The organism is Streptomyces sp. NRRL F-2580, from assembly GCF_000720115.1.
Taxonomy (GTDB): Bacteria; Actinomycetota; Actinomycetes; order Streptomycetales; family Streptomycetaceae; genus Streptomyces.
This window is the reverse complement of sequence record NZ_JOIR01000023.1, coordinates 1-107,337: the sequence shown is the minus strand read 5'-3', so window position 1 is coordinate 107,337 and position 107,337 is coordinate 1. Positions and strand designations below refer to the sequence as shown.

The 107,337-nt window shown below is 72.6% G+C and carries 84 protein-coding genes, 1 tRNA gene and 1 riboswitch; of the genes, 30 read left to right on the top strand and 55 right to left on the bottom strand.

Annotated elements, in window-relative coordinates; all coding sequences use genetic code 11:
- The coding region (locus IF88_RS0124830; protein ID WP_030716579.1) for an adenosylhomocysteinase at positions 1 to 750 on the bottom strand (750 nt) is incomplete at its 3' end.
- A 502-nt stretch (positions 751 to 1,252) separates the two neighbouring features.
- Between IF88_RS0124830 and lepB the strand changes: the two genes are divergently transcribed.
- The gene (lepB, locus tag IF88_RS0124825; protein WP_051837498.1) at positions 1,253 to 1,960 is read left to right on the top strand and encodes a signal peptidase I; all 708 of its coding nucleotides are present in this window, start codon (positions 1,253 to 1,255) and stop codon (positions 1,958 to 1,960) included.
- A gap of 77 nt (positions 1,961 to 2,037) precedes the next feature.
- On the opposite strand, the gene IF88_RS0124820 is transcribed toward lepB, so the two are convergent.
- The 6 genes from IF88_RS0124820 to IF88_RS0124795 form a co-directional block, all read right to left on the bottom strand.
- Positions 2,038 to 2,961, bottom strand: coding sequence for a cation diffusion facilitator family transporter (locus IF88_RS0124820; protein WP_030716577.1), 924 nt, complete (start codon positions 2,959 to 2,961; stop codon positions 2,038 to 2,040).
- 71 nt (positions 2,962 to 3,032) lie between these two features.
- Positions 3,033 to 4,193 (bottom strand): mannose-6-phosphate isomerase, class I, encoded by a 1,161-nt coding sequence (gene manA / locus IF88_RS0124815; RefSeq protein WP_030716576.1) that lies wholly within the window; start codon positions 4,191 to 4,193, stop codon positions 3,033 to 3,035.
- A gap of 40 nt (positions 4,194 to 4,233) precedes the next feature.
- On the bottom strand, positions 4,234 to 5,367 hold the full coding sequence (locus IF88_RS0124810; RefSeq protein WP_030716573.1) for an SIS domain-containing protein: 1,134 nt from the start codon (positions 5,365 to 5,367) through the stop codon (positions 4,234 to 4,236).
- A 43-nt stretch (positions 5,368 to 5,410) separates the two neighbouring features.
- Positions 5,411 to 5,596 (bottom strand): Trm112 family protein, encoded by a 186-nt coding sequence (locus tag IF88_RS0124805; RefSeq protein ID WP_030015246.1) that lies wholly within the window; start codon positions 5,594 to 5,596, stop codon positions 5,411 to 5,413.
- Positions 5,597 to 5,843: 247 nt separating this feature from the next.
- Complete coding sequence (locus IF88_RS0124800; RefSeq protein ID WP_030716570.1) at positions 5,844 to 7,214, bottom strand: phosphomannomutase/phosphoglucomutase; 1,371 nt, start codon at positions 7,212 to 7,214, stop codon at positions 5,844 to 5,846.
- Positions 7,215 to 7,291: 77 nt separating this feature from the next.
- Positions 7,292 to 7,666, bottom strand: a complete 375-nt coding sequence (locus tag IF88_RS0124795) for a DUF3499 domain-containing protein (protein ID WP_030716567.1) — start codon at positions 7,664 to 7,666, stop codon at positions 7,292 to 7,294.
- Positions 7,667 to 7,759: 93 nt separating this feature from the next.
- Here IF88_RS0124795 and IF88_RS0124790 point away from each other — a divergent pair, with 93 nt between their 5' ends.
- Complete coding sequence (locus IF88_RS0124790) at positions 7,760 to 8,236, top strand: metallopeptidase family protein (RefSeq protein ID WP_078893109.1); 477 nt, start codon at positions 7,760 to 7,762, stop codon at positions 8,234 to 8,236.
- A gap of 50 nt (positions 8,237 to 8,286) precedes the next feature.
- On the opposite strand, the gene IF88_RS0124785 is transcribed toward IF88_RS0124790, so the two are convergent.
- The 3 genes from IF88_RS0124785 to IF88_RS0124775 form a co-directional block, all read right to left on the bottom strand.
- Complete coding sequence (locus IF88_RS0124785; protein WP_030716561.1) at positions 8,287 to 9,771, bottom strand: DUF5719 family protein; 1,485 nt, start codon at positions 9,769 to 9,771, stop codon at positions 8,287 to 8,289.
- Positions 9,768 to 13,400: a glycosyltransferase family 2 protein gene (locus IF88_RS0124780; protein WP_030716559.1), complete on the bottom strand. Its 3,633-nt coding sequence runs from the start codon at positions 13,398 to 13,400 to the stop codon at positions 9,768 to 9,770. Before IF88_RS0124780 ends, IF88_RS0124785 begins: the two co-directional genes overlap by 4 nt.
- A 244-nt stretch (positions 13,401 to 13,644) precedes the next feature.
- Complete coding sequence (locus tag IF88_RS0124775; RefSeq protein WP_003983763.1) at positions 13,645 to 13,908, bottom strand: WhiB family transcriptional regulator; 264 nt, start codon at positions 13,906 to 13,908, stop codon at positions 13,645 to 13,647.
- 632 nt (positions 13,909 to 14,540) lie between these two features.
- On the opposite strand from IF88_RS0124775, the gene IF88_RS0124770 reads away from it, so the two are divergent.
- The 3 genes from IF88_RS0124770 (at position 14,541) to IF88_RS0124760 (ending at position 17,497) form a co-directional block, all read left to right on the top strand.
- The gene (locus IF88_RS0124770) at positions 14,541 to 15,104 is read left to right on the top strand and encodes a cysteine dioxygenase (RefSeq protein WP_078893108.1); all 564 of its coding nucleotides are present in this window, start codon (positions 14,541 to 14,543) and stop codon (positions 15,102 to 15,104) included.
- Between the two features lie 108 nt (positions 15,105 to 15,212).
- Positions 15,213 to 16,172, top strand: a complete 960-nt coding sequence (gene cofD / locus IF88_RS0124765; protein ID WP_030716555.1) for a 2-phospho-L-lactate transferase — start codon at positions 15,213 to 15,215, stop codon at positions 16,170 to 16,172.
- Entirely contained in the window at positions 16,169 to 17,497 is a 1,329-nt protein-coding gene (locus tag IF88_RS0124760) for a coenzyme F420-0:L-glutamate ligase (protein ID WP_051837495.1), read from the top strand. Before cofD ends, IF88_RS0124760 begins: the two co-directional genes overlap by 4 nt.
- A gap of 55 nt (positions 17,498 to 17,552) precedes the next feature.
- On the opposite strand, the gene IF88_RS0124755 is transcribed toward IF88_RS0124760, so the two are convergent.
- Positions 17,553 to 18,551: a DNA-3-methyladenine glycosylase family protein gene (locus IF88_RS0124755; RefSeq protein WP_030716550.1), complete on the bottom strand. Its 999-nt coding sequence runs from the start codon at positions 18,549 to 18,551 to the stop codon at positions 17,553 to 17,555.
- 441 nt (positions 18,552 to 18,992) lie between these two features.
- The gene (locus IF88_RS0124750; RefSeq protein ID WP_030716547.1) at positions 18,993 to 20,399 is read right to left on the bottom strand and encodes a peptidoglycan recognition protein; all 1,407 of its coding nucleotides are present in this window, start codon (positions 20,397 to 20,399) and stop codon (positions 18,993 to 18,995) included.
- Between the two features lie 140 nt (positions 20,400 to 20,539).
- Between IF88_RS0124750 and IF88_RS0124745 the strand changes: the two genes are divergently transcribed.
- The 4 genes from IF88_RS0124745 to IF88_RS0124730 all read left to right on the top strand — a co-directional run bounded on the left by IF88_RS0124745 (position 20,540) and on the right by IF88_RS0124730 (position 26,622).
- A complete protein-coding gene (locus IF88_RS0124745; RefSeq protein WP_030716545.1) occupies positions 20,540 to 21,292 on the top strand; it encodes a TIGR03089 family protein in 753 nt (250 codons plus the stop codon).
- Between the two features lie 296 nt (positions 21,293 to 21,588).
- Positions 21,589 to 22,887 carry an LCP family protein gene (locus IF88_RS0124740; protein ID WP_030716543.1) on the top strand — a complete coding sequence of 433 codons (1,299 nt, stop codon included), beginning with the start codon at positions 21,589 to 21,591 and terminating at the stop codon, positions 22,885 to 22,887.
- 222 nt (positions 22,888 to 23,109) lie between these two features.
- On the top strand, positions 23,110 to 24,849 hold the full coding sequence (locus tag IF88_RS0124735) for an LCP family protein (protein ID WP_030716540.1): 1,740 nt from the start codon (positions 23,110 to 23,112) through the stop codon (positions 24,847 to 24,849).
- A gap of 60 nt (positions 24,850 to 24,909) precedes the next feature.
- On the top strand, positions 24,910 to 26,622 hold the full coding sequence (locus IF88_RS0124730) for an LCP family protein (protein ID WP_234323686.1): 1,713 nt from the start codon (positions 24,910 to 24,912) through the stop codon (positions 26,620 to 26,622).
- 96 nt (positions 26,623 to 26,718) lie between these two features.
- On the opposite strand, the gene IF88_RS0124725 is transcribed toward IF88_RS0124730, so the two are convergent.
- The gene (locus IF88_RS0124725) at positions 26,719 to 27,744 is read right to left on the bottom strand and encodes a glycosyltransferase family 2 protein (protein WP_030716535.1); all 1,026 of its coding nucleotides are present in this window, start codon (positions 27,742 to 27,744) and stop codon (positions 26,719 to 26,721) included.
- Positions 27,745 to 28,037: 293 nt separating this feature from the next.
- Between IF88_RS0124725 and IF88_RS0124720 the strand changes: the two genes are divergently transcribed.
- Positions 28,038 to 29,420, top strand: a complete 1,383-nt coding sequence (locus IF88_RS0124720; RefSeq protein WP_030716533.1) for an LCP family protein — start codon at positions 28,038 to 28,040, stop codon at positions 29,418 to 29,420.
- 31 nt (positions 29,421 to 29,451) lie between these two features.
- Here the strand turns inward: IF88_RS0124720 and IF88_RS0124715 are convergent, their stop codons facing one another.
- Positions 29,452 to 29,988 carry an acyl-CoA thioesterase gene (locus IF88_RS0124715; RefSeq protein WP_030716531.1) on the bottom strand — a complete coding sequence of 179 codons (537 nt, stop codon included), beginning with the start codon at positions 29,986 to 29,988 and terminating at the stop codon, positions 29,452 to 29,454.
- 106 nt (positions 29,989 to 30,094) lie between these two features.
- On the opposite strand from IF88_RS0124715, the gene IF88_RS0124710 reads away from it, so the two are divergent.
- On the top strand, positions 30,095 to 31,402 hold the full coding sequence (locus IF88_RS0124710; RefSeq protein ID WP_078893106.1) for an LCP family protein: 1,308 nt from the start codon (positions 30,095 to 30,097) through the stop codon (positions 31,400 to 31,402).
- A gap of 39 nt (positions 31,403 to 31,441) precedes the next feature.
- Here the strand turns inward: IF88_RS0124710 and IF88_RS0124705 are convergent, their stop codons facing one another.
- Both IF88_RS0124705 and IF88_RS0124700 read right to left on the bottom strand, forming a co-directional pair.
- A complete protein-coding gene (locus IF88_RS0124705; protein WP_030716526.1) occupies positions 31,442 to 32,524 on the bottom strand; it encodes a nucleotidyltransferase family protein in 1,083 nt (360 codons plus the stop codon).
- A 108-nt stretch (positions 32,525 to 32,632) separates the two neighbouring features.
- Positions 32,633 to 33,790 carry an acyl-CoA dehydrogenase family protein gene (locus tag IF88_RS0124700; protein ID WP_030716523.1) on the bottom strand — a complete coding sequence of 386 codons (1,158 nt, stop codon included), beginning with the start codon at positions 33,788 to 33,790 and terminating at the stop codon, positions 32,633 to 32,635.
- A 206-nt stretch (positions 33,791 to 33,996) separates the two neighbouring features.
- On the opposite strand from IF88_RS0124700, the gene IF88_RS0124695 reads away from it, so the two are divergent.
- Entirely contained in the window at positions 33,997 to 35,340 is a 1,344-nt protein-coding gene (locus IF88_RS0124695) for a UDP-glucose dehydrogenase family protein (protein ID WP_030716519.1), read from the top strand.
- A gap of 144 nt (positions 35,341 to 35,484) precedes the next feature.
- Here IF88_RS0124695 and IF88_RS0124690 read toward each other — a convergent pair whose 3' ends face one another.
- The 4 genes from IF88_RS0124690 to IF88_RS0124675 form a co-directional block, all read right to left on the bottom strand.
- Complete coding sequence (locus tag IF88_RS0124690; protein ID WP_030716516.1) at positions 35,485 to 36,540, bottom strand: membrane dipeptidase; 1,056 nt, start codon at positions 36,538 to 36,540, stop codon at positions 35,485 to 35,487.
- 142 nt (positions 36,541 to 36,682) lie between these two features.
- Positions 36,683 to 37,861: a dipeptidase gene (locus IF88_RS0124685; protein WP_030716513.1), complete on the bottom strand. Its 1,179-nt coding sequence runs from the start codon at positions 37,859 to 37,861 to the stop codon at positions 36,683 to 36,685.
- Positions 37,858 to 38,394, bottom strand: a complete 537-nt coding sequence (purE, locus tag IF88_RS0124680; RefSeq protein WP_030716510.1) for a 5-(carboxyamino)imidazole ribonucleotide mutase — start codon at positions 38,392 to 38,394, stop codon at positions 37,858 to 37,860. Before purE ends, IF88_RS0124685 begins: the two co-directional genes overlap by 4 nt.
- Positions 38,391 to 39,530: a 5-(carboxyamino)imidazole ribonucleotide synthase gene (locus IF88_RS0124675; RefSeq protein WP_078893105.1), complete on the bottom strand. Its 1,140-nt coding sequence runs from the start codon at positions 39,528 to 39,530 to the stop codon at positions 38,391 to 38,393. Before IF88_RS0124675 ends, purE begins: the two co-directional genes overlap by 4 nt.
- 189 nt (positions 39,531 to 39,719) lie before the next feature.
- Between IF88_RS0124675 and IF88_RS0124670 the strand changes: the two genes are divergently transcribed.
- Entirely contained in the window at positions 39,720 to 40,256 is a 537-nt protein-coding gene (locus IF88_RS0124670; RefSeq protein WP_030716504.1) for a GtrA family protein, read from the top strand.
- A gap of 25 nt (positions 40,257 to 40,281) precedes the next feature.
- Here IF88_RS0124670 and IF88_RS0124665 read toward each other — a convergent pair whose 3' ends face one another.
- Positions 40,282 to 41,547 carry an ATP-binding protein gene (locus tag IF88_RS0124665; protein WP_030716502.1) on the bottom strand — a complete coding sequence of 422 codons (1,266 nt, stop codon included), beginning with the start codon at positions 41,545 to 41,547 and terminating at the stop codon, positions 40,282 to 40,284.
- 116 nt (positions 41,548 to 41,663) lie between these two features.
- On the bottom strand, positions 41,664 to 42,341 hold the full coding sequence (locus IF88_RS0124660; RefSeq protein ID WP_030296931.1) for a response regulator transcription factor: 678 nt from the start codon (positions 42,339 to 42,341) through the stop codon (positions 41,664 to 41,666).
- A gap of 496 nt (positions 42,342 to 42,837) precedes the next feature.
- On the opposite strand from IF88_RS0124660, the gene IF88_RS0124655 reads away from it, so the two are divergent.
- Positions 42,838 to 44,358, top strand: a complete 1,521-nt coding sequence (locus IF88_RS0124655; RefSeq protein WP_030716500.1) for a peptide MFS transporter — start codon at positions 42,838 to 42,840, stop codon at positions 44,356 to 44,358.
- A gap of 64 nt (positions 44,359 to 44,422) precedes the next feature.
- On the opposite strand, the gene IF88_RS46700 is transcribed toward IF88_RS0124655, so the two are convergent.
- From IF88_RS46700 to hutU, 8 genes are all read right to left on the bottom strand, one after another.
- Entirely contained in the window at positions 44,423 to 45,739 is a 1,317-nt protein-coding gene (locus IF88_RS46700; RefSeq protein ID WP_158754556.1) for a hypothetical protein, read from the bottom strand.
- Entirely contained in the window at positions 45,736 to 46,860 is a 1,125-nt protein-coding gene (locus IF88_RS0124645; RefSeq protein WP_030716495.1) for a hypothetical protein, read from the bottom strand. The genes IF88_RS46700 and IF88_RS0124645 overlap by 4 nt, the downstream gene beginning before the upstream one ends.
- A 5-nt stretch (positions 46,861 to 46,865) precedes the next feature.
- Positions 46,866 to 47,948: a hypothetical protein gene (locus IF88_RS46695; protein WP_051837494.1), complete on the bottom strand. Its 1,083-nt coding sequence runs from the start codon at positions 47,946 to 47,948 to the stop codon at positions 46,866 to 46,868.
- 17 nt (positions 47,949 to 47,965) lie between these two features.
- Positions 47,966 to 48,643, bottom strand: coding sequence for an LPXTG cell wall anchor domain-containing protein (locus IF88_RS0124635; RefSeq protein ID WP_030716489.1), 678 nt, complete (start codon positions 48,641 to 48,643; stop codon positions 47,966 to 47,968).
- 113 nt (positions 48,644 to 48,756) lie between these two features.
- Positions 48,757 to 49,935: an imidazolonepropionase gene (gene hutI / locus IF88_RS0124630; RefSeq protein ID WP_030716487.1), complete on the bottom strand. Its 1,179-nt coding sequence runs from the start codon at positions 49,933 to 49,935 to the stop codon at positions 48,757 to 48,759.
- Between the two features lie 68 nt (positions 49,936 to 50,003).
- Positions 50,004 to 51,344, bottom strand: coding sequence for a formimidoylglutamate deiminase (locus tag IF88_RS0124625; protein ID WP_030716484.1), 1,341 nt, complete (start codon positions 51,342 to 51,344; stop codon positions 50,004 to 50,006).
- Positions 51,335 to 52,525: an allantoate amidohydrolase gene (locus IF88_RS0124620; RefSeq protein ID WP_030716482.1), complete on the bottom strand. Its 1,191-nt coding sequence runs from the start codon at positions 52,523 to 52,525 to the stop codon at positions 51,335 to 51,337. The genes IF88_RS0124625 and IF88_RS0124620 overlap by 10 nt, the downstream gene beginning before the upstream one ends.
- Positions 52,526 to 52,620: 95 nt before the next feature.
- Positions 52,621 to 54,285: a urocanate hydratase gene (hutU, locus tag IF88_RS0124615; protein WP_030716479.1), complete on the bottom strand. Its 1,665-nt coding sequence runs from the start codon at positions 54,283 to 54,285 to the stop codon at positions 52,621 to 52,623.
- 104 nt (positions 54,286 to 54,389) lie between these two features.
- Between hutU and IF88_RS0124610 the strand changes: the two genes are divergently transcribed.
- A complete protein-coding gene (locus IF88_RS0124610; RefSeq protein ID WP_030716477.1) occupies positions 54,390 to 55,745 on the top strand; it encodes a diaminopimelate decarboxylase in 1,356 nt (451 codons plus the stop codon).
- Between the two features lie 264 nt (positions 55,746 to 56,009).
- Here the strand turns inward: IF88_RS0124610 and IF88_RS0124605 are convergent, their stop codons facing one another.
- Positions 56,010 to 56,852: a MurR/RpiR family transcriptional regulator gene (locus tag IF88_RS0124605; protein ID WP_030716471.1), complete on the bottom strand. Its 843-nt coding sequence runs from the start codon at positions 56,850 to 56,852 to the stop codon at positions 56,010 to 56,012.
- A 151-nt stretch (positions 56,853 to 57,003) separates the two neighbouring features.
- Here IF88_RS0124605 and IF88_RS0124600 point away from each other — a divergent pair, with 151 nt between their 5' ends.
- Complete coding sequence (locus IF88_RS0124600) at positions 57,004 to 57,378, top strand: hypothetical protein (RefSeq protein WP_030716468.1); 375 nt, start codon at positions 57,004 to 57,006, stop codon at positions 57,376 to 57,378.
- Positions 57,379 to 57,665: 287 nt separating this feature from the next.
- Here IF88_RS0124600 and IF88_RS0124595 read toward each other — a convergent pair whose 3' ends face one another.
- The gene (locus tag IF88_RS0124595) at positions 57,666 to 59,051 is read right to left on the bottom strand and encodes a cystathionine beta-synthase (protein WP_030716465.1); all 1,386 of its coding nucleotides are present in this window, start codon (positions 59,049 to 59,051) and stop codon (positions 57,666 to 57,668) included.
- Between the two features lie 128 nt (positions 59,052 to 59,179).
- Between IF88_RS0124595 and IF88_RS0124590 the strand changes: the two genes are divergently transcribed.
- From IF88_RS0124590 to IF88_RS0124580, 3 genes are all read left to right on the top strand, one after another.
- Positions 59,180 to 60,217, top strand: a complete 1,038-nt coding sequence (locus tag IF88_RS0124590) for an SGNH/GDSL hydrolase family protein (RefSeq protein ID WP_030716462.1) — start codon at positions 59,180 to 59,182, stop codon at positions 60,215 to 60,217.
- Positions 60,218 to 60,504: 287 nt separating this feature from the next.
- A complete protein-coding gene (locus tag IF88_RS0124585; protein ID WP_030716459.1) occupies positions 60,505 to 61,725 on the top strand; it encodes an acetyl-CoA C-acetyltransferase in 1,221 nt (406 codons plus the stop codon).
- 416 nt (positions 61,726 to 62,141) lie between these two features.
- A complete protein-coding gene (locus IF88_RS0124580) occupies positions 62,142 to 62,957 on the top strand; it encodes a hypothetical protein (RefSeq protein ID WP_199808129.1) in 816 nt (271 codons plus the stop codon).
- Here the strand turns inward: IF88_RS0124580 and IF88_RS0124575 are convergent.
- Positions 62,941 to 63,285, bottom strand: coding sequence for a hypothetical protein (locus IF88_RS0124575; protein ID WP_030716452.1), 345 nt, complete (start codon positions 63,283 to 63,285; stop codon positions 62,941 to 62,943). The genes IF88_RS0124580 and IF88_RS0124575 overlap by 17 nt on opposite strands.
- Before the next feature lie 101 nt (positions 63,286 to 63,386).
- Here IF88_RS0124575 and IF88_RS0124570 point away from each other — a divergent pair, with 101 nt between their 5' ends.
- A complete protein-coding gene (locus IF88_RS0124570) occupies positions 63,387 to 63,617 on the top strand; it encodes a DUF4287 domain-containing protein (RefSeq protein WP_030716449.1) in 231 nt (76 codons plus the stop codon).
- A 115-nt stretch (positions 63,618 to 63,732) separates the two neighbouring features.
- On the opposite strand, the gene IF88_RS0124565 is transcribed toward IF88_RS0124570, so the two are convergent.
- Together IF88_RS0124565 and IF88_RS0124560 are read right to left on the bottom strand one after the other, a co-directional pair.
- Positions 63,733 to 64,584, bottom strand: a complete 852-nt coding sequence (locus IF88_RS0124565; RefSeq protein WP_030716445.1) for a Bax inhibitor-1/YccA family membrane protein — start codon at positions 64,582 to 64,584, stop codon at positions 63,733 to 63,735.
- Positions 64,585 to 64,730: 146 nt separating this feature from the next.
- Positions 64,731 to 64,812: transfer RNA gene (locus tag IF88_RS0124560), tRNA-Leu, on the bottom strand.
- 398 nt (positions 64,813 to 65,210) lie between these two features.
- On the opposite strand from IF88_RS0124560, the gene IF88_RS0124555 reads away from it, so the two are divergent.
- Complete coding sequence (locus IF88_RS0124555) at positions 65,211 to 65,975, top strand: ABC transporter ATP-binding protein (protein WP_107050626.1); 765 nt, start codon at positions 65,211 to 65,213, stop codon at positions 65,973 to 65,975.
- Positions 65,976 to 66,033: 58 nt separating this feature from the next.
- Positions 66,034 to 68,586, top strand: coding sequence for an ABC transporter permease (locus IF88_RS0124550; RefSeq protein WP_030716441.1), 2,553 nt, complete (start codon positions 66,034 to 66,036; stop codon positions 68,584 to 68,586).
- 88 nt (positions 68,587 to 68,674) lie between these two features.
- On the opposite strand, the gene IF88_RS0124545 is transcribed toward IF88_RS0124550, so the two are convergent.
- The 9 genes from IF88_RS0124545 to IF88_RS0124505 all read right to left on the bottom strand — a co-directional run bounded on the left by IF88_RS0124545 (position 68,675) and on the right by IF88_RS0124505 (position 79,298).
- The gene (locus tag IF88_RS0124545; RefSeq protein ID WP_030716439.1) at positions 68,675 to 70,126 is read right to left on the bottom strand and encodes an SAM-dependent methyltransferase; all 1,452 of its coding nucleotides are present in this window, start codon (positions 70,124 to 70,126) and stop codon (positions 68,675 to 68,677) included.
- A gap of 145 nt (positions 70,127 to 70,271) precedes the next feature.
- Positions 70,272 to 71,648: an NAD(P)/FAD-dependent oxidoreductase gene (locus tag IF88_RS0124540; protein WP_037806875.1), complete on the bottom strand. Its 1,377-nt coding sequence runs from the start codon at positions 71,646 to 71,648 to the stop codon at positions 70,272 to 70,274.
- A 390-nt stretch (positions 71,649 to 72,038) separates the two neighbouring features.
- Positions 72,039 to 73,004 (bottom strand): Ppx/GppA phosphatase family protein, encoded by a 966-nt coding sequence (locus tag IF88_RS0124535; RefSeq protein WP_030716432.1) that lies wholly within the window; start codon positions 73,002 to 73,004, stop codon positions 72,039 to 72,041.
- Positions 73,001 to 73,543 carry a DUF501 domain-containing protein gene (locus IF88_RS0124530; RefSeq protein ID WP_030716431.1) on the bottom strand — a complete coding sequence of 181 codons (543 nt, stop codon included), beginning with the start codon at positions 73,541 to 73,543 and terminating at the stop codon, positions 73,001 to 73,003. Before IF88_RS0124530 ends, IF88_RS0124535 begins: the two co-directional genes overlap by 4 nt.
- A gap of 46 nt (positions 73,544 to 73,589) precedes the next feature.
- Positions 73,590 to 74,078 (bottom strand): FtsB family cell division protein, encoded by a 489-nt coding sequence (locus tag IF88_RS0124525; RefSeq protein WP_030716429.1) that lies wholly within the window; start codon positions 74,076 to 74,078, stop codon positions 73,590 to 73,592.
- Positions 74,079 to 74,169: 91 nt separating this feature from the next.
- Positions 74,170 to 75,456 (bottom strand): phosphopyruvate hydratase, encoded by a 1,287-nt coding sequence (gene eno, locus IF88_RS0124520; RefSeq protein ID WP_030716425.1) that lies wholly within the window; start codon positions 75,454 to 75,456, stop codon positions 74,170 to 74,172.
- Positions 75,457 to 75,728: 272 nt separating this feature from the next.
- Positions 75,729 to 76,430, bottom strand: coding sequence for a transglycosylase family protein (locus IF88_RS0124515; protein WP_030716424.1), 702 nt, complete (start codon positions 76,428 to 76,430; stop codon positions 75,729 to 75,731).
- Positions 76,431 to 76,433: 3 nt separating this feature from the next.
- A riboswitch (cyclic di-AMP (ydaO/yuaA leader) is annotated at positions 76,434 to 76,606 on the bottom strand.
- Positions 76,607 to 76,885: 279 nt separating this feature from the next.
- Positions 76,886 to 77,920, bottom strand: a complete 1,035-nt coding sequence (locus IF88_RS0124510; RefSeq protein WP_030716422.1) for a transglycosylase family protein — start codon at positions 77,918 to 77,920, stop codon at positions 76,886 to 76,888.
- Positions 77,921 to 77,990: 70 nt separating this feature from the next.
- Positions 77,991 to 79,298 carry a cytochrome P450 family protein gene (locus tag IF88_RS0124505; protein WP_051837492.1) on the bottom strand — a complete coding sequence of 436 codons (1,308 nt, stop codon included), beginning with the start codon at positions 79,296 to 79,298 and terminating at the stop codon, positions 77,991 to 77,993.
- A gap of 148 nt (positions 79,299 to 79,446) precedes the next feature.
- Between IF88_RS0124505 and IF88_RS0124500 the strand changes: the two genes are divergently transcribed.
- Positions 79,447 to 80,640, top strand: a complete 1,194-nt coding sequence (locus tag IF88_RS0124500; RefSeq protein WP_234323685.1) for a globin domain-containing protein — start codon at positions 79,447 to 79,449, stop codon at positions 80,638 to 80,640.
- Between the two features lie 65 nt (positions 80,641 to 80,705).
- On the opposite strand, the gene IF88_RS0124495 is transcribed toward IF88_RS0124500, so the two are convergent.
- Together IF88_RS0124495 and IF88_RS0124490 are read right to left on the bottom strand one after the other, a co-directional pair.
- On the bottom strand, positions 80,706 to 81,698 hold the full coding sequence (locus IF88_RS0124495; RefSeq protein ID WP_030716415.1) for a nucleoside triphosphate pyrophosphohydrolase: 993 nt from the start codon (positions 81,696 to 81,698) through the stop codon (positions 80,706 to 80,708).
- Positions 81,699 to 81,726: 28 nt separating this feature from the next.
- Complete coding sequence (locus IF88_RS0124490) at positions 81,727 to 82,350, bottom strand: SurA N-terminal domain-containing protein (protein ID WP_030716412.1); 624 nt, start codon at positions 82,348 to 82,350, stop codon at positions 81,727 to 81,729.
- A gap of 177 nt (positions 82,351 to 82,527) precedes the next feature.
- On the opposite strand from IF88_RS0124490, the gene IF88_RS0124485 reads away from it, so the two are divergent.
- Complete coding sequence (locus IF88_RS0124485) at positions 82,528 to 84,882, top strand: YfhO family protein (protein ID WP_030716409.1); 2,355 nt, start codon at positions 82,528 to 82,530, stop codon at positions 84,880 to 84,882.
- Here the strand turns inward: IF88_RS0124485 and IF88_RS0124480 are convergent.
- The 3 genes from IF88_RS0124480 to mfd form a co-directional block, all read right to left on the bottom strand.
- Entirely contained in the window at positions 84,870 to 86,390 is a 1,521-nt protein-coding gene (locus IF88_RS0124480) for a serine/threonine-protein kinase (RefSeq protein ID WP_030716406.1), read from the bottom strand. The two genes, IF88_RS0124485 and IF88_RS0124480, sit on opposite strands and share 13 nt — an antisense overlap.
- Positions 86,387 to 87,013: a hypothetical protein gene (locus tag IF88_RS0124475; RefSeq protein WP_030716403.1), complete on the bottom strand. Its 627-nt coding sequence runs from the start codon at positions 87,011 to 87,013 to the stop codon at positions 86,387 to 86,389. Before IF88_RS0124475 ends, IF88_RS0124480 begins: the two co-directional genes overlap by 4 nt.
- Before the next feature lie 215 nt (positions 87,014 to 87,228).
- Positions 87,229 to 90,783 (bottom strand): transcription-repair coupling factor, encoded by a 3,555-nt coding sequence (mfd, locus tag IF88_RS0124470; RefSeq protein WP_030716400.1) that lies wholly within the window; start codon positions 90,781 to 90,783, stop codon positions 87,229 to 87,231.
- Between the two features lie 248 nt (positions 90,784 to 91,031).
- On the opposite strand from mfd, the gene IF88_RS0124465 reads away from it, so the two are divergent.
- The gene (locus IF88_RS0124465) at positions 91,032 to 92,471 is read left to right on the top strand and encodes a DUF2079 domain-containing protein (RefSeq protein ID WP_030716397.1); all 1,440 of its coding nucleotides are present in this window, start codon (positions 91,032 to 91,034) and stop codon (positions 92,469 to 92,471) included.
- An 87-nt stretch (positions 92,472 to 92,558) separates the two neighbouring features.
- On the opposite strand, the gene IF88_RS0124460 is transcribed toward IF88_RS0124465, so the two are convergent.
- Complete coding sequence (locus IF88_RS0124460) at positions 92,559 to 95,144, bottom strand: ABC transporter permease (RefSeq protein ID WP_030716395.1); 2,586 nt, start codon at positions 95,142 to 95,144, stop codon at positions 92,559 to 92,561.
- Positions 95,141 to 95,917 carry an ABC transporter ATP-binding protein gene (locus tag IF88_RS0124455; RefSeq protein ID WP_376620465.1) on the bottom strand — a complete coding sequence of 259 codons (777 nt, stop codon included), beginning with the start codon at positions 95,915 to 95,917 and terminating at the stop codon, positions 95,141 to 95,143. Before IF88_RS0124455 ends, IF88_RS0124460 begins: the two co-directional genes overlap by 4 nt.
- A 522-nt stretch (positions 95,918 to 96,439) precedes the next feature.
- On the opposite strand from IF88_RS0124455, the gene IF88_RS0124450 reads away from it, so the two are divergent.
- Positions 96,440 to 97,897, top strand: a complete 1,458-nt coding sequence (locus IF88_RS0124450; RefSeq protein ID WP_037806883.1) for an MFS transporter — start codon at positions 96,440 to 96,442, stop codon at positions 97,895 to 97,897.
- 89 nt (positions 97,898 to 97,986) lie between these two features.
- Positions 97,987 to 98,739: a hypothetical protein gene (locus tag IF88_RS0124445; RefSeq protein WP_234323684.1), complete on the top strand. Its 753-nt coding sequence runs from the start codon at positions 97,987 to 97,989 to the stop codon at positions 98,737 to 98,739.
- Positions 98,740 to 99,192: 453 nt separating this feature from the next.
- Here the strand turns inward: IF88_RS0124445 and IF88_RS0124440 are convergent, their stop codons facing one another.
- A complete protein-coding gene (locus tag IF88_RS0124440) occupies positions 99,193 to 99,756 on the bottom strand; it encodes a CGNR zinc finger domain-containing protein (RefSeq protein WP_030716385.1) in 564 nt (187 codons plus the stop codon).
- An 81-nt stretch (positions 99,757 to 99,837) separates the two neighbouring features.
- Between IF88_RS0124440 and IF88_RS0124435 the strand changes: the two genes are divergently transcribed.
- Positions 99,838 to 100,770 carry an alpha/beta fold hydrolase gene (locus IF88_RS0124435; RefSeq protein WP_051837490.1) on the top strand — a complete coding sequence of 311 codons (933 nt, stop codon included), beginning with the start codon at positions 99,838 to 99,840 and terminating at the stop codon, positions 100,768 to 100,770.
- Between the two features lie 234 nt (positions 100,771 to 101,004).
- On the opposite strand, the gene IF88_RS0124430 is transcribed toward IF88_RS0124435, so the two are convergent.
- The 3 genes from IF88_RS0124430 to IF88_RS0124420 all read right to left on the bottom strand — a co-directional run bounded on the left by IF88_RS0124430 (position 101,005) and on the right by IF88_RS0124420 (position 105,573).
- Complete coding sequence (locus IF88_RS0124430) at positions 101,005 to 101,877, bottom strand: DivIVA domain-containing protein (RefSeq protein ID WP_030716382.1); 873 nt, start codon at positions 101,875 to 101,877, stop codon at positions 101,005 to 101,007.
- Between the two features lie 134 nt (positions 101,878 to 102,011).
- Positions 102,012 to 104,552 (bottom strand): SUKH-4 family immunity protein, encoded by a 2,541-nt coding sequence (locus tag IF88_RS0124425; RefSeq protein ID WP_030716381.1) that lies wholly within the window; start codon positions 104,550 to 104,552, stop codon positions 102,012 to 102,014.
- A gap of 7 nt (positions 104,553 to 104,559) precedes the next feature.
- Positions 104,560 to 105,573 (bottom strand): SMI1/KNR4 family protein, encoded by a 1,014-nt coding sequence (locus IF88_RS0124420; protein ID WP_078893102.1) that lies wholly within the window; start codon positions 105,571 to 105,573, stop codon positions 104,560 to 104,562.
- 230 nt (positions 105,574 to 105,803) lie between these two features.
- Here IF88_RS0124420 and IF88_RS0124415 point away from each other — a divergent pair, with 230 nt between their 5' ends.
- Positions 105,804 to 106,382, top strand: coding sequence for a YwqJ-related putative deaminase (locus IF88_RS0124415; protein ID WP_030716366.1), 579 nt, complete (start codon positions 105,804 to 105,806; stop codon positions 106,380 to 106,382).
- Positions 106,383 to 106,384: 2 nt separating this feature from the next.
- Complete coding sequence (locus IF88_RS0124410; protein ID WP_030716361.1) at positions 106,385 to 106,894, top strand: SUKH-3 domain-containing protein; 510 nt, start codon at positions 106,385 to 106,387, stop codon at positions 106,892 to 106,894.
- Positions 106,895 to 107,337 lie beyond the last annotated feature (443 nt).

Here is a 107,337-nt window from a genome sequence, read left to right as displayed (position 1 = left end):
ACGGTTGATGCCGTCGATCAGCGAGTGACGGCAGCCGTACTTGTTGTCGAACTTCGACTTCGTCACCGCGTCGTTCACGTTGATCGCCGGGAACAGCAGCGTGCCCTCGGCCATCATCTCGTACAGACGGTGGACACCCGTGGTGGTCTCCTCCGTCACGCCGCGGATCTCGGACGCGAGCTGGGTCCACTTCTGGGGGGACTCGCCGAGGGTGCGGTTGAGCAGGGTGAGGATGTGGGCGTACTCCTCGGAGTCCGCGGTGGACGGGTCCGGGGCCGCGCCGGCCTTCTCGAACTCGACGCCCTTGTGGACGAGGAGGGTGGCGTCACCACCGTCGTCGAGGATCATGTTCGGGCCGCCGGTGGGGGTGTTCGGCCAGGTCAGCGCCTGCTCCGTGCACCACCAGTACTCCTCCAGGGTCTCGCCCTTCCAGGCGAAGACGGGGATGCCCTGCGGGTTCTCCGGGGTACCGTTCGGGCCCACCGCGATGGCGGCGGCTGCGTGGTCCTGGGTGGAGAAGATGTTGCAGGAGGCCCAGCGGACCTCGGCGCCGAGGGCGGCCAGCGTCTCGATCAGGACCGCGGTCTGGATCGTCATGTGCAGCGAGCCGGTGATGCGCGCGCCGGCCAGCGGCTGCGCCTCGGCGTACTCGCGACGGATCGACATCAGGCCGGGCATCTCGTGCTCGGCCAGGGTGATCTCCTTGCGGCCGAAGGCGGCAAGGGACAGGTCTGCGACCTTGAAGTCCATGGGTGCTGCTCCTCATGGTTCGAGAGGTGGGTACGGCTGGTCCGTGCGCCGTCCTGGGGACGGGACACCGAGCACAGTCCGTCGGGGGTCCTCTCTCCCCTCGGCCGGTCGCGAGGACCGCCCGACCCGCCATCAGCAGCGACGCCTGACACTGACGACGAATCTACACCGATCGGTGGAGTGAGCCCCAGTCAGACGAGGAAGAAGGCGTGTGGTGATGTCAGGCCCGCCGGCTGACGCTTTCGGAGCCTTTCGGACTTTTGATCCGCCGTGGATCTCAGTGACCAGTCCGGCAGACCCATCCGTGGACGGGGGCGCGGGCAGGCCCCCGGGCAGGCCCGGGCGCCCGAGACTGCTCGCCGTCACCGCGTGCCCCACGCAGGCCGCCGACGCCTCGGTGTCGTGTTCATCCTGGGCGTGCTGCGTGAGATCCGCTGATCACGGCCCCGACCGCGTTCCGTACGATGCGGCGCGCACGGAACGGATCGAAGGGGTGGGGCGGATGGAACGCAGGCGGGGCCGGAGACGGGGCATCGGGGCGATCGTGCTGCTGGTGGCGGGCGGGCTGCTGGTGCTCGGCGGGACGGTCTGCGGGGCCACGGCCGACGGGCACTCGGAGGTGGACTACGAGAAGTACCGCATACCGGGCGACCACATGCGGCCGACGTACGCGGCGGGGGACACCGGCTGGTTCTCCATGGGGGCGGCGGGCGAGGAGCTGGAGATCGGGCGCGGGGACGTGGTGCTCGCATCGGTTCCGGAGTGGCGGGCCGGCGGGCTCCTGCTGTCGCGGGTGGTGGCGCGCGGCGGAGACCGGATCGAGCACCGGCTGGGCGAGAGCACGCTGCGGCTCAACGGGGAGCCGTTGGACGAGCCGTACATCCTGGACCGGTGGGTTCCGGCGGTCGTGCCGTTCGACGTGACGGTTCCCGAGGGGCGGATGTTCCTCATGGGTGACAACCGCGGGAACTCCGCGGACTCCTCGATGCACCTCTCCGAGGACGGCGGCACCATCGCCCTGTCGGCGATCCGTGGCGAGGCCGTCGTGCGGCCGACGGAGCTCGTCGTCGCGGGCGGCCTCTTGGTCGTCGGCGCCCTCGTGTTCCTGCTCGGGGGTTTGCTGGGGATCGTGGCGCTGGTGGCGCGCCGCGGGAAGCCGTCGCCGGCGCAGCCCGGCTGGGGTGTCCCCGTTCCCGGCGCCTCGGACTGAGGGGCGGCGCCCGCGGGGCCGGGTGCGCGAAGGCCCCCGCGGGCCGGTGCTCGCGGGGGCCTTCGTACGTCCGTGGGTTACTTGGCGGCTTCCGGGCGGTAGATGTCCGGCTCCAGGTAGATCACGCGGGCGATCGGGACCGCCTCGCGGATGCGGGCCTCGGCTGCGTCGATCGCGTTCGCCACCTCGGTCGCGGTGTCGTGGCCCTCGACGGCGATCTTGGCGGCGACCAGCAGCTCCTCCGGGCCGAGGTGCAGGGTCCGCATGTGGATGACGCCGGTGACGACGTCCCCGTCGACGAGCGCGGTCTTGATCTTCTCGATCTCTTCGACGCCCGCGGACTCGCCGAGCAGCAGGGACTTGGTCTCCGCGGCCAGGACGATGGCGATCACGATGAGCAGGGCGCCGATGCACAGGGTGCCGATGCCGTCCCAGACGCCGTTGCCGGTCAGCAGGGCGAGGCCGACGCCGCCGAGCGCCAGGACCAGGCCGACGAGCGCCCCGAGGTCCTCCAGGAGGACGACGGGCAGCTCGGGGGCCTTGGCCCGCCGGACGAACTGGATCCAGGTCTGCTTGCCCCGGATCTCGTTCGACTCCTTGATCGCGGTGTGGAAGGAGAAGGACTCGGCGATGATCGCGAAGAGGAGCACGCCGACCGGCCAGTACCAGGCCTCGATCGGGTGCGGGTGGTTGATCTTCTCGATGCCCTCGTAGATGGCGAACATGCCACCGACGGTGAAGAGCACGATGGAGACGAGGAAGGCGTAGATGTAGCGCTCGCGCCCGTACCCGAAGGGGTGTTGCGGGGTCGCCTCGCGCTTGGCCTTCTTCCCGCCGAGGAGCAGCAGCCCCTGGTTCCCGGAGTCCGCCAGCGAGTGGACGCTTTCCGCGAGCATCGACGAGGATCCGCTGAAGAGGAATGCCACGAATTTGGCTACCGCGATGGCGAGGTTGGCGGCGAGTGCCGCCACGATCGCCCTGGTACCGCCCGACGCGCTCATGGGTGCAGGTGTCCTTCCTAGCCGCTGACTACCGGCCGCACATTGTTGCAGCCGACGGGACGGACGCCGCGTCAGACCACCACGGTGGCACGGAAGACCGTCCCGCTTCCGGACAGTTCGACCTTTTCGCCCGCCGGTACGAAGACCGATTCACCGGGGGCCAGCGGCAGTTCGCCGGCCGTCACCGAACCGGCCGTGCAGAGCAGGATCTGCGGGGCGTCGTGCGACAGCACGCGGGAGGCGCCGCCGGGCGCGAGGAGGAAGCGGGAGAGCCGGAACTCGTCGATGGGGCTCTCGTAGACCTCCTCGCCGCCGTCACCTTCGGGGCGCAGCACGTTCGGGTCGCCCGGCTCGAAGCGCGCGATCTTCAGCAGTTCGGGCACGTCCACGTGTTTGGGGGTGAGTCCGGCGCGCAACACGTTGTCGGAGTTGGCGAGCAGCTCGACGCCGAGGCCGTCGATGTAGGCGTGCGGGACGCCCGCGCCGAGGAACATCGCCTCACCGGGCTGGAGTCGGACGTGGTTGAGGAGCATGGCCGCGATGACCCCCGGGTCGCCCGGGAAGTGGTGGGCCAGGGTGGCGTACGGGGCGTACGGTCCGCCCAGGCGCTCGGCGGCGGCCGCGGTCTCGTGGACGGTGTGGGCCATCTCGGCGCGGTCCGCGGTCAGTACGGCGGTGAGCATCTCGCGCAGGGCCGCCTCTTCGGGGTGCGCGTGCAGCAGGTCGACGTACGGCTTGAGGCTGTCCACGTCCAGGCCCGCGAGGAGTTCGGCGGCGGCCAGCGGCGCGCGGAAGCCGCACAGCCCGTCGAACGCGGTGAGCGCGCAGATCATCTCGGGCTTGTGGTTGGGGTCCTTGTAGTTGCGGTGCCCCGCGTCGATCGGGACCCCGCGGCGCTCCTCGTCCTCGAAGCCCGCCTTGGCCTGGGCCTGGTCGGGGTGGACCTGGAGGGAGAGCGGCGCGCCCGCGGCGAGGATCTTGAGGAGGAAGGGCAGCCGGGGACCGAACTTGGCGACGGTGGCGGCGCCGAGCTCGCCTTCGGGGTCGGCGGCGATGACGTCCGAGAGGGCGACCTGTCCGGCACCGCGGTCGAGGCGGGAGGGGGCGCCGGGGTGGGCGCCCATCCACAGCTCGGCCTGGGGCTCACCGGTGGGTTCGACACCGAGGAGCGCGGGGAGCGCCGTGGTGGATCCCCAGGCGTAGGGGCGGATCGTGTTCGTCAGGCGGTCCATCGTCGTCTTCCTGGATAGAGCCGGGGCAAGAGCGTGTACCTCAGCCGTGTCCCCCGGAGGCCAACGCCAGGTAGGCGGTGGCGAAATCCGTGACGGCGAGGAGTTCGGCGAGTTGCTCCAGCTCGACGCCCTCTTCCGGTTCGAGCTCGCTGATGGCCGTGTCGTGGCTGAGGGCGAGCTCGCGTGCGGCGGGGGCGGCGGTCAGGCCGCCCGCCGGCCGGTCACGCAGCAGGACGATGCGGGCGCGGAGGGCCTGGGGCTCTTCGACCCGGTCGCGGAAGAAGTCTTCGGGGTCGGCGCCGGCCGCGAAGGCCCCGGCGAGCAGGATGCCGTGGGAGGGCAGTGCCTCGGGGAGCGCGGCGGCCAGTGCGGGGCGGCCGGCGAGCTCGGCGAGGGTGGCGGCGAAGCGGCGGCCGGCGGGTGCGGCGCCGACGCCCTCGCTCCAGATGAGCGGGAGGGAATCGGCCAGCTCGGCGGCGAGGGTCTTGGCCGGGTTGGAGTAGGTGGCGATGGCGGGCCCGCAGCGTTCGGCCGTGCGGTCGAGCCGGTCGGCGACGAGCTGCAGGGTGTCGGGGGCGGCGGTGATCAGGCCGACCTTGTCGAGGAGCAGCAGCAGGGGCGTGAGCAGCGCCCACAGGGCCCCGGGGCCCGCGGCGGCGGATTCGTCGTACTCCTGGTACGGGGCCTTGGCCATCGGTACGAGGAGCCCGTGCGCACCGTCCACGGCCTCGCTCAGCGGCGAGCGCTCCGGGGCGACGGCGACGACGGTGCAGCCGCGCCGGTACGCCTGCTCGGCGAGGACGGCCAGCCCGGGCTCGGTGCCGTCGGTGGTGGCGATGAGCAGCAGGTCGATCGGGCCGGCCCAGCCGGGCAGGGCCCAGCGCAGTGCGCCGGCCGCGTGCGCGACGCCGGTGGGGTCGAGCCGGATCACCGGCGCGGAGGCGCCTGCGAGGGCGCCCAGCAGGTCGGCGACGCCCGTGGCGGCGGTGCCGGGCCCGGCGATCAGGACCGCGCGGGGACGGCCGTCGGGCCGCAGCTCCGCGAGGCCCGCCTCGTTCGCGTGCCGGGCCGCGGTACGGACTCTCGCCCCGGCCTCGGCCGCGCCGCGGAGCAGGCCCCGTCGGTCGACGCGGGCGAGATCGTCCGGTGCGTCGAGGAGCGACTCGTCGAGCATGGCGGCCTCCGGCGGTGTTGACGGATCCAGGGTTGCGGAATGATCAGGCGGGGCGGCGGGCCTCGTCGACCAGGAGCACCGGGATGCCGTCGCGGACCGGGTACGCGAGGCCGCAGTCCTGGCCGGTGCAGATCAGCTCGGGGGCCGTCTCGTCGGCCGACTTGTCCTCGAGGGGCGAGTGGCAGGCGGGGCAGGCGAGGATCTGCAGGAGGCCGGCTTCGAGCGGCATGGGGCGGTTCCCTTCGGGCATGCGGATGGTTCTGGGGTGGGGCGAGGTCAGCGTACCGCCGAGTCAACTCCGGTGCGGGCTGGAGTGGCGTGGTGGCTCACGCCGGGGGATCCCGGCTCCGCCGGGTACCGGGCTCCGCCCGGACCCCCACTCAAACGCCGCCGGGGCTGGTTGGTGGCGGCCGGCGCTGAAAGGTGCGGCCGAGTCGGGGGCGGAACCTGTTCCGCCCCTGACCGGCGAGCCCTGTTCAGCCTCGGATGAGGGCCAGGACCTCGTCGCGGACCTTGGCCAGGGTGGCCTCGTCACGCGCCTCGACGTTCAGGCGCAGCAGGGGTTCGGTGTTGGAGGCGCGGACGTTGAACCACCAGTCCTCGCCCGTCGCCGTCAGACCGTCCAGCTCGTCCACCGTCACTCCCTCACGGCCCGCGTAGGTGGCCTTCACCGCCGCCAGCCGGGCCGCCTGGTCGTCGACCGTCGAGTTGATCTCACCCGAACCCGCGTACCGGTCGTACGAGGCCACCAGGGCCGACAGCGGGCCGTCCTGGCCGCCCAGCGCCGCCAGCACGTGCAGCGCGGCCAGCATGCCCGTGTCCGCGTTCCAGAAGTCCTTGAAGTAGTAGTGCGCCGAGTGCTCACCGCCGAAGATCGCACCCGTCTTCGCCATCTCCTCCTTGATGAAGGAATGACCGACACGCGTACGGACCGGGGTGCCACCGTTCTCACGCACGACCTCCGGCACCGACCAGGAGGTGATCAGGTTGTGGATCACCGTGCCCGTGCCGCCGTTGCGGGCCAGCTCACGCGCCGCGACCAGCGCCGTGATCGCGGACGGGGAGACGCCCACGCCGCGCTCGTCCACGATGAAGCAGCGGTCCGCGTCACCGTCGAACGCGATGCCCAGGTCCGCGCCCTCCGCCAGCACCCGCGCCTGCAGGTCCACGATGTTCTTCGGGTCCAGCGGGTTGGCCTCGTGGTTGGGGAACGTGCCGTCCAGCTCGAAGTACATCGGGACCAGATCCAGCGGCAGACCCTCGAACACGGTCGGCACGGTGTGACCGCCCATCCCGTTGCCCGCGTCCACGACCACCTTCAGCGGACGGATCCCCGACAGGTCCACCAGACCCCGCAGATGCGCGGAATACCCCGGCAGACTGTCCAGCTCCGAGACCGTCCCCGCAACGGTGCCGGCCGCCACCGCCGGGGCACCCGCCTCAACCCACTTCTCCACCAGCTCACGGATCTGCGACAGACCCGTGTCCTGACCCACCGGAGCCGCACCCGCACGGCACAGCTTGATGCCGTTGTACTTCGCCGGATTGTGCGACGCCGTGAACATCGCACCCGGCAGATCCAGCGAACCCGACGCGTAGTACAGCTGGTCCGTCGAACACAGACCGATCAGCGTCACATCCACCCCACGCGCCGCCGCACCCCGCGCGAACGCCGCCGAGAGACCCGGCGACGACGGCCGCATGTCATGGCCGATCACGATCGCCGAAGCACCCGTCACCTCGACGAACGCACCACCGAACAGCTCGGCCAAGGACTCGTCCCACTCGTCCGGCACAACGCCACGCACGTCATACGCCTTGACGATGTTCGAAAGATCTGCGGCCACTGCCTGCCCTCCTGAGGTTCTGTGCGGTTCGGCAAACCTACCCTGCACCAGGAGCGCCTACCGAGGCGAACGGGGCGTCAGGAATCGGGCGATCTCAGGACGCGCAGGTGTCCACGACGGGTCTCGCCGGTGGCCGGGCGGCCCTGGCCGGAGCCGCCGGCCTCCGCCGCGCGCCCGGGCGGGCGGGCGGCTTCGCGGACCGCGTTGGCGAGGGCTTCGAGGTCGTCGCCGCTGGGGCGGGACGGCCCGGAGCCGTCGGACAGGCGGACGACGTCCCAGCCGCGCGGGGCGGTCAGGCGCTCCGAGTGCTCGGCACACAGGTCGTAGCAATGGGGCTCGGCGTAGGTGGCGAGCGGGCCGAGAACTGCGGTCGAATCGGCGTAGACGTACGTCAGTGTCGCGACGGCAGGGCGGCCGCACGCGGTGCGCGAACAACGACGTACAAGGCTCACGACGTTGGACGGTACCGCACTCTTGACCGGGCCGCGACGACTCCACCGCCGCTCACTCCCCCGTGTCGTGCTCGGGGCTACCCTGCGGGGGTGATGGACACCCCTCTGCCTCCCTGCCCCGGCGAGCCCCCCGCAGGGGCCCCCACCGAGCCGCGTCCGCGCCGGCGGGACCGGCACGGACGCGGGATGCGCGGGCCGGTGGCCCCTCCTCAGGTGCCGCTGGCGGCGAGTCGGGCGGAGCTGTTCGGGGACCTCGTACGGGACTCCGTGGAGCGGCTGGAGCGGCGCTGGCCGCAGCTGGCCGAGGTGGAGTTCCTCGTCGGTGACGTCCCGGGTCCGCCGGGTGGCGCGGACGGTGGCTGGAACGACGAGGCGGTGCCGCTGGGTGCGGTGTCGGAGTCCCGTGAGGGGCGGCCGGCCCGGGTCGTGGTCTTCCGGCGGCCGGTGGAGATCCGCACGAAGACGCGGGACGAGAAGGCGATGCTGGTCCACGAGATCGTGGTGGAGCAGGTGGCGGAGCTGCTGGGGCTGTCGCCCGAGACCGTGGATCCGCGGTACGGGCAGGACTGACGGAGGCGGGGACCGCCGGGGTCCCCGCCTCGTCGTCCGGTGGGTCCGGGTTACCTGGTGAGGACCGAGAGGTCCTGGGCGGCCCGGGGGACGGCGACCGTGGAGTGGTCGTCCGAGAGGGTCTGGACGGTGAACATCGCGATGCCCTCGGCGGGGAGGGACAGGGTGCGGGCCGCGTGGACCGGGCCGCCCGAGAGGGTCTCGACGGTGAGCGCGTAGGAGCCCTTGCCGCCGGCCGGGGCCAGGGACAGCGTCTGTGTGGTGCCCGCCTTGACCGTGACCTCCTGGGAGGCCGGCTCGCCGCCGCCGGTGCCAGGCGAGGCCGTCACCTTGACCTTGGCGTCCGCGGCGGGGGCGGTCAGCGACAGCAGGGTCGTGTTCTCGTCGGGCCGGTTGTCGGCCACGGTCGCCCGGGTCCCGACCGGTCCGGCGGCCGGGACGAAGCCGAGCTCCTGCTTGGCGCCGCTGCCGCGGACCACCCGTACCGCCGCGACGACCGGGGCGGCCTTCTTGGCATCGACCGGGCCCAGCAGCAGCGAACCGGGCTCGCCGCGGGTCAGGTCCTTGAGGTCCAGGACGGCCGTCATGCCGGCCTTGACGTGCAGTTGTTCGCTGCCGGCCGGGCTGATCGCGCCGCCGGGCGCCGCCAGGCGCACCTTCAGGTCCGCGTCCTCCTCGCCCGGTACGAAGGCCACGAGCCGTACGGAGGCGGCGTCGGCCGGGATGCCCGGCAGCACCAGCGAGCCCGCCGGGTCCGTGGAGGCCGGCAGCCAGTCGGCGCCGACGCCCTCCTCGGCGACCTGCACCGAGGCGCCCACCCGGCCCGCGCGGGTCGTCACGTGGGCGGTGGCGTCGGCGAGCTGGGCGGCCGGGACGAGCGAGGAGAGCAGGACGGTCTTCGTGGACTTGGGGTCGACGCGGATGTTCTCGCTGGCGCCGCCCTCGGGCTTGGCCAGTCCGTCCGGGCCGAAGAGCTTGATGTCGACGATGGCGGCGGCGTCGTCGGGGTTGGTGAGGTGGACGTAGTCCTCGCGGCCCTTGGCCGTGCTCACCGCGGGGAACCAGAAGTCGGTGCCGGGCGCGGTGCAGCCGACGCCGAGCAGGCCGCGGGCGCGGCCGACCGAGACCTTGGTGGTCAGCTGCGCCGTCCAGCCGGGGGCGAGGGCCCCGTCGGCGCTGCCGGTGAGGGCGGGCGCGTCGGCGCCGTTGGCGGTGGCCCCGACGGGCTTGCCCGGTTCCTTGGCCTCCAGCACCGGCTTGGCGTCCTTGGTCGCGCCGAGCAGCCGGGCCGAGCCCTTGCCCTCTCCGGCGGGGGCGCCCGGGGTGAAGGAGGTGTAGGTGGTCTCCGCGATGTCCGAGGAGCTGGGCCCCGGGCACACCAGCAGGGACCGCTCCACCGGCATCCGGGCCGCGGCCGCCGCCTTGCCGTCGCCGGTCTTGCCGTCGGCGGCGGGGGCGGTGAGGGCGGCGATGCCGGTGAGGGCGGCCAGCGCCGCGGTCACGGCGGCCAGCGTCAGGGGTGCGCGCTGCTTCACTGCTGGGGGCTCCCGTCAGGACGCGGGTCGTGCGGTGCGTGGGGGTCGTACGGTGCGTGGGGGTCGTACTGCTCGTACTGCTCGTACGGGTACTGCTGTGGGTACGGGGCCTCGTAGGCCTGCTGTCCCGGCTGTCCCTGCTGTCCCTGCTGTCCCTGCTGGTCGTATCCCGGGTACTGCTCGTACGGGGCCGGCTGCTGGGGCTGCGGCTCGTAGGTGTAGCCGCCCTGGTCGCCGTAGGGCTGGTAGGCGTACGCCTCCTCGCCGTAGACCGGCTGCGCCGGGATCTGCGCGTACGGGTCGGCGACCGCGGCGGTCTCCACCGGTGCGGGGGCGGGCTCGGCCTCGGCGCGCAGCCGGCGGGCGCGGCGGCCCTCGCCGGCCTCGCCCGGGCCGGGCTGGGACGGGATCGCGGCCTCCTCCTCGGGCAGGTCGTCGTCGAGCTGGGCGCGGCGGCCCGGCAGGGCCATCACCAGCAGGACGAGGGCGAGGAGGCCCTGCGCCCAGTACCAGGCGCTCCGCAGGAGGGAGTCCTCGTGGACGAGGTCGAGGTGCCCGCCCGCGGCGGGCAGTTCGAAGCCCTGGGCCCAGCCGTCGAGGGTCTTCGCCTTGAGCGGCTTGCCGTCGAGGGTGGCCTGCCAGCCGGCGTCGGCGCGGTCGGCGATGCGCAGCACACGGCCGGCCTCGCCCGAGGGGATCTTGCCGTGGGCCTCGACGGGTCCGGCGGCGACCGGGATCGGGGCCTCGCCCTGCTTGGCGGAGATGATGACGGCGCGCGGCAGCCAGGGCTCGACGCCCCACAGCGAGGTGCCGTCCTGCTGGTGGCGCCGGCTCAGGCCCGGGGTGGCGTCGAGGACGCGGCGGATCTCTTCGGGGCCGCCGGGGCGGAACATCACGAAGCGGATGGCGTAGGCGCTGAGCTGGCTGGACTGGTCGGCGCCGGAGCCGGCGACCAGGTTGGAGACGACCTTGTCGAGCCGGGGGTCGCCGCCGGTCCGGGCGGTGATCTCGGCGTCGCCGAGGCGGCCGCCGGAGCCGCGGACGAGGCTGTAGGAGACGGTGGCGGGCGGGTCCAGGTCGAGGATCAGGGTGCGGGTCTGGTTGTCGTCGCCGCCGGCGTCGGCGACGAAGGCCGGGACCTGGACCGGGTCGCGGCGCTCCAGCGGGCCGTCGGCGCCGGCGATCATCCAGGTGGCGGCGGCGACCACCGGGCCCGCGGCGGCCGCGAGGGCGATGAGCGCGGCCAGCGGCTGGCGCCAGCCGAAGCTGCGGGCGGCGACCCGTTCCTTGGCGCCGTCCGCGCCGAGCGCGGCGGCCGCGAGCAGGGCGAGTCCGTAGACGAGGGTGGCGGGGCCGGCCCAGGCGGTCCGGTTGGCGAGGACGGCGAGGAGCAGCGCTGCCAGGGCGGCGGCCCAGGCGGTGCGGACGGCGAACCGGCGGTCGGTGCGCAGCAGGGCGGCCAGCGCGGCGAGGACGATGCCGGCGAGCAGCAGGCCGGCGCCGGTGCCGGGGCCGCCGGGGTTGATGCCGAGCAGGTCGAGGGCGCCGGCGGCGCCGGTTCCGTAGGGCAGTCCGGCCTCTTGGAGGAGGCGGCCGGGGTGCGTGAGCAGGCCGAGCGACCAGGGGGCGAGCACGACCATCGGGACGGCGAGGGTGGCGAGCAGCCGGGGGCCGTACGCCTTCCAGTGCGCGCGGCGCAGGACGAGTGCGGCGGTCCCGAGGACCGCGGCGAGCGGCCAGACCACGGGGGTGAAGGCGGTGGCCAGGGTCAGCAGGAGCGTGTACGTCCACACCGCGCGCCAGCTGCCGCGCTTGTCGGCGGTCGACTCGCCGCCGCCGAGGGCGAAGGCGGCGACGGCGGAGCGGGCGATGAGCGGCAGCACGACGGCGAGGACGGCGGTGCCGAGGCGGCCGCCGGCGAGGGCTCCGGTGACGGCGGGGAGGAAGGCGTAGGCGATGGCGGCCCAGGCGCGCAGCAGTCGGGACTCGACGAGCGGCCGGGAGGCGAAGTAGGCGGTGAGGCCGGCGAGCGGGACGGATCCGACGAGCAGCAGGGTCAGTGCGGCCTGGGTGGAGCCGAACAGCAGGGTGGCGAGGGCGCCGAGGACGGCGAGGTAGGGGGGCGCGGAGGCGGTGGAGCCGGTGCCGACGGCCTGCCAGCCGTCGGTGTAGGCGCGCCAGAGTTCGGGGCCGCTGTCGGGGGCGGGCAGCAGGGCGCCGCCCATGAGGGAGCCGCCGACGAGGAGGCCGCGGCAGGCGGCGAGGGAGACGAGCAGGAGGAGGCCGAAGAGGACCGGCGCGGGGTTGCGGGCGATCCGCTTGAGGCGGGCGAAGCGTTCCTCGGCCACGGCGTAGTCGCCGTCCTCGCCGGGGGCGGTCAGGATGCTGCCTCCGCCGTGCCGGCCCGCGGGGGCGACGTCGGTGTCGCGGTCGCCGCCGAAGTAGCCGGCGAGCTGTTCCGCGTTGGCCCGCAGGGAGGCGCCCGGCGGGGGGAAGAGCGGGCGCAGGTCGGCGGCGGGGACGGCGGGGCGGCGGCGGGCCTTGCGGGCGGCGAGGATCCGGCCGGGGCGCAGCAGGGTGGCGAGGAGGCCGGTGATCTCGTCGACGGCCTGGCCGGGGGCCTTGCCGATGAGGTAGGCGAGGGTGCGCAGGACGGTGCCGAGGAGGACGCGCAGCAGGACGTAGGGCAGGGCGCGGCCGGAGCTGTTGGCGAGGATGGTGTAGACGGCGCCGGCCTTGTCGACGCGGTGCGGGCCGGCCGCGGTGCGGCCGGCGCAGTCGACGGTGCGGCGTTCGCGGGCGGAGGCCTCGGCGTGGCGCAGGACGGCGTCGGGGGCGACGAGGACGGTGTGGCCGGCGCTCTGGGCGCGCCAGCACAGGTCGACGTCGTCGCGCATCAGGGGCAGGCGGCGGTCGAAGCCGCCGAGGTCGTCGTAGACGTCGCGGCGGACCAGCATGCCGGCGGTGGAGACGGACAGGACGGGGCGGACCTGGTCGTGCTGGCCCTGGTCCTGTTCCCGGCGGTCGAGTCCGGTCCAGCGGCGGCCGCTGCGGGCGATGGTGACGCCGGCTTCGAGGAGCTGCTTCTTGTCGTACCAGCCGCGCAGTTTGGGGCCGATGACGGCGGCGTCGGGGTTCTCCTCGGCGACGCGGAGCAGTTCGGTGAGGGCGTCGGGTTCGGGTGCGCTGTCGTCGTGCAGGAGCCAGAGCCACTGGACGGGTTCGCCGTGGGGGAGTTCGGGGAGGTCGTACGTGTCGTCGCGCCAGGTGCGGCTGACGGGATCCCAGCCGCTGGGGCGCTTGAGGTACGGGAGGTCCTCGGGGGTCAGGGTGCCCGCGATCCGGGCGGCTTCGTCCACGGCCGTACCGAATCCGGTGCGGCGGGCGAGGTGCAGGACGCGGTCGTCGCCCAGGGCCTCGGTGAGCAGCCGCGCGGATTCGTCGGCGCTGCCGGTGTCGGCGGCGATGTGGTTCTGCGCGGGGCGTTCCTGGCCGAGGAGGCCGGCGAGTGTCCGGGGCAGCCAGCGGGCGCCGTCATGGGCGACGAGGACCGCGGTGACGACGTGCCGGGGGAACTCGGGTGTGGCGGGGGCCTGGTGGGAGGCCGCCGACTGGCTGTGCAGGGACATCGCGCTACTGGCCCTCCGGCCTGGGGGTCCCTCCGGACGGGGCCGGGGGGAGGGTCCGGGGGTGGTGTGCCCTCGGAGGCTGCTGGACAGCGCCCCACCCTAACGGCTGGCAACACAACGGTCCGCCTCCTGCGGGGAAGGTGCAGGAGGCGGACCGTTTGTCGTGCTCTGTGTGATGACTTTCGTGCGTTCGATATGTCGTGCGTGGTGCGGTGGGTACCGGGTCGGTGGTGCCCCGGCCGTTTCAGACCGCTGCCTTTTTCAGCCGGCGGCGCTCGCGCTCGGACAGACCGCCCCAGATGCCGAATCGCTCGTCGTTGGCGAGGGCGTACTCAAGGCATTCGGAGCGGACTTCGCAGGCGAGGCAGACCTTCTTGGCCTCGCGGGTGGAGCCGCCCTTCTCGGGGAAGAAGGACTCGGGGTCGGTCTGGGCGCAGAGAGCGCGCTCCTGCCATCCGAGCTCTTCGTCCGCCTCCTCGACCAGCAGTTCCTGAAACAGCTCGGTCATGTGCGCCCCTCGCTCTGTCTGTGCGTCCCCGTGGTGATGCCGTCACTGATCGCTACGTAACGACACGAGTGAAATTACAAGTGCGTGGCTCCGGAGCAGTCAAGCCGGGATCTGCTATTGGGCCCCTTATTCACTCGGCGGAACCAAGCGTATGCAGAAAGTGTTCATATCGCCAAAAATCGTGACACATGCATCGGGTGTCGCGAGACTCCCGCCTTCACCCGTTATTCACGTACCCACCTACGGGCGGGGTTGCGATCCGCCCGGAGAAAGCGGCGCAGATCACATTCCGGTCACGAGATGACGGGTTGGGTTTGAGTCCTGGCACAGCGCCACATCCCCCGCCATGGATTGCACAAACCTTTCTCCGCGCGCAGTAACCGGATGAGGTGAAACTTTTGCCCCAAACCGGACATTGGGTTGACAGTCCGACCTCCGAACCGTTCTCCTTGTTCGCATGTCAGCGCCCGCAGTCGCCACCCGGACCCCCATTCGTGGGTTCCTGTGCGCTGCCCAGGTTCGCTGTTGCTGTTGCAGCTGTTGATGCCCCCGGAGCCCCGGCTCCCGTGAGCTCCGGCCCGCCCCCACAGCAACCGCCAGCACGACTGACATCCGTCGAGGTAACCCCCACGATGAACAGCACGTACAGCGCCACCCCCACCGCCGCCGCCCCTGCCGCTCCCGTCACCGCAGCGCCCGCAGCGCCCGTAGAGAGCGACCTGCAGATCGCCGGCGACATCCTCGCCGTCCAGCACCTCCTCCAGCCCGCCCGGGAACACCCGGCCACCGTCGCCGAGTTCGTCGGCCTCGCCCGCTCCATCGCCGAGGACCGCGCCTCCTGGGAGCACCTCGTCCGGTACGACGCCACCACCCGCTGGTACCACCGGCTGCGCACCGGCCCGGGCTACGAGGTCTGGCTGCTCAGCTGGGTCCCCGGCCAGGGCAGCGGCCCGCATGACCACGGCGCCTCCTCCGGCGTCCTGACCGTGCTCGAAGGCGAGCTCACCGAGCACACCTCACGCGGACGGCTCGCCCACCGCCCCGGAACCCAGCGCGTCCTCGCCCCCGGCTTCGCGCACGAGGTCGTCAACGACACCCTCGACGGCGCGGTCAGCCTGCACGTGTACTTCCCCGGCCTGACCGAGATGCCGATGCACAGCTGCTCCCCGGCCGAGTCCGAGTCCGTACCCGCCTGACCCTCCCGTCGCCCCGCTGACCGTCCCACCCTCCCCCAGCTGCCGCTGGGAGGTGCCCCCACCGACCACCACCCCTCAGCGGCAGCCTCCGGCTGACAGACTGTCCGCATGCGCATTGTTGTTCTGGCCGGCGGTATAGGCGGCGCCCGGTTCCTTCGCGGACTCAAGTCGGCAGTGCCCGACGCGGACATCACGGTCATCGGCAACACCGGTGACGACATCCACCTGTTCGGGCTCAAGGTGTGCCCCGACCTCGACACGGTGATGTACACCCTCGGCGGTGGCATCAACGAGGAGCAGGGCTGGGGCCGCACCGACGAGTCCTTCACCGTCAAGGAGGAGCTCGCGGCGTACGGGGTCGGCCCCACCTGGTTCGGCCTCGGCGACCGCGACTTCGCCACCCACATCGTCCGTACGCAGATGCTCGGCGCGGGCTACCCGCTGAGCGCCGTCACCGAGGCCCTCTGTGACCGCTGGCGGCCCGGAGTGCGGCTGCTGCCCATGTCCGACGACCGGGTCGAGACCCACGTCGCGATCACCGAGGCGGGGACGGGAGAGCGACGGGTCATCCACTTCCAGGAGTACTGGGTCCGGCTGCGCGCCGCGGTGGACGCGGAGGCCGTCGTACCCGTCGGCGCCGAGCAGGCCAAGCCCGCGCCCGGCGTGCTGGAGGCCATCGCCGCCGCCGACGTGATCCTCTTCCCGCCCTCGAACCCCGTGGTCTCGGTCGGGACGATCCTCTCCGTGCCCGGCATCCGGGAAGCCGTGGCCGCCGCCGGGGCGCCCGTGATCGGCCTCTCCCCCATCGTCGGGGGCGCGCCCGTGCGCGGCATGGCCGACAAGGTGCTGGCCGCGGTCGGCGTCGAGGCCACGGCCGCGGCGGTCGCCCTGCACTACGGGACCGGGCTGCTCGACGGCTGGCTGGTGGACACCGCCGACGCGGACGCCGTCGCCGAGGTGGAGGCCGCCGGCATCACCTGCCGCGCGGTGCCGCTGATGATGACCGACCTGGAGGCCACCGCGGAGATGGCCCGGGCCGCGCTGGAACTGGCGGAGGCCTCCCGGTGACGGAGCCGACCACCGGGCACGCGTCTCGCGAGCACAGTCCCTCGTACGAGGTGCGGGCCGTCGACGGGATGCCGGAGATCAGGCCGGGCGACGACCTGGCGAAGCTGATCACGACGGCCGCGCCCGACCTGCGCGACGGGGACGTCCTGCTCGTCACGTCGAAGATCGTCTCCAAGGCCGAGGGCCGGATCGTGGAGGCGGACTCGCGCGAGGCTGCCATAGACGCGGAGACCGTACGGGTGGTCGCGCGCCGGGGCCCCCTGCGCATCGTCGAGAACCGGCAGGGCCTGGTGATGGCCGCCGCCGGGGTGGACGCCTCCAACACCGCCCCCGGCACGGTGCTGCTGCTGCCCGAGGACCCCGACGCCTCCGCCGCCGCGATCCGCGCCGGGGTGCGCGACGTCCTCTCCGTGGACGTGGGCGTGGTCGTCACGGACACCTTCGGGCGGCCGTGGCGCACCGGACTCACCGACGTGGCGATCGGCTCGGCCGGCGTGCGGGTCCTGGACGACCTGCGCGGGGGCACGGACGCGCACGGCAATCCGCTGAGCGCGACGGTCGTGGCGATCGCGGACGAACTGGCCGCCGCCGGCGACCTGGTCAAGGGCAAGACGGCCGGGCTGCCCGTGGCCGTCGTGCGCGGCCTGGCCCACGTCCTGGGCGAGGGCTCCTCGGCACGGGACCTGGTGCGCACCCCCGCCGACGACATGTTCCGGCTGGGCACCTCGGAGGCGGTACGGGAAGCCGTCACGCAGCGCCGTACCGTACGGGCCTTCACGGCGGAGCCGGTGGACCCGGGCGCGGTCCGGCGGGCGGTGGCGGCGGCCGTGACGGCCCCGGCCCCGCACCACACGACGCCGTGGCGGTTCGTGCTGCTGGAGTCCGAGGCCTCGCGGACCCGACTGCTGGACGCGATGCGGGACGCGTGGATCGCGGACCTGCGGGCGGACGGCAAGTCCGAGGAGTCCGTGGCGAAGCGGGTGCGGCGCGGGGACGTGCTGCGGGGCGCCCCGTACCTGGTGGTGCCGTGCCTGGTGACGGACGGCGCGCACCACTACGGGCACGCGCGCCGGGACGCGGCGGAGCGGGAGATGTTCGTGGTCGCGATGGGCGCGGGCGTGCAGAACCTGCTGGTCGCGCTGGCCGGGGAGCGGCTGGGGTCGGCGTGGGTGTCCTCGACGATGTTCTGCCGGGACGTGGTGCGGGAGGTGCTGGGGCTGCCGCAGGACTGGGACCCGATGGGGGCGGTCGCGGTGGGCCACCCCGCCTCGGCTCCGGCCGGGCGGCCGCCCCGGACGGCGGAGGACTTCATCACGGTCCGCTGACCCGGGCGCGGTGGGCCTACGGGTCGGACGCGTCAGAGCCTTCGGGTCGGACGCGTCAGAGCCGGCCGATGTCGCCGCGCGGCATGCGGGGCGTGCGGCGGGGCGGGGTGTGGCCCGCGAGGAGGATGAGCCGGGCGGCGCGGTGGCGCTGCCCGGCGTACGGGGCGAGGAGCTCCAGCATGGCGTCGTCGTCGGTGTCGCGGTCGCCGACGAGGGCGTAGCCGATGATGCCGGGCAGGTGGAGGTCGCCCGTGGTCACGGCGTCGGGGTCGCCGTTGCTGCGCTGGAGGGTCTCGGCGGAGGTCCACGGGCCGATCCCGGGAACGGCCTCCAGCCTGCGCACGGCCTCGGCCGGGGCCATGGCGGCGGCCTCCTCCAGACGGTTCGCCACGCGGGCGGCCCGGACGATGGTGGCGGAGCGCTTGGCGTCGACGCCGGCCTTGTGCCAGTCCCAGGACGGGATCATGGCCCAGGTGCGGGCGTCGGGCACGACGTACAGGTCCTGCGGCCCGGGCGCGGGCTCGCCGTACTGCCTCACGAGGCGGCGCCAGGCGCGGTAGGCCTCGTCGGCGGTGACCTTCTGCTCCAGGATCGTGGGGATCAGGGACTCCAGGACCATGCCGGTACGGGTGAGCCGCAGGCCCGGGCGGCGGCGGTGGCTGGCGTGCACGAGGCGGTGGCGGGGGACGAAGGCGGCGGGGTCGTCGCCGGCGCCGAGGAGCACGGGGAGCTGTTCGAGGAACCAGTCGGCGCCGGGGCCCCAGGCCTCGGCGTGCACCTGCTCGCCCGCGCGGGCCACGCGGAGGGTGGCCGGGCCCTGCGGGGTGCGGGCGGTGCGCCAGACCGAGCCGTCGGGGGTGGTGCGGAAGGTGGGGTCGGCGGGGCCGCGTCTGAGGGGGCCGAGGGTCAGGCCGAGGTCGAGCGGACCGTCGGGGGTCCAGTGGCGTTCCCTGGCGCCGGCGGTGGCGGTGGCGGTGTCCCCTCGGTCCGGGGGGACGTCGGTGCGGCCGCCGCGCACGGCGGTACGGGTGAGTGGATCGAAGCGGCCGGCCATGCGTCGAGCCTAGCCCCGCCGGGCTCCGCCCGAACCCGCCGGGCTCCGCCCCGCACCCCGCTCCTCAAACGCCGGAGGGGCTGAAAGATCGCCTCAAACGCCGGCGGGGCTGGATGTGGCCGAGCTGCGCTGACATGTGCCGCCCGGCGGGCTGGACTGCCGCGGAGCGGCAATGTCAGCCCCGCCGGCGCTTGAGGCGCGGGCGCGGAGCGCCGTAGGGGTTCGGGGCGGAGCCCCGGCAGCGGTGGGACCGCCAGGGGCTCCCGCCCGGCAGGCGGGATTGCCGCGGAGCGGCAATGTCAGCCTCGCCGGCGCTTGAGGCGCGGGCGCGGAGCGCCGTAGGGGTTCGGGGCGGAGCCCCGGCAGCGGTGGTCTGGGGGCGGAGCCCCCGGCGGCTGCGGGGACGGGGCCGCGCGGATCGAACCTGCGGACCGCCGGAGGCTAAGGGCGGCCTTGGAGTTTTGCCGAGTTCGTCCGCGTCGCCGGGAGTTTGCCGTACAGCTTCTTGCCCGGGCATTCCGTGGCGAAGCCGTCGCGGTGGCCCGAGATGACGTTCATCGACACGTTCTTGCCCTTGGGGTAGCGGTTGCCGCCGCCCGACGTCAGGGTCGTCTTCCCGCGCGGGTCGCGGCCGAAGAGGCCGAGCTTCCAGGCCGTGAGGCGGGCGACCGCGTCGACCGCCACGGCCGGGGGCGGAGCCGAGGTGTAGGTGCCGAGCACCACGACGCCCATGCTGTTCGTGTTGAAGCCCATGGTGTGGGCGCCGAGCACCGCCTTGGAGACGCCGCCCGCGCGGCCCTCGTAGACGGTGCCGCACTTGTCGACGGCGAAGTTGTAGCCGAGGTCGCGCCAGCCGCTGCTGATCACGTGGTAGCGGTACAGGCTGCGCAGCACCGCCGGGGCGTCCTTGCAGGCGTAGTTGTTGCCGGAGGCGCTGTGGTGGACGAAGGCCGCCTTCACCGTGCTGGTGTAGACGAAGGCCTTCTCGCGCAGGGACTCGTCGGCGCCCCATCCCTTGCGGGTGACGATGCGCGGGCGCGGGCCGATGAACGGGGCGGCCGCCGCGGTCAGTTCGCCGTCGCTCGCGAAGACGGCGTCGGCGGTGGAGTCGGCCTTGTTCAGCTCCGGGATCTCGTCGGCGCCGAGCGCGGCGTGCGGCACGTTCGCCGCGGAGGATTCGGCCATCTCCATCGTCATGCCCGGGGCGACCACCTCGCCCTTGTCGTCGCCCACCGGGCCGCCGTTCTTGCCGTCCGCCGCCCTGACGGGCGCGTCCGCGCCCGGGTCGACGAGCTCGATCCGCATGCCCGAGGGCAGCCGGGATCCCGGGCGGGTGGCCGGGGCGTCGCCGGGTTCCGCCTGGACGCGGACTTCGACGCCGTCGGACTCGCCGACCCACAGCGGGGCGGTGGCGCCGCGGACGCGGCCGGACGCGCGTTCCGCCGCGCCGGGGTCGGCCGCGTGCTCGCTGTTGTGGATCTCGACGTCCTGCCAGTCGGACCAGGTGGCGGTCCGGGCGGAGCGGGTACGGACCTGGACGCGCCCGTGGAGTTCGGTGCCGGCGTCGTCCCAGACGACGCCGACCAGCGAGAACGTCTTGACCTCGCGGGCGCCGAGGCCCTGCGTCTCGGGCCCGCGGGGCGCGGCGCTCATGCCGGGCACGCCGGGGGTGCGGTCCGCCGAGGGCCCCAGGGGAACGAGCGGCAGCGACTGGGTGGACCCGCCTGGGGTCACGGGAGCGACCGCACCCGTGGAAGGAGTGGCCAGGGCCTGAGTAGGGAGCGCGAGGGGCAGGGCCAGTGCGGCGGCCGTCGCGACGCCGATCGAGGAAGCAAGGAATCCACGCATGAAAAGGATGGTGGGCACCCGCACGGCCCGGCGCCATCCGAGAACTGACGGTGCGTCCGGCGGCGGACCGGGTACCCCTCCCCCGTACGGTGGAGCCCACGGCCCCCGTACGGGGGACGGGCCCGCGTACCCTGTGCCGGGTGAACGCCACTGACCGCACCCCTGCCGACCTGCTGCGATCCGCGCTCGCCGCCGATCCGGGCCGCCCGCTCGTCACCTTCTACGACGACGCCACCGGCGAGCGCGTCGAATTGTCCGTCGCGACCTTCGCCAATTGGGTGGCCAAGACCGCCAATCTGCTCCAGGGCGACCTGGGCGCCGAACCCGGCGACCGGCTCGCGCTGCTGCTCCCGGCGCACTGGCAGAGTGCGGTCTGGCTGCTCGCCTGCGCCTCGGTCGGGGTCGTGGCCGAGATCGGCGGCGATCCGGCCGGTGCGGACCTCGTCGTCAGCGGGCCGGACACGCTGGAGCAGGGTCTCGCGTGCCAGGGCGAGCGGATGGCGCTCGCGCTGCGGCCGCTGGGCGGGCGCTTCCCGCAGGCGCCGCCGGCCGGGTACGCGGACTACGCGGTGGAGGTGCCTGGCCAGGGCGACCGCTTCGCCCCCTTCGCGCCGGTGAACGCCGACGACCCCGGGCTGGTGATCGGCGGCGAGGAGCTCTCGTACGCGGCGCTCACCGCGCGCGCCCGCGAGGACGCGGTGAAGCTCGGCCTCGGTGCGCAGACGCGGGTGCTGACCGGGCTCGGCTACGACACCTGGGACGGGCTCTCGGCCGGGCTCTACGCCCCGCTGGCCGCGGGCGGGTCCGTGGTGCTGTGCCGGAACCTGGACCGGCTGTCGGCGCAGGCGCTGGCCCAGCGGACCGAGAGCGAGCGCGTCACCCACACCGTGTAGCCCGTCCAGCGCCGTCCGGGCCGCCCGCGGTCCCTGCCCGGGTCGTCCGGGCCGGGGCAGGCCGTCCGGACCGGGGGCAGGCCGTCCGGGGTCCCCGCCCGGGCCGGTCAAGGCGTGCGTGCCCGCGCCCGTCACCCACACCGCTCAACTGCGGGAACGGGCGATTTGTCACCCGGACGGCCCTAGACAGACCCCCGCCCCCAGGCTGCTCCGGTGGTCCGGGGGCAGGATCGGCAGTGGCCGCACTCCCCCGTACGGCCGGGCCTGAGGTCGTAGCGGCGAGGGGACGGACGCCAGTGACGGGCAGCGCAGGCATACCGGGCGCCACCGGTGGGGCCGCGGGAGCCGGACGGCCCCCGCGGACCCGACGGCGCCGGCTGCTGCGCTGGATCGGCCTCGGACTGGCCCTCCTGGTCCTGGCGGGGGCGGCCAGTGGCTGGTGGCTCTACAACAAGCTCGACGGGAACATCACCGAGGACACCTCCGCGGCGGCCGAGCTGGGCCGCTACGAACGCGACCGCCCGGCGCACCTCGCCAGCGGCTCCCAGAACATCCTGCTGATCGGCTCGGACTCGCGCTCCGGCAAGGACAACGCCCCGTACGGGCAGGACGAGGGAACCGAGCGCTCGGACACCACGATCCTGCTGCACCTGCCGGAGGACCGCAGGAGCGCGACGGCGGTGTCGATACCGCGGGACCTGATGACGGAGGTCCCGCCCTGCCTGAAGGCGGACGGGAGCCGCACCGGCGACCGGTTCGCGCAGTTCAACTGGGCGTTCCAGTGGGGCGGGGCCGCCTGCACGATCCGTACCGTGGAGAAGCTCACCGGGATCCGCGTCGACCACCACATGGTGATCGACTTCGGCGGGTTCAAGAAGATGGTCGACGCCATCGGCGGGGTCGAGATCTGCCTCAAGGAGCCGGTGAACGACTCCGAGGCCAAGCTGAGGCTGGCCGCCGGGCGGCAGACCCTCCAGGGCGAGCAGTCGCTGGGTTTCGTCCGCGCCCGGTACAGCCTGGGCAACGGCAGTGACACCGAACGGATGGAGCGCCAGCAGCAGTTCCTCGGCTCGCTCGTCAAGAAGGTGAAGAGCAACGGGGTCCTGCTGAATCCGGCCCGGCTGTACCCGCTGCTGGACGCGGCGACCTCCTCGGTGACCACGGACCCCGGACTGGCCTCGCTGCGCGGCCTGTACGAACTCGTGCGCGGCATGCGGGACATACCGACGGACCAGGTGAAGTTCCTGACCGTGCCCCGCCGGCCCTACTCCGCCGACCCGAACCGGGACGAGCTGGCGGAGCCGGACGCGGCGCGGCTGTTCCAGCAGTTGCGGACGGACCAGCCGGTGACGGTCGCCCCGCCGGAGGCCGTGACCACGCCCACATCCGCGCCCTCGGCCACACCCGCGCCCACATCCTCCGGCGCCGCCTCCGCCACCCCCTCGGCCACGCCCCCGCCCGCCCTCACGCCCGAGCCCACGGACGGCACCGAACCGGCCGCGACGGCCGGGACGGCCACCGGGGGAACCGTCACACCCCCCGTTCCCGTCCCCACCTTTACCGGCACCACGGCGGAGAACGCCGACTGCCGGTAAAGCAATCCCAAAAGCCGGTGACCGAACCGAGTGGGATGGGCGGTTCACCCCGTTATAAGGGGAGTGGAATTTGTCACCAGCATGGTTTGCGGCTGAACAGGGCGGATAAGGTGAGCGATCCGGTGCCCGGCCGGACCAGAGACCGGGCGCCAGCAGCCGGATCGTTGACCGGGCGCCTGGGGGAGGCGCGTCGCGAGGCACCGACGGAGGATTCGAGCAACCGTGGATGCGCAAAGCCGTGGACGGGCGGACGAGATCGACCCCGCCGACCAGTGGGTGCTCAACCCCCGCACAGGCAGCTACGAACTGCAACTGGGCGACTCCGCTGCGCAGGCGCAGCAGCGGCCCCGGGTCGCCGCGCCCCGCAGAACCGCGTCGGCCCCTGCCGCTCCCACCGCCCCCTCCCCCGGTGTACCGAAGCCGCGCCGCGGCGACGGCCCGCCCGGCCGGCGCGGCGGCCGCTCCCGCAAGGGCGGCGGTGGCGGCGGACGCCGTAAGAAGGCGCTGCTGATCACCAGCGGGACGCTGGCGCTCCTGCTGGTCGGCGGCGCCACGGCGGCGTACCTCTACTACGACCACCTGAACGGCAACCTGAGCGTCACCGACGTCGCGGGAGCGGGCACGGGCGGTTTCAAGAAGGACCAGCCCATCAACATCCTGGTCATCGGCACCGACAAGCGCAGCGGCGCCGGCAACGAGGGCTACGGGGACAAGGACAGCGTCGGCCACGCCGACACCACGATCCTGTTCCACGTCTCGAAGGACCGGACGAACGCGACCGCACTGTCCATCCCCCGCGACCTGATCACCAACATCCCGGCCTGCCCGACGAAGCAGCCCGACGGTTCGACGAAGACGATCCCGCCCGTCAAGAACACCCGCTTCAACACCAGCCTGGGCCAGGAGGGCCGGGACGCGGGCTGCACCATGCGCACGGTCAAGGAACTCACCGGGATCGAGGTCGACCACTTCATGATGGCCGACTTCAACGCCGTCAAGACGTTGAGCACGGCGGTCGGCGGCGTACCGGTGTGCCTGGACAAGGCCGTGAACGACGAGGAGGGTTCGCACCTCAAGCTGGGCCCCGGCGAACACCGGCTGGAGGGCGAGCAGGCCCTGGCCTTCGTCCGTACCCGGCACGGCTTCGGCAACAACAGCGACCTCGACCGGATCAGGATCCAGCAGCAGTTCCTGGGTTCGATGATGCGTGAGATGAAGTCCAAGGAGACGCTGACCAGTCCCAAGAAGTTCCTGTCCCTCGCGGAGGCGGCCACCAAGTCGCTGGGCGTGGACTCGGGGATCGGGTCCATCTCCAAACTCACCGACCTGGCCGGCGAGCTGAAGAACATCGACACGAAGAACGTCACCTTCACCACCCTGCCCGTGAAGGACAATCCGGCCGAACCGGAGGGCAAGAAGGCGACCGTCGTCGTCGAGAAGTCCCTGGCCGACCCGCTGCTGCAGATGATCCGGGGGGACGTCTCGCTCACGGAGGTCGAGAAGAAGGAGCAGGCGGCGAAGGAGGCGGCCGACGCGGACGCGAAGGCCAAGCAGGACGCGCTGCTCCAGGGCAACCGGGCGCCCGCGGCGGACGTGCGGGTGAGCGTCTACAACGGCGGCGGGCCCTCGGGCGCGGCCTCCACCACTTTGAACTGGCTGCAGAACACCAAGGGGATGTCCAAGTCCAGCAACCAGGGCAACGCCCCGGCGAAGGTCGGTGCCACGCAGCTGGAGTACGCGCCCAACCAGGCCGACCAGGCCCGGGCGCTCGCGGACGCCCTGGGGCTGCCGGCCACCGCACTGAAGATGGGGACGGCGGACGCGGCGGCGAAGGCCCCGTTGAAGCTGACGCTGGGGCCGGACTTCGACAAGCCGGGGGCACCGCTCGGGGCGCCGGTCCCGCAGCAGCTTCCGGAGGACGTCCAGCAGGCCCAGGCCGACAAGGCGATCTGCGCCAAGTAGCGGGACGCAGCCGGTCGTACCGGCACACACACGACCAAGCAGGATCTTGAGGGGGGACGCGTGAGGCACAGCAGCGTGCGGGGGGAGGGGGCGACCGCCCAGGCCGCCGGGGACGACATACCCGGTGGCGGGGCGGACGCGCCCGGCGTGGTGCCCGCACCACGGGGCGGCTCCAGAGCCGTCCGGCGTGCGGCCGCCCGCCAGCGCCCCACCAGGCGGGGGCGGCGGCGCGTGCTGCGCTGGGTGTCCTCCGTCCTGTCCCTGCTCATACTCGGGACGGCGGCGGCGGGATACCTGTACTACCGCCATCTGAACGGCAGCATCCAGACGGACGCGCTGAACCTCGGCGAGACCAAACTGGGCGGTTCCAAGCCCAACGCCTTCGGGCAGACCCCGCTGAACATCCTGCTCATCGGCTCCGACGCGCGCAACGACGCGGAGAACCAGGCGCTGGGCGGGGCCACGAACACCTTCGACGGCCCGCCCCTCGCGGACGTGCAGATGCTGCTGCACCTGTCCGCCGACCGCAGCAACATGTCGGTGGTCTCGATGCCGCGCGACACGATGCTGATGATGCCCAAGTGCACCGAGCCGGGCGGCAAGGTGCACCCCGCCAGCAAGGGGCTCGTCCAGACGAACGAGTCCCTCCAGCGCGGCGGACCGGGCTGCACCGTCGCCGCGTGGACCGAGCTGACCAAGATCCCCATCGATCACTTCATGATGATCGACTTCAAGGGTGTGGTGTCCATGGCGGACGCCATCGGCGGCGTCCCGGTCTGCGTCGAGCAGAACGTGCACTCCCGCACCCGTGACGGCAAGGGCTCGGGCCTGAAGCTGCCGAAGGGCGAGAACATCATCCAGGGCGAGGTGGCCCTGCAGTGGCTGCGCACCCGCTACGGCTTCGAGGACGGCACCGACATCGGGCGCACCCACGCCCAGCACCAGTACATGAACTCGATGGCCCGGGAGTTCCGCAAGAACGCCAAGCTCACCAACCCGGTGAAGCTCAACAGCCTGGCGCAGGCGGCGATCCAGGCCATGGTCGTGGACACCGGCCTGAACAAGATCGACAAGCTGTACGACCTCAGCATGGAGCTCAAGAAGGTTCCGCCGGGGCGCATCACCATGACCACCATGCCCTGGGTCTACAGCACGAAGCCCGGGATGGACGGACGCGTCGAGCCCATGGCGGGCGAGGCCGAGGACCTGTTCCGGATGGTCCGCGAGGACATCGCGCTCGACGGCAAGGGCTCCGGCACCCCGGAGGGCGGCGCCTCTCCCTCGCCGGGCGCGAGCGGTGCCCCGTCCGCCCCGGCCCAGCAGCCGACCACCGCCCCGACCACGGCCCCCGCGGCCGCGCCGGCGAAGATCGTGGTCAGCGTGCGCAACTCCACGGGCGGCAAGGACGGCGCCCAGGCCAGGGTCAAGAACCGGGCGAACGACGTGGCGGCGCTGCTCGCCGCCAAGGGCTTCACCAAGGCCGGCGCGGACAGCCAGACGGGCGCTGAGGACACCACGGTGGTCCGCTTCGCCACCGACGGCCAGGCGGCCGACGCGGCGGCCCTGGCCACGGCGCTGGGCCTGCCCGCCGCCTCGGTGCAGAAGTCCGACCAGGTGGCCGGGATCGTCCTGTTCGTCGGCAAGGACTGGCGGACCGGCGACGCGCCGGCCCCGCCGCCGCCCGCCCCGAGCGTGGCCCCGACGTCCGCCCACGCGCTCAACGGCGACAACGACAAGGCCTGCATGCCGATCCAGCCGGGCTTCACCTGGTAGCGGGTCCCCGGACCCCCTGAGCACGCGGAAGGGGCCCGGCGCGGAGGCTGTTCACACAGCCCCGCGCCGGGCCCTCCGTACGTCCCGACGCGCGGGTCAGACCTGCGAGGAGTCCCGGCGCACGGCCGGGCGGCGGCTGGCGATGAGCTTGTTCGCCAGGGCCCGCGGGCTGGTCAGGAAGCCGAAGCCCCAGCACAGGTGCATGGTCGCGAGGGCGACGGGGATCTGCGCCCGCGCCTTCGGCGGCAGCCCCTTGCCGGCCGGTACGGAGCCCACGGCGATCGCCGCGAGGTAGCCGGCCGGGACGGCGAAGCCCAGGGGGGTGACCGCCACGCCCACGACCACGCCCGCGGCGAGCGCGCAGACGAGGGTCGGCGGGGCCAGGTAGCGCAGGTTGATGGAGCCCGAGTGGTAGCGGGCCACCACGTGCCGCCAGCGCCCGTAGTCCTTGTACTGCTTGGCCAGGGCCTTGACGGAGCGCCTGGGGCGGTACTGGACCTTCAGCTCCGGCGAGAACCAGATCAGACCGCCGGCTTCGCGGATGCGGAAGTTCAGCTCCCAGTCCTGGGCGCGGATGAACTCCTCGTTGTAACCGCCCTGCTGTTCCAGCGCCTCACGGCGGAAGACGCCGAGGTAGACGGTCTCGGCCGGTCCCGCCTGGCCGCCGGTGTGGAAGGGCGCGTTGCCCACGCCGATCTTGGAGGTCATCGCGGCGGCGACGGCCTCTTCCCAGGCGTTCTCGCCTTCGGCGTGCATGATCCCGCCGACGTTCTGCGCACCGGTCTCGTCCAGCAGGCGGACGGCGGTGGCGATGTAGTTCGGCGAGAGCATGCCGTGGCCGTCGACGCGTACCACGATCGGGTGACGCGAAGCCTTGATGGCGGCGTTGAGCGCCGCCGGGGTCCGGCCGGTGGGATTCGGGACGGTGTGGACTCGGGGATCCTCGGCGACGAGTTCGGCGGCGATCTCGTCGGTGCGGTCCGTGGACGGCCCGAGTGCGATCACCACCTCCATCTCGCCCGCATACTCCTGTTCCAGGATGTGGCGGACGGAATCGCGGAGGTAGTGCTCCTCATTGAGCACCGGCATGATCACCGAGACTGCGGGCTGCTGGGCGGGCATGTGGTCCTTCAAGGTCGGGTATCGGTGTCACGTTACCGCGTACGGGGGAACCGGGTGCGCGCCGAGTGATCGGTAAGGACAAACGCTGATCGTATGGGCCTACTGTTCTGTCGAATCAGCTGAATCCGACTCGTCCATCGACCGGTCTCCCTGCTGCTCCCGCGGAGGTGTCCACCGTGCCCCAGCCGCACCGTCCCACCCGTCCCGCCGGGCCGTCCCGGCCGCAGCGCGCACGGCGCGGCGGCGGCGTCGGCGGCCCGGCCCGGCGTCGGGGCGAGCGCCCCCGGTGGGGGGTGCGGCTCGCGGCCGGGCTGGCGGTGGTGGTGCTCGGCTCCGGGGCCGTCGGGCACGCCGTGATGACCGGCCTGGACACCGGGATCGAGCGGGTGGACCCGTTCAAGGACATGAAGAACCGCCCGCAGGCCGGGCACGGCCTGAACTTCCTGCTGGTGGGCACCGACGGCCGGGAGAAGATCACCCCGGAGGAGAAGCGCGAGTACCGCCTGGGCGGCGCGCCCTGCCGCTGCACCGACACGATCATGCTGGTGCACCTGTCGGCCGACAAGGAGCGGGCCAGCGTCATCAGCCTGCCCCGCGACAGCTACGCCGAGGTGCCCGCCCACCGGGACCTGGTCACCGGCAAGGCGCACCGGGCCCACTCCCTGAAGCTGAACGCGGCGTACGCGGAGGGCGGCCCCAACCTGACCGTGCGGACCGTCGAGAGCATGACCCGGGTGAAGATCGACCACTACCTGGAGGTCGACTTCACCAGCTTCATGAAGACGGTCGACGCGATGGGCGGCGTGGACATCTGCACGGCCAAGACCATGCGCGACCCGAACACCGGCCTCGACCTGCTGCCCGGCACCCACCGGCTCAGCGGCGGCCAAGCCCTGCAGTACGTGCGCTCGCGCCATGTGGACGGGGCCTCCGACCTGGGCCGGATGCAGCGTCAGCAGCGGTTCATCGCCGCCCTGATCAAGCAGGCGACCGGCGGCGGGGTGCTGCTGAACCCGGTCAAGTTCAAGGAGGTCAGCTCCACCCTGCTCGGCTCGGTGCGGGCCGACAAGGACTTCGGCTCGGAGCAGATGCTGGCGCTCGGGCAGGCGATGCGGGACTTCACCCCCTCCTCCTCGGAGTTCGCCTCGGTGCCCATCGGCGACCCCTCGTTCCGCCTCAAGGGCATCGGCTCCACCGTGAAATGGGACGAGCCGAAGGCGGCCAAGCTGTTCGAGGCCCTGCGGGAGGACCGCCCGCTGGCTCCGGCCCGGCCCGGGACGACCGGCGGCAGCCGGCCCGCGGCGGTGCCGGTGGACGTGCCCCCGCAGCAGATCCGGGTCCAGGTGGAGAACGGGACGCGGATCGACGGACTCGGCGGGCGGGTCGACACGGCGCTGCGCGCCACCGGCTTCGACACCACCCGGGCCCCCGGCAACGGCGCCAGCCGCGACGTCAAGCGCACGGTGATCACGTACGACCCGCGCTGGGACCGCTCCGCCCGTTCGGTGGCGACCGCCCTGCCGGGCAGCGAGCTGCGGGCGGTGGCGGGCCAGGGCCGGACGGTGCTGGTGATCGCGGGCGCGGACTACAGCAAGGTGGTGCCGGTCCGCGCGGAGGACCCGTACCAGGGCGCCTTCGGGGTGGTCACCGGCGACCAGGTGGTCTGCGGGACGTAGGGGGTGTCCGGGCGGCCCGGCGGTGGGGACGTCAGTCGTCGAAGCCCTGGGCCGCCCGCTCCTCGCGCAGCGCCATGATCGCCTGGCGGCGGGCGAGCCGGTGGGTGCGGCGGATCTGGGCCTCCTGGTAGCGCCGCTCGTCCCGTTCCGTCTCCGGGAGCACCGGCGGGACCTGGCGGGGCTTGCCGTCGGCGTCCACGGCCGCGAAGACGAGGTAGGCGCTGCCGACCTGGGTGGCGGGCGTGGACTCGTTCCACCGCTCCGCGAGGACCCGTACGCCGATCTCCATGGAGGAGCGGCCCGTCCAGTTGCACTGCGCCTTCACGTGGACGAGGTCGCCCACGCGCACGGGGGCGAGGAAGACCATCTCGTCCATGGACGCGGTGACCGCCGGACCGCCGGAGTGGCGCCCGGCCACGGCGCCCGCCGCGTCGTCCACCAGCTTCATGATCACGCCACCGTGCACCGTGCCGAGGAGGTTGGTGTCGTTCGCGGTCATGATGTGGCTGAGGGTCGTACGGGAGGCCGCGGTCGGCTTCCCGGGCAGCTCGCCCGGTATCTGTGTCATACGGACACCTTAGAGCCGTACCAGAGGCATCAGCTCTGCAACAGCCCCGGTACGGATCCCGCCCCGGGCTGTCGGACGGGACGCCCGGGCAGGCATCCTAGAGCGCATGAATGACTGGCCAGAAGGTCGTGACGACGGCTACGGGCGCGGCAGCGCCCAGCCGCAGCCCGAGGGCGTACAGCGGATGCGGCACGTCCGGCGACAGCCGCAGCAGCCGCCGCGGCCCGCGCAGCAGCCCCCGCGCCCGGCGGGCCCGCCGCCCGCGTACGGCGTGCCTCCGCAGCAGGCCGGCGGCCACGACACGTACGGCGGTTACGACAGCGGTTACAACACCGGCCAGGTCTACGGTTCGCCCTCCGACGGCACCCCGGGCGGTCCGGCGGGCCCCGGTGGGCCGTCGGGCCCCGGCCGTCCCGGCCGCGCGCCCGGCCCCGCCCCGGACTGGCGCAAGCGGATCAAGATCGGCTCGATCGTGCTGGTCTCCGCCCTGCTGGTGACCACGGTCTCCACCTACTTCTGGGCCGACTCCAAGGTGCGCCGCGAGGTCGACCTCTCCAAGGTCATCGAGCGCCCCAAGGAGGGCGACTGCACGACGTACCTGATCGTCGGCTCCGACAGCCGCGAGGGCATGTCCGACGAGGAGAAGAAGAAGCTCCACACGGGCTCGGCCGAGGGCAAGCGGACCGACTCGATGATGATCCTGGCGAAATGCTCCAGCGGGAACACGATGATCTCGCTGCCGCGCGACTCGGACGTGGAGATCCCGTCCTTCGTCGGCTCCCAGTCCGGCAAGAAGTTCCCCGCGCAGGGACGCCGGGTCAAGCTCAACGCGGCGTACGCGGAGGACGGCCCGGAGCTGCTCGTGCGGACGGTGGAGCACAACACCGGTCTGCGCATCGACCACTACGCGGAGATCGGCTTCGCCGGCTTCGCGAACATCGTGGACGCGCTGGGCGGCGTGGAGCTGGACATCGAGGAGGGCTTCAAGGACGAGAAGTCCGGCGCCGACTTCAAGGCGGGCAAGCAGACCCTGAACGGCGAGCAGTCGCTGGCCTTCGTACGGACCCGCTACGCCTTCGCCGAGTCGGACCTCCAGCGCACGAAGAACCAGCAGAAGTTCCTGTCGGCGCTGGCGAGCCAGGCGGCGACCCCGTCCACGGTCCTCAACCCGTTCGACCTCTACCCGCTGCTGGGCGCCGGACTGGACACCCTGATCGTGGACAAGGACATGGGCCTGTACGACATGGGCCAGATGTTCTTCGCCATGAAGGGCGTCAACGGCGGTGACGGCGTGTCGATGAACATGCCGATCTCCGGGCAGCGCGGCGGCAACCTCGTCTGGGACAAGGCGAAGGTGCAGCAGCTGGTGAAGCAGATCCAGAACGACGAGAAGGTCACCGTCCGCGGCAACTGACCGCGGCGGTGTCGCCCCCGCCCGCTCCCCGGACTCCGGTCAGGCGTCCGGGGAGAAGCGGATGGCGGCGGCGGGCAGCTGCGCCTCGCACCACACCCGGGCCCCGGCGCGCAGCTCGTTGTCGGCCCCCACGACGGCCCCGTCACCGATGACGGCGCCGTCCAGCACGGTCCGCGCGCCCACGGCGGAGCGGGCGCCGATCAGGCTGGCGCTCACCTGGGCGTCCGCGCCGATCACCGCCCCGTCGAGCACGATGCTGCCCTGGACGACCGCGCCGGCCTCGACGCGGGCGCCGGCTCCCACGACGGTGCCCCCCGACAGCTTGGCTCCGGCCGCCACTTCGGCGCCGGGCAGCACGAGGGACTCGCCGCGGCGTCCGGGGACGGCCGGGGAGGGGACCACGCCGCGGACCAGGTCCGCGGAGGCCTGGATGATGGCCTCGGGCTTGCCGAGGTCCATCCAGTAGGTGTTCTCGGTGACGCCGTGCAGCTTGGCCCCGGAGGCCAGCAGGCCGGGGAAGGTCTCGCGCTCGACGGAGACCGGGCGGCCGGCCGGGATGGCGTCGATCACGCTGCGGCGGAAGACGTAGCAGCCGGCGTTGATCTGGTCGGTGATGATCTCCTCGGGGATCTGCGGCTTCTCGGTGAAGGCCAGCACCCGCCCCTCGGAGTCGGTGGGGACCAGGCCGAAGGCGCGCGGGTCCTCGACGCGGACCAGGTGCAGGGAGACGTCGGCGTCGGCCGCCTCGTGCGCCTCGACGAGACCCGCGATGTCCAGGCCCGTGAGGATGTCGCCGTTGAAAACGAGGACGGAGGAGTCCGGACCGCCCGTCAGGCGCCGTCCGGCGTTGCGGATGGCGCCGCCGGTGCCGAGGGGCTCGTCCTCGACGACGTACTCGAGGGTGAGGCCGAAGTCGGATCCGTCGCCGAAGTAGGGCTCGAAGACCTCGGCGAGGTAGCAGGTGGCCATCACGATGTGCGTGACACCGGCGGCGGCGGCCCTGGCTATCTGGTGGGCGAGGAAGGGAACCCCGGCCGTCGGGACCATCGGCTTCGGCGTGTTCACCGTCACCGGACGCAGGCGCGTCCCTTGTCCGCCGACCAGCAGGATCGCTTCCGTCATTGCGTTCTCCCCAACCGATTCCGGCGTACGAAGGTCCAAATTTAGCCCATCCTGGGCGTGCGAAGGCCGGAGACGGATGTGCGCATCCGCCTCCGGCCTGGGAGGACGTTACGGCAGGTTGCGGGCCATGACGATCCGCTGGACCTGGTTGGTGCCCTCGTAGATCTGCGTGATCTTGGCGTCGCGCATCATGCGCTCCACCGGGTAGTCACGGGTGTAGCCGTAACCGCCGAGGAGCTGGACGGCGTCCGTGGTGACCTCCATGGCCACGTCGGAGGCGAAGCACTTGGCCGCGGCGCCGAAGAAGGTCAGGTCGCCGTCGACACGCTCCGACTTGGCCGCGGCCGCGTACGTGAGCTGACGGGCGGCCTCGATCTTCATGGCCATGTCCGCGAGCATGAACTGCACGCCCTGGAAGTCGCCGATCGGCTTGCCGAACTGCTTGCGCTCCTGGACGTAGCCCTTGGCGTAGTCCAGGGCGCCCTGGGCGATGCCGAGCGCCTGGGCCGCGATCGTGATGCGGGTGTGGTCCAGGGTCTTCATCGCGGTGGCGAAGCCGGTGCCCTCGGCGCCGATCATGCGGTCGGCGGGGATCCGGACGTTGTCGAGGTAGACCTCGCGCGTCGGGGAGCCCTTGATGCCGAGCTTCTTCTCCGGGGCGCCGAAGGAGACGCCCTCGTCGGACTTCTCGACGACGAAGGCGCTGATGCCCTTGGAGCGCTTCTCCGGGTCGGTGACGGCCATGACCGTGTAGTACTCGGAGACGCCCGCGTTGGTGATCCAGCGCTTGACGCCGTTGAGCACCCAGAAGTCCCCGTCGCGCACGGCGCGGGTCTTCATGCCGGCCGCGTCGGAGCCCGCGTCGGGCTCCGAGAGCGCGTACGAGAACATCGCGTCGCCCTTGGCGAGCGGGCCCAGGTACTTGGCCTTGAGCTCCTCGGAACCGGAGAGGATCACCGGGAGCGAGCCGAGCTTGTTGACGGCCGGGATGAGGGAGGAGGACGCGCAGACGCGGGCCACCTCCTCGATCACGATCACGGTGGCCAGGGCGTCGGCGCCCGCGCCGCCGTAGGTCTCGGGCACGTGGACGGCGTGCAGGTCGCTGGCGACCAGGGCGTCGAGGGCCTCCTGCGGGAAGCGGGACTCCTCGTCGACCGCGGCTGCGAACGGCAGGATCTTCGCCTCGGCGAGCGAGCGGACCGACTCGCGGAGCATGTCGTGCTCCTCGGCCGGGCGGTACAGGTCGAAGTCGGCAGAACCCGCCAAGATCTCTCACTCCCCAGGGTGATGCGTGATGCTAACTACCGTTAAGTAACCCAAGCTTAGTGTCCCGGTCACGGATGGCGATATGGACGGCCTACGTGAGTTGCGTGACAGCGGTGTCGACAGCTGCCGCCTCCTGGGGAACGTCCCCGCCGGTGGGCCCGACTATGCTCAGTGGCCGCAAACGGCCCCGCACCTCTGGAGCACCCATGGCCCCCCTCAGGATCACAGTGATCGGCACCGGATACCTCGGCGCGACCCACGCCGCGGCGATGGCGGAGCTGGGGTTCGAGGTGCTGGGCCTGGACGTGGTGCCCGAGAAGATCGAGATGCTGGCGTCGGGCCGGGTGCCGATGTACGAGCCCGGGCTGGAGGAGCTGCTGGCCAAGCACGTGGCCGGGCTGCCGGGCTCGACCGGCCGGCTGCGGTTCACCACCTCCTTCGAGGAGGTCGGGGAGTTCGGCGACGTCCACTTCGTCTGCGTGAACACTCCGCAGAAGCACGGCGAGTACGCGTGCGACATGTCCTACGTCGACTCCGCGATGGCCTCGCTGGCCCCGCACCTGACCCGGCCGGTCCTGGTGGTCGGCAAGTCCACCGTGCCGGTGGGCTCGGCGGAGCGGCTCGCGGCCAAGCTGACCGAGCTGTCCCCGGCGGGCGAGGACGTGGAGCTGGCCTGGAACCCGGAGTTCCTGCGCGAGGGCTTCGCGGTGCAGGACACCCTGCACCCCGACCGGATCGTGATCGGCGTCCAGGGCGAGCGCGGCGAGAAGCTGCTGCGCGAGGTGTACGAGACGCCGATGTCGGAGGGGACCCCGCTGGTCGTCACGGACTTCCCGACCGCCGAGCTGGTCAAGACCGCCGCCAACTCCTTCCTCGCGACGAAGATCTCCTTCATCAACGCGATGGCGGAGGTCTGCGAGGCCGCAGGCGGCGACGTGGTGAGGCTGGCGGAGGCCATCGGCTACGACGAGCGGATCGGCGCGAAGTTCCTGCGCGCCGGGATCGGCTTCGGCGGCGGCTGCCTGCCCAAGGACATCCGGGCCTTCATGGCACGCGCCGGCGAGCTGGGCGCCGACCAGGCGCTGACCTTCCTGCGCGAGGTCGACTCCATCAACATGCGGCGGCGCGGACACATGGTCGAACTGGCGCGGGAGGCCGTGGGCGGGTCGTTCCTCGGCAAGCGGGTCGCGGTGCTCGGCGCCACCTTCAAGCCCGACTCGGACGACGTACGCGACTCGCCCGCCCTGAACGTGGCCGGACAGATCCACCTTCAGGGCGGGCAGGTCACCGTCTACGACCCCAAGGGCATGGACAACGCCCGGCGCGTCTTCCCGACCCTCGGGTACGCGGACTCCGCGCTGGCGGCGGCCCGGGGGGCGGAGGTCGTCCTCCACCTGACCGAGTGGCGCGAGTTCCGGGACCTCGACCCCGCGCAGCTCGCGGGCGTGGTGACGGACCGGCTCGTGCTGGACGGCCGCAACGCGCTGGACCCTGTGCGGTGGCGCGCCGCCGGGTGGACGTACCGGGCGATGGGTCGGCCCCGCGCCTGACCCCTGCGGGGCGCGGGGCCGAAGGATCGGGGCTCCGCCCCGGACCCTCCCCCAGACTCCGTCCGGGGGACCTCCCTGCGCCTCGAACTCCCCCAGCTACCGCTGGGAGGGCCTCCAGCGGGGCTGGATGGTGCGGCGGGGCTGTCAGCGGGTCGAGCGGCGGGAGGTGAACTCCGCGTCGCGGACCACGCGGAGGGCGTTGCCCCAGGTCAGGAGGGCCAGGTCGGATTCCGGCCAGCCCCGTTCCAGGAGTTCCGCGATCAGTCGCGGGTAGCCCGAGGGGTCGGTCAGACCGGCCGGGCGGGAGCCCGGGGCTTCGGTGCCGAAGGCGGCGCCGAGGCCGACGCTCTCCGGGCCCGCGACCGCCCGTACGTGGTCGAGGTGGTCCGCCACCGCGTGCAGGGAGTCCCCGGTGCGGGCGGCGTCGAAGGTGACCATCGCCAGGCCCTTCGCCTCGCCCAGCGCGAGCAGCACCTCGTCGGGCACGTTCGCCGGATGCGGGTTCAGCGCGGCCGCCGCCGTGTTCGAGATGATCGTCGGGGACTTGGACGCGCCCGCGACCTGGCAGGCGACCACCGGCGGGCAGCCGTTGACGTCCAGGATCATCGCCAGCCGGTTCGCCTCCCGGACCACCTCGTGGCCGAAGGCCGTCAGGTCGTCCTGCGCCCAGGGCGCTCCCGCGGGCGCGAGGATGCGTACGCCCAGCGCGTGGAAGGCGCGCAGCGCGCCCAGCGAGTCGGTCAGCGTGCGGCCGGGCACCGGGCCCAGGAACGAGGCGATGCGGCCCCGGTTGCGGGCGTCCACCATGTCGTCGGCGCTGAGCGCCAGGCGCAGGCTGTCGGGGTAACGGCGCATCAGGGCCAGCGCCACGTCGATCTGTTCCAGGGTGTCGGAGACCGCCTGGTCACCGGTGATGTCCCCGCGGGGGCGGCCCTGCGGTACGAGTAGGGACCAGAACTGGGCCCCCACTCCCCCGGCGCGCAGCCGCGGGATGTCGGTGTCGACATTGACGTCGGGGGTGTCGATGTCGTGGTACGGGCTCTGGCGCAAGGTCCAGACGAGGGTGTTGCACCCGTCTGCCACGGGATGCACGGACAGCAGCGCGACGGCCCGGTCGAGGGCGCCCGCCGGCACTTCGGATGCGGGGAGGTCTTCGGCTCCGATGCCCACGGAGTGGGGTTCGTCCTGCAGGTCGGCCATGGCGTTCGCTCCGGTCTCGGCGGCAGCAGGGAGAGATGGGACGGTGCCACCGTGACATGGGGGACGGCCGGGACGCCCGGCGGATGTGGCGTTCGGGTGAATCCGCAGGTCACACCCGATCACCGCATCCGCCGCGCCGCCGCTAGATCACCGCGTTCGACGGGCCCCGGGACGCCGAGAGGTCCCGCGCCACCGCTTCCGCGTCGCGCAGCACCCGTACCGCGTTGGACCAGGTCAGCTTCGCCAGGTCGGCCCTGGACCAGCCGCGCGCCAGCAGCTCGGCGACCAGGTTCGGGTAGCCGGCCACGTCGTCCAGCCCGGACGGCGTGAAGGCCGTGCCGTCGTAGTCGCCGCCGATCCCGATGTGGTCGACCCCGGCGACCTCGCGCATGTGGTCCAGGTGGTCGGCCACCGTGGCGGCCGTGGCCACCGGGCGCGGGCGCTCCGCCTCGAAGGCCCGGTGCAGGGCCATCGCCTCGGGGGTGGTGTCGAGGTGGTGGAAGCCGTGCGCCCGCAGGTTCTCGTCCGCGGCCAGCGTCCACTCGACGGCCGCCGGGAGGATGAACTTCGGGACGAAGGTGGCCATCGCCACCCCGCCGTTGGCCGGCAGCAGCGCCAGCACGTCGTCGGGGATGTTGCGGGGGTGGTCGCAGACCGCCCGCGCCGAGGAGTGCGAGAAGACCACCGGCGCGGCCGAGACCGCGAGCGCGTCCCGCATGGTCGTCGCGGCGACGTGCGAGAGGTCCACCAGCATGCCGACGCGGTTCATCTCGCGGACGACCTCGCGGCCGAAGTCGCTCAGGCCGCCGTGCCGGGGCTCGTCGGTCGCCGAGTCCGCCCAGTCGATCGTGTCGTTGTGCGTGAGCGTCATGTACCGCACGCCCAGCCGGTGCAGGGCGCGCAGCGTGGCGAGCGAGTTGTTGATGGAGTGGCCGCCCTCGGCACCCATCAGCGAGGCGATCCGGCCGTCGGCGCGGGCCGCCTCCATGTCGTCCGCCGTCAGCGCCCGCACGAGGTCGCCGGGGTAACGGTCGATCAGCTGGGCGACCACGTCGATCTGCTCCAGCGTCGCGCTGACCGCCTCGTCACCGGCGTAGTCGGAGCGGACGTACACGGACCAGAACTGCGCGCCGACCCCGCCGGCGCGCAGCCGCGGGATGTCGGTGTGCAAGTGGGCGGACTGGTCGCCCCCGATGTCCCGTCGCGCCAGGTCGTAGCGCACCTGCTCGCGCAGCGCCCAGGGCAGGTCGTTGTGGCCGTCCACGACGGGGTGCTCGGCCAGCAGCTCGCGCGCCTCGTCCAGACGCTGCGCCGCGCTCACTTGCCGAACCCGAAGGACTCCGCGTTCGCGACCTTCGTACGCAGCCGCTTGCCCTTCTCGGTGGCCTGGTCGTTGAGCTCCTGCTGGAAGTCGCGCATCCGGGCCAAGAGGTCCTTGTCGTGCGCGGCCAGCATCCGTACGGCCAGCAGACCCGCGTTGCGCGCGCCGGCGACCGAGACGGTGGCGACGGGCACCCCGGCCGGCATCTGGACGATCGACATCAGCGAGTCCATGCCGTCGAGGTACTTCAGCGGCACCGGCACGCCGATGACGGGCAGCGGCGTGACCGAGGCGAGCATGCCGGGCAGGTGGGCGGCCCCACCCGCGCCCGCGATGATCGCCTTCAGGCCGCGGTCGGCGGCGTGCTCCCCGTACGCGATCATCTCGCGCGGCATCCGGTGCGCCGAGACGACGTCGACCTCGTAGGGGATCTCGAACTCGTCGAGGGCCTGCGCGGCCGCCTCCATGACGGGCCAGTCCGAATCGGATCCCATGACGATGCCGATGACGGGGGCGGCGGTGGAGGTGCTCATTGGGTGACCGTTCCTCTGAGGTAGTCGGCAGCGTGGCGTGCGCGCTCCAGCACATCGTCCAGGTCGTCGCCGTAGGTGTTGACGTGGCCGACCTTGCGGCCGTGTTTCACGTCCTTGCCGTACATGTGGATCTTCAGCTGCGGGTCATGGGCCATGCAGTGCAGGTACGCCGCGTACATGTCGGGGTAGTCCCCGCCCAGTACGTTCGCCATGACCGTCCAGCGGGCCCGGGGGCGGGGGTCGCCCAGGGGGAGGTCCAGGACCGCGCGGACGTGGTTGGCGAACTGGGAGGTGACGGCACCGTCCTGGGTCCAGTGGCCGCTGTTGTGCGGGCGCATCGCCAGTTCGTTGACCAGGATCCGGCCGTCGGTGGTCTCGAACAGTTCCACGGCCAGGTGGCCGGTCACGCCGAGTTCCTTGGCGATGCGCAGGGCGAGGGCCTGGGCCTCGCCGGCGAGGGCCTCCGAGAGGTCCGGAGCGGGGGCGATCACCGTGTCGCAGACCCCGTCCACCTGGCGGGACTCGACGACGGGGTAGGCCACCGCCTGGCCGTGCGGGGAGCGGACGATGTTCGCCGCGAGCTCGCGGACGAAATCGACCTTCTCCTCCGCGAGGACCGGGACGCCCGCCTTGAAGGGGGCCTCCGCGTCCTGCGGGGTGCGGACGAACCACACGCCCTTTCCGTCGTACCCGCCGCGCACGGTCTTGAGGATGACGGGGAACCCGCCGACCTCGTCCGCGAAGGCCGCCGCGTCCGCCGGATCGCTCACGATCCGGTGGCGGGGGCTCGGCGCGCCGATCTCGTCGAGCCTGGCGCGCATCACCCCCTTGTCCTGGGCGTGCACCAACGCGTCGGGCCCCGGGCGGACGGGGATGCCGTCCGCTTCCAGGGCCCGCAGGTGCTCCGTGGGTACGTGTTCGTGGTCGAAAGTGATCACGTCACAGCCGCGCGCGAAGGCACGCAACGTCTCCAGGTCGCGATAGTCGCCGATGACGACATCGCTCACGACCTGGGCCGCCGAGTCCTGTGGGGTGTCACTGAGGAGCTTGAATCTGATGCCGAGGGGGATACCCGCCTCGTGGGTCATGCGGGCGAGCTGACCGCCGCCGACCATGCCGACTACCGGGAACGTCACTCCTCCAGGGTATCCGCCGGTATTCCGCCATCCGGACGCGCCCTGGCCCGTAAGCGTCGGTGTGCCGTGCGTCGCACGGTGTCCGAAGGCACAGACGGGGCTGTGGGGGGACACTTACGATGGGCGGGTTGACAGAGAACACCCGGACGCCCTTCGCGGGGCGGTGACCGACAGGGACTGAACCTACTGATGAGCACGCCGGGGAACGGATCTGTTCTCGAACGCGTACGCGGTCTCGTGCGAGAGGTCGCCAAGTTCGGGGCGGTCGGTGGTCTGGGTGTGCTGGTCAACCTGGGTGTCTTCAACCTGATCCGGCACACGACCGACCTGCAGGTGGTGCGCGCGAGCGTGATAGCCACGGTCGTGGCCATCGCCACGAACTACCTCGGCTTCCGCTACTTCGCGTACCGGGACCGCGCCAAGAGCGGCCGCACTCGCGAGCTGGTCCTCTTCGCCGCGTTCAGCGCCATCGGCCTGGTCATCGAGAACGGTGTGCTGTACACCGCCACCTACGGCTTCGGCTGGGACGGCTCGGTGGCCAGCAACGTCTTCAAGTTCATCGGCATCGGCACCGCCACCGTGTTCCGCTTCTGGTCGTACCGGACCTGGGTCTTCAAGGCCCTGCCCGAGGCCGCCGAGCCCGCGCCGGAGCTCGTGGCGGCGCCGCTGCCCAGGCCCGAGCGGCGGCCGGAGCCGGTGCCCGAGCCGGAGCCCGCGAACAACTAGGAACGAGCAGTACGCGCCCGGGGCCCTAGCGCACGGTGGTCTCGGGCTCGACGCGTTCCGGCGCCGTCCGGCTGAGGAACAGCGCGAACACCGGCGGCTGCGTCTGGAGCAGTTCGAGGCGCCCCCCGTCCGCCTCCGCGAGGTCCCGGGCGACCGCGAGGCCGATCCCGGTGGAATTGCGGCCGCTGATGGCCCGCTCGAAGATCCGGTTGCCGAGGTCCGGCGGGACCCCCGGCCCCTCGTCCGTGACCTCCAGCACCGCCTGGTTGCCGATCACGCGCGTACGCAGCGCGACCGTGCCGCCACCGTGCATCAGCGCGTTCTCCACCAGCGTGGCCAGCACCTGCGAGACCGCGCCCGGGGTGCCGACGGCGCGTACGCCCTGCTTCCCGGAGCGCACGATGGCCCGCCCCGCGCTGCGGTAGGCCGGCCGCCACTCCTCGACCTGCTGTTTGACGACCTCGTCGAGGTCGAAGGGGACCGCGGAGCCGGTCCGCGGGTCGCGCGAGTTCGTGAGCAGCCGCTGCACCACGTCCGTGAGCCGCTCCACCTGGGTGAGGGCGATCGTCGCCTCCTCCCGCACGGTGTCCAGGTCGTCGGTGACCGTGATCTCCTCCAGCCGCATGGACAGGGCGGTGAGGGGGGTGCGCAGCTGGTGCGAGGCGTCGGCGGCGAGGCGCCGCTCGGCGGTCAGCATCCGGCCGATCCGTTCGGCGCTGGAGTCCAGCACGTCGGCGACGCGGTCCAGCTCGGGGACCCCGTACCGCTTGTGCCGGGGGCGCGGATCGCCGGATCCGAGGCGTTCCGCCGTCTCGGCGAGGTCGGTGAGCGGGGAGGCCAGCCGGTTCGCCTGGCGTACGGCGAGCAGTACGGCGGCCACGACGGCCAGCAGCGCCACCGCGCCCACCACCACGAGGGTCCGGCCGACCTCCTTGGTGACCGTGGAGCGGGACTCCTCGACGGTCACGACCTCGCCCTGTTCGCCGCGCGCGGTGCCGCGGATGACGCTGTCGGGGATCGGGGCGCCCACCTCCACGGCCCGCTGGCCGGGGACGGCGATGCGGGCGTAGTGGCCGGCGTCGAGCTGCTCGGCGAGGGCGACCGGGTCGATCGGCTTGTGCTCCAGGACGTTCGCCTCGACGATGCCCACCAGCCGCAGCGCCTCGGACTCGATGCGGTCCTGGGCGCTGCTGGTGATGGTCCGGGTCTCCACGATGACGAGGGAGACGCCGAAGACGGCGATCACGACGAGCACCACGGCGAGCGTGGAGTTGATGAGGCGGCGGCGCATGCCTTAGAGCATGCCCTAGCGGGAACCTGCCCCGGCGCCGGTCCGGGGCGGGCCGGAGCGGGGCCCGGGCGGGCTCGGAGCGGGACGCAGCCCCGCCGGCCCCGGGCTCCCTGGGCTCAGCTCTTCTCGAAGCGGAAGCCGACGCCGCGGACGGTGGCGATGTAGCGGGGGTTCGCGGCGTCGTCGCCCAGCTTCTTGCGCAGCCAGGAGATGTGCATGTCGAGGGTCTTGGTGGAGGACCACCACGTGGTGTCCCAGACCTCGCGCATGAGCTGGTCGCGGGTGACGACCCGGCCCGCGTCGCGGACCAGGACGCGCAGGAGGTCGAACTCCTTCGCCGTGAGCTGCAGCTCCTCCTCCCCCATCCAGGCGCGGTGCGATTCGACGTCGATCCGCACGCCGTGGGTGGCGGGGGCCTGGGCGGCCTCGTTGGCGCCGCGGCGGAGCAGGGCCCGGACCCGGGCGAGCAGCTCGGCCAGACGGAAGGGCTTGGTCACGTAGTCGTCGGCGCCGGCGTCCAGGCCGACGACCGTGTCCACCTCGTCCGCGCGGGCGGTGAGGACCAGGATGGGGAAGCCGTGGCCCTCGGCCCGCAGCCTGCGGGCGACTTCCAGTCCGTCCATGCCCGGCAGGCCCAGGTCGAGGACGACGAGGTCGACGCCGCCCTGCAGTCCCGCGTCCAGGGCGGTGGGGCCGTCCTCCCGGACCTCGACCTCGTACCCCTCCCGGCGCAGGGCGCGGGCCAGGGGTTCCGAGATGGATGCGTCGTCCTCGGCGAGCAGTACACGCGTCATGTGGGTGATGGTAGTCCGCGGCGACCTGATCGAGAGGCCTCCCTGCACACCCCTCTCTATCTGCGCTTATGAACTACTAAGCGCCTTCGAATATGGTCGAACGGTTCCCGGCGCGCCTGTGATCCATCTCTCAAGTCCTTTCATATGCCGCAGTGTCGTGTCGTATGGTGGCGAGACGCCTGATGCACTACCTCAGGGACCTTTGTGCCGAAAAGCGCGCCAAAGGTTTCTATTTCTGTCCTGACCGGACGGGCCAGTCTTGCGGGACTCACCTGTCCGGGCTTGATGACAGTGAATGACCTGTGGGCCGGGCCCCCGCGCGAAGGTGCGCGAGCGGGCGTGGATCCCGGTTACGGATGTTTCTCTTCGCCCCCAACCCCATGGGGGGCGAGACCCCCGGGCGTGGGGTGGGAGATCCGTCGCCGGTGCCGGCCACCCCCCACCGGGCGCGGATGAGCTCACGAAGCCAAGCGTCCCGAGCAAGCAAGGATCGACCATGGCTTCCAGCCTGACGACGGCTTCTCCGAGCCCCGCTCACGAGAAGACCCTCTTCGGCCACCCGATCGGCCTGGCCACGCTGTTCATGACCGAGATGTGGGAGCGCTTCTCCTACTACGGCATGCGTGCGCTTCTCGTCCTGTACTTGGTCTCCGGCGGTGTCGACGCCGCGACCGGCAGCCAGGGCGGCGGCCTCGGCTTCACTGCGGCGACGGCCACGGCGATCTACTCCGTCTACGTGGCCATGGTCTACCTGATGGCCATGCCCGGCGGCTGGTTCGGTGACCGCGTCTGGGGCGCCCGCAAGACGGTCACCATCGCCGGTGGCGTGATCATGGCGGGCCACGTGTCGCTCGCGCTGCCCGGCCAGATCGCGTTCTTCGTCGGTCTGCTGCTGGTCGCGGTCGGCTCCGGTCTGCTGAAGGCCAACATCTCCACGATGGTCGGCCACCTGTACCGGGGCGTGGACGACCCGCGCCGTGACAGCGGCTTCACGATCTTCTACATCGGCATCAACGTGGGTGCCCTCCTCGCACCGGTCGGCATCGGCATGGTCGGCGAGCTCGTGAACTGGCACCTCGGCTTCGCGCTGGCCGCCGTCGGCATGGGCATCGGCCTCGTGGTCTACCTGCTCGCCGGCCGCACGCTGAGCCCGAAGAGCAGCCTCGTCCCGAACCCGCTGAGCGCCGCCGAGCGCAAGGCCGTGATCGTCAAGGCACTCGCCGTCCTGGCCGTCGTCGCCGTCTTCTACGGCGCCGTGGTCGCCGCGGACATGTACACCATCAAGTGGGCGCTGTACCCGATCACCATCGCCGGTCTGCTCATCCCGGTCGCCGTCCTCGTGCGCATCAAGCGGGACAAGGACCTGTCCACCGTCGAGCAGACCCGGATGAGCGCCTACATCTGGTTCTTCGTGGCCGCCGCCGTCTTCTGGATGATCTACGACCAGGGCGGTTCGACGCTCTCGCTGTTCGGTGACAAGAACTCCGAGCGCGCCCTGTTCGGCTGGGAAGTCCCCACCGTCATCTTCCAGTCGCTGAACCCGCTCTTCGTGGTGGCCCTGGCCCCGGTCTTCGCCGCCGCGTGGGTGGCCCTGGCCCGCCGCAACCGCGAGCCCAGCACCATCGTGAAGTTCTCGGTGGCCCTGATCATCGTCGGCGCCTCGTTCTTCGTCTTCGCCCTGCCGCTGAGCCAGACCGCCGGCAACGACACCAAGGTCACCATGTGGTGGCTGGTGCTCATCTTCCTGATGCACACGCTCGCCGAGCTGTGCCTGTCGCCGGTCGGCCTGTCGGTCACGACGAAGATGGCGCCGCAGAAGTACGGCTCCCAGATGATGGGTGTCTGGTTCCTCGCCGTCACCGCCGGTGACTGCGTCACCGGTCTGATGGGTCTGGCCGACGTGCAGCTGAACGGCGTCGGGGTGATCCTCTTCCAGGCGGTCGCCGCCGTGCTCGCCGGTCTCGCGATCTTCATGTACCGCAAGAAGGTCAACGAGCTGATGGGCGCCACGAACTGACGCGTTCGGCCCCGCACCACGGAACGGCCCGGCACACCGGAAGGTGTGCCGGGCCGTTCGCGTGTCAGCGGGTGCCGCGCAGGCGGCGCCACGGGGTGAAGGTGAACACCGCGCCGCCGAGCAGGATCACCGTGCCGGCGACCAGGGCCAGGGCCTTGATGCCGCCCTCGTCCTCCGCGCCGGTCTCGGCGAGGCCGCCGCCCGAAGTGCTGCTGCCGGAGGCCGTCGAGGAACCGGAGCCGCCCGGCTGGGCGGTGGTGTCCAGCTCCAGCGAGACGCCGCTGCTCGTAGCCTTGCAGGGGACGTTGATCGGCGTGGAGCCGGGGGCCATCGTGACGTCGATGGTCAGCTGGTCCGGGCTCAGCGTCACCTTGCCGGACTTGCCGGGCTTGTAGGTGCCGGTCATGTCGCTGAGGCTGACGGGGGCCTTGTCCGGGATCGGGTCGGCGTTGGCCGGGCCGGAGACCTTGACCGTGCCGCTGTCCGCCCCGCCGAGCTTCACGTCCATCGAGGGCTTGAGGGCCCCCGCGGGCAGGGCCATGGGCGCCGCCATCGCGCCCTTGGCCGTCTTGACCGTGAGGTCGTAGCTGCCGCCGTTCTTCTTGGCGTTGATGGTGACCGGGGTCTTGATCCCGCCCGGGACGACCGGCCCGCAGTCGAAGGCCACCTCGACCGCCTTGCCCGGGAAGTCGGTCTGGCCGCCTCCGCCGCCGGTGGTGGAGCCGCCCGAGGTCGTACCACCGGTCGTCGTACCACCGGTGGTCGTACCGCCTGTGGTCGTGCCACCGGTCGTCGTACCGCCTGTGGTCGTGCCACCGGTCGTCGTACCGCCGCTGGAGCCGGCCGAGACGTCGATGGTGGCGCCGACGCCCACGGCGCCGGTCGGCGCGCACTTGGTGACGAACGTGCCGAAGGAGAAGGTGACCGCCACGTCGTACTTGCCGGGGGTCAGCGTGATCTTCCCGGCCTTGGTCAGCTTCAGTTTGCCCTTCATCACGGACATCTGCATGGGCGCCTTCTTCGGGATCGGCGGGTTCTTCTTCTCCCCGACGACCTTCAGCTCACCGCCACCGCCGCTCACGGTGATCCAGCCGGTGGGCTGGACCGCGTCCTGCGGGATGTCCATCAGGTCCGTGTTGTTCGAGGCCGGCTTCACCGTCTCCCAGGACACGTCGACCTCGTCGCCGACCTTCGCCGAGGCCGGAGCGGTGACCTTGGCGGTGGTCTCCCCCTCCACGGGGCTGCCGCCCCCGGCCGGGGGAACGCATTTGACGTTGAACTTGGTCTCCGCGGCCTGGGCGGGAGAAGCCGTGATGGCGATGCCCGCGCCGCCGAGCAGCAGCGCGACCACGGCCGCGCTCACCCTCCGTTGGGTCTTCACGTTGGTCCCTTCGTCGTCGAACGGTTCTCAGACGGTGCGGACGTCTGTGGTGCTGTCTCCGGCGCGCTGTCCGGGGTGAACCACGGCAGGACCGCCGTGGTGGTCGAAGGGGGCTCCGCGGGTTGCTCGGAGCGGGCCGGTCCGGCCGGGCGCAGGGCCGGGATCCGGGGCAGCCGGGCCGTCACGGCCGTTGCCGCCTCGGCGGGCCGCGCGCCCCGGTGGCGGCCGGCCGCGGGCACGGCGCGCGGCCGGACCTTGGCGACGACGGCCATGCCGACGCGGAAGACCGCGGCCGGGATCACCAGCAGGAGCAGGCCCCAGAAGAGCAGCACCCCGTACGGGCGGTCCACGCCCCAGGGCTGGGTGGCGACCACGGTCTCGCCGTACTTGAGGGAGATCGTGTAGTCGCCGTGGGCGCCGGCGGTGAGGGCGACGTCGAACGCGATCTCCGCCTTGCCGCCCGGCGGGATGGTGCCCTTCCACCGGGCCTCCTCCCACAGCGGGGCGAACACCCCGTGGGCGGTGCCGAGCTGGAAGACCGGGTCCTTGACCGGGGCCGAGCCGAGATTGCCGACGGTGACCTTGAACTTGCGGCTCGGCGGGGCGCCGAACCAGGTCAGCACCCCGTCCTCGCCCTCCAGCCGGACCCCGGTGAGCATCGCGAGGCGGGCCGTGCCGGATTCGGCGGGCAGTTCGGCCACCGGATGGTCGGTGATCTTCAGGGGGGTCGCGACGGTGGACTGGTCGCCGTTGACGGAGGTGACGTTGACGACGCAGGGGCAGGGCTTGGGCGGCGCGACCACGGCCAGCCGGGCGGTGAAGCGCCCGTCGTCGGCGACGGAGACGGCGGCGCCGTCGGCGTTGGCGCAGCTGTTGGTGCCGCCGATCATGTTCTGCCCGCAGACCAGCAGCATCACCAGCGTCCTGGCCCGCCAGCCGGTGCCGGTGACGGTGATCTCGGTGCCCTTGGCGGCCTCCTGGAGGGAGAGGGCGACGGTGGGTCTGCCCTCGTCGGCCGCGGCCGGGGCCGCGGGGAACAGCGCGAGGGCGCACACCGCCAGCCCCGCCAGGAGGGACCGGACCCTGCGGCCGGCCTTGCCGCGGCCCTTGCCGCCGACCATGGCGCTCACCTGGACGCTCCCGTCAGTTCGTGTTCCGGTGCAGGGGTCGGGCCGGGGGTCCCGGGCGTCTCGCCGGGCCGCTCGCCGGGCGTCTCGCCGCCGGGCGGGTCCTGCCGGGTCCGCCGGCCCCGTACGAGGAACAGTGCGGCCGGCGTGGTCCCGCCGAGGGCGAGCAGGCCGAGGCCCGTCCAGCCGGCGGCCCGCCACGGCAGGAACCAGGCGGACGCGCTCCCCTCGGCCCGGGCGCCGCCGGGGGCGGTGACGGTGACGGTGACGCGGACTTGGTCGAGCACCGGGGCGCCGCGCCAGGGTTCGGTCAGCTCGATCCGCTGGCCCGGGAGCAGTTCCACCGGCAGGGCCCGGGCGCCGCGGTCCGGGACCTCGCCGAAACGGCCCTCGGCGCGCAGGGAGAGTTCGGGGGCGAGGGCGACGTTGCCCCGGTTGACCAGGGTGTACGCGACGACCGCGGCCCCGCCCCGGCCCCGTACGGCGACGTCCTCGACGGTGAGGGCCGCCAGGGTGGGGCCGCCGACCCGCAGGTGGACCCGTACGCCCACCTCGCGGCCGGCCTCGGTGGCGACCACGGCGGCGGGGTGGTCGCCGGGCGGGGACGAGGGCGGCACGGTGACGGTGAAGGGGACCACGGCCCGGGTGTGGGGCGGGATCTTCACGGTGGTCCCGGCGCCGAAGCTGATCCAGGCGCCGGCGCCGGTGGATCCGGCGGCGGGGCGCAGGGCGAAGGCCCCGTCGGCGGTGTTGTAGGCGTCGGCCCCGCGCAGGGTGACGGTGTGCTCCTGGTCGGATGTGTTGGCCAGGGCGAGGCGGTCCTCCAGCACGGTGCCGGCGGTGCCCGCCATGTAGAAGTACGGGCGCGCGGAGGGCGGGCGGTCGCCGGCGCGGGGGACGGCCTGGCCCGCGGCGGGCTCGGCGGTCCAGCCCGGCTCGTCGGCGGCCCTGCCGTACGCGGGCGGTGCGGGGGCCGCGTACAGCGCGGCGACGAGCAGGAGCAGGCCGGCGCCCCGGCGGACGCGGGGGGCGTGGGGGACGCGGGGGACGCGGGGGACGTGGGGGACGTGGAGCACGGGCATGGCCGGGGGCGCTCCGTTCAGGACCGGGCCCGCTGGCCGCGCCGGGTCAGCCAGAGCACGCCGGCGACGCCGGAGAGCAGCACGGTGCCGCCGAGGGTGCCGAGGGCGAGGGCGGAGTCGGTGGGTCCGGTCTGCGGGAGGGTCTCCTCGCCCGAGCCGCCGCCGGACTGGGCGGCGGCGCCGCCGGCGGCCGTGACGTCGAGCTCCAGGGACGGGCCGGGGCTGTTGCCGGGGGTGCAGGTGGTCGTGGTGCCCATCGCCTTGATGGTGAGCACGCCGGCGGTGAAGGTGACCTTGCCGCTCTTCTTGGGCGTGTAGGTGCCCGAGAGGTCGGTGATCTTGATGGGGGTGTCGGCGGGCACGGCCTCGGGGTTGGGCGGGCCGGAGACCGGCACGGACACCTTCTCCGCGCCGTCGACGAGGACGACGGCGCCGGGGCTCATCGCGCCCTTGCCCAGTTCGATGGGGCTGGAGGAGACGCCCTTCTGGAAGGACATCGTCAGCTTGTACGCCTCGCCGTCCTTGACTGCCTTGATCTCGATGGGCGAGATCGCCGACTTGTCCCCGATCGGGGTCTTGCAGTCGTAGGCCACGTCGACGACGGCGGCGTGGGCTGCGGGGGCGGCCAGCAGGACCGCCGATCCGGCCAGCGCGGAGGCCAGCGCGAGCGCGGTGGAGCGTTTGCGGTCGGACACCTTCGTCTTCCCCTCGGGCCACAAATAACTGACGACACATCAGATTGGTGGCTCAAGGTACGCCCGGGGTCTTGCGGAGGGAAGACAAAGGACAACCCCGGATTGACCGTTCGTCAGTGCGCGCGGCGGCCCCGCTGCCAGACGGCCGAGACGAGCGGGACGCCCGGGCGGTAGGCGAGGTGGACGTGGCTCGGGGCGTCCAGCAGGGCCAGGTCGGCGCGGGCTCCGGGGGTCACGGTGCCGATGTCCGCACGGCGCAGGGCGCGGGCTCCGCCGGCGGTGGCCGACCACAGGGCCTCGTCGGGGGTCATCCGCATGTCGCGGACGGCGAGCGCGATGCAGAACGGCATGGAGCTCGTGTAGGAGGAGCCGGGGTTGCAGTCCGTGGACAGGGCGACGGTGGCGCCCGCGTCGATCAGGCGGCGGGCGTCGGGCCACACCGCGCGGGTGGAGAACTCGGCGCCGGGCAGCAGGGTGGCGACCGTGGTCGAGGCGGCCTGGGCGAGGGCGTCCACGTCGGCGTCGGTCAGGTGGGTGCAGTGGTCGGCGGAGGCGGCCTCCAGCTCCACGGCGAGCTGTACGCCGGGACCGTAGGACAGCTGGTTGGCGTGCACGCGCGGGATCAGACCGGCGGCGGCGCCCGCGGTGAGGATCGCGCGGGCCTGGTCGCCGTCGAAGGCGCCCTTCTCGCAGAAGACGTCCACCCAGCGGGCGTACGGGGCGCAGGCCGCCAGCATCTCGCCGGTGACGAGGTCCACGTACGCGGCCGGGTCCTCGGCGTAGTCGGGGGAGACGATGTGCGCGCCGAGGTAGGTGACCTCCTCGGTGTGCGCGGCGGCGATGCGCAGGGCGCGGGCCTCGTCGGCGACGGTGAGGCCGTAGCCGGACTTGGTCTCGAAGGTGGTGGTGCCCTGGCGGCGGGCCTCGTCGAGGTGGCGCACGAGGTTGGCCTCGAGCTCGGCGTCGGTGGCGGCGCGGGTGGCGGCGACGGTGGTGCGGATGCCTCCGGCGGAGTAGGCGCGTCCGGACATCCGGGCGTTGAACTCCTGGGTGCGGTCGCCGGCGAAGACGAGGTGCGAGTGGGAGTCGACGAAGCCGGGGATGACGGCCCGACCCTGCGCGTCGAAGGCCTCGTCCGCGGCCGGCGCCTCGGCGGCGGGGCCGACCCAGGCGACCTTGTCGCCGTCGATGACGACGGCGGCGTTCTCGATCAGGCCCAGGGGTGAACCGTCCCCGACGGACGGGTCGTTGGTGACGAGGCTGCCGATGTTGGTGATGCAGGTGGTGGTCATGGTTCCTCTCGGTTTCCTGGGGCTCCGCCCCAGACCCCGCGCCTCAAACGCCGGCGAGGCTGGATCGGTCAGGCGCGCAGGGCCGCGATGGAGTCGGACAGGGCCGACGGGACGTCGGGGACCAAGGTGTGGGCGCCGTCGCGGACGATGTGGCGGCCGCCGACCACCGTGTGGCGGACGTCGGCGGCGGTGGCGGCGAAGACCGCCGTCTCCGCGCCCAGCCGGGCCGGCGGACCCGCCGTGCGGACGGAGTCCAGCGCGAGCGTGGTGAAGTCCGCGAGCGCGCCCGCCTCCAGGCGGCCCGCGTCGGCCAGGCCGAGCGCCGCATGGCCGTCGGCGGTGGCGGCGGTGAGCAGGGCGTTCGCCGTCCAGTGCCCCCGGGTGCGGCTGCGCAGGCGCTCGTTCAGCTCCATCGCGCGGGCCTCCTCCAGCAGGTCGATCACGGCGTGGCTGTCGCTGCCGAGCGACAGCGGGCTGCCCGCGTGCTGGAGGCGGGTCGCCGGGCCGATGCCGTCGGCGAGGTCGCGTTCGGTGGTGGGGCACATGCAGGTGCCGGTGGTGGTTCCGCCGAGCAGGGCGATGTCCGCATCGGTGAGGTGGGTGTTGTGGACGCCGGTGGTGCGCGGCCCGAGCACCCCGTGGTCGGCGAGCAGCCGGGTCGGGGTGCGGCCGTGGGCGGCCTGGCAGGCGTCGTTCTCGGCGGTCTGCTCGGAGAGGTGGACGTGCAGCGGAGCCTCGCGCTCCTCGGCCCAGCGGGCGACGGTGGCCAGCTGGTCGGCGGGCACGGCGCGCACCGAGTGGATCGCGGCGCCGATCAGGGCGTGCTCGCGGGGCTTCAGGGCGGACGCGCGCTCGGCCCAGGCCTCGGCCGTGCCGTCGGAGAAGCGCTGCTGGTGCGGGTTCGGGGCCTCGCCGAAGCCGGCCGAGAGGTAGGCCGTGTCGAGGAGGGTGATCCGGATGCCGGCCGCGGCGGCGGCCTCGATCAGGGCCTCGCCCATGGCGTTGGGGTCGGCGTACGGGGCGCCGCCCGGCGCGTGGTGTACGTAGTGGAACTCGCCGACGTTGGTGATGCCGGCCAGCGCCATTTCGGCGTACACCGCGCGGGCGAGCGCGAAGTAGGTGTCGGGGGTGAGGTTCTGGGCGACCTTGTACATGAGGTCGCGCCAGGTCCAGAAGGTGCCGGAGCCGACCTGGACGGTGCCCCGCAGGGCCCGGTGGAAGGCGTGGCTGTGCGCGTTGGCCAGGCCCGGGAGGGTCAGGCCGCGCAGCACCTCCGCGCCCGGCGGCGGGGTCTGCACCCCGGTGCGCAGGGCGCCGATGCGTCCGTCTTCCGTGACTTCCAGGGCGACGCCCGGCTCGACGTGGGCGCCGAGCCAGGCGTGCTCCAGCCAGTACGTCGTCAACGACATGCCAGGCCTTCCAGTACGTCGGCGAGGGCGAGGACGCCGGCCACGCAGTCGTCCTCGGCGGCGAACTCCCGCGGGGAGTGGGAGACGCCGGTGGGGTTCCGTACGAACAGCATCGCGGTCGGGACGGCCGCGGAGAGGATTCCGGCGTCGTGTCCCGCCCCGGTGCCGAGGACGGGGACGGCCCCGCCCAGGATCCGGTTCATCTCGTCGCGCAGGGCGTGCTCGAACTCGACGACCGGGGTGAAGGACTCCCGGACGATGCCGAGGTCGATGCCGTCCTGGTCGGCGCGCTCGCGGGCGGCCTTCTCGATGGCGGTCACGACCGTGTCGAGGGTGGCCTGGTCGGCGGCCCGGGAGTCGAGCCAGCCGCGCACGAGCGAGGGGATGGCGTTGACCCCGTTGGGCTCGACGGAGATCTTCCCGAAGGTGGCCACGGCCCCGGCGAGGGCCGCCTCGGTGCGGGCCGCGAGGACGGTCGCCGCGTACGTGAGCATCGGGTCGCGGCGGTCGACCAGCCGGGTGGTGCCGGCGTGGTTGGCCTCGCCGCGGAAGTCGAACCGCCAGCGGCCGTGCGGCCAGATCGCCGAGGCGATGCCGACGCGGTCCCCGCTCAGGTCCAGGGCCCGGCCCTGTTCCACGTGGAGCTCGACGAAGGCGCCGATGCGGGCGAGCCGTTCCGGATCGGCCCCGATGGCCTCGGGGTCGTAGCCGGCGGCCTCCATGGCCCGGGGCAGGCCGATGCCGTCGGCGTCGCGGAGCTCGTACGCCTTCTCCTTGGTCAGCTGCCCGGCGGCGAGCCGGGAGCCGACGCAGGCGAGGCCGAAGCGGGCCCCTTCCTCGTCACCGAAGTTGGTGATGGCGAGTGGCCTGGAGAACTCCGTGCCCCTCCTGCGGAGTTCGTCCAGGGCCGCGAAGGAGGACACCACCCCGAGGGGGCCGTCGAAGGCCCCGCCGTCGGGGACGGAGTCCAGGTGCGAGCCGGTGACCACGGCGTCCCCCGCGAGGGGGTCGCCGAGCCAGGCCCACTGGTTGCCGTTGCGGTCGGTCTCGTACGTCAGCCCGCGCGCCTCGGCCTGCGCCTGGAACCAGGTCCGGCAGTCGGCGTCGGCCCCGCTCCAGGCGTAACGGCGGTACCCGCCGCTGTCGGCGTGGCGGCCGATGGGGGCGAGCTCCGCCCACATGGCGTGGAACGACCCGGCCCCGACGGCGTTCGAGGCGCGGGGGTCCGGGGGCAGCGCCCCCAGCAGCGACGCCGCACCCGGAAAGTCTGCCTCGCTCACGCGGAGTCGCCCTCGCGCATCGGGACCCGCACGCCGCGCTCGTCGGCGACCGACTCCGCGATGTCGTAGCCGGCGTCGACGTGGCGGATGACGCCCATGCCCGGGTCGTTGGTGAGGACGCGGCGGATCTTCTCGCCGGCCAGCGGGGTGCCGTCGGCGACGGTGACCTGGCCCGCGTGGATGGAGCGGCCCATGCCGACGCCGCCGCCGTGGTGGATCGAGACCCAGGAGGCGCCGGAGGCCACGTTGACCATGGCGTTGAGCAGCGGCCAGTCGGCGATGGCGTCGGAGCCGTCGAGCATGGCCTCGGTCTCGCGGTACGGGGAGGCCACCGAGCCGCAGTCGAGGTGGTCACGGCCGATGACCAGCGGGGCGGCGAGGGTGCCGTCGGCGACCATCTCGTTGAAGCGCTCGCCGGCCTTGTCGCGCTCGCCGTAGCCGAGCCAGCAGATGCGCGCGGGCAGGCCCTGGAAGTGGACGCGCTCGCCCGCCATCTTGATCCAGCGGTGCAGGGACTCGTTCTCCGGGAAGAGCTCCAGCATCGCCTTGTCGGTCTTGTGGATGTCCGAGGCCTCGCCGGACAGCGCCGCCCAGCGGAAGGGGCCCTTGCCCTCGCAGAACAGCGGCCGGATGTAGGCGGGGACGAAGCCGGGGAAGGCGAAGGCGCGGTCGTAGCCGGCCAGCTGGGCCTCGCCGCGGATGGAGTTGCCGTAGTCGAAGACCTCGGCGCCGGCGTCCATGAAGCCGACCATGGCCTCGACGTGCTTGGCCATGGACTCGCGGGCGCGGGTGGTGAAGCCGGCCGGGTCCTTGGCGGCGTAGGCGCCCATGTCGTCGAAGTCGACGCCGACGGGGAGGTAGGCGAGCGGGTCGTGGGCCGAGGTCTGGTCGGTCACGATGTCGATGGGCGCACCCTCGGCCAGCATCTGCGGGAGCAGCTCGGCCGCGTTGCCGAGCAGGCCGATGGAGAGCGGCTTGCGGGCGTCGCGGGCCTCGACGGCCAGCTGGAGGGCGTGGCGCAGGTTGTCGGCCTTGACGTCCAGGTAGCGGTGCTCGATGCGGCGGTCGATGGCGCGCGGGTCGACGTCGATGCAGATCGCGACGCCGTCGTTCATCGTCACGGCCAGGGGCTGGGCGCCGCCCATGCCGCCGAGGCCGGCGGTCAGGGTGATGGTGCCGGCGAGGGTGCCGTTGAACTTCTTGGCCGCGACGGCCGCGAAGGTCTCGTAGGTGCCCTGGAGGATGCCCTGGGTGCCGATGTAGATCCACGAGCCGGCCGTCATCTGGCCGTACATGGTGAGGCCCAGGTGCTCCAGGCGGCGGAACTCCTCCCAGTTGGCCCAGTCGCCCACCAGGTTGGAGTTGGCGAGCAGGACGCGCGGCGCCCACTCGTGGGTCTGCATCACGCCGACCGGGCGGCCGGACTGGACGAGCATCGTCTCGTCCTGCTTGAGGGTCTGGAGGGTGCGGACCATGGCGTCGTACGAGCGCCAGTCGCGGGCTGCCTTGCCGGTGCCGCCGTAGACGACGAGCTTGTCGGGGTGCTCGGCGACCTCGGGGTCGAGGTTGTTCTGGAGCATCCGCAGCGCGGCCTCCTGCTGCCATCCCAGGGTGCTGAGCTCGGTGCCTCGCGCGGCACGTACGGGGCGGGGTCCTGACATGGCGGTGCCTCCTCCGATGTTGGTATTTCCATTCACATCCTGACGTCCTGAATAGATTCAGTCAACAGCTGCGGGCGGCCCTGTCGGATGATGGGATGGCGGACATGGCTGCACACACGCACGCGGGCGCGGATGCCGCCGCGCGTCGGGATCTGGCCGTACGGGCCGCCGTCGAACAGGGGCTCGTGGGCGGGGCCGACTCCGCGGAGCCCCTGACCTGCCTGCTGGACACCGTCGGGATCCGGGCCTCCGCCGCCGCCCTGACCAGCGCCTTCGCGGACGCCCTGGCGCCCGGCACCCCCGTCCTGCACGCCTTCGCCGTCAAGGCCGCGCCGCTCGTCCCGGTCCTGCGGCTGCTCGCGGACGCGGGGCTCGGCTGCGAGGTGGCCAGCCCCGGCGAGCTGGCGCTGGCCCGGGCGGCCGGGGTGCCGGCCGGGCGGACCGTCCTGGACTCCCCCGCCAAGACGGTGGCCGAACTGCGCGAGGCCCTGGCCCTGGGCATCGCCGTCAACGCCGACAACCCGCAGGAACTGGAACGGCTCGACGCACTGGTCGGCGCGGGCCCGGCCCGGTCCCCGATCGGCGTACGGATCAACCCGCAGACCGGCGCCGGGACCATCGACGCGCTCTCCACCGCCACGTCGACCTCGAAGTTCGGGATCGCCCTGCGGGATCCCGGCGCGCGCGAATGGCTCGTACGGGCGTACCTGGACCGGCCCTGGCTCACCCGCCTGCACGTCCACTCCGGCTCACAGGGCGTCCCCCTGGCCCTGATCGCGGAGGGCGTACGGGAACTGCACGCGCTGGCCGAGGAGATCAACGAGGCGGCCGGACGTCGGCAGGTGGACACCCTCGACATCGGCGGCGGCCTGCCGGTGAACTTCGCCTCGGACGAGGAGACGCCCCGGTGCGCCGCGTACGTGGCCGCGCTGCGCGGGGCGGCCCCCGGGCTGTTCTCGGGCACGTACGGCTTGGTCACGGAGTTCGGCCGGGCCCTGCTGGCCAAGCACGGGCTGGTGCTGGCCAGGGTCGAGTACACCAAGACCAGCGGCTCCCGGCCGATCGCGCTCACCCACGCCGGGGTGCAGCTGGCGACGCGCACCGCGTACGCCCCGGCGGCCTGGCCGGTGCGGATCCTGGCGTACGACGCGAAGGGCGCGCCGAAGACCGGCGAGCCGGTGGCGCAGGACGTCGCGGGGCCGGCCTGCTTCGCGGGCGACCTGCTCGCGACGGCCCGGGAACTCCCGCGGCTCGCCCCCGGCGACCTGATCGGCGTCCCGGACACCGGCGCGTACTTCTTCACCGCGCACTACGGCTACAACAGCCTGCCCCGCCCGGCGGTCCACGGCTTCACGGTGGGCCCGCAGGACGAGGTCCGCTTCAGCCTGGTCCGTCCGGCGCAGCGCCTCGCCGAGATCGTGGCCGAGGCGGGCGGCGCCCACGCCGAAGCCCTGCTGTAGCCGCTGCGCGGAGCCTCCCCGGGCTCCGCCCCGACCCGCGCCTCAATCGCCGGCGAGGCTTCAAAACCTGGGGCTCCGCCCCAGACCCCGCTCCTCAAGCGCCGGAGGGGCTGGATTTGGCCGCCGTCGGCACTATCCAGCCCCTCCGGCGCTTGAGGAGCGAGGTGCGGGGCGGAGCCCCGGTATTTCAGCCTCGCCGGCGTTTGAGGCGCCGGGTCTGGGACGGAGCCCCGGGTCCTTCAGCCGCGCCGGCGGTTGAGGCGGCTATTCCACGAAGAGGCCGCGCGCCGCGGCCCGGGCGTCGAAGGCCTCCAGGCGGGCCTGGGCGTCCGGGAGGGCGTCCGCCATCGCCTCCAGCAGCACCCGCCCCAGCAGCATCGGCGCGCACGCCGTGTCGAAGGCCAGCCCCGTCCCGACCGGCGCCGGGATCAGCAGGTCCGAGTGGCGGGCCACCGGCGCGAAGGCCGAGTCGGCGACCGTCACCACGCTCAGCCCGGCCGCCCGCGCGTGCTCCAGCGCCTCCGCCACCTCCCGGGGATGCCGCGGCAGTGCGAAGCACAGCAGCGCCGAGGCCCCCGCGCCGGCGGCCGCGTCGATGCGGTCGGCGAGCATCGAGCCGCCCTCGTCGAGGAGGCGTACGTCCGGGTGCACCTTGGCGGCGAAGTACGCGAACCCGCGCGCCTGCGAGGACGCCGCCCGCAGCCCGAGCACCGGCAGCGGGGCCGAGGCGGCGAGCAGCCGCCCCGCCTCCTCCACCGGCGCGGGATCGGCGAGCATCTCCGCCAGTTGCCGCAGGTTCTCGATCTCGCCCAGGACGGCCTGCTGGTACTCGTTGTACGAGTCCTCCTGCGCGGCCTCGACCCGCTCGGCGGGAGCCACCTCGCGCAGGTGCCGGCGCAGTGCGGGATATCCGTCGAAGCCCAGGGCCACCGCGAACCGGGTCACCGACGGCTGGCTCACCCCGGCCAGCTCGGCGAGCTCGACGCTCGACAGGAAGGGCACCTCCGCCGCCCCGCGGACCATGCAGTGCGCGATGCGCCGCTGCGTCGGCGTCAGCCGGTGCCCCTCGAACAGCTTCTGCAGCCGCGCGGCCGGGCTGTCGCTCATTCCCGTCCCCTCCGTCCCCGTCGATCTATTCAGTCACGGAGCACTCTGCATGTGGTTATGCAGCTCGGCAAGCCGCGCCCGCGATGCGGATACGGCGGATACGGGGGCTAGCCCCAGTGCGGGGGCCCGCGGTGCTTCCTACGTTGGGGGTATGGACGCCCACGCCCAAGAGCTGAAGAAGGAACTCGACGCCACGCTGGACGCCCGGCGGGAGCTGGGTCCGGAGTACGAGGCCGCGCTGGTGGACTCGTTCGTCGAGAAGGTCGACACCCAGGTCCGGCGGCGCCTCGCGGAGGAACGCCTGTCCGCGGCCCGCGGCGAAACCCGCCCCTCCGCCTCGCCGGCGGACGGGAACTTCGGCGAACGCTTCGGCTTCGCGATCATCACGCTGGTGCTGGCGGTCCCGCTGTCGGCCATCGCCGCCGCGCAGGCGCACTTCAGCGGGCTCCTGGTCGCCTGGGCCGGGATCGTGGGCGTGAACTTCATCCACGCCAACAAGCGGTTCCGGCGCCGGTCCGCCGAATAGGTTGGTGCGCGGGGACCGCCGCACCCTCGGTTGCCCGAGGGGCGGGACGACGGCGGTCCCCGCGCAGGACACGGCCGGGTCAGGGCCGTCCGCGTCCGTGACGTCCGCGCGGTCCGGGAGCCGCTCCGGAGGTACGCGTACGCCGTTCGGTGGTGCCGGCCGGGTTCCGGTCTCCCGGTCCTCCCTGCCGACAACCACCACTGTGCCCCAGCCGTGTTAAGCCGGTGCTGCCGTCACGTGTCGTGCCCGTACCGTTTGCACGAAGGCCACGCGCGGCCCCGTACGGGCTACTTGGCGGACTTGGCCAGGAACGCCAGCAGGTCCTGACGGCTCACCACACCGGTGGGCTTGCCCTCGACGAGCACGATCGCCGCGTCCGCCTCACCGAGCACCGCCATCAGCTCGGACACCGGCTCGCCCGAGCCGACCTGCGGCAGCGGCGAGCTCATGTGCTTCTCCAGCGGGTCCGTCAGGGAGGCCCGCTGCGCGAACAGCGCCGCCAGCAGCTCCTTCTCGACGACCGAGCCGATGACCTCGGCGGCCATCACGTCCGGGTGACCGGCGCCCGGCTTGACGATGGGCATCTGCGAGACGCCGTACTCCCGCAGGACCTCGATCGCCTGGCCGACCGTCTCCTCGGGGTGCATGTGGACGAGGGAGGGGATGCCGCCCTCCTTGTCGTCCAGCACGTCGCCGATGCGGGCGGCCGGTCCGGCCTCCTCCAGGAAGCCGTGGCCCGCCATCCACTCGTCGCTGAAGATCTTGCTCATGTAGCCGCGGCCGCTGTCCGGCAGCAGGACGACGACCACGTCGTCCGGGCCGAGACCCTCGGCGGCGCGCAGGGCGGCCACGACCGCCATGCCGCAGGAGCCGCCGACGAGCAGGCCCTCCTCCTTCGCCAGGCGGCGGGTCATCTGGAAGGAGTCCTTGTCGGACACCGCGATGATCTCGTCCGTGACGTTGGGGTCGTAGGCGGTCGGCCAGAAGTCCTCGCCGACGCCCTCGACGAGGTACGGGCGGCCGGAGCCGCCGGAGTAGACGGAACCCTCGGGGTCGGCGCCGATGACCTTGACCTTCCCGCCGCTGACCTCCTTGAGGTAGTTGCCGGTACCGGAAATCGTGCCGCCCGTGCCCACGCCCGCGACGAAGTGGGTGATCTTCCCGTCCGTCTGGTCCCACAGCTCGGGGCCGGTGGTCTCGTAGTGCGAACGGGGGTTGTTCGGGTTGCTGTACTGGTCGGGCTTCCAGGCGCCCGGGGTCTCGCGCACCAGGCGGTCGGACACGTTGTAGTACGAGTCCGGGTGCTCGGGGTCGACGGCGGTCGGGCAGACCACGACGTCGGCACCGTAGGCGCGCAGCACGTTGATCTTGTCCATGGACACCTTGTCAGGGCAGACGAAGATGCACTTGTAGCCCTTCTGCTGGGCCACGATGGCGAGTCCTACACCCGTGTTGCCGCTGGTCGGCTCCACGATGGTGCCGCCGGGCTTGAGGGCTCCGCTCTGCTCGGCGGCCTCGATCATCCGTACGGCGATCCGGTCCTTCACGGATCCACCGGGATTGAAGTACTCGACCTTCGCAAGGACGGTGGCCTGCAGGCCTTCGGTCACACGGTTGAGCTTCACCAGCGGGGTGTTGCCGACGAGGCTGATCATCGAGTCGTGGAATTGCACCATGTTCTCCAAGGAGGGGACTCCACGGGTTCTCCGGGAGGTCTGGCCAGAGTATGCGTAAAGGGATTGGCCGACCGTGCGTACGGGGCAGGTAGGGATCAATGAGGACCGAGGAGGTGGCCTGAAGGGTGTCCAGGGCGAGAACGGCCCGCCGGATCGCGGCGGGGGCAGCGTACGGCGGGGGCGGACTCGGACTGGTCGGGGCCGCCGCGGTGGGTCTGGTGCTGGCCGAGGTGCAGTTCGCCAAGCGCACGGTGGGCACCGGTCTGGGCGATCCGCCGCGCGCCGACGGGCTGTACGGGAGCGAGTTCGGCGGCCCGGAACAGAGCCCGGGACCGCTGCGCCTGGGCATGCTGGGCGATTCCACGGCCGCGGGACTCGGCGTGCGGCGGGCCCGGCAGACGCCGGCGGCCCTGCTGGCGTCCGGGCTGGCGGCGGTGGCCGAGCGCCCGGTGGAGCTGCGCAACGTGGCCCTGTCGGGGGCCATGTCCGACGATCTGGACCGGCAGGCGGGGCTGCTGCTGAACGACGGGAGCCCCGCGCCGGACGTATGCGTGATCATGATCGGCGCGAACGACGTGACGCGCCGGATGCCGCCGACCCAGTCCGTGCGCTGCCTGACCTCGGCCGTGCGGCGGCTGCGGATGGCGGGGGCCGAGGTCGTCGTGGGCACCTGCCCTGACCTGGGCACGATCGAGCCGGTGTACCAGCCGCTGCGCTGGGTGGCCCGGCGGGTCTCGCGGCAGCTGGCCGCCGCGCAGACCATAGGAGTGGTCGCGCTGGGCGCCCGTACGGTCTCCATGGGTGACCTGCTGGGCCCGGAGTTCGCCGCGAACCCGCGCGAGATGTTCGGCCCGGACTCCTACCACCCGTCGGCGGAGGGGTACGCGACCGCCGCCATGGCCGTGCTGCCGACGCTGTGCGCGGCGCTCGGCCTGTGGCCGGAGTCGGACCGGCTGGACGTGTCCCGCGACGAGGACATGCTCCCGGTGGCGAAGGCCGCGTCCGCCGCGGCGGGCCAGGCGGGTACGGAGGTCACGGCCGCGCGCGGCCCGTGGGTCCTGCTCAAACACCGCCGTCGCCGCCGGGTACCGGGCGAGGACCCGACCCCGCCGGCCGACTCCGGCACGGGCACCACCGCCGGCTCCAGCCCCGCCGGCGTGTGAGGCGCGGTCTTCAGCCCCGCCGGCCTGTGAGGCGCGCTCTTTCAGCCCCGCCGGCCTGTGAGGCGCGCTCTTTCAGCCCCGCCGGCCTGTGAGGCGCGCTCTTTCAGCCCCGCCGGCGTTTGAGGCGCGGGGTCTGGGGCAGGGCCCCACCAGCGGCGCCGCACCCGCTCACAGCACCCGCACCCCCGCGGGAGCGACCGGCATCACACTCCCACCCCGGTGACCTCGACCGTACGGGGCGGTAACTTCGCATGCGGTCCCGCAACGACGCACCCCTTGGAGTCCCGATGCCCGAAGCCGTCATCGTTTCCACCGCCCGCTCTCCCATCGGGCGCGCCGGCAAGGGGTCCCTCAAGGACGTCCGCCCGGACGACCTGACCGCGACGATCATCCAGGCCGCCCTCGCCAAGATCCCCGAGCTGGACCCGCGCCAGATCGACGACCTGATGCTCGGCTGCGGCCTCCCCGGCGGCGAGCAGGGTCACAACCTGGCCCGCATCGTGGCCGTGCAGATGGGCATGGACTACCTGCCGGGCACCACGATCACCCGCTACTGTTCCTCCTCGCTCCAGACCTCCCGCATGGCGCTGCACGCCATCAAGGCCGGCGAGGGCGACGTCTTCATCTCCGCGGGCGTCGAGACGGTCTCCCGGTTCGCGAAGGGCTCCTCGGACGGCCTGCCGGACACGCACAACCCGCTCTTCGCCGACGCGGAGGCCCGTACGGCCGCCGTCGCGCAGAGCGAGGGCTCCTCCTGGCACGACCCGCGCGAGGACGGCCTGCTCCCGGACGCCTACATCTCGATGGGGCAGACCGCGGAGAACCTGGCCCGCCTCAAGGGCGTGACCCGCCAGGACATGGACGAGTTCGGCCTGCGCTCGCAGAACCTCGCCGAAGAGGCCATCAAGAACGGCTTCTGGGCCCGCGAGATCACCCCGGTCACCACCCCGGACGGCACGGTCGTCTCGACCGACGACGGCCCGCGCGCCGGCGTGACCCTGGAGGGCGTGCAGGGCCTCAAGCCCGTCTTCCGCCCCGACGGCCTGATCACCGCCGGCAACTGCTGCCCGCTCAACGACGGCGCCGCGGCGCTGGTCATCATGAGCGACACCAAGGCCCGTGAGCTGGGCCTGACCCCGCTGGCCCGGATCGTCTCCACCGGCGTCACCGCCCTCTCCCCCGAGATCATGGGCCTGGGCCCGGTCGAGGCGTCGAAGCAGGCCCTGAAGCGGGCCGGCCTGACGGTCGGCGACATCGACCTGTTCGAGATCAACGAGGCCTTCGCGGCCCAGGTCATCCCGTCGTACCGGGACCTGGAGATCCCCCTCGACAAGCTGAACGTCAACGGCGGGGCCATCGCCGTCGGTCACCCCTTCGGGATGACCGGTGCCCGCATCACCGGCACTCTGATCAACGGCCTGCAGTTCCACGACAAGCAGTTCGGCCTCGAGACGATGTGCGTCGGCGGCGGCCAGGGCATGGCCATGGTCATCGAGCGGCTGAGCTGAGCCGTAGCGGAGGGTAGGGGTCGCCCCGAGGAACGAGGGGCGGCACCTGCCCGTAGCGGTGGCGAAGCTCAGCGCGACCAAAGAAGCGAGCGCCTGAGCTGGAAACGATCACCCGAGCTCATTGGATCAAGACCGGTGCCCAGTCGCCGCAAGGGATCCCGCCGGATCCCCTGCGGCGTACTGACACCGGATCTAACCCCCTCGCGGCCTACCTGTGACCGAATCTCCCCCAGGATGTGACCTATCTCCTGGGGGATCGGCATGTGTGCAGGTCAGCGGCAGTTAGCGGGGTACGGCTGTGACCAAAGCCCTGTCCAATTCGTGACGTAATGCACTGCACGCCATTCCCAGGTCGGGACACTCTGATGTAGGAAGTCGGGGGATCGAATCACCTCAGGAGTTAGTCAGTGAGCGCCATGTCTCTTGCCCTGCTGCTGACCACTGCCGCCGCCGCGGCCGTGGGCGCTGCTGCGCTGCACGCCGTCCATGGTCTGCGCAAGCAGGTCACCGCCCTGCGCACCGAGCTGGCGGCGCCGGTCCAGCACCGCGGTGCGACCGTTCCGCACGCCCGCAGCGCCGTGGAGTCCCCCGCCGCCGAGATACGAGCCGCCGTGGCCGAGGCCCTCGCCGAGGAGCGCGAGCGTGAGCTGGCCGAGGCGCGCGCCTTCTGGGCCGCGCAGGAGGCCCGCGACGCCGCCGACGCCCCGTCGCTGCTGGGCGGCCTGGCCGGGCTCGGTGAGGACAGCCCCGTCTTCCTGCCCCGGCAGGCCGACATGGTGGGTCTGGAGCCCCTCCTGGGCGAGGAGGCCCTCGACGAGCTCCCGGGCTACCCCGAGGACTCGGCCGAGCTGGCCGCCGCCCGCCGGCGCCACCCCTCGCACCCCGACTTCGTACCGGCCCAGGCCTCGCACCCCGGCGCCGACCACGAGCGCACCGTCAACCGCCTGGAGGAGCTCGCTGAGGCCCGTACGGCCCTCGCGGACGTCCGCCCCGGCCCGCTGGGCACGCTCGACGTGTACGTCTTCACCGACGGCACGACGCTGTGCATGACCCCCGGGCACCGGGAGACCGCGGAGCGCCTCGCCGAGGCCCTGCGTTCGGGCACCGCCCCGGTCCTGCTGGGCGGCTCGGGCATCTCCGGCGCCTACGCGCTGACCTTCTCCTGTGGTGACTCGGAGGACCCCGACAGCAACGTCTACATCCTCGCGGACCGCGTCATCGCGTCGCTCTGATCTCCGCCTGCTCCACCAGCCCCACGGCCTCGTCCAGCACGTCGGACGGGGCCGTCGCGCCGTCCGGGCCGGCCGCCACGGCGCGCAGCGCCTCGGCGAGGTCCAGCCCGGCCACGGCCACCTGGTCCCCGACGACGAAGATGCCGGCGTCCGGCAGCTCCCGCGGCGCCTGTCCGGGGGTCTCCAGCCGCTGCGCCCGTACGGAGAGCTCGCGGGCCAGTTCCAGGGCCACGGCGGCGGCTCCCTGCTGCAGGCGGCTCTGCGGCGCGGCCCGCAGCCGGTCGGCGAAACGTTCCACGACGGCGGTCAGGGGCGAAGTATCAAGCACCCGGCCGACCTTACGCGCCGCCCGGGCACCATTGCCAACGGGCGAACTCTCCGGCACGGTGGCGTGAAGAGAACAGCACGGCGATACCTCCGGAGGCGCCCATGTCCGTAGAGTTCTCCGAACAGACACACCGCAACATGATCGACAGAATCCCCCAGACCACCGGTCGTGAGGTCTCCGACTGGCTCCGCACCGTCGACGAAGGCCCCTCACTCGTCCGGTTCGAGGAGAAGGTCAGCTGGCTCCGCGGCGCGCACGAGCTGTCGTACGGCCAGGCCAAGGCGATCATCCACGAGTACGACCTGCGCAGAGCAGCGCGCCGGTTCGGCTGAACCCCTCCCCCGGCCCCCGTTCCCCTGGACGCGGGAAGGCCCCGCGAGCGGTGTGCTCGCGGGGCCTTCCCCATGCCGTGTGCCGTGCGCAGGCCGGGGTGGCCTGCGGGTCCTGCTAGTCGTCGCCCGAGAGGATCGAGAAGATGCGCAGCATCTCCACGTAGATCCACGCCAGGGTGACGGTGAGGCCGAAGGCCGCAAGCCAGGCCTCATCGCGCGGGGCGCCGTAGGCGATGCCGTCCTCGACCTGCTTGAAGTCCATGGCGAGGAAGCAGGCGCCGAGGATGACGCCGATGGCACCGAACAGCAGGCCGAGGCCGCCGCTGCGGAAGCCGAGGCCGTCACCGCCGCCGAAGACCGCGAACAGCGTGTTCGTGAGCATCAGGAGGATGAAGCCGAGGGTCGCGGCCATCACGAAGCCGTAGAAACGGCGCGTGACGCGGATCCAGCCCATCTTGTACCCGAGGAGCACGGCGGCGAAGACGCACATCGTGCCCATCACGGCCTGGATGACCACGCCGGGGCTGAGGTAGGTGCTGACGGCTGCGCTGATGACCCCGAGGAAGACACCCTCGAACGCCGCGTAGCCCAGGATCAGGCCGGGGGAGGCCTTGCGCTTGAAGGACTGAATGATCACCAGGACGAAGGCGACCAGGCCCGCGGCGAAGCCGATGCCGTACGACTTGCCGAGGTTGGCCGGGTCGACCGGCAGCAGCACCCAGGAAAGGGTTGCCGTGACGATGAGCGTGCCGAGCGTCATGGCCGTACGGCTCACGACGTCGTCCATGGTCATCGCGTCGGCGCGCGCCGGTGCCTGCGGCATACCCGTGGTCGGGTCGGTCGCGTACGGGTTCGTCGCGTACGGGTTGGTCCCGGCCTGCTGGTGCTGCGGCGTCGCAAAGCCCGCGTGGCCACCGTTGTCGCGGCTGAACCCCCGTCGCGAGAAGACCGGGTTACTGCTCCTCATCTCACTCCTCCGTGGCCGCCGAGCGCGGCCTTGCAACAAGAGTAATGCGCTCGCAAAGAAAGCACCCTACTGCTGGAGGAGGATCTTAGGAGAAGGCAGGGCGAAGCGCAGGAGATAAAGGAGCGGGCCTCGCGAGAACTGCGGAGTGCCCGGAGCCGGACTTGAACCGGCACGGCCCGAAGGCCAGCGAGGTTTAAGCTCGCCGTGTCTGCATTCCACCATCCGGGCAGGGCGTGGCGGCCCCCGTGGAAAAAGCCTTCAACGCTTGATCCGAGCCTATCCGTAACGCCGTCGCCACTGACCGTCCGTCAACCCGATGTTGTCTGATTTTATTGGCGCTTGAGGGTTCGTCAGACCCGAGAATGCACGGTCGGCCCGTTCTGGGCGCCGCTCACCACCTGTACGGGATTGACGGGATTTCGACGGCCGCGCCACCCGCGCGCCACCCCGAGCCACCGCCCCGCGGATCAGGGCTCCTGTCATACCAGAGGAGGAGGCGCGAGGCCCCTCCGTCAGTCTCGAGTGGGCCCGGAAACAAGCTCGGCGGCTGATCCGGAGCGGGGGTGCCCGCGGCGAGGATGGGAACGTCCCCGCACCGCAGATCGAGGAGCCGTCCTGTGACCACCATGAACTACGCCCCGCACACCACCCAGGCCGTGGCCGCCCGCGCCACCGGCCTCTCCAAGGTGTACGGCCAGGGCGAGACCCAGGTGGTCGCCCTGGACAACGTCTCGGTGGACTTCGGGCAGGGGCAGTTCACTGCGATCATGGGCCCCTCGGGCTCCGGCAAGTCCACGCTGATGCACTGCGTCGCCGGGCTGGACACCTTCTCCGCCGGCTCCGTCCGCATAGGCGAGACCGAGCTGGGCGCCCTCAAGGACAAGCAGCTCACCCAGCTGCGCCGGGACAAGATCGGCTTCATCTTCCAGGCCTTCAACCTGCTGCCGACGCTGACGGCCCTGGAGAACATCACGCTCCCCATGGACATCGCCGGCCGCAAGCCGGACAAGCAGTGGCTGGACAACGTGATCAGCATGGTCGGCCTCACCGGCCGCCTGAGCCACCGCCCCACCCAGCTCTCCGGCGGCCAGCAGCAGCGCGTGGCCGTGGCCCGCGCCCTGGCCTCGCGCCCCGAGATCATCTTCGGTGACGAGCCCACCGGAAACCTCGACTCCCGCTCCGGCGCCGAGGTCCTCGGCTTCCTGCGTAACTCGGTGCGCGAGCTCGGCCAGACCGTCGTGATGGTCACCCACGACCCGGTGGCCGCCTCCTACGCGGACCGCGTCATCTTCCTGGCCGACGGCCGGATCGTCGACGAGATGTACGGCCCCACCGCCGACGGCGTGCTCGACCGCATGAAGGCCTTCGACGCCAAGGGCCGCACCAGCTGACCGGGATCTCCCTCCCCCCGCCCTCCTCCAGACTCCAGCCCCAGGACTGAGATCCCCCATGTTCCGTACCGCCCTGCGCAACGTCCTCGCGCACAAGGCCCGGCTGCTGATGACGGTCCTCGCCGTCACCCTCGGCGTCGCCTTCGTCTCCGGCACCCTCGTCTTCACCGACACCCTCAAGAAGTCCCTCTCCAACCAGTCCGCCAAGAGCTACGAAGACGTGGCCGTCTCCGTCACCTCGTACGGCCAGGGCCGCGACGACAACGGACAGAAGGAGGGCGAGCCCGGCCTCAGCCAGCAGACCCTCGACAAGGTCAAGGCCCTCGGCGGGGTCGCCTCCGTCTCCGGCCGCGTCTCCGGCTTCGCCGGCGTGGGTGACGAGAACGGCAAGCTGATCGGCTCCGGCTGGTCCAACAAGGGCTCCAACTACGCCCCCGTGAAGGACGGCAAGGACCCGAACTACGCCTTCACCCAGGGCGCCGGGCCGGCCAAGGCCGACGAGATCGCGCTCGACAAGGCGACCGCGGACGCGGGCGGCTACCACGTCGGCGACAGGGTCCGCGTCGCCACCAACGGCCCGGTCAAGGAGTACTCCCTCGCCGGTGTCTTCACCACCGAGGACGGCGCCGTCCAGGCCGGCGGCAGCCTCGTGCTCTTCGACACCAAGGTCGCCCAGGAGCTCTACCTCAAGCCCGGCTACTTCCAGGAGCTGTCGGTGGCCGCCAAGGCCGGCGCCTCCGCCGACCAGCTGCTCGCCGAGATCAAGCCGCTGCTCGACGACAAGCACACCAAGGCGCAGACCGGCGCGGCACTCGCCAAGGAGCAGGCCGAGCAGATCGAGAAGGGCATGAGCAACATGAGCACCATGCTGCTCGTGTTCGCCGGCATCTCGCTCTTCGTCGGCGTCTTCCTGATCTACAACACCTTCACCATGCTGGTCACCCAGCGCACCAAGGAGCTGGCCCTGCTGCGCGCCGTCGGCGCGAACCGCGGCCAGGTCATGCGCTCGGTCCTCGCCGAGGCCCTGGTCGTCGGCGCGGTCTCCGCCGCCATCGGCCTGCTCAGCGGTCTCGGCCTGGCGATCGGCATGCGCTCCCTGATCGGCTCCTTCGGCGCCAAGCTCCCGGGCGGCGACCTCGTGGTCGCCCCGGGCACGATCATCGCGGCCCTGGTCATCGGCGTCCTGGTCACCACGCTGGCCGCGCTGCTGCCCGCCTGGCGCACCGGCCGGATCGCCCCCGTCGCCGCCATGGGCAGCGCCCACCTGCCGGCCTCGGCGAAGTCCCTCATCGTGCGCAACGTCATCGGTTCCGTCATCGGCGTCCTCGCCGTCGGCCTGGTCCTGCTGGGCGTGTCCAAGGGTGGCTCCACCGGCCGCATGATCATGGGCGCGGGCGCGTTCTTCATGCTCATCGGCCTGATCGTGCTGCTGCCGCTGCTCTCCAAGCCGGTCATCTCGGCGGTCCGCCCCCTGCTGCAGAAGGCGTTCGGGGTTCCCGGCAAGCTGGCCGCGCAGAACGCCGTCCGCAACCCGCGCCGCACCGCCGTCACCGCCGCCTCGCTGGCGATCGGCCTGACCCTGGTCACCACCCTGTCCGTGCTCGGCATCACCGTCGGCAAGGTCGTCGACCGCATGAGCACCGAGAAGCTCAAGGCGGACTACCGGGTCTCCATGGCGGGCGACATGGGCAGCCTGGACGAGTCGGTGGCCGAGACCCTGGCCAAGGCTCCCGGCATCAAGGCGGTCTCCCCGCAGACGGCGGGCTACCTCAAGGTCGGCGAGGACTTCCGCGCGACCTCCGGTGTCACCCCGGGCGCCATCGACCAGATGCTGAACATCGAGGTCCTCAGCGGTTCGCTGGACGCCCTCGGCAAGGGCGAGCTGGCGGTCGCCGAGAAGACCGCCAAGAAGGCGAACCTGGCCGTCGGCTCCACGCTCCAGGTCCAGTTCGACGACGGCCGGCAGGGCAGCCTGAAGGTCGGCGCGGTCTACGAGGACCTGGAGGGCCTGCTCTCCCCGTACGTCATCGACAACAAGATCCTCAGCGCCCACAGCGAGGAGCAGTACACCCCCGAGGTGTACGTCAACGTCGACGGCGGGGCCTCCGCGGCCGGCCAGCAGAAGGTCGTCGACGCCCTCGGCAAGAACCCGGCCATCACCGTCGCCACCCAGCAGGACATGCGCAACGAGATGGGCGGCATGATCAACACGATGCTGAACGTCATGTACGGCCTGCTCGGCATGGCGCTGATCATCTCGGTGCTCGGCGTGGTCAACACCCTGGCGATGTCCGTCTTCGAGCGGACCCAGGAGATCGGCATGCTGCGGGCGATCGGCCTCGACCGCAGCCGGGTGAAGAACATGATCCGCCTGGAGGCCGTGGTGATCTCGCTCTTCGGCGCGGTCCTGGGCGTCGCCATCGGCGTCTTCCTCGCCTGGGCCGTCGGCACCACGATCGCGAAGTCCATGCCGAACTACGAGCTGGTCCTCCCGTGGGACCGGATCGGCATCTTCCTCCTGCTGGCCGCCGTGGTCGGCGTCCTGGCCGCCATGTGGCCGGCCCGCAGCGCCGCCCGCCTGAACATGCTGACAGCCATCAAGACCGAGTAGTAGCGGGAGCGGGACGCCGAACCGCGACGAGACAGGGCCCCGGGGCAACACGCCCCGGGGTCCTGCCCGTTGTGCACATACGTTTTCGCTACGGGGTCTGCGCCACCCCCCAGGTGCGCAGCCGCAGCGGCAGGCCCGAGTCGCCGCCCGCCGCGGACTTCACCGCGAGGACCTGGTTGACCCCGAGCCGGCCGTGCTCGAAGCCGAGTGCGGAAGCCGCCATGTAGAGCTGCCAGACCCGGGCCCGGCCCGGCGAGGTCAGCCGTACCGCCTCGTCCCAGTGCTCCTGGAGCCCCGCCACCCAGGCCCGCAGGGTCAGTGCGTAGTGCTCGCGCAGCGCCTCCACGTCGCGGACCTCGAAACCGGCCCGCTCCAGCTCGCCGACGGTGGTGCCGAGCGGGGAGAGCTCTCCGTCGGGGAAGACGTAGGCGTCGATGAACGCGTCGATCCGGTGCGCCTCCTCGTCGGGCTCCGGCGGGCGGGCGATCTGGTGGTTCAGCAGCCGCCCGCCGGGGCGCAGCAGGGCGTGCAGGGTGCGGGCGTACTCCCGGTACCGGTCGGATCCGACGTGTTCGGCCATCCCGATGGAGGAAATCGCGTCGTACGGACCGTCCTTGACGTCCCGGTAGTCCTGGACGCGCAGCTCGACGAGGTCGGCCAGGCCCGCCTCGGCGACCCGTTTGCGGCCGTACGCGGCCTGCTCGCGCGAGAGCGTGATCCCGGTGACCCGGACCCCGTACTCGCGGGCCGCGTGCAGCGCCATGGAGCCCCAGCCGCAGCCGACGTCGAGGAGGCGGTAGCCGGGCTGCAGGGCGAGCTTGCGGCAGACCAGGTCGAGCTTGTCCCGCTGGGCCTGCTCCAGGGTGGAGCCGGGGCTCCAGTAGGCGCAGGAGTACACCATCGAGGGGCCGAGCACCCGCTCGTAGAAGTCGTTGCCGACGTCGTAGTGGTGGCTGATGGCCTGGCGGTCGCGCCCCTTGCTGTGCCGCGGCCCGCCCCGCCGGGCCGCCTCCTCGGCGGGGGGCTGGGGCGGTGGCAGGGGTCCGGCGAGCGCGATCAGCTCCCGTACGGCCGCCCGGTACGCGGGGTCCCGCCATTTGGCCCCCGGCAGGTCGGGCAGCCGGGGCAGCCTCGGCCGGCTCGCGATGCCCTTCCGGGTCGTGCGTGGCCCCGGACGCCCGCCCGGCGCCACGACGGCCGCGGGGGGTCGTTCCGGGCCCGCCGTGCGCGCCCCCGCGGGGCCGGCGGGGCCGGCGGGCAGCGGGTCGCGCCCGCGTTCCCACAGGACCCCCGCCACGCGGTCCAGCAGGGCGAACAGGTCGCCCTCGACGGTCAGTTCCCCCGCCACCCATGCGCGGGCCAGGCCCAGCTCCCCGGGCTTCCACAGCACCCGGCGCAATGCGCGGCGGTCGTGGACGACGAGCACGGGGCCGTTGGGCGGCCCGGCCTCGCTGCCGTCCCAGGCCCGGACGCGCACCGGCAGCGGGGCACCCAGCAGTGTCTCGGCAACAGCAGCCAGCCGCGGCGCGGCGTCGGTCATGGCGCACCTCCACAAAAGCTCCGACCCATCCCTCTACCCATCCCGGGCCCCGGGTACGCCGAAGGGGCCGCCCGCACCACGGATGGCGGGCGGCCCCTTCGGGGACGTGCAGGTACTGCTCAGGGTCCTGCCGACTGGCGCCGGGTCAGGAAGCCTTGGCCTTCTGGGCCGTGGCGGCCGGAGCCGGGGCCGGCTTGGCGGCCTCGTAGAACTCCTCGCGCGGGGTTTCGAGAGCACCCAGCGAGACGACCTCGCGCTTGAGGAACATGCCGAGGGTCCAGTCGGCGAAGACGCGGATCTTGCGGTTCCAGGTCGGCATGGCCATGCCGTGGTAACCACGGTGCATGTACCACGCGAGCCGGCCCTTGAGCTTGATCTTCATCTTGCCCATGACGATCATCGCGACGCCCTTGTGGAGGCCGAGGCCCGCCACCGCACCCTTGTTGGAGTGCGAGTACTCGGCCTGCGGGAAGCCCCGCATGCCCGAGATGACGTTGTCGCCGAGGACCTTCGCCTGGCGCAGCGCGTGCTGGGCGTTCGGCGGGCACCAGGCGTTCTCGACGCCGGCCTTGCGGGCGGCGACGTCGGGAACCTGGGCGTTGTCGCCCGCGGTCCAGATGTAGTCCGTGCCCGTGACCTGGAGGGTCGGCTGGGCGTCGACGTGGCCGCGGGGGCCCAGCGGCAGGCCGTAGCGGGCCAGCACCGGGTTGGGCTTGACGCCGGCGGTCCACACGATGGTGTTGGAGTCGACCTCCAGGCCGTTCTTCAGCACCACGTGGCCGTCCACGCAGGAGTCCATGGAGGTGTTGAGGTAGATCTCGATGCCGCGGGACTCGAGGTGCTCCTTGCCCCAGGTGCCGAGCTTGGGCCCGACCTCGGGAAGGATCTTGTCGGCCGCGTCGACCAGGATGAAGCGCATGTCCTCGCGCTTGATCGTGGAGTAGTACTTCGCGGCGTCGCGGGCCATGTCCTCGACCTCGCCGATCGTCTCGGCACCGGCGAAGCCGCCGCCGACGAAGACGAAGGTGAGGGCCTTGCGGCGGACGTTCTCGTCCGTCGTGGACTCGGCCTTGTCGAGCTGTTCGAGGACGTGGTTGCGCAGGCCGATGCCCTCTTCGACGCCCTTCATGCCGATGCCCTGTTCGGCGAGGCCGGGGATCGGGAAGGTGCGGGAGACGGCGCCGAGCGCGATCACCAGGTAGTCGAAGGGCAGCTCGTACGCCTCGCCGACGAGCGGCGTGACGACGGCGACCTTGCGGTCCTGGTCGATGCTGGTGACCCGGCCGGTGAGAACCTCTGCCTTGGGCAGCACGCGTCGCAGCGGGACGACGACGTGCCGAGGCGAGATGCTGCCTGCGGCCACTTCAGGGAGGAAGGGCTGGTAGGTCATGTACGAGCGCGGGTCGACGACCGTGACGGTCGCCTCGCCGTAGCGCATCTTCTTCATGATGCGCTTGGCTGCGTACAGGCCTACGTACCCACCTCCTACAACGAGGATCCTGGGACGCTCCGTGGTGCTCATGGAACGAGTATCCAGCACCCAAAGGGGTGTCGCTCGTGAGCCCCTTCACAAGGAGTCGGAAGCCCTCTGCTACACTCCGCCGCCCACGTGACGGACGTCATGGCGCGCAACGGGAACCACGGTGTAACGGGAGTCGTTGTTCACCCGTCCTGAACTGGCCTCCAAGGCCTGAAGCGGACTGGACCACAGGGGTTCGTCCATACCTCCGACGCGGAACCCGCAGGGTCCGCCGATCGCACGAACCGACACAGAAAAGGGCCTGGAGGCCTCCGGAGAGGCCCAAATGGCCCTCCCGTCAGCCCCACAGGCCCCTTTTCCTTGTGAAGAACTTCACGAACTTTATATGGATCACGGGTCCGAAGACCCCCCAACCCCATGTTCGAAGGTCGTTCAGGCGATCGACCAGGCGATTCCGTCGAGGATGTCGTGCTCGGAGACGATGACCTCGGTGGCGCCGACCCGCTCCATGATCGCCAGGAGCACCAGGACGCCGGCCCCGATCACGTCCACCCGGCCCGGGTGCATCACCGGGATCGCCGCGCGCTCGGCGTGGGTCGCCGTCAGCATCCGCTCGCTCACCTCGCGGACCTGCTCGTAGGAGATCCGCGCGTGGTGGATCTCCGAGGAGATGTACTCCGGCAGGCCGAGGACGATCCCGGCCACCGTGGTCACCGAGCCGGCCAGGCCGACCAGGGTGCGCGCCTCGGCCAGCGGGACGCTCTCGGCGGCCAGGTCGAGGGCGGCCTCGATGTCGGCCCGCATCGCGGCGATCTGCGCCGGGGACGGCGGGTCGGTGACGACCCCGTCCACCACCAGGTGACGCTCGGTCATCCGGACGCAGCCCACGTCCACCGAGCGGGCGGCGCGCACGTGGTCCTCGCCGACCACGAACTCGGTCGAACCGCCGCCGATGTCCACCACCAGGAACGGCCGTTCCAGGTGCTCGTGGGCGAGGAGCTCCTTGGTGGCGCCGGTGAAGGAGAACTCGGCCTCCTGGTCGCCGGAGATCACCTCGGGCTCGACGCCCAGGATGTCCTTGACGCCCTGCACGAACGCGTCGCGGTTCTCGGCGTCCCGGGAGGCGGAGGTGGCCACGAAGCGCACCCGCTCCGCACCGAGCTCCTTGATGATCGCGGCGTACTCGCGGCAGGCGGCGAAGGTGCGCTCCAGCGCCTCCGGGGCGAGGCGCCCGGTCCGGTCCACGCCCTGGCCGAGGCGGACGATGATCATCCGCCGGTCCAGCTCGACCAGCTCGCCGGTGGCGCCCGCGCCGGAGGCGCTGTCGGACACCGTGCAGTCCGCGACGAGGAGCCGGATGGAGTTCGTACCGCAGTCGATGGCCGCGACCCGGGTCACCGGGACTCCTCTTCCTTCTTCTCCCCGCACGGGGTGACGCAGGCGCCCTTGGCCCACCACTCGGGCAGCATCGCCAGGGCCTCGTCACCGAACGGGTTCACGCCCGGGCCCGCGGCCAGGGAGTGGCCGACCAGCACGTGGAGGCACTTCACCCGGTCCGGCATCCCGCCGGCGCTCGGGAAGCCCTGGAGCACCTCGATGGCGTCGCGGCGCCGGATGTAGTCCTCGTGCGCGGCCTGGTAGGCGGCGGCGAGCTCCGGGTCCTCGGCGAGCCGGGCCTGCATCTCCTTCATCACGCCGTTGGCCTCCAGCGTGCCGATCGCGGAGGCCGCGCGCGGGCACGTCAGGTAGTACAGCGTGGGGAAGGGGGTGCCGTCGGGGAGCCGCGGGGCGGTCTCGACCACGTCCGGCTGCCCGCAGGGGCAGCGGTGCGCGATGGCGCGCAGCCCGCGCGGCGGGCGGCCGAGCTGCTGCTCGAACGCCTCGATGTCCGCGTCGGTCGGCTCGGTCCGGTCGGTCTGGGGCGGGGGCGTCTGCATGCCTGGAGGAAGTCTCTTCGTTCGGTTCTCTGACGGATGGATCTGTTCAGTCGCCGGGGCGGTCGGCCTTGTCGACGCCGTCCCAGACGTTCGAGTACCAGGGGCGGTCGGAGCCGGCCTGGCCGGTCCGGTGCGGTTCCGGGGGCTGGGCCCCGGGGTCGCTCATGATGTAGCCGATCTCCCCCGGGCGCAGGAAGTGCAGGTGCCTGCGCGCCTGCTGCTCCGCGTAGGCGTCGTCCTGCCAGCGGGCCTTCTCGTCGCGCAGCCGCTCCATGCGGTCCCGCGCGGTGGCGGCGGCCCGCTGCTGCTCCGCGATCTCCGAGCGCTGGGACACGTATTGACGCATCGGATACGCGAGGGCGACGACCAGGGTACAGAGGACGAGCACGAGGAGCGCGGCCCGGCCGGTGAGCCGGCTGCGGCGGACCTGCCGGCGCGACTGCGAGCGGTAGACGTGGGCGGCGGTCCGCTCACCGAGCTGCTTGAGCCTGGTCGCGGTGGAGAAGGTGGAGAACCGGTCCCGGTTCCCGGCCATTGGTCCGCCTCCCCTGTGTACGCACTACGCAAATACGTCCCCGCACACGGTACGGGACCGAGTGCGGGGACGTACGGAGGCAAGAGCGTGATTAGCCCTTGAAGCGCGGGAAGGCGCTGCGGCCCGCGTACACCGCGGCGTCGTCGAGGATCTCCTCGATGCGCAGCAGCTGGTTGTACTTGGCGACGCGGTCCGAGCGGGCCGGGGCGCCGGTCTTGATCTGACCGCAGTTCACGGCGACGGCGAGGTCGGCGATGGTGACGTCCTCGGTCTCACCGGAACGGTGCGACATCATGCACTTGAAGCCGTTGCGCTGGGCCATCTCGACGGCGTCGAGGGTCTCGGTCAGCGAACCGATCTGGTTCACCTTCACGAGCAGGGCGTTCGCGGAGCCTTCCTCGATGCCGCGGGCCAGACGCTCGGGGTTGGTGACGAAGAGGTCGTCGCCGACGATCTGGACCTTGGAGCCCAGGCGGTCGGTGATGGTCTTCCAGCCGGCCCAGTCGTCCTCGAACAGCGGGTCCTCGATGGAGACGAGCGGGTACGCCTCGACGAGCTCGGCGTAGTAGTCGGTCATCTCGGCGGCCGAGCGGGACTGGCCCTCGAACTCGTACTTGCCGTCCTTGTAGAACTCGGACGCGGCGACGTCGAGCGCGAGCGCGATGTCCTTGCCCGGGGTGTAGCCGGCCTGCTTGATGGCCTCGATGATGAGGTCGAGCGCGGCGCGGTTGGACTCCAGGTTCGGCGCGAAGCCGCCCTCGTCGCCCAGACCGGTGGAGAGGCCCTTGGTGTGCAGGACCTTCTTGAGGGTGTGGTAGACCTCGGCACCCCAACGCAGCGCCTCGGAGAAGGACTCCGCGCCGATCGGGGCGATCATGAACTCCTGGATGTCCACGTTGGAGTCGGCGTGCGACCCACCGTTGAGGATGTTCATCATCGGAACGGGCAGCAGGTGCGCGTTCGGACCGCCGAGGTAACGGAAGAGCGGAAGGTCCGAGGCCTCGGACGCGGCGTGCGCGACGGCGAGGGAGACGCCGAGGATGGCGTTGGCGCCGAGGGAGCCCTTGTTGTCGGTGGCATCCAGGTCGAACATGGCCTGGTCGATCAGGCGCTGCTCGGTGGCGTCGTAGCCGACGAGCTCCGGGCCGATCTGCTCGATGACGGCGAGGACGGCCTTCTCGACACCCTTGCCGAAGTAACGGTTGGGGTCACCGTCACGGAGCTCGATGGCCTCGAATGCACCGGTGGAGGCGCCGGACGGGACTGCAGCACGGCCGGTGCTGCCATCGTCGAGGCCCACCTCGACCTCGACCGTGGGGTTGCCTCGGGAGTCCAGGATTTCCCGGGCTACGACGACGTCGATGGACGGCACGAGCATCTCCTTCTGGGATGTGACGCTGGGTGTGCGGTGGCATGTCAGGCCGTGGGACGGCCTTGCCGCTTAGAGCCTAACCGGCCCGGGGCACTCGACCGGCCGACCGCCCGACCCCTGGGACGAAAAAGGGACCGAATACCCCTCTTCCGGGACATAGGTCTCTGGATCGTCGCCCGTCATCCGGTACGCACACCGCCGCCCGGCGCGTGGGGGAGACGCGCCGGGCGGCGGGAATGCTGTGCGTTGCGTACGCTCTTGCGGCTATTGCCGCAGTGTTAGCTGAGCTTCAGCTTCTGACCCGGGAAGATCAGGTCGGCGTCCGAGACGATGTCCTTGTTCAGCTCGAACAGCTTCTCCCAGCCGTCCTTGACGCCGTTGGCCTCGGCGATGGTGCCCAGGGTGTCGCCGGGCTTGACCTCGTACGAGCCGTTGCCGGTCTTCGGGGCCTCGGGGGCCGCGGGGCGCTCGGAGCGGGTGGTCGGGGCCTCGGAGCGCTTGGTCTCCTTCTTCGGCGTGGTCTTCGGGGCGACCTTCGTCTCGGTCTTCTTCGAGTCGGCCTTCGGCTTGTTCTGCGTCGAGCCCTCCGTGCCGCCACCGGCGTAGGAGGAGTTCGACAGACCCTTGCCGCAGACCGGCCAGGCGCCCTTGCCCTGGCCCTTGAGGACCTTCTCGGCGATGGCTATCTGCTGGGACTTCGAGGCCTGGTTGGCCTGCGCGGCGTACGACTTGCCACCGTAGGCGGCCCACGTCGAGGACGAGAACTGCAGTCCGCCGTAGTAGCCGTTGCCCGTGTTGATGGACCAGTTGCCGCCGGCCTCGCACTGCGCGACCTTGTCCCACTCGGACGCGGTGGCGGCGCTGGCGGAGCCCGCGGCCATCAGGGGGGCGGCGACGGCCACACCGGCGACACCGGCGAGCGTGACGATGCGGACGGCCTTGGAGCCGCGACGGTGCTTGCCCTTGCCGGAAAGCAGCATGGATTTTCTCCTCACCGACGCCTACGAGGTGAGCTGTCGGGTTCGGGCGAGTGAGTTGCCCGGCCGTGCGACCTAGCGCACGTCTTGACCCCTAGCCGGTGGCGTGACCGTCTCTCAACGGCCGCTCCCGGCGCCTACCTTGGTTCCCCCGCTCCTGCCTTCGGCGCTTGACGCGACGACTGTTCCCCCCGTCCGCCGGCAGGATTCGGCGATGCGGTCGAAGGAGCCCGCGGTGGCGGGCGAATCAGAAGGTAGACAGGTCTCTCCCCGATGTTCAACGAGGAACATCGGGGAGAGCGGGTCCCTACTTGCGCTGTCCGCAGGGGCGTTTGCGCAGGTGAGGGCGGGGTTTGCGGAAGCCCCGGGGCGGGACACGCCAGTTGACCGGAAGAGACACATGTCTCACTTACAGATAACCGACAATCAGTTCTTTCCGGGCGCCTGAAGTGTCCTTATTACACGGTTAGATCCAGGTTCTGTCCGGGCTTGATCAGGTTGGCGTCCTCGCCGATGACCTGCTCGTTGGCCTCGTAGAGGCCGTTCCAGCCGCCCTTGACTCCCTTGGCAACCGCGATGGCCGCCAGGCTGTCGCCCTCCTGGACCGTGTAGATCGGGGTCGAAGCGGCGTCAGACGGGACGGGGGCCTCGGCCGCGGGTGCTCCGCGGTGCTTGCCGCTGCCCTCGGTCGGAGCGGCTCCCGGAGTGGCGCCCGGGGTCGCCGGGGCGGTCGGGGCCGCCGGGTCCGTCGGGGTCGCACCCGGGGTGGCGGGCGGGGTCGTGGGCACCGAGGGGTCCACCGGGAGGGTCGGAGCCGTCGGGTCGACGGGCGGCAGCGGCGTGGCGCCCGGGATGCCGGGGAGCGTCGGCTGGGACGGGTCGACGGGAGGCGTCGTCGGGGCGTCCGGCGCCGGCATGACGGGCAGTCCGACGGACGGCGCGTCGGGTATCAGGAAGGGGCTGCCGGTCGGGCTGGGGGCCGCGTGGGTCGGGGCGCCGAAGTCCTTGGCCGGCTCGCCGCCGGTGGTGGACGGCACCGCGTCGTCCGGTCGGGAGGGCGAGGGGGCGATCGGGCCGGAGCTGCCGGGCAGACCGGGATCCACCTTGGCGGCGGGTCCCTGCTGCTCCAGTCCGGCCGAGGTGGCGCACAGCGGCCACGCCTGCGGCCCCTGCGAGGCCAGCACCCGCTCGGCCACGGCGATCTGCTGGGACCGGCTCGCGAGGTCGGCCCGCTCGGCGAAGTCGAGTCCGCCGGCGTTCTGCCACTCCTCCTGGGTGAACTGCAGCCCGCCGTACGCGCCGCTGCCGGAGTTGGCACTCCAGGAGCCGCCGCTCTCGCACTCGGCGACCTTGTCCCAGGTCGCGGTGTCGGCAGCGGTGGCATTGGTGGCGGCTAGCAGCGGCAGAGCCAGCGCGGAGCCAGTGACTCCGGCTGTGACTACCAGCGCGGGGACCTGGCGGGGGCGTCTGTGGCGGCCGTTCCCGGAACGCATGAGGGTGCACCTTTCGCATAACAGCGGGGTAACGGCAGAACCTAGCGGCCTTCGAACGATTGTCACAAGTTCAAGCGGGATCTGACTTTTCATCAGAAGCGGCGCAAGTGTTTTGAGCCGTGAACCGGACGGGAAGAGTACGTAGCCCTCGCATGATCAACCCCCCGCGCCAGCGCAGGTCTTGGGGTGGAACAGCCAGTTCCAGATCCGGCAGGCGCGTCAGCAGGGTCGCGAGCGCCGTCTGCCCTTCGAGTCGCGCGAGCGGGGCGCCCAGGCAGTAGTGGATGCCGTGCCCGTACCCGAGGTGCTGGTTGTCGGTCCGGGAGAGGTCGAGGGTATCCGGTTCCGCGAACCGCTCGGGGTCGCGGTCGGCGGCCGCGAGGACGACCAGGACCGGGTCCCCGGCCTCGATCCGCTGCCCGCCGAGGGTCAGCGGCTCGGTGGCGAACCGCCACGTCGCCAGCTCCACCGGACCGTCGTAGCGCAGGAGTTCCTCGACCCCGGTGGCCAGCAGGCCGGTCTCGCCGGCGGCGAGGGAGCGCTGGAGGCGCTCGCGCTGGCCGGGGTTCATGAAGAGGGAGTGGACCCCGTTGCCGATGAGGTTCACGGTCGTCTCGAAACCGGCGAAGAGCAGGATGAAGGCCATGGCGGTGGCCTCGGCCTCGCTGAGGTGGTCGCCGTGGTCGCTCGCCCGGATCAGGTCTGAGATGAGGTCATTGCCCAGATCACCCCTTTTGCGATGGATGAGTTCACCGAGATAGGTCCGCATCTGCTTCACGGAGCGGGCGACGCCGCCGCGCGGGCCGCCGCCGTGGCGGATCATCATGCCGGCCCAGTCGCGGAAGTCGTCCTGGTCCTCGCGCGGTACGCCGAGCATCTCGCAGATGGCGTAGATGGGGAGCGGGAAGGCGAACTCGTGGATGAGGTCCGCCTCCCCCTTCGCCGCGAAGGCGTCGATCAGGTGGTCCGTGAGCGCCTGCACGCGCGGGGTGAACTCGGCGACCCGGCGCGGGGTGAACGCCTTCGACACCAGCCGCCGCAGCCGGGTGTGGTCCGGCGGGTCGATGTTGAGCAGGTGCGTCATCAGCTCCGCCTTGCGCTCCCCCGGGATCCCGGTCTTGCCCTTGGCGTGCGCGGGCTCCGCGTGGTGCGCCGGATTCTTGCTCAGCCGCTGGTCGGCGAGGGCCTGGCGGGCGTCGGCGTACCGGGTGACCAGCCAGGCGTCGACCCCGCTGGGGAGCTTGGTGCGGTGCACCGGCGCATGCTCGCGCAGCCAGGCGTAGGCCGGATAGGGGTCGGTCGCGAACTCCCAGTCGAAGAGGGTCGGGCCCTCGGCGGAAGGGGTGTCGGCGGGGTCTGCGGGGGTCTGCTCATGCACGGCACGACCGTATCCCGGCGCCGGACCCCCATCCCATATGGCCCGTTCGTCGCGGCTGTCCGTAGATCGGCCATCGCTTGACCTCACCTTCCCCGGCATTCCTACTTTCGGTTTTGTGGATGTGAGGATCTTGAAAAGCAGTTTCGCGGTGGTGGAGAGACGGGCCGAGCACGCGGCCAAGTTCTTCTACTCCCACCTCTTCTGGCACAACCCCGGAATCCGTGAGCTCTTCCCGGCCTCCTCCGAGGACATGGAACGGCAGCGGGACCGCGTCTTCGCCGCGCTCACCCACGTGATCGCCCACCTCGACGACGAGAGCCTCCTCCCCTACCTCCGCGACCTCGGGCGCGACCACCGCAAGTTCCTGGCCCGCCCCGAGCACTACGTGGCCGTGGGCTCCAGCCTCCTCGCCGCGCTCGCCGCGACCTCCGGAGAAGCCTGGACCCCGCAGGTGGAGAAGGCCTGGACCGAGGCCTACCAGATGATCGCCGACACGATGACGGCCGGCGCCGAGGCGAGCGAGGACCCGCCGTGGTGGGACGCCGAGGTGGTGCGCCACCTCCGGTACGGACAGGACATCGGGGTGCTGACCCTGCGGCCGCACGCCCCCTTCCCCTATGTACCGGGCCAGTACACGAGCGTGTGCAGCGAGCGGGTCCCGGCGACGTGGCGCACCTACTCCCTGGGCAACGCCCCCCGCCCCGACGGCACCGTCGACCTCCACGTCAGCCGGATCGACCAGGGACGGCTCAGCACCGCCCTGGTCAGTGAGACGCTGCCGGGCGAGGTCCTGCGGCTCGGGGCCGCCGGCGGGCAGCTGACCTTCCGCCGCGCCGGCCGCCCCGTCAGCCTCATCGCCGCCGGCACCGGCTGGGCGCCGATCCGGGCGATGCTGGAGGACCTCGCGGAACACCCTCCCGATCAGGACGTACGGCTCTTCGTCGTGGCGCGGGACGGCGCGCACCTCTACGACCGCCCGCTCATCGACACGTACGCCGCCTCCTGCCGCTGGCTCGGCGTCACCTACATCACGCCCGCCCCCGGGCGCCACCGCGACCAGGCCACGGACCGGCTCGCGACGGCGCTCGGCCACCGCGGCCTGTGGCCGGACCAGGACGTCTACCTCAGCGGCCCGCCGCAGTTCGTCGAGGAGACCGTCCACCTCCTCCAGGAGCTGGGCGCCAGCCCCGGCCGTCTCTTCCACGACTCCGTACCCGCCGCGGGCAAGGGCCAGGGTCCCGGGGGCCGCCCGCTCGGCTTCGGCGAGTGGTTCCTGGACCGCCCCTCGCCGCACTGGCACGACCCCGCGGCCCGCGCGCCCCGGGAGTACGGGAACGACTGAACGCGGCCCGGGACCACCGTCTGGGAGTACGGGCCGGGAGTACGGGCCGGGAGTACGGGCGGGGCCTACTCGCCGACGCCCTCGGCGGCGCGGATCGCGTCCCGGTAGACGCGGGCCGCCGCGCGCAGCGCGGTCTCGGGGTCGGTCCCCTCCGCCTCGGCGCGCGCCGCCAGTGCCAGCAGTTCGTACCCGATGCCCTCGCCGCGGGGCAGTTCCACGGGCACGCCGCCCGTGCGGACCCGGCCCGCGAGCTTGGCCGCGAGCGCCAGACCGGGCTGGCCCACCGGGATCCCGTCGGTGACCGACTCCCGCTGCTTCTCGACCGCCTTGGTGCGCTGCCAGTGCGCGTTCACGTCCTCCGGGGTCTCGGCCTCGGCGTCACCGAAGACGTGCGGGTGCCGGCGGATCAGCTTCTCCACGAGGGCCCCGGCCACGTCGTCGATGGCGAACGCCTCGTCGGGATCCTCGTGCTCCTCGGCGATCCGCGCGTGGAAGACCACCTGGAGCAGGACGTCTCCGAGCTCCTCGCGCAGCTCCTCCCGGTCCCCGTCCTCGATGGCCTCGACGAGCTCGTACGCCTCCTCGATCGCGTACTTGGCCAGGCCCTGGTGGGTCTGCCGCGAGGTCCACGGGCATTCGCGCCGGACCCGGTCCATCACCTGGACGAGGTCGAGCAGGCGCGCGCCCGGCAGGTCGTACGAGCCGGGGAGCAGCTCCAGGTCGGGCATCGAGACGCGGCCGGAGCCGGCCAGGCGGGCCAGCCCGTCGGTGAGCCGCTGGTCGCCCTCCCCGCCCGGGAGCAGCACGACGGTGCGGCCGCCCGCGCAGGCCTCGACCAGCTCGTGCGCGTCCGGGGTCCCGAAGGCGACGTCGATGCCCGCCTCCCGCAGGTACGGCAGCTGCGGGTGGCCGGGGTCGGCGCACAGCACCCGGTCCGCGGCGTGCAGGGTCTGCCACGCCGGCCAGGACAGCACGCCGGGGGCGACCCGGTGGCTGGTGGTCAGCAGGACGATGCGGCCCGTGGGCTCGGCGGCGGTGGGCTCGGAGTGCTCGGTCACCCTCCGAACCTACCTCCGGCCGGGCGCGTCAGGCGCCGGCGGGTACCTGCTCGGGCTGGGTCCGCCGGGTGATCCAGGGGGTCTCCCCGGCGCCGAGCTTGATCTGCTTGACGTCCCAGGCGCCGTAGCGCGGGTTGACCTCGATGTGCAGGTCCGTCGCGGCCGCCCGGGCGGGCTCCTCCAGCTTCCCCTGGCCGTACTTCGCGGTCAGCTTGGTCAGCAGCACCCGGTCCCGCAGGAAGCGGTCGACCTGGCCGGGGGCCATGGCGCCCTTCTGCAGGAGCAGCGCCTCGAACTGCTCGGCCCCCTTGTTCTCCTCCACGTACGCCCGGCGCTCGTCCTCAATCTCCTTGACGGAGACGGAGATGCCGGCGGTATCGGCCATCTTGTCGATGACGTGGCTCTGGAGCATCGAGTCGAGCTTCTGACGCTCCAGGTTGGGGGTGCTCGCGATGAGCTCGGCGGCGGCCTGCCCGGTCCGGTTCTGCGCCACGCGGACGTCGTTGACCTGGGCCTGGAGGGCGGAGGTGGTGATCCGTTCGCCGCCGACGACGGCCGCGGTACCGGGCCGGGCCTCGCCCGAGCAGGCGGACAGCAGGGGCGCCGCGAGGAGCAGGGCGGCGGAGACGGAGAGCGCTGTGCGACGGTGCAAAGGAGCCTCCAGGGCCGGGAGATTGTGCGTCGGTGCACAAGGGCCGTGCGGTGATCGATGGTATGCAGTCAGGGTGGTCCGAGCCACCGGTTCGACCAACGATTCCCGAGGTGTCGGGGTGCGCGTTCATCTGGCGGCCATCCTTCGGTCCCCCGGTGGTGCCAGGGTCGGCCCACCATGTCGACACCGCACCGCTCACAGCACCGCTCACCGCGCCGCCCGAGCCTGTCCGGCTCGGCGCTCGCCGCCCTGCTCACGGCGGTGGCCGTGGGTGCCGGGGACGCCGCCGCCCGCGTCTTCCCGTACGGATCGCGCCACCGCAGCATCAACGACCTCGGCAATCAGTTCGTGCCGTTCCACGCGCACCTGTGGGACCTCCTGCACGGCCGCGCGCAGGGCGGGCTGCTGTTCAACTGGCAGTCCGGGTACGGGACCAGCTTCCTGCCCGACCTGGGCACCTATCTGACGAGCCCGCTCTCCGTCCTCGTCGGGCTCTTCCCGCGCGCGGACATAGACCTCGCGGTGTACGTCGTGACCGTGCTCAAGATGACGGTCGCGGCGGCGGCGATGGCCTGGCTGCTGCGCACCCAGCGCCGCGGGCCGTGGTGGGCGGCGGGTCTGCTCGGGGCCTCGTACGCGCTGTGCGGCTGGTCGGTGATCGAGGCCTCCTACAACCCGATGTGGCTGGACGGGCTGATCGCCTTACCGCTGCTGTGCCTGACCGGCGAATGGGCCCTGCGCGGGCGTCGGCCCGTGCTCGCGCCGCTGGTCGTCGCCGTCTGCTGGACGGCGAACTTCTACACCGCCTACATGGCGACGCTGGGTGCGGCGCTGGTGCTGGTGGTACGGGTGGTGCTGACCCGGGAGGGTCTGCGGGCCCGGACGGCGGTGATCGCGCGGGCGGCCGGGACGACCCTGCTCGGGATCCTGCTCGCGGCTCCGGTACTCGTCCCCCTCTTCCTCAGCTCGGGGCAGGCCTACCCGGGATGGGTCAAGGAGTTCCGGCCGGTGTCCTGGGCGGACCTCTTCGCGCGGCTGCTGCCCGCGACGTACTCCTTCTCCTCCCCCGCCGTCTTCGTGGGCACCGGGACCCTGCTCCTGGTGGCCGCGCTGCCCTTCCACCGGGCGGTGCCGGTGCGCGCCCGGCTGTGGTGGGCGGGGCTGACGGTGGCCGTGGCGCTCTCGCTCCAGTGGGCCCCGACCCACCTGGCCTGGCACCTGTTCGCCACCCCGAACGGAAGCCCGTACCGGCAGACCTTCGTGCTCGCCGGGATCGCCGTGATCGCCGCCTGGACCGGGCTGGCGGCGGGCCCGCCGCGGCCGCCGGCGCTGGCGGCGGGGGCGGGCCTGCTCGCGGCCGCCGTGCTCTGGTCGCGCGGGAGCACGCTGGGGACGGGCTGGGGGTACGCGCTGTTCGCCGGCGGGCTGGCGCTGGCCGGTGCGGCCTGGTGGGCGCTGCGCCACCGCCGGCTGGCGCTCCCGGCGGCCGGACTGCTGGCGGCGGTCCTGCTGGCGCAGGCGGCCGCGACGACCGCGTACGGGCACAAGGGGAAGCTGGGCGGGCTCGACGACTACCCGTCCTGGGGAGCGGCCCACACCGCGCGCGCCGAGGCGCTGGCCGGCGCCGAGGGCTGGCCGGCGTACCGCACCGACCCGAGCCGCCCCGCCCTGTCGGGCAACGACCCGATGCTGCTGGGCGGGGAGGGCGGCTCGTACTACAGCAGCCACACCCCGGAGGTGTTCACGCGCACGATGGTCGCCCTCGGGGCCGGCTGGACCTCGCGCGGGCGCAACGTGCAGAGCATCGACAACCCGGTGACGGACGCCCTGTTCGCGGTCGGCGCGCGCCTGCAGCCCGACGGCACGGTCCGCCGCGCCGAGGTGCCCCCGCTGGTGACGACCCGCCCGCCCGGCGCGCCCCTCTCCTACGGCGACTCCCCCTTCGCCAACCAGGAACTGCTGCTGGGCGCCCGGGTGTACGAGGACCCGCTCGCGCCGGGTGTCTGCCGCGCGGGCACGGAGGCGTACCTGTGGGCGCCGGAGTACAACGCCACGGCCCGCCTCGCGGACGGGCCCGCCTTCCGCCTGAACGGCAACGCCCCCCGCAACCGGGCGGCCCTGCAGCCGATGGGCGTCTCCCGCGGGGCCTCCTCGGCCCTGGTCTTCGACGCGGCCCCGCCCGCGCGGTGGACGCTGTCCTGCCTGGACCGGGCCCGCCTCGACGGCGCGGTGGCCGTCCTGCGCGCCACGGCGGCGACCTCCCTGCACGTCGGGTCCTCGCGGATCCGGGCCGAACTGCCCGCGGGGGCCACGGGCACGGCGGTCCTCTCCGTCCCCGCGATCGCCGGCTGGACGTGCAACGGCCACCCCGCCGCGGCCCATCTGGGGCTGGTGGCCCTCCCCCTGGACGGCCGCACCACCGCGCTCAGCTGCTCGTTCCGCCCGCCGGGACTGGTCCCCGGCGCGGCGGCGGCCGGACTCGCCCTCGTGGTCCTGACCGTCCTGGTGCTCCGGCGGCGTCAGCGCATCTGACCGAGCCACTGCAGGGTGCGGCGGACCTCGGACGGGAAGGGGTGCGCCGGGCCGTGCAGGCGCTCCGCGTCGAACAGCAGCCGGGCCAGGGTCTCGTGGGCCGCCTGCCGGTCGCCGAGGGAGAGCAGCAGGTGCGCGATCCGGCGGCGGACCTCCAGCGGCAGGCCCGGGTCCGGGTTGGCGTAGTGGTTCTCGAAGAGCGGGAGCAGCGAGCGGTACTCGGCCAGGGCGGCGGCCGGCTCGCCCAGCTGCTCCAGGCACTGGGCCGCGTCGTAGCGGAAGCGCAGGAACTGCGGGTCGCCGGCCTGGAACTCGTCGGCGAGGCGCCGCAGTTCCGGCAGGGCGCGGCGGTACTGGCCGTCGTCCATCAGCGTGGCGGCGTACTGCTTGCGCAGGGAGCGGACCACCGGGGAGTGCTCCCCGTGCTCGGCCGCCGCTGCCGGGAGGATGCCGCCGAGGATGTCCCCGGCCTGGGTGAGCCGCCCCTGGTCCAGGAGCTTGCGGGCCTCGTCGACGGCGCCGGGGATGTCGGGCCGGGCGGGCGTCGGGACCGGGGTGGGCGGTGAGGTCGGCTGCGGCGGGATCACGGTGGCCCGGTCCGGCCAGGGGGCGTGCGGGCGCAGGAAGGGGCGGGTCGGATCGAGCGGGCCGGTGGGGGCCCGGCTGCCGCTGGCGGGCAGCAGCGGGGCGAGGGCCTCGTAGACGGCCTGGGCGGAGGCGGGCCGGTCCTGCGGGTCCTTGGCGAGCAGCCGCATGAGGAGCGTCTCCAGCCCCTGCGGGATCTCCGGGCGCTTGGGCCGGACCAGGGCCGGGGGCTCGTACAGATGGCGGTGGAGCACTCCGAGGGCGGTGGAGCCCGCGAAGGGGACGTTGCCGCTGAGGAGTTCGTACAGCAGCACGCCCAGGGCGTAGAGGTCGGTGTACGGGCCGACGGCGCCGCTCATGGCCTGCTCGGGCGCCATGTACGCGGGGCTGCCGATGGGGGTGCCGGTGCTAGTGAGGCGGGTGGTGTCGGTGTCCATCACCGAGGCCACGCCGAGGTCCAGGACGAGCACGGTGCCGTCCGGGCGGACCATCACGTTGCGCGGCTTGAGGTCGCGGTGGACGATCGGCACCGCGTGCACGGCGGAGAGCACCGAGCACAGCTGCGCGACGACGGCGACCGCCCACTGCCAGGGGTAGGGGCCGTGCTCGGCGAGGTGGTCGGCGAGGTCGGTGCCCTCGACGTAGCCCATGACGAGGAAGAGTTCGTCGCCGTCGCTGCCGGCGTCGTGCACGGTGACCAGGCCGGGGTGGTCGACCTGCGCGGTCACCCGGCACTCGCGCACGAAGCGGCGGCGCAGTTCCTCGGCGACGGTGCCGGGGCCGGCGACCTTGTCGGGACGCAGCAGCTTGACGGCGACGCGGCGGTCCAGGCGCTTGTCGTACGCGGTCCAGACCTGGCCCATGCCGCCCTGTCCCAGGATGGAGGCCAGCTGGTAGCGGTCTCCGATGAGGCGGTCCGTCACTGATTCGGGTCCTGGATCGCCGTCCGGTTCGGGTCCTGGTAGGGGCCGCCGGGCGGCGGGGTCTGCTTGCGCAGCAGCTCGCTGAGCTCGTCGAGTTCGGCGCGGACCTGCCCGATGCGCGGGGGCGGGGTCGGCTGCGGCGGCGCCTGCGGCGGGACCGGCGCGGCGGCGGGCTGCTGGGGCACGGGCGTCTGGGCGTGCGGGTACCCGTAGGCGGGCGAGGCCTGTTGCGGGTGGGCGTAGGGCGCGGACGGGTAGCCGTAGGCGGGCAGTGCGGCCCGCCGGGCCTCGTGGTGCTTGATGTCCGCGACGAGGAAGTACACGCAGATGGCGAAGCCGGTGAAGATCGAGCCACCGGCCCCCAGGTTGCCCTGCCAGCCGTTGACGTCGGGCGTCGGGTCGAGCTGGATCAGCGTCATCCACAGCACGGCGAGCGCGCCGCTGACCACGAGCAGCACCCAGTCGCGGGACTTGCGGGTCACCAGGGCGAGCCGCAGCATCGAGCCCCAGGCCAGGAAGCCGCAGCTCAGGATGGGCAGCAGCATGAACACCACGCGCAGTGCCACCACACCCCCGTCGGTGGACTGGGGGGCGTGCTGCGGCGGAAGGCCGGGGCCGTGCATCGCTGCTCCTGACGGGCCGTGCGGAAGAAGTTTCGGCTCTGAGGGTATACAGCGTTCCCGGCCAGGAGTGAGGGGATGCGCGCAACCGTTGCACGGTCGCTGCACGGCAGTTCACCCGCGCCCGGAACGACCCCTTAAGGGAGAATCGCCCCGGATGCGCGCGGCGTCGTGACGGGCCGGGCGTCCGCATCGCGGACGCCCGGCCGCCACGGTGGTCAGGAGCCGAGGATGGTGGTCAGGAACTCTCCCGTCCAGGCCAGCAGTTCCCGCCCGACCACCGGCTTGCCACCGATCTTGCCCGCCTTCGGGCGCGGGACCAGCACCTGCGAGGTGGCGGGCTTGAGCACCGTCCCCGGGTAGAGCCGCTTGAGGCGCAGCTCCTGCGACTCGCGCAGTTCCACCGGCCCGAAGCGGACGTTGTTGCCCTGGAGGGTGATGTCCCCGACCCCGCAGGCCCGGGCGAGCATCCGCAGCCCGGCCACCAGCAGCAGGTTCTCCACCGGCTCGGGCAGCTTGCCGTAGCGGTCGGTGAGTTCCTCCCGTACGGCCTTGATGTCCGCCTCGGAGTTGGCGGAGGCGATGGACCGGTACGCCTGCAGGCGCAGCCGCTCGCCGGGGGCGTAGTCGTGCGGGACGTGCGCGTCGACCGGAAGCTCGATCTTGACCTCCAGCGGCGGCTCCTCCTCCACCCCTCCCTCGACCGCGGCCCGGTAGTCGGCCACGGCCTCGCCGACCATGCGGATGTAGAGGTCGAAGCCGACGCCCGCGATGTGACCGGACTGCTCGCCGCCGAGCAGGTTGCCCGCGCCGCGGATCTCCAGGTCCTTCATGGCCACGTACATGCCGGCGCCCATCTCGGTGTGCTGGGCGATGGTGGCCAGGCGCTCGTGGGCGGTCTCCGTGAGCGGCTTCTCCGGCGGGTAGAGGAAGTACGCGTAACCGCGCTCGCGACCACGGCCGACGCGGCCGCGCAGCTGGTGCAGCTGGGACAGGCCGAAGTTGTCGCCGCGCTCCACGATCAGGGTGTTGGCGTTGGAGATGTCGATGCCGGACTCGACGATCGTCGTCGAGACGAGCACGTCGAACTTCTTCTCCCAGAAGTCCACGACGACCTGCTCCAGGGCCTGCTCCGACATCTGGCCGTGCGCCGTCGCGATCCGCGCCTCGGGCACGATCTCGCGCAGCTTGGCGGCCGCCCGGTCGATGGACTCGACCCGGTTGTGGATGTAGAAGCACTGGCCCTCGCGCAGCAGTTCGCGGCGGATGGCCGCGCCGATCTGCTTCTCCTCGTACGGGCCGACGAAGGTGAGCACCGGGTGCCGCTCCTCCGGCGGGGTGGTGATCGTCGACATCTCGCGGATGCCGGTCACCGCCATCTCCAGGGTGCGCGGGATCGGCGTCGCGGACATGGTGAGCACGTCCACGTTGGCGCGGAGCTTCTTCAGCTGCTCCTTGTGCTCCACGCCGAACCGCTGCTCCTCGTCGACGATGACCAGGCCCAGGTCCTTGAACCTCGTCTCCTGCGAGAAGAGCCGGTGCGTGCCGATCACGATGTCGACCGAGCCCTCCTTCAGCCCCTCCAGGGTGGCCTTGGACTCGGTTTCGTTCTGGAAGCGGGACAGTGCCTTCACCTTGACCGGAAACTGCGCGTACCGCTCGGAGAACGTGCCGAAGTGCTGCTGCACGAGCAGCGTGGTCGGCACGAGGACGGCGACCTGCTTGCCGTCCTGGACCGCCTTGAAGGCCGCCCGGACCGCGATCTCGGTCTTGCCGTAGCCGACGTCGCCGCAGATCAGCCGGTCCATGGGGACCGACTTCTCCATGTCCTCCTTGACCTCGGCGATGGTGGTGAGCTGGTCGGGCGTCTCCGCGTACGGGAAGGCGTCCTCCAGCTCGCGCTGCCAGGGGGTGTCCGGGCCGAAGGTGTGGCCGGGGGCCGCCATGCGGGCGCTGTACAGCTTGATGAGGTCGGCGGCGATCTCCTTGACCGCCTTCTTGGCGCGCGCCTTGGTCTTGGTCCAGTCGGCGCCGCCGAGCCGGTGCAGGGTCGGGGCCTCACCGCCCACGTACTTGGTGACCTGCTCCAGCTGGTCGGTGGGGATGTAGAGGCGGTCGCCGGGCTGGCCGCGCTTGGCCGGCGCGTACTCCACCAGCAGGTATTCGCGGGTGGCGCCCTGCACGGTCCGCTGGACCATCTCGACGTAGCGGCCCACGCCGTGCTGTTCGTGCACGATGTAGTCGCCGGCCTCCAGGGTCAGCGGGTCGATCGACTTGCGGCGCCGGGTCGGCATCCGGCCCAGGTCCTTGGTGGCGGTGCGCTGGCCGGTGAGGTCCGTCTCGGTGAGGACGGCGATCTTCAGGGCCGGGTCGACGAACCCGTTGTCGACCGAGCCGCAGGCGACGTGGACGATCGACGGCTCCAGGGTGCGGAGCTCGGCCTCCAGCCGGGCCGGGATGCCCTCGCCGCCGAGCACCTCGACGGTACGGGCGGCCGGCCCGTGGCCCTGGGTCAGGTAGACGGTGTGCCAGCCGTCGGCGATCCAGCCCTTGGTGTCGGCCAACGCCCGGGCGGTGTCGCCGCGGTAGGCCTCCGGCGCGTGCATGCCGAGCTTGAGGACCGCCGGCTCGCCGGCTGATGTCGCCGTGCCGCCCACCGCCTCGTCGGCGGCGAAGGGGGAGACCGACCACCACATCATGTTCAGCTCGCGGGCCCGGTCGCGGACGTCCGCGATCCCGCGCAGCGAGGCCGCACCGACGTCGATGGGGGCCTCGCCGCCGCCCGCGGTGGCCGCCCAGGAGGCCATCAGGAACTCCTGGCTCGTCGCGACGAGGTCGGCGGCCCGGGTGCGGACCCGCTCGGGGTCGCAGACCACGGCCATCGACCCGGCCGGCAGGACGTCGATCAGCAGCTCCATGTCGTCGACGAGGACCGGGGCCAGGGACTCCATGCCCTCGACGGCGATCCCCTCGGCGATCTTGTTCAGCAGTTCGCCGAGCTCGGGATGGGCCTCGGCGAGGGCCGCGGCCCGCTCCCGTACGGCGTCGGTCAGCAGCAGCTCGCGGCAGGGCGGGGCCCACAGCCCGTGCTCGGCGATCTCCAGGGAACGCTGGTCGGCGACCTTGAAGTAGCGGATCTCCTCGACCTCGTCGCCCCAGAACTCGACGCGCAGCGGGTGTTCCTCGGTGGGCGGGAACACGTCGAGGATGCCGCCGCGCACGGCGAACTCGCCGCGCTTCTCGACGAGCTCGACGCGTGCGTACGCGGCGGCGGCCAGCGCCGCCGTGATCTCCCCGAGGTCGGCGCTCCCGCCCTGGCGCAGGCTGACCGGGACCAGGTCCCCGAGCCCCTTGACCTGCGGCTGGAGCACGGACCGGATGGGGGCGACGATCACGCTCACCGGCCCGGCCGCCGGGTCGTCCTTGCTGGGGTGCACCAGGCGGCGCAGTACGGCGAGCCGGCGGCCCATGGTGTCGCTGCGCGGGCTGAGCCGCTCGTGCGGGAGCGTCTCCCAGGACGGGTAGTCCACCACCTCGTCGGGGGGCAGCAGGGAGCGCAGGGCGGCGGCCAGGTCCTCGGCCTCGCGCCCGGTGGCGGTGACCGCGAGCACCGTCCGCTCGGTCCGCCGGGCCAGCGCGGCGATCGCGAAGGGCCGCGCGGCGGCGGGGCCGACCAGGTCCACGTGCATGCGGTTGCCGTCCCCGGCCGCGGTGACCGCCTCGGCGAGGGCGGGGTCCCGGGTGACGGCGTCGAGCAGTCCGTGCAGGCTCATGAAGGAGGCTTTCCGTCCGGTGAAGGGGCAACGCGAAGGACCCGACACGTCGCACGGGCCGGGGGTTCCCACCCTACGACGCGCCCCGCCGTCACGCGCGGGGGATTCGGGTCGCCCGTGCGGGTGACGGATCGGGCGCCCGCACGGGCCCGGACCGAAGGACTCACGGACGCAACCGGGGGTGCGTTCGAGCCCCTCTACGATGTCGAGGTACTGACGTCAGAGCTCGCCGAGGGGGCACGAAGGCCGTGACGAGCGATGCCATAGTCCGGCGGGAGGCCGCGGCGGATCCGGCGCGGCCGGACCCGGCGCCGGCGAAACCGGGACGGTCGAAGCCCGTCGGGAACCGGTGGGCCGGACCGTACGCGGTCGCCAGCTGCCTGTTCCTCGTCTACCTCGTCCTCTCCGTCGGGCGGTTCCGGCGGATGGACTGGGCCTCCTGGGACCTGGGCATCTTCGAGCAGGCGATCCGTGCGTACGCGCACCTGCGGGAGCCCGTCGCGGACCTGAAGGGGCCGGGCGCCAACATCCTCGGCGACCACTTCAGCCCGGTCATCGCGCTCGCCGCCCCCGTCTACCGGCTCTTCCCCGGCCCGATCACCCTGCTCGTCGTGCAGGCCGCGCTGTTCGCGCTCTCCGCCGTGCCCGTCACCAGGGCGGCCGGACGGCTCCTGGGCCGGGCCCGCGGCGTCGCGGTCGGCATCGCGTACGGGCTGTCCTGGGGCGTCCAGCGGGCCGTGGAGTTCGATTTCCACGAGATCGCCTTCGCCATGCCGCTGCTGGCCTTCTCCCTGGAGGCGGTGCTCGCCCGGCGGTGGCGGGCCGCGCTGCTGTGGGCCCTTCCGCTGGTCCTGGTCAAGGAGGACCTCGGCTTCACGCTCGCCGCCCTGGCCGTGGTCGTGGCCTGGCGGGCCTGGACCACCGACCGGCGGACCGCGTGGACCGCGCTCGGCGTCGCCGCCTTCGGCGCGGTCTTCGCCGTCCTCGTGTTCACCGTCCTCATTCCGGCCTTCGCCACCGAGGGCTACGGATACTGGCACAAGATCGACGGCGGCGGCCCGTTCGCCGGTACCGGCACCAAGCTCGCCACCCTGGGGTGGGTGCTGATCCCCACCTCCGGACTGCTCGCCCTGCGCTCACCGCTGCTGCTGGTCGCCGCGCCCACCCTCGGCTGGCGGTTCCTGTCCGGGGACGACCACTACTGGTCCACCGACTGGCACTACAGCGCCGTGCTCATGCCCGTCGTCTCCCTCGCCCTCGTCGACGCGATCGACACGTTCCGGCGCAGCGAGCGGCCCCGGCTGCGCGCCTACTCCCTCCAGTTGCCCACCGCCGTCCTCGCCGCCGGCCTCGCCCTGGCCGCGACGGCCATGCCGACCGCCAAGCTCGCGCAGGCGCGTACGTACGAGAAGCCCGACCGGGTCACGGCCGTCGAGCGGCTCCTCGACCAGATCCCCGACGGGGCCACCGTGGAGGCCGACACCACACCGCTGACCCGGCTGACCTCCCGGTGCCGCGTCCTGTGGATCGGCGGCAGCAAGGGCGTGGTCCCCGACTGGATCACCATCGACAACTCCTCCAAGTGGGCCGGCGAGGACCCCGTCGTCTACGCCGGCCAGCTGCACCCCGGTGAGCGGTACACCCTGGTCGGCGAGGCTTCCGGGATCGTCCTGATGCGGCGCGGCTGACGAGCCGCCGGCCGGCGGACCACGAAGGCGCCGGCCCGGAACCAAAAGTCCCGGGCCGGCGCCCTCCCCCGTACGACCGCGCAGCGGTTACTCGCTCGCGATCGCGTTCAGGACGTTCATCCGCCCTGCCCGGAAGGCCGGGACCAGTGCGGCGAACAGGCCCACGAAGGCCGAGGCGACGAACACCCCGATGATCGTCGGCCACGGGATCTCCAGGACCTTCAGGCCCTGGAGCGCCAGCAGCTTCTGGGCGCTGGCGCCCCAGCCCATGCCCAGCCCGAGGCCGAGCAGGGCGCCGAAGAGGGCGATGACCACCGACTCCAGGCGGATCATGCGGCGCAGCTGGCGGCGGGAGAGGCCGATGGCGCGCATCAGGCCGATCTCGCGGGTCCGCTCGACCACCGACAGGGCCAGGGTGTTCACGACGCCCAGGACCGCGACGATGATGGCGAGGCCGAGGAGCCCGTAGACCATGTTGAGCAGCTGGCCGACCTGGTCCTTCAGGGCCTGCTTGTAGTCGGCCTGGTTGCGCACCGTGTACTGCGGGTACTCCGCCATCGCCGCCTTGACCGCCTTGTACGCGGCGGCGTCGGACTGCCCGTCCTTCGCGCTGGCCAGCAGCATGAAGGGCAGCGGCAGCCGGTCGGCCGGGACGTTCGCCCGGGCGACCTCGGTGCTGATGTACTTCATGGTCTTGTCGATGTTGCCGCCGTCGCTGGTGATCGCCGCGACCTTCAGCTTGACGGCGTTGCCGCCGGTGAAGGCGACCGTCAGCTCGTCGCCGAGCTTGATGCCGTGCTGGGTGGCGTACTCCGAGCCCACCGACATGGAGTCCTTGCCGTACGCCGCCGCGTGCTCGCCGGCGACCATCTTGCGCCGGATGTCCTTGGCGTACGTCGGGTCGGTGGCGCCGAGGCCCACCTCTTCGGTGGCGCCGTCCGGGGCGGTGACCTTGGCCGGCACCTCGCGGTAGGCGGTGACGTGGTCCAGGCCCGCGGTGGCGCGCAAGGTCTGCTCGGCCTGCGGCAGCATGGGCTGCCCGGTCTCGGAGTTGATGATGTAGTCCGCGCCGACGGACTTGTCGAGCTCGTCGGTGGCGGAGGCCACCATCGAGGAGCCGACCACCGACAGGCAGGCGACCAGCGCGAGGCCGATCATCAGCGCGGCGGCGGTGGCGCCGGTGCGGCGCGGGTTGCGCAGGGCGTTGCGCTCGGCGAGCCGGCCCACCGACCCGAAGGGCCGCAGCACCACGCCGGAGAGCACCCGTACGACGCCCGCGGCGAGCAGCGGGCCGATCACGATGAAGCCGATGAGGCTGAAGACGACGCCCAGGCCCAGCCACATCGATCCGGGGCCGGCCTTCTCGGCGGCCGCGGCGAGGAAGAGCCCCGCGGCGCCGATGCCGGTGAGGACCAGGCCGAGGGCGGCGCGGATGCGGCCGGCCTTCTTGTCGCCCGGGGTGCCGGACTCCCGCAGCGCGGCCATCGGGGAGACCTTGCCGGCCCGGCGGGCCGGGACGAAGGCGGAGACGACGGTGACGAGGACACCGAGGACGATGCCGACGACCGGCGTGGTCCAGGCGACCGTCAGGTCGTCGGTGGACAGGTGCATGCCCATCTGGCCCATGAGCTTCATCAGGCCGACGGCCAGGCCCACGCCCGCGCCGACACCGAGGACCGAGCCGACGACGCCGAGCAGGAAGGCCTCGACGACGACGGACTTGAGGACCTGTCCGCTGTCGGCGCCGATGGCGCGCATCAGGCCGATCTCGCGGGTGCGCTGGGCGACCAGCATGGAGAAGGTGTTGAAGATCAGGAAGATGCCGACGAGGAAGGCGATGCCGGCGAAGCCGAGCATCACGTACTTCATGACGTTCAGGAAGGAGCCGACGTCCTTGCGGTTGGCGTCCGCGGCTTCCTTGGCGGTCTGCAGTTTGTACGTGTCCGCGCCGACGGCGGCGGCGATGTTCTGCTTGAGCTGCTCGTCGCTCACGCCGTCCTTGGCCGTGACGTTGACGTGCGTGAAGGAGCCGGCGGAGCCGAGCAGGGCCTGCTGCGACGTGGCCGTGTCGAAGTAGACGACGGCCGCACCCGGGTTGGTCACGGTGAAGGTGGCGATACCGGTGATCCTGGCGCGGATGTCGCCGGTGATGGCGATGGTGCGCAGCTCGTCACCGAGCCCGAGGCCGTGCTTCTTCGCGGTGTCGGCGTCGACCATGACCTCGGTGGGGCCGCGTGGCGCCTGGCCCGAGGTGATCTTCATGGACTTGAGCTCGTTGTCGCTCCAGTTGCCCGCGATGGTCGGGGCACCGGTGGTCGAGCCCATGTTCTCGTTCTTGGAGTTGACCACGGTGACCGACATCGAGACGACGCCGCCCTCGGCGCTCTTGACGCCCTCGGCCTTCTTGATCTGCTCGACGGCCGAGCCGGCGAGCATCTCGGGCTTGCCGCGGTCGGGGGTCTCCTCCCCGGCCTTGGCCTCCTTCGGGCTGACGGTCACGTTGGAGTTGGTGACGGCGAACAGCTTGTCGAAGGTGGTGTTCATGGTGTCGGTGAACACCAGGGTGCCGCAGACGAAGGCGACGGAGAGCAGGACCGCGACGGCGGAGAGCGCCATGCGCCCCTTGTGCGCGACGAAGTTGCGCCGCGAGGTCTTCAGGACGGTGTTGCTCATGACGTCCGCCCGCGCGCGTCGAAGTCCTTCATGCGGTCCAGCACCTGGTCGGCGGTGGGCCCGTACATCTCGTCGACGATCCGGCCGTCGGCCAGGAAGATGACGCGGTCCGCGTAGGAGGCGGCTACCGGGTCGTGGGTGACCATGACGATGGTCTGGCCCAGCTCGTCCACCGAACGGCGCAGGAAGCCGAGGACCTCCGCGCCGGCGCGGGAGTCCAGGTTTCCGGTCGGCTCGTCACCGAAGATGATCTGCGGGCGGGCGGCGAGGGCGCGGGCGACCGCCACGCGCTGCTGCTGGCCGCCGGAGAGCTCGGTCGGGCGGTGCTTGAGCCGGCCGGCGAGGCCGACGGTCTCCACGACCCGGTTCAGCCACTCCGCGTCGGGCTTGCGGCCCGCGATGTCCATGGGGAGCGTGATGTTCTCCAGGGCGTTGAGCGTGGGCAGCAGGTTGAAGGCCTGGAAGATGAAGCCGATCCGGTCCCGGCGCAGCTGCGTGAGCTTCTTGTCCTTCAGCCCCGTGATCTCGGTGTCGTCCAGGTGGATCTGCCCGCTGGTCACCGTGTCGAGACCGGCGAGGCAGTGCATCAGCGTGGACTTGCCGGAGCCGGAGGGGCCCATGATCGCGGTGAACTGGCCGCGCATGATGTCCACGTCCACGTCGTCGAGGGCGACGACGCGCGTCTCCCCCGAGCCGTACGCCTTGACGAGCTTCCGCGCCCGGGCCGCGACGGCTTCATGCCCTCCAGTACCCCCGTGCCTGGTTTCGGTCATAGCCGTTGTCACGGTCTTTCTCCCTTTTCGCCTGGGTGCGTCCGCGTGCGTCTGCGTGCGCCTGTGTGCGTCTGCGGGCCGCGTGCGTCCGCGTGCGTCGTCGTCATGAAGTCTGCGGCGGGTGGGGGTCCTGGCACGCTGGTGCCCATCTCCGTATCCACCCGGGGGTTATCCCCACCCCCCACCTCCCGGTCCGTATGTTCCAGTCAAGGAGACGCCGGGGGCCCTCACCTCCTCCGACGGGAGGAACCGCCCCTGGCCCGTTGTGCGGAGGGACCCCTAGGGGATGTCCACCCTTCGGGGGAGAGGGCCTGGGGGATACCGCGGGGCGCGGGGGCGGTGAGAAGGTGCGGTGCGGCCGGTGCGGCCGGTGCGGCCGGTGCGGCCGGTGCGGCCGGTGCGGCCGGTGCGGCCGGTGCGGCCGGTGCGGCCGGTGCGGCCGGCGGGGACGCGGCCGGGGCCGGCGCCGGGGGTGCCCGGAAGGCCGGCGGCGGGCCGCCGACCCCCGTGGTCGCCTCGCTGATGCTCGGCATGGCCCTCGTCGCCCTCGACAGCACCATCGTCGCCACCGCCGTCCCGCAGATCGTCGGCGACCTCGGCGGCTTCTCCGTCTTCTCCTGGCTCTTCTCCGGCTATCTGCTGGCCGTCACCGTCACCCTGCCCGTCTACGGGAAGCTGTCCGACACCTTCGGCCGCAAGCCCGTCCTCCTCTTCGGCATCGGCCTCTTCCTCGTCGGCTCGCTGCTGTGCGCCCTCGCCTGGAACATGGCCGCCCTCATCGCCTTCCGGATCGTCCAGGGCCTGGGCGGCGGCGCCCTCCAGGGCACGGTCCAGACCCTGGCCGCCGACCTGTACCCGCTGAGGGAACGCCCGAGGATCCAGGCCCGGATGTCCAGCGTCTGGGCCACCTCGGCGGTGGCCGGCCCGGCGCTCGGCGGGCTCCTCGCCTCGTACGCGCACTGGCGCTGGATCTTCCTGCTCAACCTGCCGCTGGCCGCCCTAGCCCTGTGGATGGTCACCCGTCACCTGGTGGAGCCCGTACGGTCCCCCGGGCGCCGGGGCCCCGTCGACTGGGCGGGCGCCCTGGCCGTCTTCGCCTGCGGCGGGCTGCTGCTCTTCGCGCTCGTCCAGGGCGGGGTCGCCTGGCCGTGGCTGTCCGCGCCCTCGCTGGGGCTGCTCGGTGCGAGCACGGTGCTGGCCGCGGTGGTGGTCGTGGTGGAACGCCGGGCCGAGGAACCGATCCTGCCGGGCTGGGTCTGGCGACGGCGCACCATCGCCGCGGTCAACCTGGCCCTGGCCGCGCTCGGGCTGCTGATGGTCGCCCCGATGGTGTTCATGCCGACGTACGCGCAGTCCGTGCTCGGCCTCGGGCCCGTCAGCGCCGGGCTGGTGATGTCGGTGATGACCCTGAGCTGGCCCATCAGCGCCGCCCTCAGCCAGCACGTGTACCGGCGCATCGGCTTCCGGAACACCGCGGCCGTCGGGATCGGCCTCGCCGCGGTGATCCTGTTCTCCTTCACCCTGCTGCCGCACCCCGCCCGGCCCTGGCAGCCCGCGCTGATCATGCTGCTGCTGGGCGGTGCCCTCGGCCTCTTCCAGCTCCCGCTGATCGTCGGGGTCCAGTCCACGGTGGGCTGGGCCGAGCGCGGGACCACCACGGCCTCGGTGCTCTTCTGCCGGCAGGTCGGCCAGAGCGTGGGCGCCGCCCTGCTCGCCGCCGTGGCCAACGCCACCATCGCCGCCCGCCTGGCCGGCGCGCCCGTACCGGGGCTCCCGGACCACCTCGACGACGTCGCGAAGGCGCTGGAGCGGCCGGGGCTGCTCCCGGCGGCCGCCGCCGACTACCTGCGCGAGGCCGTCGCCGCCGCCGTGGAGCACATCTTCCTCGGTGCGAGCGCGGCCGCCGTGGCCGCGCTGCTGGTCCTGCTGTTCGTGGCACCGCGCAGGTTCCCGGTCCTGCCGGAGCTGCGCGAGGAGTAGCGGGGCAACGGCCGGGCTGCCGGCCAGACTTGTCAGGGGCGGGCCAGCGGAAGACCCTCGTACGCAGCACCGTCATCCGGGGGGACGACATGGCATCCGCACTGTGCGCACTGCTGTTACTGGCCGCGCCGGCCGGTCCGATCGGCCCGCGGCTGCGCAGGAGCCCGGCGTTCGTCACCGGCCGCGACGGCCGGCTCTCCACCTCCACGGCGCTCGCCCTGGCCTGGACGGTGATCCTCGTCTGGCTGCTGCTCGCGATCCTCGCGTACGGGCTCACCGCGGGCGGCGGCGTCGTCTACTTCCGGGCCGCCGACGGCCCCTTGTCCCAGCTGACCACGGTGTACCTGCCGCTGCTCGGCGGCCCGTACGTGGCGCTGATCGCGGCGAAGACGGTCGTCGGCCTGCGCGTGGAGAACGGCACGCTGGCCAAGCCGGCCCCGAAGCCGACGCGGTCGGGGCGGCGGCCGCTGCGGGATCTGATCGCCAACGACAGCGGGCGCACGGACCTCGTCGACCTCCAGTACGTCGCGCTCAGCGCGGTCACGATGCTGTACGTGGTGCTGTTCTTCCTCGCGGACGTGGGCGCCGGGCTCCCCCGGCTGCCCGCCGAGATGTGGGCCCTGACGGGCGCCCCGGCCGGGGCCTACCTGGCCGGAACCCCGGCCCGGGTGAGCATGGACGGCGCCGCCGCCCCGGCCTTCCTCGACCCCGCGACGGGCACCCTGAGCGCCCCGCTCCCGCAGGGCACGACCGCCCCGTTCGCGGTGACGGTCACGGCCCGGGGCCTGCGCAGCGACCCCTGCCTGTACGAGCCCCCGGCCCCGCAGCGACCGGCCGGCTAGAGCGGCTCTGTCGGATCAGTGCGTGTCGGGGTGATCCGCGCGGTTCGGCGCCCGCCTGGGGATGCCGCCGCTTCCCGGTGCGGCGCCGCTGCCGGGGCTCCGCCCGAGATCGGGGCTCCGCCCCGGACCCCGCGCCTCAAACGCCGGCGAGGCTGAAGGAACGGGGGCAGCCGGGCCGGTTGGGCCGGGGTCGGGTGTGTGTCGGGGCGATCCCCGCAGGGCGCCGAACGCACTTCCGCCAGACTCTCCGACCCCTCGTCACGTTCGGCGCCCGAGGAGACGCCCCGGCGCGCGCCCGCCCCCGGCCCACCCGGCCCCCCGCCAACCCCGCCCGCTCGGCCCCGGCCCAACCGGCCCCCCGTACCCGCCCGAGCGGCGCAGCCAACCCGCACAACGGGCCCCCGCCGACCCCCGCCAACCCCGCCCAAGCGGCGCGGCAACCGGCTGGGCCCGTCACTCCTCCGGCTGTCCCTTGTGGCGGGCGTAGTAGCGGGCGACCCGGGCGCGGTTGCCGCACACCGAGGCGACGCACCAGCGGCGGCGGGAGTGGGCCGGCAGGAAGAGCAGCACGCAGTCGTGCGCCTCGCACTCACGGACCTGCCCCACCCGGGGATCCGTCAGGAGTTCCGCGACCGCCTCGGCCAGTTCGGCGGCGAGCCGCGGGGCCGGATCGGCCGAGCGGTGCGCGGGGGCGATGGCGCCGTGCTCCGGCGTCCAGGCCAGCACCCGGTGGGACGGCGCCGCGGCCAGCGCCCCGTTCAGCGCGGCCAGCGCCCCGGCCGGGGGCCGCTCCCCGCGCCGGGCCGCGTCGAGCGCCGGGCGCGCGGCCTCCCGCACGGCCCGTACGGCGGCCACCTCGGCCGCGCCCACCGCGCCGACCGGGGTCAGCCGCGCGGCCTGCGCGTCCAGCCAGGCCGCGAGTCCCGCCGGGTCGGCGACGAGGTCGCCTTCCGCGGTACGGGTGTTGAGGAGGTCCAGCGCGAGGGGCTCACCGGTGAGCGGGAAGGTCACTGTCACCCAACTAATGCTACTGCAACCACTTGACCCATTAGTGATCACCAGCAAGACTAATGGAACCGAAGCCGCAGGAGGCATGTGATGACCGCTCGTCGCACCATCCCCACCATCCAGCACCGCACCGTCGACGTGGACGGAGTCCGCGTCGCCTACCGCGAGAGCGGCCCCGCCGACGGCCCCGTCCTGCTGCTCCTGCACGGCTTCCCCACCGCCTCGCACCAGTTCGCCCGCCTCATGGACGCCCTCGGCGACACCCCCTACCGCCTGATCGCCCCCGACTACCCCGGCTTCGGCCGGACCGAGGCCCCGGCCGGATTCACGTACACCTTCGACCGGCTCGCCGACGTCGTGGAGGGCTTCACCGACGCCCTCACGCTCGACCGCTACGCCCTGTACGTCTTCGACTTCGGCGCCCCCGTCGGACTGCGGCTCGCCGCGCGCCGCCCGGAGCGGGTGACCGGCCTGATCGTCCAGAACGGCAACGCGTACGAGGAGGGCCTCTCCGACGCGGCCCGCGAGTTCGCCGGGCTCCGGCGCGAGGTCCCCGGCAACGAGGAGCGGATCCGCGGCCTGTTCACCCTGGAGGGCACCCGCTTCCAGTACGAGACCGGCGTCGCCGACACCGGCCTGATCTCCCCCGACAGCCTGACCCTCGACGTGCACCACCTCGGCCTGCCGGGGCGCGCCGACGCCCAGGCCGACCTCGCCTTCGACTACGCCTCGAACTTCGCGCACTACCCCGCCTGGCAGGTGTGGCTGCGGAGCGCGGGGGTGCCGGTGCTGGTCGTCTGGGGCGCGGGCGACCCCTTCTTCACCCCGGCGGGCGCCAAGGCCTACCTCCGGGACGCCCCGGACGCCGCCGTCCACGTCTTCGAGGGAGCGGGCCACTTCGCCCTCGAAACCCACCTCCCGCAGATCGCCCCGCTGATCGAGGACTTCCTCACCGAGCTGGCCGCACCCAGCCCCGCCACTTCCAGTTCCGGCCCCGCCACTTCCAGCCCCGCCGGCGTTTGAGGCGATCTTTCAGCCCCGCCGGCGTTTGAGGCGCGGGTCCGGGGCCGGCCCCGGCAACGGCGCCGCTGCGCGGAGCGTTCCCCCCGCCCCGCCCTTCCACCGTTCCCTGGGGCTCCGCCCCAGACCCCGCTCCTCAAACGCCGGAGGGGCTGAATAGTTCAGCCCCGCCGGCGTTTGAGGAGCGGGGGTTCGGGGGCTGGCCCCCGGCAACGGCGCCGCGCCGGCCAACGGGCGTCAGCCCTCCGCAGGGGCGCGGCCCGTCAAGGCGGCGAGGCTGGAGCGGACGTGGTTCATGTGGGCCCGCATCTCCTCCTGCGCCTCCGCGTGCTCCCGCAGGATGCGGTCCGTCTCCCGCCCCACCCGCTCCTCCCGCATCCGCGCCGCCGCCACCAGCTCCGCGGCCCGCGCCTCCGCGTCCTCCTGGCCGTGCCGCGCCGACTCCTCCGCCTCCGCGAACCCGCGCCGGGCCTCCGCCAGGCGGGCCTGCGCGTATCGCTCCAGCTCGGCGTGGCGCGCCTCCAGCTCCGCCTCCCCCGCCGCCAGGCCCCGCTCCGCCGTCTCCCAGCGCTCCGTCTGCTCCTGCTCGCGCTCCGCCAGCTCCGCGTCCGCCCGCCGCCGCGTCTCCGCCAGCGCGGCCGCCGCCTCGGACCGCCACGCCGCCGCGTCCTCCCGGGCCTGCGCCCGTACGTCGTCCGCCTCCCGCTGCGCCCGCAGCAGCCCCTGCCGGACCCGGACCTCCGTCTGCTCGCGCACCGCCTCCGCGTCGCCCCGCGCCAGCTCCGCCGCCCGGTCGGCGCGCGCCTCGGCCGCGCCCAGCGTCGCGTACGCGTCCGCCCGCGCGTCCATCCGTACGGCGTCCGCCTCCTCCTGCGCCAGCAGCAGGATCCGCCGGGCCCGCTCGCCCAGTTCGTCGTACGTCTGCGGGGCGAGCCCGGCCACCGCCTCCCGCAGCCGCGCCGCCTCCGCCTCCATCTGCTTGGCCAGGACCGTCAGCCGTGCCACCCGCTCCCAGGCGTCGTCGCGGCTCCCGGAGAGCCGGGCGAGATACCGGTCGACCTCTTCCATGCGGTAGCCGCGACCGCGCACGGTCGCAATGGGTGCACTCATCCTGGATGCGCCTCTCTCGCGGGGATTCCCGTCAAGGATGCGCCATTTGATCCCAGAAGCCCGAATGGCCGGGCCGAGACCCCCTCCGAGGGTCCCGACCCGGCCATTCCACCGGTCATCCGATCAGGGCGACCTCAGAGCAGTCCGTCCCACATCTGCTCCAGCAGCACCGACCACCAGCTCTCCGGCGACGCCAGCGCCGCACTGTCGAGCCCGGCCAGATTCGCCTGGAAATCGACGGTCCACCGGCCGGCCTGTTCCGGCGTCAGATGCTGGCGCAGTCGCCACATGTGACCCAGCATCGCCAGCGAACGCACGAACTGCGGCAGGCTCGAGTTCACGAACTGCGGCGGCACCGGAGCACCCCCCGGACCGCCCTCCACCGGCACCGCCACGATGTGCGCGGTGCCGTACTGCACGCAGAGCGCCTTGCCGAAGTCGCTGCCGACCACGAGGTACGAGCCCGCGTCCGAAGCCGGCTGCACCTGCCGCTGCGCGGCCATCTCGGCGAGCGTCGGCACCGGCTGACCCGGCACCGCCTGCGCCCAGAAGAACGGCCCGAAGTCGACCGGCAGACCCGACCACATCAGCGTCTGCGCCACGATCTCCGGCACACCCTGACGGGACACCGCCCGCTGGTCGAAGCGGAACACGCCCTGCGGGCCGAACGCCCCCGTCAGTTCCTGCGCGATCGCCTCCAGCGGGATCGCCGGCTGCAGCGGGACCTGCGGCAGGGGCGCCCGCACCGGCGCGGGGCGCGCCGGACCGTCCGCCACCTGGTGCAGCTCGCCCTGATGGGTGAGCAGGTGCCGCATGCCGGCCTGCCGGCCCGCGTGGTCCTTCCCGTACGGGGCCACGCTGGTGATCCGCACCTGCGGCCAGGTCTCCCGGATCATCCGCGCGCAGTAACCGCCGGGCAGCTCACAGGACTCCAGTTCGGTGTGCAGTTCCAGCACCTGCTGCGGCGGCACGTTCATGGCGCGCAGCTCGTGCAGGATCTGCCACTCCGGGTGCGGGGTGCCGGGCGCCGAGCGGCGGATGAGCTGCTGCTCGGAGCCGTCGGGCGCGCGGTATCGCAGCACGGCCTGGTAGCCGGGGCCGACCGTGGGCGCACCGGTCGGGACCTGGACCGGGGGCTGCGCCACGGGTCCGCCCGGCGGCGGACCGGGCGGGCCGGGAGGCTGCGGTACGCCGGGACCGGCCAGCATCGTCGCGGCGTGGTCGAGCCCGCCGCCGGGCGCACCGGGCGCACCGGGAGCGCCGGGAGCGCCGGGAGCCCCGGGCGGACCGGGCGGTTGCGGTACGCCGGGACCCGCGAGCATCGTCGCGGCGTGATGGGCCCCGCCACCGGGGACACCGGGCGCACCGGGCGCACCAGGTGCCCCGGGCGGACCGGGAGGCGCCGGAGGCCGGCCCGTCACGGCCGGACCGGCCAGCATCGTCGCGGCGTGGTCCAGCCCGCGGCCGAGCGACCCGGGAGCCCCGGGCGGGCCGGGCGGGCCGGGAGGCTGCGGCGCGCCGGCGCCCGGGGCACCGGGCGGGCCGGGCGGCGCGGGCGGCTGACCGGTCACGGCGGGGCCGGCCAGCATCGTCGCGGCATGGTCCAGCCCGCGGCCGAGCGACCCGGGAGCCCCGGGCGGACCGGGGGGCGCGGGCGGCTGACCCGCACCCGGAGCACCGGGAGCACCCGGAGCACCGGGGGCACCGGGCGGACTGGGCGGCCCGGGAGGCCCGGGAGGCTGCGGTACGCCGGGACCCGCGAGCATCGTCGCGGCGTGATGGGCACCGGGCGCACCGGGCGGACCCGGCGGCGTCGACTGCTGGCCCGCGGGCCCGCCCGGCCGGGAGACCTGTGCCTTGCTCGTCGGCGCGTCGGCGATGTCGGCGGCAGGCGAACCCAGCGCGGGCACCACAGCCGTCCGCGGCAGCTGGCTGCCACCCGGCATGAGCGTGGTCTTGGCCTCCGGGGCCACACCGGAGGACGGCCGGTCCTCCAGGTCCGACCCGGACAGCGGCGGCGCGAACACGGTCGCGGGCAGCGGTACGGACGCGTCGTCCGTACCGGAGTTCACGTCGGTGCCCGCCCACGGCGTGGCACCGGTCGGCACCGCGGGCGGGGCCGGGTCGGCCGCCGGGACGCCGTCGTTGGCCGTCGGCTCGTACGGGATCTCGCCCCCGCGCCGCAGCGGCACCGCTTCCACCGGCGCCGAAGGCGCGGCGGGAGCCGCGGCGGCCGGCTCATCGGCAACGGAAGCCGAGGCAGGCGCCGACGCAGGCGCGGGCGCAGGCGCGGGCGGAATCCCCGCCCGGTCCGCGGCCTCCTGCAGCCACTCCGGCGGACTCAGCATGAACGAGGTCTGCTCCGAGTCGATCCGCGGCGGCGGAACCGAAGCCTCCGAAGCGGCCGAGGCGGCGACCGCCCCGTACTCCTCCTCGTACCGGCGGATCACCTCACCCACCGGCAGCCCCGGCCACAGCGTCACCTCCCCGCTGTCCCGCGCGATGACCAGCCGCTGCCGGCCGCCCCCGGACACCGGGCCCGCCGCACGGTCCTCCGCCCACACCACGAACCCGAGCCCGAACTCCCGTACGCGCACCTCACGGTGCTGGTACGCGGGCACGTCCCCGTTGATCCACTCCTCGGCGCGCTCCTGCGCCTGCGCAAAGGTCACCATCGCGCCGTCACCCCTCATCCGAACCGGGACGCACCGACGGAACCGGTCCCGCCACGGGAACCGAGCGTGCGAATCCGCCGTCCACCATCAGACCGGCCACCGTCTCCAGCTCCGGCGGGTTGCCCGCCAGCCGCTCCAGAAAGGCGTCGAAATCAGCACCGCACGGCAGCAACAGCCGCTCCACGCGCTCCTGTACCGACCAGCCGTCCTGGTCGCGCGCGTCGTCGTACGGGGAGAACCACACCGAGCCGATGGCCTCGCCCTTCACCTTCAGGGCGAGCAGCCCGCCCTGCGCGAAGGCCAGGCACAGGTAGTCCTTCGTCAGGTGGTCCCGCAGGCACTTGTTGACGTACACCAGGTCGTTGACCGCCGCCTCCTCACGCACCGTGAAGAACGGCTGGTCCACCAGCAGACCCAGGTCCACGTCCAGGCCGGCGCCCACCGGAGCGCAGCCGCCCGCGGCCTTCAGGAACGAGCGGTACGCCTCCGGCAGCCGGTAGCCGAGGTCCTCCTCGACCCCCTGCACCAGCTCCTCGGACACCGAGACCACCGACTTCGGCAGCCCCATGTGCACCGGGCGCAGCTCCTGCAACGGGCGCGTCCCGCGCTTCTCGTGGTCCACCGGAGCGGTCGCCAGCCCCGCGTGGTGCCGCAGCAGGGCCTTCACCTCGACCGGGACCAGCTCCATGCGCCGCGAACCCGCCACGTGGTGCCAGGTCCAGCCGTGCGGGGTCGCCACCGGCCCGACCGTGTCCCACAACTCGTGCCCGGCGGCCTTCATCGCCGCGTTCGCGGACACGTAGTCCGTCAGCCGCAACTCGTCGACGCCGAACCCCTCCGGGGGCTCGGCGATCTCCACGGCCGCACGCGCGTACGCGGAGAAGTCCGGATGGCCGTTGCCGTCCATCCGCACCCCGTGGGGATGCCGAGCGGCCCGGACCGGGTCCGGGAAATGCACGACCTGCCCCGAGTAAGCGGCGTTGGGTGGCGCGGCCTGCTGCCCGAGCCGACCTGTCGTCATGGCGGTAGCCCCCTGCTGGATCTGGCTGGTTCACCACAGCCTATGCGCTGGGGCAAGAGCCTCACCCGCGCGCGACCGGCACACCCACCGCGGGGCCAGGAACATCCGAATTGATACGAATATTCGACCCCGCTTCCGCATGACAGGTGACATTTGACAGGCTGTCCCCGCAGCACGGGGGCGTGCGCGACAGCGGTCACCACCGCCGCCACGGGAGGGAAAGCGCGACCATGCACCACACGGCAACACGCACAGAACCGGGCGACACCGCCCCGGAAGCACCGGGCACACCGGCTGCCGCGGGCCCGGCCGGCGAGGCGAACGGCCCCGCCGGCGACCCCCGCCTGCGCTGGAGCAGCACCGACGGCCGCCCCGTCGCACCCGTCCTGCGCTTCCGCCGCGACGGCATCCTCCCCACCGTCGCCGCCGCCCTCTCCGTACGCGGCGAAACCCTCACCGGAACCGCCGGCAAGGCCGACCAGCCCCCCGTGCTCCACCCCCTCGTCCAGGACTTCCTCGACACCCTCACGAGCGGCCAGCGCGAACGTTTCACCGGCCGGTGCCCCGAGGCGATACTGCTCTCCCGCCACCTCGCCGCCGTCGAGGCGGCCCGCTCCCGGCGCGCCTCCCGCAAACCGCTCTCCGCGAGCGAGGCCCGCCGCTCCCTCAAGCACTCCAAGATCACCGCGCGCCGCATCCGCGAGGACGGCGACCCGCTCCACGGCAGCTACGCACCGCCCTGCCGCTCCTGCGACGCCCTCCTCGCCCACTTCGGCGTACGCCCCGTCGACCTCACCCCAGCCGAGTAGCCATGACCCCCACCTCCGCCTCCTACGACCGCTCCTCGGCCACCCGCTTCCCGGTCGCCGTGGACTCCGCCCTGCGCACGGCCGGCTGGGAACCCGGCCGCTGGGACATCAAGCAGGCCGAGTACTGGGCCGACGCGCTCCGGGACCACACCACCCCCGCCGGACACCGGCACACCGTCTTCCCCGCCGCCGTCGAGGCCTGGGCCGAATTCGGCGGGCTCACCGTCAGCGCCCCCGGACCCGGCCGCCAGATCGCCCCCACCCCGATCCGGCTCGACCCGCTCACGGGCCTCCACCTCGCCCGCACCTTCGCCGACCTCGGCCGGGCCCTGTCCACCCAGCTCTGCCCCCTCGGCGTCGAGGCCGACGGCGGCTCCCACCTCGCCCTCGACCGCGAAGGCCGCGTCTACGGCATCGACCACACCGGCGACTGGTACCTCGGCTCCACCCTCGACGAAGCCCTCACCCTCCTCTTGACCGGCCTCCAACCCACCCGCCTCACGACGGCCTGACCCGTCGGCTCCCGCCTGGGGATCCCACCGCCCCGCTGCGCGACCTCCGCCCGGACCCGCTCCTCAAACGCCGGAGGGGCTGAACTTGCGCGGCAGGGGCTGAGGGGCGCGGCAGAGCTGGACGGTGCACCTCAAAGATCGGGGCTCCGCCCCGGACCCCGCGCCTCAAACGCCGGCGAGGCTGAATTGTGCGGCGGGGCCGGATGGTGGGCGGAGGCTGGAGCGGCGCGGCGCAGCTGGACGGTGCGGCACAAAGACCGGGGCTCCGCCCCGCACCCCGCCGGGCTCCGCCCGGACCCGCTCCTCAAACGCCGGAGGGGCTGAAACACCGGGGCTCCGCCCCAGACCCCGCGCCTCAAACGCCGGCGAGGCTGAATTTGCGCGGCGAAGCCGAACCGGCCGGTTGGGACGGGGGTGGGTGTGTGCCGGGGTGATCCCCGCAG

What these genes read in the sequence shown, in the direction of transcription:
- lepB (WP_051837498.1), top strand. Translation starts at nt 1,253, where the DNA reads ATGGAACGCAGGCGGGGCCGGAGACGGGGCATCGGGGCGATCGTGCTG.
- IF88_RS0124820 (WP_030716577.1), bottom strand. Translation starts at nt 2,961, where the DNA reads ATGAGCGCGTCGGGCGGTACCAGGGCGATCGTGGCGGCACTCGCCGCC.
- manA (WP_030716576.1), bottom strand. Translation starts at nt 4,193, where the DNA reads ATGGACCGCCTGACGAACACGATCCGCCCCTACGCCTGGGGATCCACC.
- IF88_RS0124810 (WP_030716573.1), bottom strand. Translation starts at nt 5,367, where the DNA reads ATGCTCGACGAGTCGCTCCTCGACGCACCGGACGATCTCGCCCGCGTC.
- IF88_RS0124805 (WP_030015246.1), bottom strand. Translation starts at nt 5,596, where the DNA reads ATGCCGCTCGAAGCCGGCCTCCTGCAGATCCTCGCCTGCCCCGCCTGC.
- IF88_RS0124790 (WP_078893109.1), top strand. Translation starts at nt 7,760, where the DNA reads ATGGACACCCCTCTGCCTCCCTGCCCCGGCGAGCCCCCCGCAGGGGCC.
- IF88_RS0124780 (WP_030716559.1), bottom strand. Translation starts at nt 13,400, where the DNA reads ATGTCCCTGCACAGCCAGTCGGCGGCCTCCCACCAGGCCCCCGCCACA.
- IF88_RS0124775 (WP_003983763.1), bottom strand. Translation starts at nt 13,908, where the DNA reads ATGACCGAGCTGTTTCAGGAACTGCTGGTCGAGGAGGCGGACGAAGAG.
- IF88_RS0124770 (WP_078893108.1), top strand. Translation starts at nt 14,541, where the DNA reads ATGAACAGCACGTACAGCGCCACCCCCACCGCCGCCGCCCCTGCCGCT.
- cofD (WP_030716555.1), top strand. Translation starts at nt 15,213, where the DNA reads ATGCGCATTGTTGTTCTGGCCGGCGGTATAGGCGGCGCCCGGTTCCTT.
- IF88_RS0124755 (WP_030716550.1), bottom strand. Translation starts at nt 18,551, where the DNA reads ATGGCCGGCCGCTTCGATCCACTCACCCGTACCGCCGTGCGCGGCGGC.
- IF88_RS0124750 (WP_030716547.1), bottom strand. Translation starts at nt 20,399, where the DNA reads ATGCGTGGATTCCTTGCTTCCTCGATCGGCGTCGCGACGGCCGCCGCA.
- IF88_RS0124725 (WP_030716535.1), bottom strand. Translation starts at nt 27,744, where the DNA reads ATGCCCGCCCAGCAGCCCGCAGTCTCGGTGATCATGCCGGTGCTCAAT.
- IF88_RS0124715 (WP_030716531.1), bottom strand. Translation starts at nt 29,988, where the DNA reads ATGACACAGATACCGGGCGAGCTGCCCGGGAAGCCGACCGCGGCCTCC.
- IF88_RS0124710 (WP_078893106.1), top strand. Translation starts at nt 30,095, where the DNA reads ATGAATGACTGGCCAGAAGGTCGTGACGACGGCTACGGGCGCGGCAGC.
- IF88_RS0124705 (WP_030716526.1), bottom strand. Translation starts at nt 32,524, where the DNA reads ATGACGGAAGCGATCCTGCTGGTCGGCGGACAAGGGACGCGCCTGCGT.
- IF88_RS0124695 (WP_030716519.1), top strand. Translation starts at nt 33,997, where the DNA reads ATGGCCCCCCTCAGGATCACAGTGATCGGCACCGGATACCTCGGCGCG.
- IF88_RS0124690 (WP_030716516.1), bottom strand. Translation starts at nt 36,540, where the DNA reads ATGGCCGACCTGCAGGACGAACCCCACTCCGTGGGCATCGGAGCCGAA.
- purE (WP_030716510.1), bottom strand. Translation starts at nt 38,394, where the DNA reads ATGAGCACCTCCACCGCCGCCCCCGTCATCGGCATCGTCATGGGATCC.
- IF88_RS0124670 (WP_030716504.1), top strand. Translation starts at nt 39,720, where the DNA reads ATGAGCACGCCGGGGAACGGATCTGTTCTCGAACGCGTACGCGGTCTC.
- IF88_RS0124665 (WP_030716502.1), bottom strand. Translation starts at nt 41,547, where the DNA reads ATGCGCCGCCGCCTCATCAACTCCACGCTCGCCGTGGTGCTCGTCGTG.
- IF88_RS0124660 (WP_030296931.1), bottom strand. Translation starts at nt 42,341, where the DNA reads ATGACGCGTGTACTGCTCGCCGAGGACGACGCATCCATCTCGGAACCC.
- IF88_RS0124655 (WP_030716500.1), top strand. Translation starts at nt 42,838, where the DNA reads ATGGCTTCCAGCCTGACGACGGCTTCTCCGAGCCCCGCTCACGAGAAG.
- IF88_RS0124645 (WP_030716495.1), bottom strand. Translation starts at nt 46,860, where the DNA reads ATGGTCGGCGGCAAGGGCCGCGGCAAGGCCGGCCGCAGGGTCCGGTCC.
- IF88_RS46695 (WP_051837494.1), bottom strand. Translation starts at nt 47,948, where the DNA reads ATGCCCGTGCTCCACGTCCCCCACGTCCCCCGCGTCCCCCGCGTCCCC.
- hutI (WP_030716487.1), bottom strand. Translation starts at nt 49,935, where the DNA reads ATGACCACCACCTGCATCACCAACATCGGCAGCCTCGTCACCAACGAC.
- IF88_RS0124625 (WP_030716484.1), bottom strand. Translation starts at nt 51,344, where the DNA reads ATGTCGTTGACGACGTACTGGCTGGAGCACGCCTGGCTCGGCGCCCAC.
- IF88_RS0124620 (WP_030716482.1), bottom strand. Translation starts at nt 52,525, where the DNA reads ATGTGGGCGGAGCTCGCCCCCATCGGCCGCCACGCCGACAGCGGCGGG.
- hutU (WP_030716479.1), bottom strand. Translation starts at nt 54,285, where the DNA reads ATGTCAGGACCCCGCCCCGTACGTGCCGCGCGAGGCACCGAGCTCAGC.
- IF88_RS0124610 (WP_030716477.1), top strand. Translation starts at nt 54,390, where the DNA reads ATGGCTGCACACACGCACGCGGGCGCGGATGCCGCCGCGCGTCGGGAT.
- IF88_RS0124605 (WP_030716471.1), bottom strand. Translation starts at nt 56,852, where the DNA reads ATGAGCGACAGCCCGGCCGCGCGGCTGCAGAAGCTGTTCGAGGGGCAC.
- IF88_RS0124600 (WP_030716468.1), top strand. Translation starts at nt 57,004, where the DNA reads ATGGACGCCCACGCCCAAGAGCTGAAGAAGGAACTCGACGCCACGCTG.
- IF88_RS0124585 (WP_030716459.1), top strand. Translation starts at nt 60,505, where the DNA reads ATGCCCGAAGCCGTCATCGTTTCCACCGCCCGCTCTCCCATCGGGCGC.
- IF88_RS0124580 (WP_199808129.1), top strand. Translation starts at nt 62,142, where the DNA reads ATGTCTCTTGCCCTGCTGCTGACCACTGCCGCCGCCGCGGCCGTGGGC.
- IF88_RS0124570 (WP_030716449.1), top strand. Translation starts at nt 63,387, where the DNA reads ATGTCCGTAGAGTTCTCCGAACAGACACACCGCAACATGATCGACAGA.
- IF88_RS0124565 (WP_030716445.1), bottom strand. Translation starts at nt 64,584, where the DNA reads ATGAGGAGCAGTAACCCGGTCTTCTCGCGACGGGGGTTCAGCCGCGAC.
- IF88_RS0124555 (WP_107050626.1), top strand. Translation starts at nt 65,211, where the DNA reads ATGAACTACGCCCCGCACACCACCCAGGCCGTGGCCGCCCGCGCCACC.
- IF88_RS0124550 (WP_030716441.1), top strand. Translation starts at nt 66,034, where the DNA reads ATGTTCCGTACCGCCCTGCGCAACGTCCTCGCGCACAAGGCCCGGCTG.
- IF88_RS0124545 (WP_030716439.1), bottom strand. Translation starts at nt 70,126, where the DNA reads ATGACCGACGCCGCGCCGCGGCTGGCTGCTGTTGCCGAGACACTGCTG.
- IF88_RS0124540 (WP_037806875.1), bottom strand. Translation starts at nt 71,648, where the DNA reads ATGAGCACCACGGAGCGTCCCAGGATCCTCGTTGTAGGAGGTGGGTAC.
- IF88_RS0124530 (WP_030716431.1), bottom strand. Translation starts at nt 73,543, where the DNA reads ATGCAGACGCCCCCGCCCCAGACCGACCGGACCGAGCCGACCGACGCG.
- IF88_RS0124525 (WP_030716429.1), bottom strand. Translation starts at nt 74,078, where the DNA reads ATGGCCGGGAACCGGGACCGGTTCTCCACCTTCTCCACCGCGACCAGG.
- eno (WP_030716425.1), bottom strand. Translation starts at nt 75,456, where the DNA reads ATGCTCGTGCCGTCCATCGACGTCGTCGTAGCCCGGGAAATCCTGGAC.
- IF88_RS0124515 (WP_030716424.1), bottom strand. Translation starts at nt 76,430, where the DNA reads ATGCTGCTTTCCGGCAAGGGCAAGCACCGTCGCGGCTCCAAGGCCGTC.
- IF88_RS0124510 (WP_030716422.1), bottom strand. Translation starts at nt 77,920, where the DNA reads ATGCGTTCCGGGAACGGCCGCCACAGACGCCCCCGCCAGGTCCCCGCG.
- IF88_RS0124485 (WP_030716409.1), top strand. Translation starts at nt 82,528, where the DNA reads ATGTCGACACCGCACCGCTCACAGCACCGCTCACCGCGCCGCCCGAGC.
- IF88_RS0124475 (WP_030716403.1), bottom strand. Translation starts at nt 87,013, where the DNA reads ATGCACGGCCCCGGCCTTCCGCCGCAGCACGCCCCCCAGTCCACCGAC.
- mfd (WP_030716400.1), bottom strand. Translation starts at nt 90,783, where the DNA reads ATGAGCCTGCACGGACTGCTCGACGCCGTCACCCGGGACCCCGCCCTC.
- IF88_RS0124460 (WP_030716395.1), bottom strand. Translation starts at nt 95,144, where the DNA reads ATGAGCAACACCGTCCTGAAGACCTCGCGGCGCAACTTCGTCGCGCAC.
- IF88_RS0124455 (WP_376620465.1), bottom strand. Translation starts at nt 95,917, where the DNA reads ATGACCGAAACCAGGCACGGGGGTACTGGAGGGCATGAAGCCGTCGCG.
- IF88_RS0124450 (WP_037806883.1), top strand. Translation starts at nt 96,440, where the DNA reads ATGCTCGGCATGGCCCTCGTCGCCCTCGACAGCACCATCGTCGCCACC.
- IF88_RS0124445 (WP_234323684.1), top strand. Translation starts at nt 97,987, where the DNA reads ATGGCATCCGCACTGTGCGCACTGCTGTTACTGGCCGCGCCGGCCGGT.
- IF88_RS0124435 (WP_051837490.1), top strand. Translation starts at nt 99,838, where the DNA reads ATGACCGCTCGTCGCACCATCCCCACCATCCAGCACCGCACCGTCGAC.
- IF88_RS0124430 (WP_030716382.1), bottom strand. Translation starts at nt 101,877, where the DNA reads ATGAGTGCACCCATTGCGACCGTGCGCGGTCGCGGCTACCGCATGGAA.
- IF88_RS0124425 (WP_030716381.1), bottom strand. Translation starts at nt 104,552, where the DNA reads ATGGTGACCTTTGCGCAGGCGCAGGAGCGCGCCGAGGAGTGGATCAAC.
- IF88_RS0124420 (WP_078893102.1), bottom strand. Translation starts at nt 105,573, where the DNA reads ATGACGACAGGTCGGCTCGGGCAGCAGGCCGCGCCACCCAACGCCGCT.
- IF88_RS0124415 (WP_030716366.1), top strand. Translation starts at nt 105,804, where the DNA reads ATGCACCACACGGCAACACGCACAGAACCGGGCGACACCGCCCCGGAA.
- IF88_RS0124410 (WP_030716361.1), top strand. Translation starts at nt 106,385, where the DNA reads ATGACCCCCACCTCCGCCTCCTACGACCGCTCCTCGGCCACCCGCTTC.